Raw genomic sequence first — 115,343 nt, 5'->3', positions numbered from 1 at the left:
TATCTCTTTAGGCAAAACTTGTCGATCAGCGGCAATTTTTTGCCTCCAGATCACATGTTTTTGCCACAACAATGAGTTAGAGCCGAAACATATTTGCACCAATCGAATCCGCTCGATATTAAATGGCGTGCTGGTCGTCTATTAAAATTTTCCTCAACCATGCTCAGTTATCATCTGACCAAGAGTTTTGATTGAACAAAATTTAACCCAACCAAGAAAGTATATACCCAAATGACCTCAAGATGCAGGATTCAGAGCTTCATCAACGAGCCTAGATCAAACTCAATCACGGTAGGAATAGTCATTCCCTTTCAACGTAGAATGACTATGTCTTCAAATCAGTGCCTTGCCTAAGAGCGAGACCATTCTCGCTGAAACAGCATCTTGAGGTTACTTGGGGTATAAATATAAAAAAACCGGCTAGTCAGCCGGTTTTTCTCAAATAATCACCAAGGATTATGCATCAAATGGGTGAGATTTGATGATGGTTTCACGACGGTCTGGGCCTGTTGATACGATATCAATTGGCACACCAGTTAACTCTTCAATGCGTTTGATGTAATCAAGAGCCGCTTGAGGTAGTTTATCGATAGATGTTGCACCGTAAGTACTTTCCGACCAACCTGGCAGAGTTTCATAAATCGGAGTAATACCTTCGTATGCATCAGCAGCTAGAGGTGACACTTCTAGTACTGTACCGTCTTCTAGTTGGTAACCTGTACAGATTTTCACTTCTTTTAGGCCATCTAAAACATCAAGTTTTGTTAGGCAGAAGCCAGTTACAGAGTTAATTTGAACTGCGCGGCGTAGAGCCACTGCATCAAACCAACCACAACGACGTGCACGACCCGTTGTTGCACCAAACTCAGCGCCTTTAGTGCCTAAGTGGTTGCCAACTTCGTCAAATAGTTCAGTCGGGAATGGACCTGCACCAACACGTGTGCAATATGCTTTCACGATACCGCAGATATAACCTAAATGGCGAGGACCGAAACCTGAACCTGCAGCAACACCACCAGCAGTCGTGTTAGAAGAGGTAACATATGGGTAAGTACCATGGTCGATGTCTAGAAGAGTACCTTGAGCACCTTCGAACATGATTTTGTCGCCACGTTTACGAGCAGCGTCTAGTTCGTTAGTCACATCGATAACCATAGAAGTTAATAGGTCTGCATAACCCATCACTTGTTCAAGCACTTCTTCATAGCTTACTGGTTCAACTTTGTAGAAATGTTCTAACTGGAAGTTATGGAATTCCATGACTTCTTTCAGTTTGGCAGCGAACTCTTCTTTATTAGCTAAATCACCAACACGTAAACCACGACGAGCTACTTTATCTTCGTAAGCAGGACCGATACCACGACCAGTTGTACCAATCGCTTTCTTGCCGCGTGCCGCTTCACGAGCCTGATCAAGAGCTACGTGATATGGCAGAATTAGTGGACACGCTTCAGAAATGTATAGGTTCTCACGAACAGGAACACCACGTTCTTCAAGTTCTTTCATTTCATGCAGCATTGCGTCTGGTGATAGCACTACGCCATTACCAATGATGCATTTAACGTTTTTATGAAGGATACCTGATGGGATTAGGTGGAGTACGGTTTTTTCACCGTCGATAACTAGTGTGTGGCCTGCGTTGTGGCCGCCTTGATAGCGAACAACGTATTTTGCGTCTTCAGTTAGAAGATCAACGATCTTTCCTTTACCTTCGTCACCCCATTGAGTGCCGAGGACAACTACATTATTTCCCATTTTTCCAAGTCTGATTGCTAGTTAAAAATGGATTCTAGCACTGATCGTTTTTTGATGCAGTCACTTTTTAAGCATGAAAAAATCATAAGATCAGTACTAGTTATTACTTTTGGTTATTTAAGCGCAATTATTCGTCCGAATAGATTTTTACCGACAATTGCCCATCGCAATCGATTGCGGCACGATACATCCCCGAACTATTCATCGCAAAATGAATTTTCCCTTGCGCATCAATGGCTATCAAACCACCTTCACCACCGATCGTTTTCAGATCTCCTTGAATGATCGTCTCACATGCCGTCGCCACATCTTCTTTCAAGTATTTCATTCGTGCTGCGACATCACCAGCTACCATTTTACGAATAAAAAATTCCCCCATCCCAGTACAAGAAACCGCAACATTATTATTTTCTGCTACTGTTCCTGCACCAATGATAGGTGAATCACCAATACGACCAAATTTCTTATTCGTGATCCCACCGGTACTTGTTGCTGCGGCGAGATTGCCATGTTGGTCCAATGCGACAGCGCCAACGGTGCCATGTTTGCGATCATCTGGGTATTTTGCTTCTGATAAAGCAACATGTCCCTGCTTTTTCATCGCCAGCAACTGCTCATAACGACGATCTGTGAAGAAATAGTCTTGTTCAGTGAAAGCATAATCATGCTGGAATGCGAACTCTTCAGCCCCCTCTCCCATTAAAAAAACATGGTCGCTATGAAGCATGACATCACGAGCCAACTCAACCGGGTTTTTAATATGTCGAACACCAGCAATAGCACCAGCGTTAGAATTACTACCGTCCATTACAGAGGCATCCATTTCAACCATCTCTTTATGAGTTAATACTGCCCCGTGGCCTGCATTAAAGTTGGGAGAATCTTCCATCACCTTTACCGCAGCAACAACTGCATCAACAGCAGTTCCCCCATTCGCTAAAATATGGTGCCCTGCTTGAACTGATTTTTCTAAATCCGCCAAAATAGACTGTTTAAGATCTTCACTCATGTTTTCACGCAAAATCGTGCCTGCGCCGCCATGAATAGCGATAGAGAAAGGTTGCGACATGTAAACTCCCAGTATAATTGTGCTTTTTATACGAGTTTGTCGATTTTTTCTGCAGAGTCAACAAAAAAACGCTGCTAAGCAGAGCTCAACAGCGTTTATAAGTATTTATTACTTAGAGGAATATTTTATTCCAGCGTAACGTTTGTTCTTAGTGAGAACAACCGCAACCACCGTTACCACCACAGCAACCTTCGCCATGATCGTGGTCATGATCGTGGTCGTGACCATGCGCTTGGTGAACATGGCCATGATCGATTTCTTCAGCAGTTGCTTCACGAACTGCAACCACTTCAACGTCAAACGTTAGAGTTTGACCAGCAAGCATGTGGTTACCGTCAACAACAACTTCATCGCCATCAACTTCAGTGATTTCTACAGGGATTGGACCTTGGTCTGTATCCGCTAGAAAACGCATACCAACTTCTAGTTCGTCAACACCTTGGAACACGTTCGCAGGAACGCGTTGAACTAGATCATCGCTGTGTTCACCGTAAGCATCTTCAGGAGCAAATGTCGCAGAGAACTTATCGCCTGCAACTTTGCCTTCAAGTTCACGTTCCAAACCAGTGATTAGGTTGTTGTTACCGTGAAGGTATTCTAGAGGCGCATCAGTAGTTGACTGATCTACAACAACACCATCTTCTAGTTTCACTTGGTATGCCAAAGCGGCTACCACGTTCTTTTCAATTTTCATACAAGCTCCAAGGAGTTTATTGCTCTTAGCATCAGTGAACTGACCCAAGCATACATATAAGATGGGCGATATTATGAAGATCCTCAGCAGAAACTCAAATGATTATTCTGGCTTAAAGATTCCTATCATCTGTTCACTGGTTCTACCTGCCTTTTCGACAGACTGCGGTTTACGCTGCTCAGAGTAGCCACATTCGACGCACTCTACCAGCTCGATGTTATTTTCAATCCACCAACGAAGTGTATCTTGCGAATGACAGGATGGACAACTTGCCCCTGCAATAAAACGCTTTTTGTTTGTCACGACTTGATCTACTCCTCATCCCAATAGCCACGACCGATACGATCATTCTCCATTTCGCGACCAAATATCTCTTCGAGTTCTTGGCGCGCTTCTTTGGCTCTTAGGGTCATTTTCTTATCTTCCATATGCTGTGGCAGCAATTTGGTCAGCATAGCAGTATCTAAACGTTGAAAATGTGCTTCGGCTCGTTTTGCTTGATATGGATGCATTCCCAAAGAGACTAAAGTCTTACGTCCCAATTCTAATGCCCCAAGAAATGTCTCTCGTGAATAGCCTTCTACGTCCTGGCTGATTAGCTGGTAAGCCTCAACTCGGCTACGAGCTCGGGCTAATATTTTGAGTTGCGGAAAATGATGCTGGCATAAATCGACAATTTTCATCACTTCATCTGGAACGTCAGTACAAATGACAATGGCTTCTGCCTTTTCTGCCCCTGCAACGCGCAACAGTTCTAAGTTCGATGCGTCACCATAAAATACTTGATAACCAAATTTACGTAGCAGCCGAATCTGACTGGCATCACTTTCAAGCACAGTCACTTTAATTTTATTGGCCGACATCAAACGGCCAACAATTTGCCCAAAACGGCCAAAACCCGCAATGATAACGCGAGGTTCTTTATCTTCAACATCAACAGGCATTGAATCATCATGAGTCGTTTGATTAAGAGAACGAGCAAACCAGCGCTTTTGAATACTCAGCAATAGTGGTGTGGTAACCATAGATAAACTCACAACAACTAATAAAAATGACACCTGATCCCGAGACAAAAGTTGCTCTGCATTCGCTGCGGTAAAAATAACAAAAGCGAACTCTCCACCTTGGCTCAAAATAGCGGCCATATTGCTACGCGCTTTCGCGCCAGTACCAACAATTCTTGCTAGGAGATATAAAATCGCTCCCTTAATGACGACCAACCCAACCACAGCCTGCAAAATTAACCACGGCTCAACCAACAGTAACCCTAAGTCGACAGACATCCCAACCGCGATAAAAAACAATCCGAGTAACAATCCCTTGAATGGCTCAATGGCAATCTCTAGTTCATGACGAAATTCACTTTCCGCTAATAACACCCCAGCGATAAATGCCCCAAGCGCCATAGAAAGCCCGATTTGTTCCATCATTAGCGCAATACCAATCACCAACAGCAATGCTGCAACCGTAAATAGCTCGCGCACACCACTCAAAATGATGTAACGAAATATCGGACTTAACAGAAAATGGCCGCCAACCATTAAGCCAACAATACCAGCAATCATCCATACGCCATCGATCCAAGTACCACCAGAGTTTCCCGCCAATACCGGCATTAATGCCAACATAGGAATCACCGCGATATCTTGAAACAGCAGCACTGAGAATCCACTTTGTCCTGTCTCTGTGTGGGTTAATTCTTGCTCTTCAATCACACGCAGTGCAATGGCTGTAGAAGAGAGTGCCAACCCCATGCCAATCACTAAACTGGTGCGCCAATCTAAGCCAGCCATTGAAGCGATACTCGATAAGATCCCTGTGGTCACAACAACTTGAGCACCACCCAGCCCCAAGATTGGCATACGCATTTGCCATAGCTTCTTCGGGTTCAGTTCCAATCCAATCAAAAACAGCAGCAATACAACGCCAAATTCAGCGAAATGAAGGATGGCATCCACATCACTGATTAACCCTAACCCCCACGGGCCAATAACCACACCAGCCAGCAAGTAACCAATAACGGAACCTAATCCCGCCCTTTGAGCTAGTGGGACTGCGACAACCGCAGCAGTTAAGAATATCGCTCCACTTTGTAGTAATTCACTTGTCGTCGATTCCATGGCGACTCCTTAATTGTTCAGTGGATTGATGAGCCATTGCCGATATTTCTCAGCATGTTGGTAACGCTCTAAATCAGTGACGTTTCGAGCCCAATAAAGAACGAGCGGTTCAACCCACTCCATTTGGCATAGAGAGGCGGTCAATTCAAAAGGTTGCAGAATTTGATTAAGAGAATAGCGGTTATAACCTTGCTCGCCGAATGCTTGCTCTCGCCCTCCAGTAGTAATAACACTGCGCCAATATTTCCCTTTTAAGGCACTAGATTCCCCAAAAGCAAACCCCTTACCGAGTACCGTATCTATCCACTCTTTTAACAGCGCTGGGCAGGAATACATGTAGAGTGGATGTTGAAAAACAATGACATCATGAGAGAGTAAACGTTGATGCTCAGCATGAATATCAATAAAAAAATCTGGGTACGTTGCGTAGAGATCTAAAATAGTGACGTGTTTAAGTGAGCGGATCTTTTTGATCAGCGCTTTATTAGCTTTAGATTGATCGGGATCGGGATGAGCATAAATTATCAATACTTTAGGTATTGGCTTCCCTGCATCTAGCGACATCACCATTCTCTAACACAACTCCTTATGTTATTTATTTGTTACTAGCATCATAACCTATCATCAAGCGACTGCAAGATAAGCACGTAAGCAATTGAACTTTACCCACTATTTTATCCTTCATTGGGTGGGATTCAGCCATATCTGAACACAAAGGTTATTTATCCATACTTTGGTATAACAATCGACATTTCACCTCATAACCCCTACTATTCCTCGCGCAAACCTGAGGAAAAGCGAAATTTATGATTATCTTCTCTGACATACAGTTACTCCGTGGCGGTAAGCCGCTGCTTGATGGCGCCTCAGCCACCATTCACCCAGGCGATAAAGTGGGCTTGGTCGGTAAAAATGGCTGCGGTAAATCCACCCTCTTTGCTTTGATGAAAGACGAACTGTCTATCGATGCAGGTTCAATTAGCCAGCCTTCTAGCTGGGAATTAGCATGGGTTTCTCAAGAAACGCCGGCATTAGAACGAACCGCATTAGATTATGTTATTGATGGTGATCGTGAATATCGTGATCTAGAACGACAACTGGCTGAAGCAGAAGCCAAAGATCAAGGTACACGTGTCGCAGAGTTACATGGCAAGATCGAAACTGTCGGTGGCTACAGTATCCAAGCCCGCGCCGCTGAACTATTAGATGGCCTAGGCTTTAGTCAAGAACAGATGAATTGGTGCCTCACACAGTTCTCTGGGGGTTGGCGTATGCGTTTAAACTTAGCCCAAGCTCTGTTATGTCGCTCTGATTTACTGCTGCTCGATGAGCCAACCAACCACTTAGATCTTGATGCAGTGATGTGGCTAGAACGTTGGCTACAAACCTATCCAGGCACTTTGGTTATTATTTCGCACGACCGTGATTTCCTTGATCCGATCGTAGGCCGCATCATTCACATTGAAAACCAAAAGCTCAACGAGTACACCGGCAACTACTCTTCGTTCGAAGAACAACGTGCACAGAAACTACTGCAACAACAAGCGATGTATGAGAAGCAACAGAAACAGATGTCGCATATGCAAAGCTACATCGACCGCTTCCGTTACAAGGCGTCCAAAGCTCGCCAAGCACAGAGTCGAATCAAAGCCTTAGAAAAAATGGAAAAAACGCTACCTGCGCAATTTGATAACCCATTTAGCTTTGAATTTCGTGAACCTCATGCACTGCCTAACCCTATCTTAATGATGGATGAAGTTTGCGCCGGCTACGGCGATAAGCTCATTTTGGATAAAATTCGTCTTAACCTAGTTCCGGGTAGCCGAATTGGCCTTCTTGGTCGCAACGGTGCGGGTAAATCCACATTAATCAAACTTCTTTCTGGCGATCTGGCTCCTCAAGCCGGTGAATTGACATACTCGCAAGGTGTAAAAATTGGTTACTTTGCCCAGCATCAATTAGAAACCTTGCATCCAGAAGAAACCCCACTCCAGCATATGATGCAAATTGCGCCCGATCAGACCGAGCAACAATTACGCGATTATTTAGGGAGTTTTGGTTTCCAAGGAGATAAAGCGTTAGATCCTGTAGGGCCATTCTCTGGTGGGGAAAAAGCTCGTCTGGTACTGGCACTACTGGTTTGGCAAAAACCTAACCTACTTCTGCTCGACGAACCAACCAACCACCTTGATCTCGATATGCGTCAAGCTCTAACGCTCGCATTACAAAGTTATGAAGGTGCAATGGTGATTGTCAGCCACGACCGTTACTTATTGCGGGCGACCACCGATGATCTTTACCTAGTTCATGATCATCAAGTAGAACCATTTAATGGTGATTTAACCGATTACTATAAATGGCTCACTGAGCAACACCGAGCAATTCGGAAAGAAGCCGCCGGACAAAGCGACAGTAAATCCAATGCAAATAGTGCCGTTGCGAAAAAAGAACAAAAGCGCCGTGAAGCCGAATTTCGTAAACAAACCGCACCAATTCGCAAGAAGCTGACACAGCTAGAAGAGAAAATGGATAAGTTAAACACCATTATCTCAAAGGCTGAAGAACAGTTATCTGACTCCAGCCTTTATGAAAGCGAAAATAAAGCTAAACTTACGGAAATACTCGCGGTACAAGCCAATAGTAAATCCGAGCTTGAAGAAGTAGAGATGGACTGGATGGCAGAGCAAGAAACACTCGAAGAAATGGAAAAGGAATTTAATATCTGATGAGCCAAAAACACGTCACGACCACCTTAACGCTCGAACGCTTGTGGCAATTTAGCCTCCAGTATTACAGCGTGCGCGAGGTGAAAGAAGCGTGTTTAAGCCTACAGAATAATTTCCACGGCAACGTTAACTTATTGCTGCTATTGAAATGGCTTGATGAAGAGAAGTTAACGTTTGCCGAGCACGACTGGCCAACCGTTTCAGACTGTTTGAGTAGTTCAGAAACCTTGCTGCATAGCTATCGGGAACTGAGGCGAAAGCTGAAGCTATCCGTTCCCGAAACCTTATACCGCGAAGCATTGCAGTTTGAATTACAATTAGAAAAACAACAGCAGTCTGATTTGGTTCACTGTATCGCCAATCTTTCCCTTGCCACGACAGATACTCCTGCTCTCGCCGCTCGTTATTGTCGTCATCTAGGTGCGGAGCACTTAGGTCGTATTTTTTCCAAACCTATTGAGCCTTTCTCTTCTAAATCCTAATTCGTTGTTTCTTGATTCAGGTGCATACCATGCCTTCATTTATTGCTGCTCACGGCATAACTAACGCTCACTTACAAACTTTGCTGCCGCGTTTATTTCGCCGTAAGCCACTACTATCACCACACTGGCAAACCATAGATACACCCGACGGTGATTTTCTCGATCTTGTTTGGAGTGAAGATTACCGTCAACTCGAATCCCTTACCAAACCAGTTTTTGTGCTTTTTCATGGATTGGAAGGGAGTTTTTTCAGCCCATATGCTCACGGCTTGATGAACGCTTTTGCGAAACAGGGCTGGCTCAGTGTGATGATGCACTTTCGTGGCTGTAGTGGACGGCCAAATAATCTTGCCCGAGCTTACCACTCGGGTGAAACCGGAGATGCACGGCAAGTATTAGAATATGTTCGTGAACGTTGTCCTAATCGCCCAATTATCGCAACAGGTGTTTCACTCGGTGGCAATATGCTGGTGAACTATTTAGCCCAATACAATGATGATCCCATCGTATCGGGAGCCACTATCATCTCAGCCCCACTGGAATTAGGCGCGTGTTCCCAACGTATTGAACGTGGTTTCTCTCGCTTGTATCGCAATTACTTACTTAGCTCGCTAAAAAACACTGCGCTCCTTAAGCACCAGAAGATGAAAGAAGCATTAGGTATTACTGCAGCCCAAATAAAACAAGTCACACGGCTTATCGATTTTGATGATTTGATTACCGCCCCACTGCATGGTTTTCGCGATGCGCAAGATTACTATCAACGCTGTTCAGGGTTACAGCGCTTACCTGATATCACCATTCCAACGCGACTGATTCAAGCACAAGATGACCCATTCATGACTGATGAAATCATTCCAACCTTCACGCTACCCAAAAATTTGGATTATCAGCTGACTGAGCATGGTGGGCATGTAGGGTTTATTACGGGCAGCTGGAACCAACCCAAAATGTGGTTAGAAGAAACACTCCCCCAATACTATCAAGAATATCTCTAGCTAACTGAGGTATAATGACTTCAGAAAAAAACAGAGGTGAAGAATGATTGTTCCTTGGCAGCAAATTGATCCAGAGACACTTGAAAATTTGATTCGCGAGTTCGTCCTACGTGAAGGAACCGATTACGGTGACCATGAAATACCACTGCAACAGAAAGTCGATCAGGTAAAGCATCAAATCCAAACGGGAGATGCGGTAGTATTTTATTCCGAATTACATGAAACTGTAGACATAAAGCTTAAGCATCAGTAAATCCCCAAAAAGGTTGGAAATTCCATGCTATAGTGAATCCACTATTAGGAATTTCCTGTTCAGGATCACTAGACAAGGTTTGTCATGTCAGCGAAACACCCCATTATTGCTGTAACAGGTTCATCAGGAGCCGGAACAACAACAACTTCGGAAGCGTTCCGAAAAATGTTCAATATGATGTCGGTGCAACCTGCTTGGGTTGAAGGCGATAGCTTTCACCGTTTTACTCGTCCAGAAATGGATGTCGAAATTCGTAAAGCTCGTGAACAAGGCCGCCATATCAGCTATTTTGGCCCTCAGGCTAATAACTTTCCTGCATTAGAAGACTTTTTCCGCCAATATGGAAAAAGCGGAACAGGCCAAATACGTCGCTATCTTCATACCTTTGATGAAGCTGTACCATACAACCAAATGCCTGGCACCTTTACACCTTGGCAAGATATTCCAAGTAATACCGATGTGCTTTTTTACGAAGGACTACACGGTGGTGTCGTCGATGGTGACGTCAATGTGTCACAACATGTTGATTTTCTGATCGGTATGGTACCGATTGTTAACTTAGAGTGGATTCAAAAGTACGTTCGAGATACCCGAGATCGTGGGCATTCTCGAGAAGCAGTGATGGATTCCATCGTACGCTCGATGGATGATTATTTAAATTATATTACCCCGCAGTTTTCTCGTACTCATATCAATTTTCAGCGAGTACCCACAGTAGATACGTCAAACCCATTAAATGCGAAGGGCATTCCAAGTTTAGATGAAAGTTTTGTCGTAATCAGACTTCGCGGGATAAAAAATGTCGATTTTCCCTACTTGCTAGCAATGATAGATGGATCCTTTATGTCTCGGCATAACACCATTGTTGTTCCTGGGGGAAAAATGAGTTTTGCAATGGAATTAATCGTGAGACCGATCCTGCAACAACTCATAGAAAGCGGTAAAATTGGTTGATTCATCACACACGAATTTCGCTTACTTTTCATACCGTGATCATAAGCACGTTTTTGCGCAAAAATTCGGCCAAACGACACGATTAAAGTCAAGAAATTCGAAGTGAAAAAGGATACTATTCTTTAACGGAAACAAGATAACTTGCAGTGAATCCAAACTCTTCTTATTCTAGTAAGCCTGAATAAGGCTTCGCTAAATTATGGATAGCGGCAAGCGTACCCTGCAGAGGAAGTGAGATATTATGGTTCTAGGTAAACCTCAAACAGACCCAACATTAGAGTGGTTTCTTTCACACTGTCATATTCACAAATACCCATCAAAGAGCACTTTGATACACGCGGGTGAAAAGGCAGAAACGTTGTATTACATCGTCAAAGGTTCTGTTGCGGTATTGATCAAAGATGAAGAAGGTAAGGAGATGATTCTTTCCTATCTAAATCAGGGTGATTTTATCGGCGAACTTGGTCTTTTCGAAGAAGGTCAAGAGCGTACAGCCTGGGTTCGTGCTAAATCACCATGTGAAGTGGCAGAAATTTCATTTAAGAAATTCCGTCAGTTAATCCAAGTAAACCCAGATATTCTAATGCGTTTATCAGGGCAAATGGCACGTCGTCTACAAGTTACTAGCCAAAAAGTTGGTGATCTTGCATTCCTTGACGTAACTGGCCGCATTGCACAAACACTATTGAATCTAGCGAAACAGCCAGATGCAATGACTCACCCAGACGGTATGCAAATTAAAATTACTCGTCAAGAAATCGGTCAAATCGTGGGTTGTTCTCGCGAAACTGTTGGTCGTATTCTTAAAATGCTTGAAGAACAAAACCTTATTTCCGCACACGGTAAAACTATCGTGGTATACGGCACACGTTAATTCTTTTTAACAAGCATATGAATATGTAAAGCCACCTTTCGCAGGTGGCTTTTTCTTAGTGGGTAATCCAAGAAAGCTGACTCAGCGTTGCCGATGAGTACTTTCAAAAATCTTATTGGCGGATGCTTCAACGAACCCTTGATAGAGTTGACCATCCGGTTGCTGATAACGTTTAGCAAATTCATAAAAGCCACCGGGAATCGACAATACGCCATCACTAAATGCCACATTCACCGTATCTGCAAGCGTGGAGGATTGCTCTAAACACACTTCTGGTGAACCTTTAACATCACCACCAGATTGGTTGATAGCAAACCCTTGCTGACGCAAGAATGCATTTACAGTGCTTACCTCATCAAATGCGTTTAGCTGGTTCACACTCACTGTAAAATGATTAGCACCATATCCATGCGCAGCGAGCCAACTGGCATATTCACTCTCTAAAGCTAGCTGCTTATAGTCATCAATGGTTATAGACCAAGGTCGCCCTCGATACAAAAATGCCCCTGATGCTATATCTAACTCTTCACTTTGCTCCAATAGCGACGCAATAATTTGTTGGGCTTCCAACGTTAATTGTTCCACTAATAATTCACTAATGAACACTTTCGGTAAGCTTGGATCCGGATGTTGGTAGTGCCGAGCATAGAGCTTTTTCTCCCGAAAATGATATTCACCGCCCATCTCATAACCCAATGCAATAAACGTTTTTGCCAGCGCTTCAATACCTAAGTGATTGCTTTTAAACGTTCTCAGAGCAATATGATCATTAATAAGTGGCGTGTCTTCCTGTAATAAGTGGTGAACCTTTTCTGCCGACGGACACAAGCGCGTGGTGTAATCCAGCCATAAGCTGTCAAACAATTGGTTTACTGTCATGACTTACTCCTCGTTATTGTGCTAACACCCGGACGAAATCATCGTCTTGTACCTGTAAAGCAGCGGCAACATCAGGGGCTAACATGACACTATGGTTCTCATGATTCACGGCTGCCTTCGCGGCTGTTGCCCTAAACTGAGTAAAGCTAGTGTTAGCAATAAGAAACCATTGAGCACTAGTGTGCTCTACCACTTTTACCTTTAAACGCAGTGAATCTCGCACCGAAGCGATATGTTCTAAATCACACTCAACAGCGGGTCCGGCATCGAAAATATCCACATAGTTTCGACACACGAAGCCCTCTTTTTTCAAGAGGCTTAGCGCAGGCCTAGTGTTGTCATGGACTTGACCAATGACAGCCTGAGCCTCCTTACTAAGGAGATTAATGTATATCGGCAGTTTGGGCATTAAATCAGCGATAAATCCCTTATTTCCAATACCGGTTAGGTAATCAGCCATAGTGAAATCTATCGAAAAGAAGTGTTGTTGGAGCCATTGCCAAAATGGTGAGTTACCTTGCTCATCACACACACCACGCATTTCAGCAAAAATGGTTTGAGAAAACCGCTGCGGATGCTCTGCTAACATCAGAAAACGGCATTTCGATAGCAGACGCCCATTTAACCCGCCACGAAATTGTGGCCGTAAAAATAGTGAGCAGACTTCGCTATACCCGGTGTAGTTATTACCAAAGGTCAGTAACTTAACTGTATTTTTCACATTCAGCTTACGAGAATGGTGCACAATGGTGCTGATGTGATAAGAGTAGAAAGGAACATCCCAACCCACGGCGGCTTCTATGCCTGTCGTGCCAGCGATTTCTCCAGTTTCACTATCATAACCAACCATCAAGTACCCCTCATCGTAGGGCTCAGTCACATTGGCTTTAGCAAAACTGTATTCGGAATGTTGAATGCGGTTTTTTAAGAGCTCTTCATTAACCGGAAGAGAAGTAAATCCATGTCCCGACTCAACGGCACAAGTATGTAGTGCTTCATAATCTGACATTGCAATAGGGCGAACAACTAGCATCAATATATCCTCCAGATGCTAAGGGCCCGAAAAATCGGGCCCTACCTAGTCTATCGCCATGAAGCTCAAAGTCCTCATGGAGCGAGATGGCGATCCCCAGCTCACACTAGTGTCGAAATAGCTTTATCTAGGCGAGCTAAACCTTCTTCGATATCTTGTTCAGGAATGATCAATGATGGAGTGAAACGCAACACATTTGGCCCAGCCACCAACATCATCAATCCTGCTTTACCAGCAGCAACAAGAATATCACGTGCACGACCTTCCCATGCTTCATTCAATGCGGCACCAAGTAGTAAACCTTTACCACGCACTTCTGAGAAGATGTGGTATTTCTGGTTAATTTTTTCTAATCCCGCACGGAAAAGTGTTTCACGTTCTTTTACTCCTGCCAGTGTTTCTGGTTGGCTAATAATATTGACCGCCGCTTCTGCAACAGCGCAACCTAGTGGGTTACCACCGTATGTAGAACCATGAACACCAACTTTGAAATGCCCAGCAATTTTAGTGGTCGTCATAATGGCACCGATAGGAAAACCAGCACCTAATGATTTTGCTGTACTTAAAATATCAGGAGTAATACCCAAACCTTGGTAAGCATAGAAATCACCTGTACGACCGTTACCTGTTTGCACTTCATCAAAAATAAGTAACGCATTGTGTTTATCACACAACTCGCGCACTGCTTGAGCAAATTCATCAGATGGCGAGACGATACCACCTTCACCTTGAAGTGGCTCCATCATAACGGCACAAGTTTTATCAGAGATGTGCGCTTTCAATGCATCAATATCATTGTATGGAATGTGGGTGATATCAGATGGTTTAGGGCCAAAACCATCTGAATAATGAGATTGCCCACCCACCGTAACAGTAAAGAAAGTACGGCCATGGAACCCTTGCACAAACGCTAAGATTTCTGTTTTTTCTGGTCCGTAAGTATCGACGGCATAACGACGAGCTAATTTTAGTGCCGCTTCATTTGCTTCCGCACCTGAGTTAGCAAAAAAAACTTTTTCTGCAAAAGTTAACTCCGTTAACTTCTTCGCCAAACGTAGAGCCGGCTCATTGGTCATGACATTACTTAAATGCCAAATTTTGTTGCCTTGCTCAGTGAGCGCTTTCACCATTGCAGGATGACAATGACCTAAACAACTTACCGCAATACCACCAGCAAAATCGATATATTCATTATCCTGTTGATCCCAAACGCGTGATCCCTGACCTTTTACTGGAATGAAATCCATTGGGCTATAACAAGGTACCATCACCTCATCAAATACACTACGCTCTACACTATTTTTCACTGTCATTGCACATCCCCTCCAGATACGCATGCTGAGCTTATGAGCAATTACTTACATTTTAGACTAACTATAAGCTTTATATTGCGGACAAGCTGCCTGAGCATTGCAATTTTAAATAAACCAATTTGATAGTGGCACATTGTGTCATCACATTCATGCCGTAGCACCGAAATAACACCAATGATTATTTATGCACTAATAATAAGATTTTATTAAGCAAATTTCGATCACTTCGTGAAAATTTATTTTTTAACCACAAGTTAAAAGACATAAGAAGTGCAAATGGAAGAGAGAGCGAATAAAATTTCATTCCCTCTCTTTTTAAGAAAAGAGTAAAAACGCAGTTGATAACAAGATAAGCGGCTATTTAACCGCCGGCTTCACCGCTAAAAAGTTCGCGAGCAATTCGTGACCTTGCTCAGTTTTTATCGATTCAGGATGAAACTGCACTGCATGTATTGGTAATGATTGATGCTGATACCCCATGATTTCATCCACATTACCTTGCCCATTTTCGGTCCAAGCAGTCAACTCAAAGCAATCTGGTAGTGATGAAGTCTCCACCACCAAAGAGTGGTAACGAGTCACGGTTAAAGGATTGTTTAACCCATTAAAAACACTTTTATTATTATGACGAATAGCGGATGTTTTACCATGCATAACTTGCCTAGCGCGAACGACATTCCCGCCAAAAGCCTGAGCAATAGCCTGATGGCCCAAACACACCCCAAGAATTGGCAATTTTTGGGCAAAATGACGGATAGCCTCGAGCGATATGCCTGCCTCATTTGGAGTACATGGCCCTGGAGAAATAACTAAATGATTAGGAGCCATGGCTTCAATCTCAGCGATGGTGACCTCATCATTTCGAACAACTTTCACTTCTGCTTTCAGCTCACAGAAATATTGGTACAAGTTGTAGGTAAAAGAGTCATAGTTATCAATAATCAGTAGCACGTCTTAATCCACTAACAGTTTGTAATAAGAGCAAGGTTACCCTTGTATAACATAAAAAGCCCCAGCTAAAACCGGGGCCTCTCTTAAGATTAGTATCTAAAGTCGCTTATGGACGACCAACGAAACCAACCGCTTCGAATACCTGCTTTAATGTTTCCGCAGCACGCGCAGACGCTTTTTCAGCCCCTTCACGCATCACAGAATCCAAGTAAGCGCGGTCGTTACGTACTCGATGATATTCTGCTTGTACAGGCTCTAACATTGCCACTAACGCTTCACCGACATCTTTCTTAAATGGGCCATACATCTCTACACCAGCATATTGCTCTTCAATCTCAGCAAATGTTTTACCTGTTGCAGCAGAGTAAAGACCCATAAGGTTAGCAATGCCAGCTTTATTTTCCGGATCATAGGCGATACGCGGTGGGTTATCAGCGTCTGTTTGCGCTTTATTGATTTTCTTGATGATCGATTTAGGCTCTTCTAGCAAGGTAATTACGTTTTTACGGTTATCATCTGATTTCGACATTTTCTTCGTCGCATCTTGCAAACTCATAACACGTGCATTCACTTGTGGAATATACGGTTCAGGAACCGTAAAGATTGGAGCTTCTGGGCTGTAGATGTTGTTAAAGCGTGTTGCAATATCACGTGCCAGTTCTAAGTGTTGCTTTTGATCACTACCTACCGGCACTTGGTGAGCACCATAAAGTAGAATGTCTGCCGCCATCAATACTGGATAGTCAAACAAACCTACATTCACATCATTTGCATAACGAGCCGATTTGTCTTTGAACTGAGTCATACGATTCAGCTCACCCATTTGTGTGTAACAGTTTAACACCCAACCTAATTGAGCATGTTCCGGTACATGAGACTGAACAAATAGCGTGCTCTTCTTAGGGTCAACACCAACGGCTAAACAAATTGCCAACGCATCTAAGGTCGCTTCATGCAATGCTTTCGGATCTTGGCGAACGGTAATCGCATGCAAATCAACAACACAGTATTGGCAATCATAGTCGTCTTGCATTTGTTGCCATTGACGTAGAGCACCCAAATAGTTACCGATACTAAGTTCACCTGACGGTTGAACACCACTCAATACGATGGGTTTGCTCATGAGAATGATTTCCTTGTTACAAATAATAAGTAAAACAAATACTAACGTGGCACGCCTACTCTGCTGTGACACAACGATAGAAAAATAATTAGTCCGCATCGTACGTTTTACAATACGGTTTTGCCAGTGTACTCATTGACGAGTATTTTGCTAGTAGCAAACGATAATTTTAGATCTCAATACCTTCAATCGATAGAAGATCTTTAATGTCATCAGCCACGTAGTTTGGTTCAGCATTAGCAATAGGTTCACCATGGTTATATCCATAGGTGAGGCCAAATGATATACAACCCGCATTTTTGGCGGCTAACACATCATTTTTTGAGTCACCGACCATTACCATCTGCTCCGCAGACACTTGATGTTTGTCCAATAACCAATTCAAAGCCATCGGGTTGGGTTTTTTCTTCTCAAATGCGTCTCCTCCCAACACATCAGTAAAATACTGAATGATGTTGTGCTGCTCTAGAATATGAGGCACAAATTTTGAAGGCTTGTTGGTAATAACAGCCAGCGTATAACCTGCAGCATATAGCGCAGCAATAGTTTCAACAACATTAGGGTATAAACTACTATGTTGATGACCCGTTTCTGCATAGAAATCATCAAACAGAATACGTGCTTTATGCAATAGCTCAGCATCTAAGGTTGGAGATACTGCAATATCCTGACTAAGCGCTCGGCCAATTAAAACATCAGCACCATTACCCACATACTCTCTGACTTGCTCTTCGCTTACACATGGGTAGCCTAGCGCTTGAACCGCTTGGTCAGCCGCAACCGCCAAGTCAGGCACGCTATCGAGTAAAGTGCCATCTAAATCAAAAGCAATCAGTTTTATTTCAGCCAAAATAGTTTCCTAGTCTTATGAGTGTTATCAATCAGTGAACACAAATGGGGGACACATGCTGCGCCCCCTCATACGATTGATATACTTACCATGACCGATGTTATGAACGATCGGGAAGGTTTTCAGATTTACATTTAACCACTTGAGCAAGCTCAGCACGCATCTCATCAATCACCGCTTTATAGTCAGGTTGACCAAAAATGGCTGAACCCGCAACAAATACATCCGCTCCAGCTTCCGCAATTTCGCGAATATTGTCAATTTTCACGCCACCGTCAATTTCCAAACGGATATTATGCCCGCTATGTGCAATGCGCTGGCGTACTGCTCGAAGCTTATCTAGAGTATGAGGAATAAAGGCTTGACCGCCAAAACCAGGGTTTACCGACATCAATAAAATCATATCGATTTTATCCATAATATGGTCAAGGTAATGCAGTGGAGTAGCAGGATTGATCACGACACCCGCTTTACAGCCGTGCTCTTTAATCAATTGCAAAGTACGATCAACATGGTCAGATGCTTCAACATGAAAAGTAATCATTGAAGCGCCAGCTTTGGCAAAATCAGGGATGATTCGGTCAACAGGCTTAACCATTAGATGGACATCGATCGGTGCTGTAATCCCATAATCACGTAACGCCTTACATACAGGAGCACCAAAAGTAAGGTTGGGAACGTAGTGGTTGTCCATCACATCAAAGTGAACAACATCCGCTCCAGCAGCAAGAACGCGTTCAACGTCTTCGCCTAATCGAGCTAAATCCGCGGAGAGTATAGATGGCGCAATGATAAAATCTTTCATTCCTGACCTCTTAAGGTAATCAATGCAAACTGAACAAACGATGTTCAACATTCTACCTAAGGGGGCGAGCAGATCCCAGCATTACACTCAGAGACAAAACGCTTTTTACTCAGAATCGACTTGTTTGACACTTTTTGTATTAAACAGAGCGAGTAACTCATCCACTTTATTGCGGCCAGCACCATTACGACTGATGGTTCGTTTCACCTTAACCACACTCAGTTTCGCCCCATGGTACAAACGGCGAGTTAAAATGGTGTCGTGGTTAGAGATTAGAACAGGAATGCCCCGTTCTCCGGCAGTCTTTTCTGCAATGTCCGCCAGCTTTGCTTGATCGTCTAGCGTGAAACCATTACCCGCATAAGACGTAAAATTCGCTGTATTGGATAAAGGTGCGTAAGGAGGATCACAATACACAACGCTCCCCTGAGACGCTTTCGCAAACGACTCTTCATACCCCGTACAAATAAACTCGGCTTTTTTGGCTTTTTCAGCAAAAAATTCCAACTCTTTTTCTGGGAAGTAGGGTTTTTTATAAGAGCCGAACGGCACATTAAAACCGCCTTTTTTGTTGTAACGGCATAAGCCATTAAAACCAAAACGGTTCATATATAAGAAGGCTAACGAACGATAGAAGGTATCGGAGGTACCATTAAACTGCTTACGTACATCAAGATACGCTTCTTTCCGATTATTCTCTGGAATAAACCAACGGCGAGCCTCTTCAATATAGCGATCAGGCTCCGTTTTAAGGAGGTTGTAGAGATTGATTAAGTCCGGATTGATGTCTGCTAAAATGTAGCGTTCGTAATCCGTATTCAGAAATATAGAACCAGCGCCAACGAACGGTTCTACCAATTCGTTAGCGTCGGGAAGATGACGTTGTATGTCTTCAACCAGGCCAAACTTACCGCCAGCCCATTTTAAAAAGGCACGCTGCTTCTTCATCTACTGCTCTAATTCAATCACCACTAAATAAGGCTGCGGAATGTAACATATTTTTGGCTCGAGCTCAGGATTATTTCACCCGATCTAACTCCCGATGAACTTGACTCAAAGATTTAGCCCAAGGACCAAGCGCTTGCAGACGTCCAGGGAGTGTATCCACTGCATCACGGGCCAGTTGAATGGTTGGGTAGTTTTCATAAGTGATGATGTACCACTGCTCGCTATTACGAATGGTTGGGTAGACATTCACTTTACCTTCCAGCTGGTACTGACTTAAAAAGCTTTGTACTTCAGGTAATGATTTTACAGCCGCGAGCTGTAAGGTGTAGCTTCTTGGTGACATCTCTTTAAGTGCTTGACGAGCCAAAGCAAAAGATTGGTCAGATGGCACAGATTTAGAAGCGGGAGCCGTTTCTTCTGTTGAACGGGATTGATCCACAACCGCATCAATTGCTTTTGTGTCAGCCGATGACGCATTATCTTCCATCAGCTTATCAACAACATTAGAGTCGATTACAACACGTTGCTGGTTATCTTCGCTCTCTCCCACACCTTCATTATTTACTTTAACATCAGGAGGAAGAGCACTTGAATCATCTACTGCCCCATCCATAGATACTGCAGCGTTAGCCGAAGAGCTATTCTCATTATTTGCCTCATCCTCAGATTGTTGAGTCATAGATTGAGACGGTTTTTGTACAGTATCAGGTAATGTTGGGATCGCCGTTTGTTCAGGATTGTTCGCATTACCTTGTTCTCCAGCACCTTGAACCGCCTTTGAGTTATGCTCACCGGGCTGAGGCTGAGACAGCATCCACCAATAACCTCCACCGATTAAAAGCAGTAGCACTAAAACAATCAAAGTTAAATTAAGAGGGGAAGCGACAATAGAGCGAATTACAATTCTCTTTTCAGCTTTTTGTTCAGCCAAAGCCATAATATCTCCTGGAATACGTTTGACCTTTTTATAAGCATTACGTGCTCTTCGTTCCATCGAATCATCAACGTAACGCATTACCCGATTTTCGAATAATCGATCAGCTTCTTCTTCACTAAGCTGCTCAATTTCAAGGTCGATTGGTTTCTGTTCTTGGCCGTAACTTAAACGTGTTAATAACGGCTCTAAACGGTTGGACTCGACAAAAAGCACAACGTTCACCGTCCAGAGCGGATTTGCCTGACTTTCAAGAATCCACATCCATAATTCAGAGACAAGTGCTTCGGATAAAAGATGGGCATCGTCAATGGTGACAACGATGTCGCAACCTGTTTCAGCAAATAACTGAGCAAAACTATCGGAGAGAGAATCTTTAGGATCGAAAAGTGGTTCAGAAACCAATTGGGAAAGAATCGTTGTGCGATGCTGTTCATCGCTTTGATTAGGGTGACACATCAGCAAGGCTTGGTTTTTATCATCAGCCCACTGTTCTAGATAACGTTGAGCTAACCAAGACTTGCCTGATCCTTCGACACCAAACACATTCACTAAATTAGAACCAAAGCGGGTTAATAACTGCAATCGTTCTAACAGCTCTGTTTGAGAATTTAACTCCAGTTCATGTGCCAAACTCATGTGAACACCCTATAGTAATCAGCGCGTTACTGATAATGAAAGGTTTAATCTATACGGCAAAGATCTATTGCTTGTTTGATCACTGCTTCTGGAACGCCTTTCACAACTTCTGCAGTACCGATACTGGTCGGTAATACAAATCGAAGCTCACCAGCAAGTACTTTTTTATCTCGCATCATGTGCTTCATGAAATCTTCAAACGACATACTGTCCGGAGTATGTACCGGTAGTTTTGCTCGTTTAAGGATAGCAATGATACGATCGACTTGTTGCTCAGTAATCAATCCTTGCAAATGCGCGGTTCTAGCAGCCATAACAGTACCTGCAGCCACTGCTTCACCGTGCAGCCAATTGCCATAACCCAATTCAGCTTCAATCGCGTGACCAAATGTATGACCAAGATTCAATAAAGCCCGAATACCTGACTCTTTTTCATCTTGAGCAACGACTTCAGCTTTAATGCTACAACAACGAGCAATCGCGTGAGTTAATGCTTTCACATCATGCGCATATAGAGCATCAAGGTTTTCTTCTAGCCAAACAAAAAAGGCTTCATCATAGATGATGCCGTACTTAATCACTTCTGCCATACCCGCAGGAAATTCACGGTCGGGAAGAGTTTTCAAGCAGTCAGTATCAATCAGTACTGATTTTGGTTGGTAAAACGCCCCAATCATATTCTTACCCATCGGATGATTCACCGCAGTTTTACCACCAACGGAAGAATCTACCTGAGATAATAATGTGGTTGGGATCTGGATAAAATCGACACCACGCTGATAACACGCAGAAGCAAATCCAACCAAATCACCAATAACTCCCCCACCAAGCGCAATCACAACCATATCTCGGCTGTAATTATGCTCAATAAGGTGAGTCATAATGGTATTAAACGTTTCTAGACTTTTGTACTTCTCACCATCAGGGAGTTCTAGCACTGATGATTCACACCCGATAGCATCAAGCATGGCAGTCACTTTAGCTGCATAGAGTGGTGCAACTGTTACGTTACTGATCACTAACACTTTATGCTTTGGTGACAAAGAAAGAAGAGCCGGATCATTAAATAACCCGGCACCAATTGAGATTGGGTAACTACGTTCACCTAAGTTGACCGTAATCCGCTCCATGGTATGCACTCCTCATAAAAAGAACGACTTAGTGTTCTTCTAGCATTTTTACGATCTGGTTGGCTACCACTTTTGCACTTTGATCGTCAGTTCGAACAGTAACATCTGCGATTTCTTCATACAGAGGATTACGTTCCTTAGCCAGTTCTTCTAGGACTTCGCGAGGGTGCTCAGTCTGTAATAATGGGCGTTTTTTGTCGCGATTAGTTCGCGCAAGTTGTTTTTCAATAGTAGTTTCAAGGTAAACAACGATACCACGAGCAGAAAGGCGGTTACGGTTTTCTTTGCTCTTAACTGAACCGCCGCCAGTAGCGAGAACAATACCTTGCTGTTCGGTCAGATCGTTGATAACAGCTTCCTCACGTTTGCGGAAACCTTCTTCACCTTCTACATCAAACACCCAAGCGATATCTGCGCCAGTGCGCTCTTCGATAACGGTATCAGAATCAACAAACTCCATATGAAGTTGTTGAGCGAGGTGTCTACCAATTGTACTTTTGCCAGCACCCATCGGGCCAACAAGGAAAATATTGCGTTTTTCAGCCATGTTTAGCAGTAATTTACAACGTTAATTCAATGACATCGCCACAAGATTCGCTAGATAGAGTTAAACGATAGGAATGCTTGCGGCACCTATTCCTCACAGATAATTCGTGATAAGACCCGAAATTATCTAGATCTGACTGCACTAATGCAACTTTAATTTCACTTATCGGGCGATAAATTATCTAAGTTATTGAATGAACACTTTCGGAGTGACGAATATAAACAACTCATTTTTCCCGCTCTGCTGGTAGCTGCGGCGAAAAAGAGCCCCCAAAATGGGGAGATCTCCCAGCAGTGGAACTTTTTCTACACGCTGCACAGAACTGTGCTGATAAATGCCGCCTAACACGATAGTTTCACCATTATTAACCATGATCTGAGTCCCGATTCTCTGAGTTTGAATCGCAACGGCACCTCCAGTTCCAGTCGTCACCGTTTCTCCTGGGCGATCTTGCGTGACGTTCAAATCAAGAATAAGTCGATTATCTGGTGTAATCTGTGGAGTAACTTTCAAACTTAATACCGCTTTACGAAAAGAAACCGATGTTGCCCCACTCGCTGCGGCTTCTAAATAAGGAATTTCAGTACCTTGCTCGATAAAAGCGGGCTTTTTATTGGTCGTTAATAACCGAGGACTAGAAATAATTTCTGCTTTCGATTCTCTTTGCAATGCCGAAAGCTCTAAATCTAGCAATGTGTTTGCACCTAATTTGGCCACCTGAAATGCAATACTAGACGAGTTAAGCGGTGCTGAAGGTAAATTGAGGCTGAGCTGCTGACTTAAATCTACCCCATCCTCACCTTTAAGGGATTCTAATGATCCGCCAATATCATGTTGCTGACCATGTAGTATTCCCCAACGGACACCTAAATCCTCCAGTTCACCTTCACTTAACGTGACAATTCTTGCTTCAATCAGCACCTGTTTCATCGGCACATCCAAAGTATCAACGAGCTGTTCTAAGCGCTGAATACGTTTTGGATCATCAAACACTAACAAACCATTAGTGCGGTTATCGACATGTAAACTACCGCTCTCTGAGAGCATGGGAGGTGTCCCTTGGCTGGTGAGTAATGCGTAAACTTCTTTCGCCTGCGCGTAATGAACTGAGATCAGACGATATTCAAATCGCTCCCTTTCATCACGGGTCTGTTCTGGAACACTGTTTATCGGCTCAGGATTTGGGGCTGCGCGAAAAACATGAAGCACCTGTCCGTCCATTCGATGAGCAAGATTTTGACTCTTCATTACAGCCTGTAAAGCCTGCTCCCATGTCACATGTTCTAAATTTAGCGACACTTTTCCTGACACCTCATCTCCGACAACAAGATTGAGATGTCTCTGTTCAGCCAACAAAGTTAATATGCGCCGTACGTCAATCTGTTGAAACTTAAGTGATACCGTTTTGTTAGTTTGGCTTGATAACTCAGCAGATTGAGACCAAGCCAAATCATTAACAAACATAGAGATACAAAATAACCAAGTGCTTAAAAAGTATTTTGACCAAGCCGTTATATGACCTTTCTTCATCATTTTGCTCCCTCCTTTGCCATTGGTTTAAACGACAAAACATAGCGCTCACATTCTTGTAATTGATGGGGTTCTTGCTTTTGTACCATGGCAATTAAGCTTGCTTGGCCAATGTGCGTAATCAGAACGCGATTAGTGCCAACATGCTGCCCAACATATAGTCGAGTTAACTCTTGATTAGGTAATTGAACGATGGCAAATGAAGGAGTGCTTAGCACAACCCCAACTAACCGTAATTGTTGAAAATCGAGAGTAGGGAAAAGCGTTGTATCACTAACTGTTTTAGAAAAAAAAGACGGACAATCAATAGATTGCTTTGATGATTGTCTAGTAGAGTGAGCAAAAGGGTTACGATGACCCAAAGCATTAAAAGCCAGTCTGGGGGCAATATGTATAGGGAAAGTTGACGCTTTTTCATTTTCGGTGAATTTAGCGCTTCCCTGAACAGCATCATTTGCCATGGCAGATACCATTCCCCATTTAAAAATGATCACGATGAAGGATGTCATCAATAACTGAATATTCATCGGTCTGCACTCAGAACTTGTGCGACACCCTTCACTAACAAAATTTCAGCGTCAACGGTTGGCTGCCAAATTACAGACTCGAACATCACCGAGTTAAGCTCATGCGTTACTGCTTGAAAAAACAGTCCTATATGATGATATGAACCTCTTACCCCAAATTGTAAGCGTGATACTTTGCCTTTATTCATCCATGTCATGGACACCGTTGTTAGCTCAAATCGTTGCGCTAACAGATTCATCCTTGCCAATATAGAAGATCGCTCACTATCACTCGCAAGTCGCGCGTGTTTAGGCTCTATTGGAGAAGTGAGCGACTGCTTGTCCTGTGCCAATAACACTTCCAATTCATATTTTAATTGTTGTGATTTTTGCCATGTCGTTATCTCATCTTGCATTACGAGTAATGCTTTCTGTGAAAGCTGTAACTGATGATGTCGTTTATCGAGCTCTTGGAATGGCTCCTGCCACAAGCACCAGTAACTGAGTACGCCTATTGCGAAAAAACACGCCAAAACCGATATCATTTGATATCGCCACGGCCAGCACACAAAGCTTCTCAACGCTAATTCTTGCATCTAGAACTCCCCTTTTATCCAGAGAGAAAGTTCCAGTTCTCGTGATTGTTTCTTGCCTTGTTCAACAAGAGAACCTAGCAAAACACGCTCAATAAGAGGCTCACGCTCCAATTGACGAATAAAATGTCCGATCTCGGCACTTTTCACTGCATTTAGTTTTAAAGTTATTTGATTTAACTGCCAATCAATTCTATTCAAAACCATATCTTGAGGTAATAGTCTTGGCAGAACATTCATCACGTATAACACTTGGTTATTTTGCTGACGTAATTGAGCTAAAACACTCGCTTTGTATCGTAAGCTCAGGTATTCACGGTGGATAGATTGCAATATTTGGTGCTGGCTATGTAGTTGATGTTGTCTATATCGAGAAGCATTCATTTGCTGCCCAATCAAATCACTTTCCTGCTGTAACACAAAGTACAAAGTAACTTGAATAACAAGTAGCAATACCGCAACGCCAGTCGAGCACATAAGCAGCCGACGCCGCAGCCTAACACTTCGTTGCTCCCGCCACGGAAGTAAGTTAATTGCATAATGCATGGCGAGTCCTCATCCAGTGCAACCCACTAAGTGCCATACCAAAGGCAGCGGTATAGTTAGAGCTCAGAACGAGCTGAGTACTGCGCATATCACAAAGTTGATCTATTGGAATCGCTTTCGTTGGTAAAGCCAACCAACGATTGAGATCATGGAGTAGTTGCGCTGAACAGCCACCCCCACCACCAACCCAGATACCATCAATACGTCTAACATCAGCACCTGAACGATACATAGCAATTTGCTGTTCAACCCATTCCACCCATAATGGTCGTCCAGAGTCAGTCAATTCTTCATATCGGGTATTGGTTTGGTAAAAAGACATCTCATCAGCCCCCCCATGACATAAAGTCACTTGGGTTAAACCTATCTCTAAAATGAACCAATGTTGTTGCCCCATTTTCTGAGCTAAAAAGTGCCATACAGCAGATAAACTATTCGCTTGTTGATTTACCATTAATGGGGTAAAACCGGCACTTTCTAATAATGAGGTTCTATTTGCGATTAAGGACTGGCGCGTTGCAACGACTTGATAACGAGGGCCTAAATGAGTGCTAGAGTGAACTTCCACGCTCGGAATGTAGTCAAAACTAAGGTCTTCTGATAAAAATGGCAATTGTTCTTGAACATGAGACTTGATGTCTAAATGCGAAAGTTGGTAGCTATCTAACTGTAATTGTTTAGTTATTACTGCTGAGTCAGGAATGCTAGTAGCAACTTTATAACTAAATACCGGTAAGGTCTTTTTTAGTTCTTTGAGTTTCTTTACAATTTTCTGATAATCCAGCATGTGGTTATCAGCGAAAATACCACAGGGTACGAGCAACTCCGCACAGAACACCACTGAATACATATCATGGTGTGTCGGCGTTAAAGTGACAGCTTTTATACTGTAATGGCCAATATCGACACCTGTAACTCGTGATGATATACCCATGCAGCTCAACTCCCGTGATCATCTTAGCCCAATATGCCTTTACAATGTTGTAAGGTAGTGCAACAAGATTTGCACCAAGCTCAGAGGATCACTAGAGTACAAGGGTTTGCCTAACAGCGGCCTCTATTAAACAGGGATTCTCCGGTGAAGTTCATAAAGCGATTAGTAATATTTTCATTAATTTGCACATTTCTTGGAGTCACTACTATTTTTGGATTTTACCTTTATGTGAAACCAGAATTGCCCGATGTAGCGACACTAAAGGACGTCAAATTACAAACCCCAATGCAGGTCTATAGCCAAGACGGCAAATTGATTGCTCAATTTGGTGAAAAGCGCCGCATTCCTTTAAAACTCGATCAGATGCCAAAAGAACTGATCGACGCATTTATTGCCACAGAAGATTCCCGATTTTACGAACACTATGGATTCGACCCTATCGGGATTGCTCGCGCCGCCGTTGCAGTGATGATTTCTGGCAGTGCGACACAAGGGGCAAGTACTATCACACAGCAATTAGCGCGAAATTTCTTCTTAAGTAATGAGAAGAAAATTATGCGTAAGATAAAAGAAATTTTTATCGCTGTTCACATCGAGCAGTTGCTGACTAAAGATGAGATTCTCGAACTTTACCTCAACAAAATTTACTTGGGTTATCGTTCTTATGGTGTTGGTGCTGCCGCTCAAGTCTATTTTGGTAAAGAAGTAAAAGACCTTACATTAGGTGAAATGGCGACGATTGCTGGCTTACCTAAAGCACCATCCACCATGAATCCTATTTACTCAATTAAGCGTGCGACAAAACGTCGTAACGTTGTTTTAGCTCGTATGCTCGATGAGAACTACATTACTCGCGAACAATATGAGCAAGCGAAAGCAGAACCATTGGTAGCAAAATATCATGGCGCAGAAGTCGAACTAAATGCTCCTTATGTCGCAGAGCTAGCCCGTGCATGGATGGTAAAACACTATGGTGATGACGTTTATACCTCAGGTAAAAAAGTCTACACCACAGTGAACTCGAAACTACAAGAAGCAGCTAACCACGCGGCAGTAAATAACCTATTAGCTTACGACGAACGTCACGGCTATCGTGGTGCGATTAAGCAATTGTGGAAAGATGATCAGCCTGCTTGGGATACAGACAAAATAGAAGATTATCTCACTGACCAACCTACTTATGGTGAGCTTTATCCTGCAGTCGTTACTCAAGTTAATGATCAAACAGCGCAAGTTACAGTGAAAAACCACGGCCAACAAGTGATTGCTTGGCAAGATATGAACTGGGCTCGTCGCTTTATCACTGACAACAGACAAGGTCCACTTCCAGAAACGGCGAGTGACATACTCAGCCCAGGCGATCAGATTTGGGTGCAACCGCTAACTGATGATAAGCAAGAGTCTGAAGATTTACCTTCAGAAGATCCTGAAGTGCTAAATGAACAGAGATTTACTCATTGGAAACTTAGCCAAGTACCTAATGCGAATACCGCCTTCGTTGCGATGAACCCTGAAAATGGTGCGGTAAAAGCGTTGGTTGGTGGATTTAACTTTGTTCATAACAAATTTAACCGAGCCACTCAATCGGTACGTCAGGTCGGTTCAAGTATCAAGCCATTTATCTATTCCGCAGCCATTGATAGTGGCATGACTCTAGCCACCTTGATTAATGATGCCCCGATTAACCAGTGGGATAAAAGCCAAGGTACAGCATGGCGTCCACAAAACTCACCTCCAACGTATGGTGGTCCAACACGTATTCGTATTGGTTTGGCACAATCGAAAAACGTGATGGCAGTACGAACTCTGCGTGAAGTTGGTTTGGATAAAACTCGTCATTACTTAACACGTTTTGGTTTTGACTTGGACAAATTACCTCGCTCAGAGACCATTGCATTAGGTGCTGGTAGCTTAACTCCCGTGAAATTGGCTCAAGGCTATTCTGTCTTCGCCAACGGTGGTTACTACGTACAACACTTCTATATCAATCGAGTTGAAGGTCCTTTTGGTGACGTGGAATATAAAGCGAATCCAAAGATAATTTGTCGTAAAGATTGTCAGACCAACAAAGATAATGCAGGTTTTGATGAACACGATGCCAATACAGAATATGCTCCACAAGTCATCTCTGCACAAAATGCGTTCTTAGTGCGTGAAATGATGTACAGCAACATTTGGGGTGGCGGTAACTGGTCTCATGGCACGGGTTGGAACGGTACTGGTTGGCGAGCTCAAGTCCTACACCGTCGTGATATCGGTGGTAAAACAGGGACAACCAACGATTCAAAAGATGCTTGGTATGATGGGTTTGCCCCAGACCTTGTTGCAACAGCTTGGGTCGGATTCGATGACCATAGCCGCGATTTAGGTCATACAACACCAAATCCAAATATCAAAGACGATATTCATGGTGCAGAAGCGGGAGCAAAAACCGCCCAACCAGCTTGGATAGAGTTTATGAAACATGCATTAGCCGACGTACCGCACCAGAATAAACAAATCCCTGACGGCATTATTCGAGTGCGTATTGACCGCGCAACAGGTCTGCTAACCAATAAACCTGATTACACATCCATGTTCGAATACTTTATTAAAGGGACCGAACCCAAAGAGTATGTGTCTGATGGTGTTTCAGACAACATCTATACGACGCCATCAGGTGATGACAGTAGCTTGTTCTAGTCGTCATAAAAGTAAAAAGGCTGCCAGTTCAATACGCTGGCAGCCTTTTTTTATGCGCAAAGTAGTGCAAATAGTTTACGCTTGGGATTGCAAATCTAGCGCCTTTTTCTTCATTTGTAGTAATCGTTGCTCGATCACTTCTGCTAGTTTTTCAAAACGTTCACGCAGTGGTGAACCTGGGCGATAAACAACAACCAAACGTCTAGATGGAATTGGATTGACGGCTTTAATGTAACTTACCCCATCTTTCTCATGTTCAGTTGGCAAAGCTAATTCAGGCAATAATGTAATTCCCGCCCCCGCCGCGACCATATTGCGTAATGTCTCTAGGCTTGTAGCCTTAAAGCTCTCATCATCTTTTGCACCAGCGGCGAAACAAAAACCTAATGCCTGATCGCGTAAACAGTGACCATCACCTAGCGCAAGGACGGTTCGCCCTTTCAGTTCATGCATATCGATTTCATCACGCTCATGCCATTCATGATCACTTGGTACAGCAAGACTTAATGGTTCTTGATAAAACTCGATCTCTTTAAATGGCTCTGTTTCTTCTACTGAAGCTAGAATCAAGCAATCCAATTTTCCTTCTTCAAGCTGCTTTACAAGATCATGCGTTTGCGACTCATGAAGATACAACTCTAATTCAGGAAAGTGATCTTTTAATTCCGGTACAATACGCGGTAATAAATACGGACCAAGCGTTGGAATGAAGCCAATATGCATCGGTCCACTCATAGACCCACCATGCTCATTGGCCATATCTTTGAAGGTTTTTACTTCACTAAGAATACGTTTTGCTTGCTCAACTAACTTAAGGCCTGCATCAGTAAAAAGCACTCGGCGACTGCTACGTTCAAGTAACACTGAGCCTAATTCATCTTCTAACTTACGAATTTGTCCACTTAGGGTTGGCTGACTCACGAAACAAGCCTCAGCAGCTTTACGAAAATGCTTGTGTTCCGCCAACGCGACTAAGTATTCAAAGTCTCGAATGTTCATTTATCGCCCTCTCATAGAAGTAACCTATCGAAACCATAGCATCAAACGATTAGAACTATCAAAGCATTTCTTTTATCTTAATCACATCAAAACGAACACAGATCACTATGCTGTTAAGTAATTCACCATTAATTAAAAAATGTTAAGGATTCCAAGATATGACTATTGCTAAAGAAGGCCAAGCCGTCCCTCAAGTGACTTTCCCAACTCGCCAAGGTGATGCATGGGTTAATGTGACTACTGATGAATTATTCAAAGGTAAGACTGTGATCGTATTTAGCCTACCAGGCGCGTTCACTCCAACTTGTTCTTCAAGCCACTTACCTCGTTACAATGAATTATTCCCAGTATTCAAAGAACACGGCGTCGATGACATTCTATGTGTATCAGTGAACGACACATTTGTAATGAATGCATGGAAAGCCGACCAAGAAGCAGCGAATATTACTTTTATTCCAGATGGTAACGGCGAGTTCACTGACGGCATGGGTATGTTAGTTGATAAAAACGACCTAGGCTTCGGTAAGCGTTCATGGCGTTACAGCATGCTAGTAAAAGATGGCGTGGTTGAGAAAATGTTCATCGAGCCAAACGAACCAGGCGACCCGTTCAAAGTGTCTGATGCAGATACTATGTTGAAATACATCGCGCCTGATTACAAAACTCAAGAATCCATTACTGTATTCACTAAACCAGGCTGCCCATTCTGTGCAAAAGCGAAACAAGCACTTCAAGATGCGCACCTACAGTATGAAGAAGTGGTTCTAGGCAAAGATGCAACAACGGTTAGCCTACGTGCTGTGACTGGCCGTGCAACAGTTCCTCAGGTATTCATCGGTGGTAAACACATCGGTGGTAGCGAAGAACTAGATACTTACCTAGCTAAATAAGCACCCCAACAGTAGGTGCATCATGCACCTACTGTTTCATTCTTCTCGGGACCCATGATGGGTCCGATATTCAAACACTATGATTATCAGTGATGGTAGCTACGTCATCGCTAAGGACCCGTTATGCATAAAATAAATGTTGATGTTGCTGTTATCGGTGGTGGTACCGCTGGTTTAGGTGCTTACCGCGCCGCTAAAGCTCATTCAAATCGCGTCGTTATGATTGAAGGCGGCCCATACGGCACGACCTGTGCACGCGTTGGTTGTATGCCTTCTAAGCTACTGATTGCCGCAGCTGAAAGTGTACACCAAATTGAAAAAGCGCCTGGATTTGGTATTCATCCACAAGGTGACATCCATATTAATGGTCGAGAAGTGATGGACCGCGTTAAGCGTGAACGCGACCGCTTTGTTGGCTTTGTACTAGAAGGGGTCGATGAGATTCCAGCAGAAGATAAAATTGCTGGATACGCTAAGTTCAAAGATCAAAACACGTTACTTGTCGATGACCATACTGAAATTCATGCAGAAAGAATCGTGATCGCGACTGGCTCTCGTCCAGCCTATCCTGCCGTGTGGAATGAGTTGGGTGATCGCTTAGTTGTCAATGATGACGTATTCAGTTGGGATGACTTACCAGAATCGGTTGCGGTATTTGGCCCAGGAGTGATTGGTTTAGAACTAGGCCAAGCTTTACACCGCCTAGGTGTAAAGGTCAAAGTCTTCGGCTTAGGTGGCCAAGTTGGCCCGCTCACCGATCCAGAAGTCATGGACTATGCTACTAAGGCATTCCAAGAAGAATTCTATCTAGACCCTGATGTAAAAGTCGAAAGCATGCAGCGTATAGCTGGCGAAGATAAAGTGGAAATTCAGTTCATTAACCATCAAGGTGAATTAGAAACCTTTATCGTAGATTATGTATTAGCCGCAACAGGGCGCCGACCAAATGTTGATAAGCTTGCTTTGGAAAACACGGAGCTTGAGCTGGATGAGCGTGGCGTACCAACCGCCGACTACTTCACACTACAAACCTCAGTAAAACATATTTTTATTGCAGGGGACGCGAGCAACCAAATTCCATTGCTGCATGAAGCCGCTGATCAAGCTCGTATCGCAGGCGACAATGCAGGTCGTTACCCTGATATTCGGGCCGGATTGCGTCGCTCAGTAATTTCTGCGGTCTTTTCCGATCCTCAAATTGCAATGGTAGGCGAAAACTTCAAACAGCTTTCTGCCCGTCTAGGGAACTGCGGTTGCTTTGCAACGGGTGAGGTATCGTTTGAAAATCAGGGACGTTCTCGCGTCATGCTGCGTAACAAAGGTTTGCTACATGTCTATGCAGAGCAAGGCACCGGCCGCTTCCTCGGAGCTGAAATGATGGGGCCAAATGCCGAGCACTTAGCTCATTTATTAGCTTGGGCGCATCAGAACAAAATGACAATTTCGCAAATGCTCGATATGCCATTTTATCACCCAGTCATCGAAGAAGGGGTTCGCACTGCACTACGTGATGTGAATGCTAAGTTACACCTTGGCCCTGAAATGGTGAAACATTGCCTTGATTGCGGTCCAGGTTGCTAATTCAAGTTATTAAGACTTCCAATAACCAGAAATATTAAATCATAACTCGCCCTACTTTTCCCAGCTCAATAGAGCTGGGCTTTTTTATTCGATATACTATTCACATTCAATATCACAACAACTCAAGTGACATCATGGCGTGTAATTCATGTAAAGAAAATTGGTTCTGGAAAAAAATTGGGCGCTGCCAACGCTGTATGGATCAATTAACCAGTCTTTCTGTGGTGTGCTGGGTGATTTGGTATTTCTTTTTTCGAGATACGCCGAAGAGTATCGGCTCGATTGCACTGCTCTTTGCGGGATTCGCTTTTAATGCCTTACTGTTTTTACACTTATGGATGAAATTTGTGATTCTGCCATGGCGTAAACGTCAAAAGCGAGAACATCACGATCCACACCAATAACTATCGAAATAACAGGCATAAAAAAAGCCTCAGAACTAGCAGTTATTCTGAGGCTCTCTTAGATTCATCTAAGAAAAAGCAGTGGTACTTTAATAGACACTGCTTTTTAGACTTGGTTCCTAGAAAAAGCGCTTTTTTTAATATTTTTTGCTAATACCTAAAGATCATTAAGTTAGTAAAAAATGCAACCCTATCCATAGGGAGCTTAACGTTACTTGGTCCCTAAATCCTATCGATGATTAAGCGACGCTCGATTTTGCAATCAAGTTTTCAACTAGATTAACTTCTAGAGCCACTTCGTCACAAGCATGTTTGCGAGGGCACTGTTCACAATCTTTCAATACTTTTTCCGGCAACAGTGTTTTTGATGTAGGAATAAAGTCTTGTTTCATGAAGAACTCAGGAGTACGAGTTAAGACAAACACTTTTTTGATTGCCATTTGACGCGCTTTATTCACTAGATAATGAATAATTGCCGTTCCCTGCCCTTGGCTTTGCCAACCAGCTTCAACCCCTAACGAGCGAATTTCAGCCAGACCAGAGTCATAAACATAAAGTGATGCACACCCAGTAATCTCACCATTATGCTCTGCAACAGCAAACGAACCGATATCGCGAACAATTTCATTACGTGAACGAGGTAGGTTTTCCCCCATGTTCGCCCAGTAAGTCACCATACCTTCTAAGGCTTCAACATCCGTCAAACGAGCGGGACGTACTTGTACCGACGCACTATCGCGTTTTGCTAACCGTTTCTGTGCTTCTTCAACTGCGTAAGCCACTTGTTGAGGAGCAACGCCGCCTTTCGCACTGCGTTTTTCCAAACACGATTCGATCGTTAAAATGGCATACACATCATCTTCAATCACCGGAGAAAAGATTTTGAGCTCATCCAAAGATAATTCTTCTAATGCACAGCTCTTTTCAATAGCTCCAACAACCGCAACACCAACAATATGGTGCGCTTCACGGAAAGGAATACCTTTTGATACTAAATAATCGGCTAGTTCAGTAGCGTTCGCATAACCTTGTTTTGCTGCTTCCATCGTTCTGTTGTCATTTACTTTGATACCATCAAAGCAAAGTGACGCCATTGCCATACAATCATTCCAAGTATCTAATGCATCAAACAGGCCTTCTTTATCTTCCTGCATATCTTTGTTGTAGGCTAAAGGCAATGCTTTAACTGTCATCATCATGCCAGCCAAAGAGCCATAAACACGACCAGTTTTCCCCCTAATCAACTCTAATGCATCTGGGTTTTTCTTCTGTGGCATCAAAGAAGAGCCAGAAGTAACGGTATCTGACAGCTCAATAAAGCCAGACTCACCAGAGTTATAGAAGATCATATCTTCAGCAAGACGAGATAAGTGGAGCATAGAGATCGAAGCAACAGACATCAGCTCCATAACATGATCACGGTCAGAAACAGAATCAAGTGAGTTACGAGTTGCACGACGGAAGCCTAAATTGTAAGCCAGTTTTTCACGATCAATTGGATAAGCAGTACCAGCCAAAGCACCAGATCCTAGCGGGCATGTATCCAAACGTTTAATGGCATCTTGTAAACGTGAATAGTCACGTTCAAACATTTCTGAGTAGGCTAAACACCAGTGTGCAAATGTCACTGGTTGAGCACGCTGTAAGTGGGTATAACCCGGCAATACAGTGTCATGATGCTCGCTGGCCACTTGAACCAGTTTGTTTTGTAGGTGATCAAGAGTCATCAATACTTGACGACCTTGTTGGCGACACCATAGTTTTAAATCGGTTGCCACTTGGTCGTTACGTGAACGGCCCGTGTGCAGTTTTTTACCTAAGTCACCCACTTTGTTAATCAACTGCTGTTCAACCCAAGAGTGAATATCTTCTGCATCAGAAGCAAGAATCTGCTCCGGATCTTCCATCACTTCCATCTTAAGTTCATTTAGAGCAAGTTCTAAACGTTGCTGTTCTTCTTCTGTCAGTACATTCACTGACAACAAGGCTTTCGACCAGGCAATTGAGCCAACGATATCTTGCTCAGCCAAGCGGTAATCAAAGCGCAATGAATCATTAAATTGTTTAAATCTTGTATCTGCTGCTTGGGTAAATCTTCCGCCCCATAATGCCATTGCGTTTCTCCTGCTACTTTAGTGCCTAATCACTAAGGAGGTGACTAGAATTGCTTCATTATTGCCGGTGTTTGTTATACCGAAGTCACCTTAAATAAAGTCACTTGAGTATAAATTACTTGGTTACATAAGGGAGCGCCGATAGACGCTCCCTCTTCATTTAATCTATCTTGTTCTCGATTATTTTTTTGCTGCGTTTAGAGAACGGATACGGCTTGCTAGCGAGTAAAGACGAATGAAACCACCAGCATGGCTTTGGTCATAAACATCATCAGCGCCGAATGTAGCGAACTCTTCTGAGTACAAGCTGTTATCTGAACGTTTTTGCGTTGCAGTTGCTTGACCTTTGTAAAGTTTAATCACGACTTCACCGTTTACGTCTTCAGCCAATGATTCCGCTGCCGCCATGATTGATTTACATAGTGGAGTGAACCAACGACCATCGTAAACAAGTTGAGAAGCTTTGATGCCTAGCTCTTCACGGAATTCAAACGACGTTTTATCTAGTACAAGTTGCTCTACTGCACGAAGCGCTTCCATCATGATGGTGCCTCCAGGAGTTTCGTAACAACCACGAGATTTCATACCAACAAGACGGTTTTCAACGATATCGATACGACCGATACCGTGTTTTGCACCCACTTCGTTAAGCGCAATCAATGCTTCGTATGGTGATAACTCTTTACCATTTAGCGCAACCACTTCGCCTTTTTCAACTTTAATGGTTAAGTATTCAGCTTCGTTTGGTGCTTTTTCTGGATCGGTTGTCCAAGCCCAGCAATCATCGTTTGGCGCATTCCAAGTACTTTCTAAAACGCCACCTTCAGTTGAGATGTGCCATGCGTTCGCATCACGAGAGTAGATTTTAGTCAGCGATGCAGTACATGGGATATTACGTTCTGCTAGGTAGTCTAGACACTCTTCACGGCTCACTAGATCCCATTCACGCCATGGTGCAATTACGTGTAGGTCTGGTGCTAGTGCAGCGAATGCACCTTCGAAACGAACTTGGTCATTACCTTTACCAGTACAGCCGTGAGCCAGTGCATCAGCACCAACTTTACGAGCCACTTCAACTTGCGCTTTAGCAATGATTGGACGAGCCATTGAAGTACCTAGAAGGTATTTACCTTCGTAGTATGCGCCTGTTTTTAGTGTTGGGTAAATGTAGTCTTTTACCATTTCTTCTTTCAGGTCAACGACGTAACATTCAGAAGCACCTGATGCTAGTGCTTTTTCTTCAACGCCAACCAACTCATCAGCACCTTGACCAACATCGGCCACGAATGCCACAACTTCACAACCATAGTTTTCTTTTAGCCATGGGATGATTACTGAGGTATCAAGACCGCCAGAATAAGCCACTACTACTTTATTTACGTTTACTTTACTCATTTGTTCTACTCTCCATTTCCTGGCTCTGCGCTTGGCGGTCAGTGCTCAGGCTATATACAAAACTCTACGACTTAGTGAGGTAAAAATTGGGTGCCAATATTTTCACCGGCAAATAATTGGGTTAATTTTTCAGGGTAGCGCCAACTCGCGACCTCAACAGGACGACCTAAATCTTTCGCAGCTTCTAACGCTGCTTTCACTTTTACGATCATCCCATCTGTAATAACTTTTGCTTCAATCAACTCATCAGCATGTTGTTCATCTAAGCGATGAATCAAATGGCCTTTGCCATCAAGTACACCACTCACATCGGATAACAGAGCAACTTCAGCATCCAATGTTTCAGCAACCGCAACAGCCGCTTGGTCAGCATTCACATTCATCATTTGGCCCTCTTTTGTTAGGCCGATAGAACTAATGATAGGCAATGCATGCGCGTCTAGTAGAGCATTTAGAATCGTGGCATCGCCAGCTGATGCTTTGCCAACAGCACCAAGTTCAGGATCGAGTTCTTCTACTTGGCATAAACCACCATCACCTAAACATAGCCCCACAGCATTCAGACCATCTTTAATTGCTTGACCTTGCAGTATTTTATTTGCAGTTCCGGCTAACGCCCCAGCAATCACTGGAATTTGATCATAAGGGGTGACACGCAAACCATTTTTCTTGATGGTCTCAAGCTGCAGTTTATTCATTAGATCGTCGACCAAATAACCACCACCATGCACTACGACGATTCGTCGGTGGGCTTGGTTTTGATACTCTGCCATGGCACCAAACAATTTGCTTAGTGTCTCTGTGCTTGATAAAGCAGCACCACCTAACTTAATCACCAAAGGACGTTGTTGTGTATCCGACATGTTGGATCCTTAACTCTACACGGTTAACTCTTAGAGGCAGTAAGTCGATGAACTTATGTCACCGAAACCGTAATGAATGTTTAAACATTGCATTGCTTACGCTGATGCACCCTTTAACAAATTTTCCATCGCTGTAATAACAATGATGTACTCGCCAGGTCGTTACAAAATTATTTTCCTGCGACCTCACTATTGGCGTGAACATGTAAAGCTGCTAGCTTGAGCTCTGGGCGTTTTCTCACCATCAAGTTCTATTTGGCTTTCGTGTCGCCATTTGTGCCTATGATGATGGTTTTAGCACCTAAACTTATTCAAAGTACTCGATAAAAGCCGACATTTAAAATTGAGTATAAATTTTTAAAATAAAGCTTAATTCGGTTTTTTATTCATTAAAAGTGATTTAATATGTGTTTTACCTTCTCAGCGTATTTCTGTCAATAGTAGGAGCAAAGTTTCTATGCAATTACCTAGTTTTCTTGAGGTTTATGAAGGACTCATTTCAACCTCTTCAATCAGCGCGACCGATCCAAAATTGGATGAAGGAAACGCAAAAGTGGCCGAATTACTCGCCACTTGGCTTACTTCGCTAGGTTTCAAAGTCGAGACAGAAGAAGTTGAACCCGGTAAAGTCAATCTAATGGCTAAAAAAGGTGAAGGTGAAGGTGGGCTAATGTTTGCAGGCCATACCGATACCGTTCCTTACGATGCTGGCCGCTGGAATTTTGATCCTCACGCTCTCACCCAAGCCGACAACCGTTTCTATGGTCTTGGTACCGCTGATATGAAAGGTTACTTTGCTTTTGTGATGGAAGCTGTGAAAAAGATCGATGATTGGAGTAAACAGAAAAAGCCTATTTATATCGTAGCAACCTGTGACGAAGAGACCACAATGCTTGGTGCACAGCACTTCGCAAAAAACTCACCCTTTAACCCTGATTACTGCATCATTGGTGAACCCACAGGATTAACGCCTATCTATGCACATAAAGGTCATATGGCTAATGCGGTGCGTGTCACCGGTAAATCGGGACACTCTTCTAACCCGGCCTTTGGTGTGAATGCGATCGAAATCATGCACGAAGTGCTGTACGCACTTATGCAACTACGTGATACTTTAGTGAAGAAATACCATCACCCTGGTTTTGAAATACCACACCCAACACTTAACCTTGGTCATATCCACGGGGGCGACAGTGCCAACCGAATTTGTGGCTGTTGTGAACTGCATTACGATGTGCGCCCATTACCAGGAATGAGTTTAGATGGACTAAACAATTTACTGAAAGATGCACTTAAAGAAGTTGAAGCTAAGTGGCCAGATAGAATTCAAGTTACGCCTTTACACGGTTCAATTCCAGGCTATGAATGTGATCACGATCATCCATTCGTGCATGACGTCAGTGAAATAGCAGGTAAAGAAGCTGAAACAGTTAACTACTGTACTGAAGCGCCATACCTACAAGAAGTCTGTCCAACTATCGTTATGGGGCCTGGCTTAATTGACCAAGCTCACCAACCAGATGAATACCTCGCCTTTGAGTATATCGACCCGACGATCGATATACTGTCAAAAGCAATGTACAAATATTGTTTTTGATGCATAAAGACTGAAAGATCGTACTTTTGAAGCACGATCTTTCATTCATATGCACTTTACATGAAAGAAAGTTTCACTTGAGATGTTGATAAGCAACAGATTACGACGAAATCCGTTCAATTTTTGATACAACTCAAGCAAAGCCGTGCGATTTGACGCCAGTATACAACTGTAGTTAGATTGTGTAGCTAACAAAAAAACATTGGATGTAATTTTTTTTCAAAGCAGGACGACGACAATGAACGAGAAATACGCTGCTCTCAAAAGTAACGTGAGTATGCTTGGACGACTCTTGGGTAAAACAATCCAAGATTCTGACGGCGACGTTATTTTAAAGAAAGTAGAAACAATAAGAAAACTGTCAAAATCAGCCCGTAAAGGGAATGAAGAAGACAGACAACGACTGATAGAGCTAATTGAAAATCTTCCCGATAATCAAATGACTCCTATCGCTCAAGCATTTAACCAATTTCTTAATCTCACCAACATTGCCGATCAATATCACAGCATTTCTCGTCACTGTGACGAGTATATCTGTGAACCCAATCCCCTCAGTGCACTCTTCGATAAGTTAGATGAAAACCAAGTTAGTAAACTCGATAGCGCTCAAGCTATCCGAGACTTAAACATCGAACTTGTTCTCACTGCTCACCCAACTGAAATCGCTCGCCGTACGATGATCAATAAACTGGTCAAAATCAATGAGTGTTTATCAGAATTAGAGTTAAGTGAGCTCTCAGATAAAGAGCGTCACCGTACTGAATTGCGTTTGGAACAATTGATCGCACAATCATGGCATTCTGATGCCATTCGTAAACAACGACCAACTCCGCTCGACGAAGCTAAATGGGGCTTTGCAGTCGTAGAAAACTCACTATGGAAAGCAGTACCTGATTTTTTACGCGACTTGGATGACCGCCTAAAAGATTACTATGACCAAGGCTTACCTATTGATGCCCGCCCCGTGCACTTCTCTTCTTGGATGGGAGGAGACCGAGACGGCAACCCATTTGTCACACATACCATAACTCGTGAAGTTTTGCGGATGTCACGCTGGAAAGCAGCTGACCTTTATCTTGCTGATATCAATGACTTAATCAGTGAGTTATCGATGGTTAAATGTAACGATAAAGTTCGTGAACTGGCTGGTCCAGAAGAGCATGAACCTTACCGTGCCATTTTGAAAAGTATTCGCGCTTTGCTTCAAGAAACCAAAGATGTGTTGGATGCAAAAATCAGCGGTCAAATCTTAGCGGTCAAAGCGCCACTTAGAACATCAAAACAGCTGTGGGAACCGCTACATGCATGCTATGAGTCTTTACATGAATGTGGCATGGGAGTCATCGCTGATGGCCTGTTACTCGATACACTACGTCGAGTAAAAGCATTTGGCGTTCACTTGGTTCAGTTAGATATTCGCCAAGAAAGTACCCGTCACTCAGACGTTCTTTCAGAATTAACTCGCTACCTTGGCATTGGCGATTATGATCAGTGGACTGAACAAGACAAAATCGCGTTCTTAACGAATGAACTCGCATCTAAACGCCCACTGCTACCGCTTGATTGGGAGCCATCTCCTGAAGTACAAGAGGTCATTGATACTTGCCGTATCGTGGCAGCACAACCGCGTGAAGCATTTGGTGCCTACGTCATCTCTATGGCTCGTACTGCGTCAGATGTACTTGCTGTACACCTATTGCTGCAAGAAGCTGGCTGCCCTTATCGCATTGATGTTTGCCCACTATTCGAAACTCTTGATGACTTGAATAACGCCGAAGGTGTGATGACACAGTTATTGAATATCGATCTCTACCGTGGCTTTATCAACAATCATCAGATGATCATGATTGGTTATTCCGACTCAGCGAAAGACGCTGGCGGCATGGCTGCTGGCTGGGCACAGTATCATGCAATGGAATCATTGGTTCGCGTATGTGAAAACGTTAATGTCGAATTAACACTATTCCATGGTCGTGGCGGTACAACAGGTCGTGGTGGTGCGCCAGCTCATGCAGCGTTGCTTTCTCAGCCACCTAAGAGTTTGAAAGGCGGCTTGCGAGTGACAGAGCAAGGAGAAATGATTCGCTTTAAACTCGGCTTACCTGAAGTTGCGGTAAATAGCTTCAACATGTACGCCAGTGCCATTCTCGAAGCCAATTTGCTACCGCCTCCTGAGCCGAAGCAAGAATGGCGTGACCTAATGGAAGTGCTCTCTGAAGTGTCTTGCGAAGCATACCGCAAAGTTGTTCGTGGTCAGCCTGAATTTGTCCCTTACTTTCGTCAAGCGACTCCGGAACAAGAACTGGGTAAGTTACCTTTGGGATCTCGCCCTTCTAAGCGTAATCCAAAAGGTGGTGTTGAAAGCTTGCGTGCGATTCCTTGGATTTTCTCATGGAGTCAAAACCGTTTAGTTTTACCCGCTTGGTTAGGTGCTGGCGAAGCCATTCAATATTCAATTGATAAGGGCCATCAAGCTTTATTGGAAGAAATGTGCCGTGAGTGGCCTTTTTTCTCAACGCGCTTGGGTATGCTAGAAATGGTATACACCAAATGTAACGCTAAAGTGGCACAACATTACGATGAACGTTTGGTGGATGAAGAGTTACGTCCGCTAGGCGAACACTTACGTACTCAGCTAGAGAAAGACATCAAAGCGGTATTGAACGTCGAAAACAACGACAATCTTATGCAGAGTGACCCATGGGGACACGAGTCATTCCGTTTACGTAATATCTACGTTGAACCATTGAATATGTTGCAAGTTGAGCTGCTTTACCGTACCCGTAAAACTGAGACTCCGAGTCCAGAATTGGAAGAAGCGTTGATGGTAACCATTGCCGGAATCGCCGCAGGTATGCGTAATACAGGTTAACGTTCAGTATATTATTCTGTAAATACCCCAAAAGGTCGCAGTGATGCGGCCTTTTATTTGGCATCAGGATCTATATTGAGAATAATGTCAGTTTTTTTAGAGGTTCCTTATTGCTGTTCCACTTTATGCTTATTATTTAGATATACTACGTTTCCTTTGCGATAACCCTTTAATAATTATAAGTCGCAGTTCTAGGTGATTAACGGCTTTAAAGGTGGCAAAAATAGCACAGCAGTATCGTGCTCGAGGCTGCTTAAACTACAAATAATGAGTGCCATTAGAAGCACGGCTTGAGTTTAAGCTGAACATTTAAAGTTGATTAACACTTGGATTAAACACATGTCATTACCACACGTTATCCTTACTGTTCTAAGTACTCGTGATGCTACGGGATACGATATTACTAAAGAATTCTCGGCAAGCATCGGTTATTTTTGGAAAGCGAGTCACCAACAAGTCTATCGCGAGCTCAACAAAATGGGTCAAAATGGCCTAGTTACTTGCGTATTAGAACCACAAGAAGGCAAACCAGACCGTAAAGTCTACTCGATCACAGATGCTGGTCGCAGTGCACTAGGCGAATGGTTTGATCAACCAACCGCACACCCAACAGTTCGCGATGAGTTTAGCGCAAAACTGATGGCTTGTGCAGTACAACCATCGGCTCCGTTCCGTCTACAACTAGCAGACCTGATCGAAGAGTCTAAGAAACTGGTTCAACATTATCATGATATTGAAACAGCTTACTACTCTAACCCAGCCGAACTGGATACGACTCAACGTCTAGAACGTTTAACACTTCGTCGTAATCTATTGGTTCGCCAAGCTTGGATTGCTTGGGCAGAAGAAGTGCTTGTAGAACTAGAAGCACTTGCATAAACGTTCGTTAACACTCTGACCTTAATGAACAAAAAAAGGATGATGGCAACATCATCCTTTTTTAATGCGTAAACGGTACAAAGACACGATGTCTTTAGATTCCATCACCATACATAAAGTTTTGCGCACGACCGTTAAATTGCTGATCCATATCGAGAGAAGGTTTAGCAGAAGTTGGACGCCCAACCACTTTAGCGGGAACACCAGCGACGGTTGTATGAGCTGGGACAGGTTGCAGAACAACAGAACCAGAGCCAATTTTAGCCCCTTCCCCCACTTCGATATTACCCAGAATCTTAGCACCAGCACCAATCATGACACCTTCGCCAATTTTAGGGTGGCGGTCACCACTTTCTTTACCAGTACCACCTAAAGTAACATCTTGCAGGATTGATACATCATCACCAACTACCGCAGTCTCACCAATAACAATACCAGTCGCATGGTCAAGCATGATGCCACAACCAATTTTTGCTGCAGGGTGAATATCCACTTGGCATGCAACCGAGATTTGGTTTTGGAAATAGTTAGCCAATGCGACGCGGCCTTGTTTCCATAGCCAATTAGCCACACGATAACCTTGTAGTGCGTGGTAGCCTTTAAGGTACAGCAGCGGAATAGAATACATCGAAACTGCAGGGTCACGGTTAACGGTTGCACAAATGTCGCAAGCTGCCGACTCTGCGATCTTACAGTCAGCTTCATACGCTTCTTCGATCACTTCCCTAACTGCCATTGCGGGCATAGAGGGCGTATTAAGGCGATTGGCAAGAATGTAGCTCAACGCGGATTTTAGGCTATCATGCTTAATAATCGTGGCGTGATAGAAACTCGCGAGCATTGGCTCTTGTTCTGATTGTTCACGCGCTTCTTTAACGATTGTTTGCCAGACTTTAGTTTGTGCACACTGCTTCATTACTTTATTACTCTGTCTTCGGCTGCGAGGTTCAATGATGGATAATTAAATGGTATCCATTTTCACCGCTCAATGTCTACTAATTATCGCTCTGCTTTTTTATCACGCGCGAGCAGATCTTGCGCGGCGAGTCTGGCATCTTTGTCCTTATATAAAACTTGGTAAATCTGTTCCACAATTGGCATTTCAACACCGATACGTTGTGATAACAGCCAGACCTCTTTCGTATTTCTATACCCTTCAACCACTTGCCCTATTTCTTCTTGAGCAGTGTTGACGTTTTTCCCTTGGCCAAGAGCCAGGCCAAAGCGGCGATTTCGCGATTGGTTATCGGTACAAGTTAATACCAGATCCCCCAAACCAGCCATCCCCATAAAGGTTTCTGGTTGCGCGCCTAAAGCAGCCCCTAACCGACACATTTCCGCTAGACCGCGAGTAATCAGTGCAGTACGAGCATTCGCGCCGAACCCAATGCCGTCTGACATTCCAGCACCAATAGCAATGACATTTTTTACTGCGCCGCCAAGTTGCATACCAATAAAGTCATCATTGGCGTAAACACGAAATGATTTACTGCAATGGATTTTATCTTGCAGATCTTGAACAAATTGAGCATCAGGAGAGGCGACCGAAATCGCTGTTGGCATCCCCATCGCAAGCTCTTTTGCGAATGTAGGACCAGACAACACCGCGAGAGAGTGCTCTTTACCCAACACATCAAACACCACTTCTTGCAATAAACGTCCTGTATTAGGCTCCAAGCCTTTGGTCGCCCAACAGAGTCGAGAATCGCTTCGTAAAAAAGGTTTAATGTTATTAAGAACTATGCCAAAGACATGGCTAGGAACAACAATAAGGAGATCTTGGCTCGCTTGAACTGCTTTTTCCAAATCAGATTCAATAATTAAAGATTCAGGAAAATCAGCATCGGGAAGAAAAGCTCTATTGGCGCGATCGTGCTCGAGTTGAGCCATGTGATCTGGTTGATGCCCCCACAATACGACATTTTCACCATTGCGCGCGAGTGAGATAGCCAAAGCGGTACCATAAGACCCCGCGCCAATGACGGTCATCGAGATCGGTTTACCATATGGATTGTTCACATCTGCATGTTTCATGTTGTAGGCCTGATGGGTAGGATTTCATTCTATTTTAAACAAAAAAATGCACATCGCATCGGGTTTATTCGAAAGCTTTGTGCATTTTATACGATTTAAACATCACCACTTAACGTAGCGAAGCTCAAACTTATGCGTCGATTTTAACGCCTTGTTCTTCTGCTTGCTGTTGTAGGTAGTTCATGAACAGCGCATCGAAGTTAACTGGAGCAAGGTTAAGTTGTGGGAACGTGCCTTTCACAACTAAGCTTGAAATAGTTTCACGAGCGTATGGGAATAGGATGTTTGGACAGAACGCACCAAGGCAATGTGCTAACTGACCTTCTTCCATGTTTTCTGCGGTGAAGATACCTGCTTGTTGCACTTCACATAAGAACGCTGTGTCTTCTTCGTTTTTCACAGTCACGGTCAGACGTAACACAACTTCATAAGTCGCTTCACCTAGTTCACGGCTTTGAGTATCGAGATCCAATTTAACATCTGGATTCCAATCTTTTTGGAAGATAGCCGGTGAGTTAGGCGTTTCAAAAGAAACGTCTTTTAAGAAAATACGTTGAATAGTGAAGTTTTGTTGTGCTTCTTCAGCCATGGTTTTGTCCTTAATACTGATAAATTCGGGTCAAGTAATATGCTCAGAGAGTACTTGAGAGCAGATAAAATCACTAAATATCACCAAGAATACGTGGGGAAATATCACATCTCTACTCGTAAAACGCTGGCTTTTTCGCCAGCACGCTCATCAATGAGCACATCACGCGTTACTTTTTACCACGAACAAGTGGCAAATTTGCTTCATTCCAGGAAATTAGGCCGTTTTTCAGTACAGAAACTTTTTCAAAGCCAGCTTTTGCCAGTAATTCTGCAGATTCACGCGCGGTCTGACCTGTTTTGCATACGACAATAATTGGGTCAGATTTATGACTTTCAAGGGCAGAGAAGTTACCACCTTTAATATCTGATGGTAAAACGTGACGAGCCCCCGTAATGTGACCACGTTTAAACTCTTCTTGGCTACGGATATCAACAACGACACCGCCTTCTTTATTCGTTAGAAAAGTCAGCTCAGAAGGAGAAATTACTTTTGCTGATGTAGTCGATGACTTGTAAAAATTAACGATCAAAGCAACAACTAGACCTACCCAAACGATGGATAGAAGCATGTGTTGATGTATAAATTCTATGTACTGGTCCATATCCTGTGCTCTAGCAATGGTGTTCAAAAACAGACAAGGAGTATAGCGAGGTTGCTAGCTTGACGCGAGCGCTTACCACTCATAAACCTTGCCTTCTTTTCGCTTTATGATCTCAAACTGAGATTTCACTAAGCTCTTGGGAAAGGAAATGCAGTGACTTTATCAATATGATCTTCGCCTAACGCCAACATTATCAATCGATCAATGCCAAGAGCAACACCCGCGCATGCTGGCAATCCTGCCTCTAACGCCGCAATCAAATGGTAATCAATCGGCTGGGATGTTAGCCCCATTTGCAGACGTTTTTTATTGTCTTGTTCAAATCTCAATAACTGCTCTTGGGCATTATCGAGTTCATGAAATCCATTCGCTAATTCGATCCCTTTGAAATACACCTCGAAACGATCAGCGACCCGCGGATCTTGCCCATTGATTTTGGCTAATGCTGCCTGTGACGCGGGGAAATCATACACAAATGCAGGAACAGTTTGACCGATGTTGCCTTCTACACCAACGCTAAATAGCAGTTGTAATAAGGTATCCCGATCCTCTTCCGCGTCGGCGATATCACTTAAACCCAATTGAGATGCAGCTTGCTTCAACTCAGCCATACTGTCTTCTAATGGGCAAACGCCTAAGTGCATCTGGAATGCTTGTTGGTAGGTAAAACGCTCAGCGCGACCAACATTAAGAACGAGCTGGAGTAAGTCATCCATTTCATCCATGAGTTGGTAGTGATTAAACCCAACTCGATACCATTCCAACATCGAAAATTCCGGATTATGAAAACGGCCATTTTCTTCATTACGAAATGCTTTACCAATTTGATAAATGGAACCGCTTCCTGCCGCTAACAACCGTTTCATATGAAATTCGGGACTAGTCATCAAATATAATGTTCTACCATCCGCATACCCTGGCCCGACAAATTGGGTGGTAAACGTCTGCAAATGTATATCAGTCACAGTCGCATGACTCATGGCTGGAGTTTCAACTTCCAAAACCTCTCTTTCTGCAAAGAAACAGCGAATTGAATGTAATACCTTAGATCTGTGCTTCAGTTTTTCTATTGAAGCTGTTGGTTTCCAATCCTTTTCATTTAACTGATGCATTTATAATCACTCGTTAGCTTATCTTTCATATGAAATATTATCCGTAAATCCCATTTCCCTAAATTAGAACGTGATCTAAATCATGTATTGCGTAACTTTTATGTTTCTAATTACATAACTCAGGGAAATACGTATTGGAATCAAATTTCTGCTCATATTAATTCCATACACTATGCCTACCACATAAATTTTGCGTTAGTGGAAAGTGCGTTGGCTCAATTTTCTCGAATTCTGCTTGTTCATCGCACTACGAGAAGCTGGCACTAGATTCGAGAAACTAGCAGCCCAAATTAAAATAATTACACTGGAGGATAACTGTGAAAACGATCACCACAGATATCGCAGTCATCGGCGCTGGCGGCGCTGGTCTTCGTACAGCAATCGCAGCAGCAGAAGCAAACCCAGAGTTAGAAGTAGCTCTGATCTCTAAAGTTTATCCTATGCGTTCGCATACAGTAGCAGCGGAAGGCGGCTCTGCAGCGGTAGTCAAGGATGAAGATAGCTTAGACAATCACTTCAACGATACTGTCGGTGGTGGTGACTGGCTATGTGATCAGGACGTCGTCGACTATTTCGTTTCTCATTCTACCAATGAAATGATTCAAATGGAGCAATGGGGTTGTCCATGGAGCCGTAAAGAAAACGGTGAAGTGAACGTGCGCCGTTTTGGTGGTATGAAAATCGAACGTACATGGTTCGCAGCCGATAAAACAGGCTTCCACATGCTACACACTTTGTTCCAGACTTCCATCAAATACTCCAACATTAAACGTTTCGACGAATACTTTGTTGTCGACCTCATCGTAAACGATGGCGAAATCCAAGGCCTAGTATGTATCCACATGTCCGAAGGCGAGTTGGTCGTAATCAAAGCGAAATCCGTTGTGCTTGCAACAGGTGGAGCTGGCCGTGTTTACCACTGTAACACTAACGGCGGTATCGTAACTGGTGACGGTATGGCACTGGCTTATCGCCACGGTGTTCCACTACGTGATATGGAATTCGTTCAATACCACCCAACAGGTCTGCCTGGCACCGGTATCCTGATGACTGAAGGTTGTCGTGGTGAAGGCGGTATTATCGTCAACAAAAATGGTTACCGTTACCTACAAGACTACGGTATGGGACCAGAAACACCAGTGGGCCAACCTAAAAACAAATATATGGAATTAGGTCCTCGCGATAAAGTGTCTCAAGCATTCTGGCATGAACAACAAAAAGGCAACACTATCGAGCACCCTCTTGGTGACGTAGTAATGCTTGATCTTCGTCACCTTGGTGAAGATTACCTACACGAACGCTTACCATTTATCTGTGAACTAGCAAAAGCATACGTTAACGTAGACCCAGCCAAAGAGCCGATTCCAATTCGTCCAACAGTGCACTACACCATGGGTGGTATTGAAGCGAACATTGACTGTGAAACCCGTATTAAAGGTCTTTACGCTGTCGGTGAATGTGCATCTTCAGGTCTACACGGTGCAAACCGCCTAGGTTCTAACTCACTCGCTGAATTCGTTGTATTTGGCCATGTTGCTGGCGAAAACGCCGTGAAACATGCTGAAAGCTTTGCAGGCTGGAACGAAGATGCAATCAAAGCTCAAGTGAAAGACGTTGAAGATCGTATCAATGCTCTAATGAACCAAGAAGGTGATGAAAACTGGGCAGATATCCGTACTGAAATGGGTCACACCATGGAAGCCGGTTGTGGTATCTACCGTGAAGAACACTTGATGCAAGCGACCATCGACAAATTAGCGGAACTTAAAGAACGCTACAAACGCATCAGCATTAAAGATAAAGGCAAAGTATTCAACACCGATTTACTTTACGCAATCGAAGTGGGTTACGGCCTAGATGTTGCTGAAGCGATGGTTCACTCAGCAATCTTACGTAAAGAATCTCGTGGTGCACACCAACGCTTAGACGAAGGTTGCACAGAACGTGATGATAAAGATTACCTAAAACACTCTTTAGCATTCCGCCAAGAAGGCGCAGCACCAAGTATCGATTACAGCCCAGTGACCATCACTAAGTCACAACCTCAAGCACGTCTGTACGGTGATGCTGCAGAAAAAGCAGCGGCAGCAGCAGAGAAAGCGGCACAAGAGGAGCAAAAATAATGGCAGCACAACGTGTTCAAAAAGTAAAAATCCTTCGCTACGATCCGGCGACAGATAACGAACCGCACTTTCAAAGTTTTGATGTGCCATGTGATGATACAACATCGGTTCTAGATGCTCTTGGTTACATTAAAGACCATCTAGATAAAGACCTATCTTTCCGTTGGTCTTGCCGTATGGCGATCTGTGGTTCTTGCGGCATGATGATCGATAACGTGCCTAAATTGGCATGTAAAGCGTTCTTACGTGATTATCCAAATGGCCTCACTATCGAACCATTAGCGAATTTCCCTATCGAGAAAGACTTGATTGTCGATATGACTCCGTTCATTGAGCGTCTAGAAGCAATCAAACCATATATCTTAGGTAACGATCGTAAACCGGAAGACGGTACTAACTTGCAAACTCCAGAAGAGATGGCTCGTTACAAACAGTTTGCTGGTTGTATCAACTGTGGTCTTTGCTACGCGGCATGTCCTCAGTTTGGTCTAAACCCTGATTTCCTCGGTCCTGCTGCTCTTACACTGGCGCACCGTTACAACCTAGATACTCGTGATAACGGTAAAGCAGAACGTATGAAACTGATTAACGGTGAAAACGGCGCTTGGGGTTGTACCTTCGTCGGTTACTGTTCAGAAGTTTGTCCTAAACACGTTGACCCAGCAGCAGCGGTTAACCAAGGCAAAGTGGAATCAACTAAAGATTTCATGATTGCAATGTTGAAACCTCAGGAGGCCTAAGGATGAGTAACCGTAAACCCTATGTCCGCGAAATGAAACGCACTTGGTGGAAGGATCATCCTTTCTACCGTTTCTACATGGTTCGTGAAGGGACTGTGTTACCACTAATTCTATTCACTCTTTTCATTACCATCGGTTTAGGTGCATTAGTGAAAGGTCCTGAAGCTTGGAACAACTGGTTGCACTTTATGGCAAACCCAATTGTGATTGCGATTAATATCGTAGCCTTAGCTGGTAGCCTATTCCACGCCTTCACTTACTTCAACATGATGCCACAAGTTGTGCCTATTCGTGTCGGCGGCAAATTACTCGACAAGAAAATCATCATTCTTAGTCAGTGGGCCGTTGTTGCTGTTATTTCATTAATCGTATTGTTTATCGTGTAAGGAGCTCATCGTGATTAATACTCATCCAAAACGTTCAGATGAACCGGTATGGTGGAGTCTCTTTGGCGCTGGCGGTACTTGGTTCGCAATGATTACACCAGTGACTATCTTAGTTCTGGGTATTCTTGCTCCGTTAGGCTTTCTAGATGCTGATGCTTTGAGTTACGACCGTGTTGTGGGTTTTGCGACCAACATTATTGGTGCGCTGATTATCATAGCGAGCATTGCCTTACCGATGTGGCATGCTATGCACCGTGTACACCACGGTATGCATGACCTTAAATTCCACACAGGTACATTTGGCAAAGTACTTTGCTACTTAATTGCAACCGTATTTACTATTTTGAGTATTGTATTTATCTTCATGCTCTTTTAGTCTCGGTAAGCGCCGGTGTGGTTTCACATCGGCGCTTTATTTTGCCCTATAGAAAACTAACTGCATAATAAAACAAATTAAATTAATAAGTTATATTGATAAACATCCCTTTGGCGTTCAATTTTTTAATATTTCAAGCTGAGGTATAGCTTAATGAGTGACTCCAAATCAGGGCAATGGCTCGCGGCCAAACCCCTACCACTAGTGATCATCTTGGTCTTATCTGTCATTGCTTGGCAGTTTGCACCACCAGAAGGTCTAACTCTTCCTGCCTATCATACGGCCATCATTTTTATTGCAACCATCGTTGGTATCATTGCTAACGTTATGCCAACTGGCGCGCTGGCTATCGTCAGCTTAGCGTTCTTCGTGGTATTGCATGCAGGCGGTGCAACCTCAGCGAAAGGCGCTATGGTTGACGGTATGACCAACTTTAATAATCCATTAATTTGGCTTGTTATTATTGCGTTTACTATCGCTCGCGCCTTTACTAAAACGGGTTTAGGCCGTCGTATCGCACTGTTATTGCTTAGCAAGTTTGGTCAATCAACGTTGCGTGTCGCATACTGCCTAGGTGTAGCAGACTTCTTAATTGCTCCAGCGACACCAAGTAATACTGCGCGTTCAGCTATTGTTTCTCCTATCGCGAACTCTTTGGCAAAAACCATCAAAGCAGATGACCGAAAATTAGGACAATTCCTTATTTCATCGTCAGCGGCAATCAATGATGCTTCTGCGGTAGGTTTCCAAACTGGCTTCTCAGGTAACCTTGCGTTAATCGGTATTGCTGCGAGCGTAGCAGGAATTAACTTAGACTTTGCTACTTGGTCTACTTACCTACTTGTTCCTGCTCTAGTCCTATTGGTGATTTTGCCGTTCATCTTGTACAAAGTGATCAGCCCAGAAACCAAAGAAACCCCTGAAGCGACTCATTTTGCCAAAGAAGAATTGAAAAAAATGGGTAAAGTGAGTGCGATGGAATGGAAGCTTGTATGCGTATTCTTAGGCTTAGTAATACTATGGGTTGGTGGACCGACTCTAGGTCTGTATTCAACCACTGCAGCCTTTATCGGTTTGGCTGTATTACTGCTGCTTGGCGTTTTAACTTGGGACGACATCAAAAGTGAGAAAGGTGCGTGGGATACCTTGGTTTGGTTTGCCGTATTGATGGGGATGGCCGATCACCTAAAAACTCTTGGTTTTACAGACTGGGTAGGTCACCAAATCTCGAACTTTCTCACCTCGACACTGGGTGGCGCGAGTCCTCTGATCTTCTTGTTAGCCATGATGACGTTTTATTTATTCCTAGCGTACTTCTTTGCTTCTGCTATCGCGAAAGTCGTTGCGATTACCCCAGTATTTATGGGCGCACTTATTTCGCTTGGTGTATCCCCAATGCTGGCTGTGTTAGCTATCGCTGGTATTAGTTCTTTGGGTTGTAACCTTGCAACCTACAGCCACGCACGTAACCCTCTACTTATGGGGTACGGCTATCACTCAGATGGTGAATGGATGCGTATTGGTCTGGTGATTGCGATTAGCAGCGGGATTATCTTTATGATCTCGGGCCTCCTTTGGTGGAGTATCTTAGGTGTAACAATCTAATCCTTATCTTCCAGATAACAAAAAGGAGCGCATGCGCTCCTTTTTTCATTGAAGTGTGATTATTTCACACGACCAACGTATTCTGCGCTACGTGTATCTACTTTAATCACTTCACCAATTTGGATGAATAGTGGAACGCGAACAACTGCGCCAGTAGATAGAGTTGCTGGTTTACCGCCAGTGCCTTGAGTGTCACCTTTCAAGCCAGGATCAGTTTCAACAACTTCTAGCTCAACAAAGTTTGGTGGTGTTACCGCAATTGGGTTACCATTCCACAAAGTAAGCATACAAGTGTTGTTCTCTACCAACCATTTTGCGTTGTCGCCAACAGCAGCGAAATCTGCAGCGATTTGCTCGAAAGTTTCGTTGTTCATGAAGTGGTAGAATTCACCGTCTGTGTACAGGTAGTCAAGATCGATGTCCATTACATCAGCAACTTCTACTGAATCACCTGATTTGAAGGTTTTCTCTAGAACTTTACCACTCAGCAGCTTACGGATTTTAACGCGGTTGAACGCTTGACCTTTACCTGGTTTCACATACTCGTTTTCGAGAATGGCACAAGGCTCGTTATCAAGCATGATTTTGAGACCGCCTTTAAATTCATTCGTGCTAACAGTAGCCATTATTTCCTCTTACATTGTTCGAGTTAAAAAGTTAATGCCGCACATAATAACCCGAAAAGTCGAATCTGTTGAGCAAAACTGGCTCAAACAGCTAGCTAATGCGATCTCCGATCCCGCTTTATTACTAAAACAGCTCCATATCGACCCTTCACCGTGGGAAAGAGGGTTTGCAGCACGTCAATTGTTCCCTTTACGCGTGCCTCAAAGTTTTGTCGACCGCATGGAAAAAGGCAACCCTTATGACCCATTATTACGTCAAGTGTTGCCACTCACGCAAGAATTTGAAGTGCATGAGGGGTTTTCCAATGATCCGCTCGATGAGCAAGACAATGAAATGCCAGGCCTGCTGCATAAATATCGTAACCGCGCACTGTTAATCGTCAAAGGTGGCTGTGCGATTAACTGTCGTTACTGTTTTCGTCGTCATTTCCCTTATGCAGATAACAAAGGGTCTAAGGCGGTTTGGCAACAAAATTTAGATTACATCGCGGCCAACCCACAGTTAGATGAAATCATTCTATCCGGTGGCGATCCATTAATGGCTAAAGATCATGAGTTAGCTTGGTTGATCGATGGGATCGCAGCAATACCACACATCAAGCGCCTGCGTATTCACTCACGCTTGCCCGTTGTGCTACCTGCGCGAGTAACTCACGAGTTATGCCAACTATTGGGAAATACTCGCCTACAAACCATTTTTGTTACTCACATCAATCATGCCAATGAGATCAACGCTGAGCTTACAGGATGCCTGACTCAGCTCAAGCGTGTGGGAGTTACACTATTAAACCAAGGCGTCATGCTTAAAGGCGTCAATGACAACGTTGCCGCTCAAGTGAACTTGAGTAATGCCCTGTTTGATGCTGGTGTTCTACCCTATTACATGCATGTACTCGATAAGGTACAGGGCGCAGCGCACTTCTTTATCAGCGACCAAGAGGCCAAAGAAATTATGGCCGGAGTGATTACTCAGATATCAGGTTACTTAGTTCCTAAGTTAACCCGAGAAATTGGTGGAAGACCAAGCAAAACACCTCTCGATTTGCATTTAGAGTGAGAAGAAACTTGATCGATTAATATTCGTTATCTATACAAACAAAATATAGAGTCGAATGCCCAATTTAAAAACGGCATACTCCAGCGCTTTATGACCTAAAGGACAACGCCTACAATGCCGTTACTGACTTCTTTCTTCCACCTTGGTCCATTCAGTTGGTCCGCTTTATTCTGCTGTGCGTTAAATGGCTTATTGATTGGTGTTGAACGCCAAACTCGTGGCAAACCAGTCGGTATTCGGACCTCCATTCTAATCATCTCTGGCACCTATTTCTTTATGGCTATGTGTGTGTCCTTATCGCCTAATCCAATGGATCAAGCGCGGGTTCTTGGTCAGATTATTACAGGTGTCGGCTTTTTAGGTGCTGGCGTGATGATGACTCAAGACGGTAAAATTCATGGGGTGACATCAGCAGCGGTGATTTGGGTATTAGCCTCATTAGGGCTAATGATTGGACTTGGTTACTTAACCGAGTCGGTACTGATCACCGTATTAATGCTTGCCGTATTACTTGGTGTCGATAAGGTAGAAAACACCTTTCAAAGTTTACGCCGCGGTGTTCACCAAAAATTACGTCGTTCATTAACAGAAAGACGCACGATCTCTCACGATGTTGAACACGATAATATCTTGAGTTCAGAACCAGCAGATTCAGTTATCACTGAAACGGTTGAAAAAAGACAAGAGACAGAAAGTAATAAGCCGTAGCATTTGCTACGGCTATCTTCTTATTACGTGTAAAAATCAGTCTTGGTAAATTTTTACTTGGTAGCCCTCTGCTGGGTCGTCATTAGCAACGAAGTCAACAAAGTGATGAATCGATGACAACGCATCTTCTTCGTAATGTGTAACATATAACAGCTGAGTGAGATTGGCCGATGCGATTCGATTCAGTGCGTGATACACCAATTTACGATTGATGAAATCTAACCCTTGGTAAGGCTCATCTAAAATCAGCAATGCAGGTTGTTTGATCAATGCCCGGCCGATAAGCAATAAGCGTTGACGACCATAGTCCAAACTACGAAATCCGGCTTTAGCCAACCCTTCCATTTCCAGAAGCTCTAACCAATAACGCGCTAACTTAATCTCTTTCGCGCTAGGCTGTTGATATAGCCCAATAGAATCATAAAAACCAGAACACAATACATCTAAGGCAGAGCAGTTAACTCGATACTGTAAATGCAATGACGAAGACACGACACCAATGTGTTTTTTCACATCCCAAATCGTTTCGCCTCCGCCGCGCTTCATACCCAACACCGTAATGTCGTTACTATAACATTGCGGATGGTCACCCATGATCAATCCCAATAAAGTACTTTTGCCGCACCCATTTGGACCGCGCACTTGCCAATGTTGACCTGCTTCGATTTTCCAGTTCACACCAGAGAAAATATTCGCATCGACATACTCCACTGACACATCATTCATAATGACACGAGGATTAGGGTATTGATCTTCTTTCTGCTCAGAAGCCATCAGCTCTACTAAAGCTTCACTGCGTGATTCAGAGAGCGCTCTCATTTGCTCAAGCAACGGATGATTTAACCAATCGTTACGCGTCATTGTTTGTGATAATGAGCTTTCGTCAAACAGCGCAATATGAGTAATAAATTCCGGTAATTCATCTTCGCGAGACGTGACAATCACTAACCGCATGGTTTGCGATAGCTCATTGAGTAGCTCTGATAATGTCGCTCGGTGGGCAATGTCTAACCCGGTATAAGGTTCATCGAGAATCAACAATTCAGGCTGGGTTGCTAATGCGCGAGCAAGCATTAAGCGACGTGTTTCTCCGGTGGAAAGCTGGCGAAAACCACGCTGACGTAACGCGACTAAATCGGTCTTTTCCAATAACGACTCTAATTCTTCGTCCGTACAACCAGCATCTTTGATTAACGCTTCCACTGTCGAGCCATAATCAATCCGATCCATAAAATCGGTATCATCATTGGCTAACTCAATATCTAATAATTTTTGTTGTTCATGCAATGAAACACAGCCAATGTGCTCGGGTTTAGATTCGATATCACCGGCGTCAGGCTGCTCCAACCCAGCCAACACAGCCACCAATAAAGATGAACCATGGCTATGAGTGGAAAACACTCCCCAATGTTGATTAGGCAACAATTCCCAATCATCAATACGAAGATCCACCGCACCGGTGTGATGTTTTAACTGCTTAATTCTCATACTTCCTGTCCTTAGTCTTACCCCTTGATATTAGTGATTGAACGGCAGTAACCAATATCTTCACTTAAGCGTGACTGGGTATTCCATATACTGCATAAAAATAGGCAGAATTCATACCAAATTCTGGTCACGCCCTTATCACTAAAACTCACTTTAGCCTTGTAACACATCGTTAAGGTCCGATAAACTCAGCAAATAGAAATCACAGCAACGCATTTGGGTTGCGGGAAGACTTACCTTTACATTAGGACGTATTATGAGCCGTATTGACTCACTGGAAAAACTGGCAGAACTTTACCCTCAGCCTCACCCTCTGGCAGTAAAAAAAGCCATTGATCATATCGACCCCCACACACAAACTTTCATTGAACACAGCCCACTATGCATTATTGCAAGTCGTGACAATGAAGGATTTCTGGATACATCTCCTCGCGGCGGCTTACCGGGCTTTGTCAAAGTACTCGATGAACATACGATTGCGTTCCCAGACAGTGCCGGTAACAACCGTATCGATACACTTAAAAACCTAGTGGAAGACCCACACATCAGTTTGCTGTTTTTGATTCCAGGCATCAAAGAAGTGGTTCGAGTAAAGGGAACAGCAACACTGCATACTGATGAAGACTTGAGAAATCAGTGTTTAGATGGGAACAAACCAGGCAAGCTTGTGGTCAAAATAAATGTCCACAAAACGTACTTTCACTGCCCGAAAGCGTTGTTACTCGCTAAAGTCTGGGAAGCGGATGCCCAGATTGAGCGAGATTTTTTACCAAATATGCTGCAAATCATCAAAGATCAGCTACATATGAATGATGAAGAGTAACCTTTATCAGAATAGATAAAACCGGGATGATCCCGGTTTTTTTGTGCCTTTAGAGCAGACAGTGACAAAAAAACCGCGAGCTAAGCTCGCGGTTTTTTAAAACAATGATTCGCGTGAACGAAACGTCATTGGGGGTGGGATTACATGCCCATACCACCCATGCCGCCCATACCACCCATGCCGCCCATATCAGGCATTGCAGGAGCATCTTTAACAGGACGATCAGTTACCATCGCTTCAGTAGTAATCATTAGACCAGCAACAGAAGCAGCGAATTGTAGTGCGCTACGAGTTACTTTAGTTGGATCTAGAATACCCATTGCGATCATGTCACCATATTCGCCAGTTGCAGCGTTGTAACCGTAGTTACCTTCGCCTGCTTTGACGTTGTTCGCAACCACAGATTCTTCATCACCTGCGTTTGTCACGATTTGACGGATAGGTGCTTCCATTGCACGAAGTGCAACACGGATACCAACGTTTTGTTCTTCATTATCACCAGTTAACTCTGTGATATCAGACGCAACGCGGATAAGAGCAACACCACCACCAGCAACAACGCCTTCTTCTACTGCAGCACGAGTTGCATGTAGAGCATCTTCAACGCGGTCTTTCTTCTCTTTCATTTCGACTTCAGTTGCTGCGCCAACTTTGATAACAGCTACGCCGCCAGCAAGTTTAGCAACACGTTCTTGAAGTTTTTCACGATCGTAGTCAGAAGTCGCGTCTTCGATTTGTTGACGGATTTGAGTAACACGGCCTTGAATTGCTTCTTCTTCACCAGCGCCATCGATAATAGTGCTGTTTTCTTTAGTGATAGTAACGCGTTTCGCTTGACCTAGGTCTTCAAGCGCTACTTTTTCAAGTTCTAGACCGATTTCTTCAGAAATAACAGTACCGCCAGTTAGGATAGCGATATCTTGAAGCATTGCTTTACGACGGTCGCCAAAGCCAGGTGCTTTAACAGCAGCCACTTTCACGATACCACGCATGTTGTTCACAACTAGAGTTGCTAGCGCTTCGCCTTCAACGTCTTCTGCAATGATAAGTAGAGGACGAGATGCTTTTGCTACAGCTTCAAGAGTTGGTAGCAATTCGCGGATATTTGATATTTTTTTATCAACCAATAGGATGAATGGATTTTCTAGATCCACAGAACCCGCTTCTTGGTTATTGATGAAGTACGGAGATAGGTAACCACGGTCAAACTGCATACCTTCAACAACATCTAGTTCGTCTTGAAGTGCTTGACCTTCCTCAACAGTGATTACACCGTCGCGGCCTACTTTTTCCATTGCTTCAGCGATGATAGTACCAACAGTCGCATCAGAGTTTGCAGAGATAGTACCTACTTGAGCGATAGCTTTATTGTCTTCACAATTTACAGACAGTGCTTTTAGACCTTCAACAGCAGCAGCAACCGCTTTGTCGATACCACGTTTTAGATCCATTGGGTTCATACCAGCAGCAACTGCTTTTAAGCCTTCGTTTACGATAGCTTGAGCAAGAACTGTTGCAGTAGTAGTACCGTCACCAGCAGCATCGTTCGCTTGAGATGCTACTTCTTTAACCATTTGTGCGCCCATGTTTTGGAATTTGTCTTCCAACTCAATTTCACGCGCTACTGATACACCATCTTTAGTGATAGTTGGTGCACCGAAAGATTTATCAAGAACAACGTTACGACCTTTAGGACCAAGGGTAACTTTTACAGCGTCGGCTAGAACGTTTACGCCTTCCAGCATTTTTACGCGAGCATCATTGCCAAATTTTACGTCTTTAGCAGCCATTTTGTATTTCCTCTCTATAATTCGTTATTTCTTGTTCGTTTTATGCGGAGCAATTACTCAACGATTGCCAGAATGTCAGCCTCTGACAGAATCAGAACGTCTTTGCCTTCGATTTTTTCTGATTTAGTGCCGTAACCTTCACTGAAAATTACAGTGTCGCCCACTTGTACGTCTAGAGGTTGAACCGAACCATTTTCTAAGATGCGACCCTTACCTACAGCTAGTACAGTACCGCGAGTAGATTTTTCTGCAGCAGAGCCAGTAAGAACTATGCCACCCGCAGACTTAGATTCAACTTCTTTGCGTTCAACGATAACTCGGTCATGTAATGGACGAATGTTCATCGGTCGTCTCTCCTGATTAAATTTTCCGTCTTAATGTTTATGAAACGCTGATCGCTCAGCTTGTGTTTGATATGTGGGGGATAAATGTGGCTAACCCAAGGGGAAAAAGAAAAAAAATTGTGATTAATTTAACAAAATGTTGAGTTCTTAACCAATTGGCGAGCAAGAATTCGTCGTATTGGTCGATGAGGGTAGAAAATAGGAATGACAAACCGCAAAATCCGCCGTTTAACGTTGGGATATTTAGCGTTAAAGTCAGTGAACGCTAATATAGTAAATCATTTGCTTTATTAACATGATAATTCATAATGTTCACATATAGACGACACAGTCACTCCTGAGTACGGAATACTGACAGAGGACCATAATGAAAACCGTTGACAGAATATTACACACCATCAAACGTGAAGGTGCTGTCACTGCAAAACAATTGGCCACAGACCTCAATATTACGACAATGGGAGCTCGCCAACATCTGCAGAGCTTAGAAGAAGAAGGCATTCTTGCGTTCCATGACGTCAAGGTCAAAGTGGGGCGTCCAACTCGCCATTGGTCTTTAACTCAACAAGGTCATGATCGCTTCACGGATCGCCATGGTGAACTCACTATTCAAGTGATTGAAGCTGTTGAACATCTGTTTGGATCAGAAGGTTTGGCAAAAGTAGCGGCTGAACGCGAAGCAAAAACGCTATCCCAATATCAAGACGCTCTTGCTGATTGTCAGACCTTAGAAGAAAAAGTGGCCACTTTAGTCAGTCTTCGTGAAAGTGAAGGCTACATGGCGGAATTTGAATCGACGGAGTACGGCTACGTGCTCTATGAAAATCATTGCCCCATCTGTAAAGCAGCAAAACGTTGCCCTAGCCTATGCACCTCAGAACTCACCATATTCCAAAAATTGCTCGGCGCAGATTATCACGTAGAACGTACCGAACATATTATTGAAGGTCAGCGTCGCTGTTCATACCTTATTGCTCCAATCACGTTGAAAGAGAATGACCATTCCTTCCGTGATTAAATATCACTGTGCTCATGGACGAGATCTGCCCCCTGGATCTTTAAGCCATTGGGTATAGCTCTTTATCGTATCACTAAGGAATAAATCTCACAGCTGAGAATAACGCTGCTTTTTCAACCAAACCTCTACAACTTTGCTTATGCTTAGACTGATAGCAGTGTGGCTGTCGAATAATAATTGTAGAGGAGTCAGCTATGGCTAGTAACCCATGCCACCAAGTTCTCCCTCCTTTCGAGGAGATGGTCGACTTGGCTCAAAAGGATCCTGAGGCTTTTGCTCAATTTAAACGCGACATGTGCGAAGAAATGATTCAATCAGCTTCAAACAAAATGCAACAGCGATTATGGGCTCAACAGAGCCACATTGATTTGGTGGTCAGTAAATGTAAAAACCCAGATCATACCAATGTCACCTTAATGCGCGAACTCAGCGAACAAATGGCCAAGTTCAAAGGGGCGTTGGATGGTGAAGTTGAAAAACAAGGACAAGCAGAAATTATTCCGTTCCACCAAACTGGAAACCTACACTAACGCTGTGACAGTCAGACATCAAAAAGGAGGCCAAACTCGCCTCCTTTTATGTCATATTCATTGCATAGAACCCTTCTCATGATTCATCTGCTGTAGCACCATTACTTAATGTTGACGGTTCTTCTCCATACGCATTTTTACCAACAGAACCACGTAACAAACCGCATTCAATAAAGATCCAAGCACCGCAGACCACACCAACAATCGCAAGCACACTACTAAAAAGTGATGGCTGCGACGAGACAGGATCAGACACACGTTCTGCCATAGGAAAAGCAATACGGCCCAAAATCAGCGGTAAGTTAAGTAACAACCAACCATTCCCTTTATTTCTATCATGCCAACGCTTCGACGTAACAGCCAAATCTGGAAATAACACTAAGATCCAAAATATTGGGACAACAAAACCCGACACCATAGGAAAAAATCGCGTTACAACACCAAGCACCAACAACATAAAAAAGTAGTATAAAAGGTTCCACTGCCAGAATGTTTTACGTGCGATTCTTCCTTCAAACGAAAAAAGTAACCACTTAATAGACATGCTTTAAATTCCTAGCTACCTAACCAAATCAATTTGTTACTTTCAAAAAGCTGTCTCGGTTCATTTCCCGAACGTTAATCGTCAAGCTTCTAACATGACTAACTTGTTCCGTAAGTACTGACATCAGCTGACTCGCTAACGCTTTTTTCTGTTCTATTGTTCTGCCATCTAACAGCTCAAAAGTAATATGGATAAAATCTTGGCTATCACCTTCATCACCAATTAACCAATCGTGGCAACTTAATGCTCTTGATTTCACAGCGCCAATATCAAATAAACCAGACTGTAATGCCACTTGGTGGAGATCTTCCAACAGTCCCTGCACATTCACTCGTTCATCGACTGAATTAGAATATTCCATAATCAAATTAGGCATATATAACCACACTAAGTTAAATGAAGCTCTGAGTCCTGCACTTGAGGTCATTGGGTATAAGGCGTCAGGGTAACAAATTAACAACATAAAAACCGAGAGCTTGTCGTTTCTTCTCTACACCAATACTGATCACCCTCTCAATTTTCTATTTTGCTCGAAACCATCTTTTCATGAGCATTTGGTAGAGGAAATACATATGAATGTAATTTTATTTCCAAACCACTTTCGGCTAACTTATTTTATTCCTCATACAACGCTGTAACTGCATGCAGAAGATCTCTGAAAGTCATGACCCTAGTCATGATCTGACCAGGTTTATCTGTTATATTCGTTGTCGTTATTTTTTTACATTCATTGAAATCGGAGATATTCCTATGCGTCGTCCTGTTGTGATGGGTAACTGGAAACTGAACGGTAGTAAAGCAATGGTAACTGAGCTACTAAACGGACTGAACACTGAAGTTGCAGCTGTTGAAGGTGTTGATATCGTTATCGCTCCACCAGCACTTTACATTGACCAAGCAGCTGGCCTTGTTAAAGAAGGCGGTAACAAGCTAATTCTTGGTGCACAAAACACTGACATCCACAACAGTGGTGCTTTCACTGGTGATGTTTCTCCTGAAATGCTTAAAGACCTTGGTGCTAGCCACATCATCATCGGTCACTCAGAGCGTCGTGAATACCACGAAGAATCTGATGAATTCGTAGCTAAAAAATTCGCTTTCCTAAAAGAAAACGGCCTAACTCCTGTTCTGTGTATCGGTGAATCTGAAGCTCAAAACGAAGCAGGTGAAACTGAAGCGGTTGTTTCTCGTCAAATCGATGCTGTTATCAACCACTGTGGTATTGAAGCATTTAACGGTGCAATCATCGCTTACGAACCAATCTGGGCAATCGGTACTGGTAAAGCAGCAACGGCAGAAGACGCACAACGCGTACACGCATTCATCCGTGCACACATTGCTAAACACAGCAAAGATGTGGCTGAACAAGTCATCATCCAATATGGTGGTTCTGTTAAACCAGAAAACGCACTAGCTTACTTCCAAAACCCAGACATCGACGGTGCTCTAGTTGGCGGTGCATCTCTTAAAGCAGACAGCTTTGCTGCTATCGCAAAAGCAGCTGCAGAAGCAAAAGCTTAATCATCACATTGATGTGAATGATAAAGGTCAGCTTATCGCTGACCTTTTGTTTATCAACCCCATCATTTCCCTACAGGCAATAGTGGTTATCTTCTAGAGTGGAACGCTAATTTCGCGTATCCTATCGCCTCAACTCTCTGCAACAGCTGTTCTCTATGCAAGATAAACATGGGTTACTCACCGCCCCAATTAGCAACGTATTACGTCAAATGACAGTACCGATGATCTTCGGTATGGTTGCTGTGCTCATGTTCAATTTAGTCGATACCTTTTTCATCTCCTTGCTCGGAACGCAAGCTCTTGCCGCTGTCAGTTACACCTTTCCTGTCACCTTTGGTTTAAACTGCATCACGATGGGAATTGGGGTGGGTTTATCTACCAGCATTGGTCGTTTACTCGGGCAAGGAAGTAACCATCTCGCCGCTCGCTTTTCAACTCATGGTTTATTGTTAGCAGTAGTGCTTGTCACTCTTGCTTCAGTCGCAGGCATGGTCTCAATCACACCGTTATTTAGTTTGCTTGGTGCGAAAACAAGCCTGCTACCGCTGATCCAGGACTATATGCAAGTCTGGTATGTTGCAGTACCACTACTGGTCATTCCTATGGCCGGTAACAGTGCCATTAGAGCGTCTGGAGATACCAAAACACCCGCTAAAATCATGATTTTTTCTGGTGCAATTAACGGCGGTTTGGATCCACTCTTAATCTTCGGCTATGGCCCATTTCCTGAACTCGGAATCAAAGGTGCGGCCATTTCGAGTGGTATTTCCTGGGTCGTGGCTCTAATTTGTACCTTTTATATTCTCATTAAGCGCGACAAATTGATTGCGCTGCCTAATCTCAAGCAATTACCCACTGATTGGATTCAGGTATTGAAGATTGGCACTCCTGCCGCTCTTTCTATCGCAATGACCCCTATTTCTGGCGCACTCTTGATGAAGATACTGTCATCTCATGGTACCGCCGCTGTCGCTGGCTATGGTGCGGCACAACGCATTGAATCGATACTGTTACTGGTCATTATGTCGTTAACATCAGTATTAACGCCTTTCATCGCGCAAAACTTAGGCGCAAAGAATCCTCAGCGAAGTTTTGCTGGATTATTTATGGGCATGCGCTTTTCGATCGTTTTTCAGATTCTGGTTTTCATTATGATGGTGCCTTTAAGCACTCCGCTCGCGGCGCTCTTTTCTCATGATCAAGCCGTTGAGCAAACCTTATGGCATTACTTATTGATTGTGCCTTTAAGTTATGGTTTTCAAGGTGTCGTGATGATGTTGATATCTGCACTCAATGCCCTTCACCAACCCAATAAAGCGTTTGTCTGGAGCTTCTTGCGCCTATTTGTATTCACCCTGCCCTTTGCCTGGTTTGGCTCACTCTGGTATGGAGTAGAAGGGTTATTCTTTGGTATCGCACTGGGTAATGCATTTGGAGGGCTGTTTGGTTATCTCTATGCACTGCGCTTAAGACGTATTCATATACCCAATTCATCATTGAATAAGGTTGTAAATAACCAATAAAAAAACCGCGTCATAAACGCGGCTTTCCTAAATCAATATATCGCTAAGAGTTAAATGATCTCTTCGTCTTCTTCAAGGATACTTTCTTCTTCATCTTCAAAATCCATATTTAACGGCTCTTGAGATAAAATAATACCCGTGCTATCGGCATAAATATAATCTTCAGGAAGAAATGTGACGCCACCAAAATTAACAGGCACATCAACTTCACCAATGCTCTTAGACACAGCCCCCACAGGAATTGAAGCTAGAGCCTGAATACCAATATTCATGTCCTCTAGGTCGTCAATCTCTCGAACGCAACCGTATACAATAATACCTTCCCACTCATTTTCTTCCGCTAGCGCAGCTATTTCTGAGTCGATTAAAGCGCGACGTAATGAACCGCCACCATCGATGAGCAAAACCCGCCCTAAGCCATCTTGTTCTAATGCTTCACGGATTAATCCGTTATCTTCAAAACATTTTACAGTGGTGACTTGACCAGCAAACGAGGCGCTACCGCCAAAGTTGCTGAACATGGGTTCCACGACATCGACCTGATCGAGATAGATATCACATAGCGCTGAGGTGTTGTATTCCATAGCCTAGTTCTCTCTGTGAAAGCCTAACAACGAGTATATAGAGTCAATAAGTCATTGCAATGACTCAATTCAAATTAACTTGTCAGAGTTTGTGCAATAACGACACCAACAAACAATAGGTTAGTAATAATTGAGCACTTTACAATGACCGGTAACATAGGAGCGATTTCTGCTGGCTGTTGTGTGGCCCATAGCTCGCGGCTGTGTTTAGTGACCGAAATAAGGCTAAGCAAAAATGGGACACTAATCCATACAGGCTTACCTTGCATCAATAAGTAACACGCAAATGCGACGACAGCACCAGCCAGTAACACAAAGTGATAACGTTTAGCCAAATCTTGGCCAAGGCGAACCGCTACGGTACGTTTACCACATTCAGCATCATTCTCGATATCGCGCATGTTATTAATATTAAGAACAGCGACTGCTAATAAACCACATCCTAAAGCTGGTAAGAACAATGCACCATCAATATGACCCGTGTGTAAAAAGTAAGTTCCTGATACACCAAGTAAACCAAAGAAGATAAAGACGGATAAATCCCCTAACCCCACGTAACCGTATGGTTTGTTACCCACGGTGTAAGCGATTGCTGCAGCCATAGCCAGAACACCTAAACCAATGAAAGCGATAATACTTTCAAAGCTATCTAATGCGTAAAGAACTAAACCAAGACCAGCAACAACTGTTAATAAGATATTAATATATATCGCTTGTTTCATATCCTTTAAGGTCACTGCACCAGATTGTAGCGCACGCATTGGGCCTAAACGCTTGTCGTTATCGGTTCCTTTTACTGCATCACCATAGTCATTAGCTAAGTTAGAAAGAATCTGTAACAAAGTGGCTGTTAACAAAGATAATAACGCGACAGGCCAAGAAAAATGGCCAGTTGAAAACGCAAGAGCGCTACCAGTAAGTATGGATACTAGTGCCAGTGGCAATGTTTTTGGTCGAGCAGCGTCGAGCCAAATGTGCAATGAGTTATTCATGATTACGAGATATTGATCAACATATTGCCAGTATATGCGCAATTGTGAACAGAAAAAAGCCCGCCTTAACAGGCGGGCTACAATGTTTTGTTTTTGATCAATTTATCAAAGAATAAAACGACTTAAATCTTCATCTTCAACCAATTCACCAAGGCGAGACTTCACATAATCGGCGTTCACTTCAAAACTTTCACCAGATTTGTCAGTTGCATCAAAGGAAATATCATCCATTAAACGCTCCATCACAGTGTGCAGACGACGAGCACCGATATTTTCAGTGGTTTCATTCACCTTCCAAGCTGCTTCAGCAATCTGCTTAATGCCATCTTCGGTAAAGGTGACATCGACGTTCTCTGTTTTTAATAATGCAGAATACTGCTCTGTCAATGACGCACGAGGCTCAGTCAAAATACGACGGAAGTCATCACTTGATAACGCACTTAACTCGACACGAATAGGAAGACGACCTTGTAATTCAGGAATCAAGTCCGATGGTTTCGCAACTTGGAATGCACCCGATGTGATAAACAGAATATGGTCGGTACGTACCATGCCATGTTTTGTCGTCACGGTGCTGCCCTCAATTAACGGTAGCAAGTCACGTTGCACACCTTCACGAGAAACATCAGGACCAGACGCTTCACCACGTTTACAAATCTTATCCACTTCATCGATAAACACGATACCATGGTTTTCAACGTTGAAGATCGCCTGATCTTTCAATTCATCCATGTTAACTAACTTAGCCGCTTCTTCTTCAATCAACGCTTTCAACGCATCTTTGATTTTAAGTTTGCGTTTTTTCTTCGTGTCACCACCCATGTTTTGGAACAGACCTTGTAGCTGGTTGGTCATTTCTTCCATACCTGGAGGCGCCATGATTTCTACGCCCATTTGTGGCGCGGCAACATCGATTTCGATTTCTTTATCGTCTAGTTGGCCTTCACGTAGTTTTTTACGGAACGATTGGCGAGTCGACGAATGTTGTCCATCTTTCTCATCCACTTGACCCCATGCATCACGTGCTGGAGGCAACAACGCATCCAAAATACGTTCTTCTGCTAGTTCTTCTGCGCGGAACTTCACTTTTTCCATCGCTTGCTGGCGAGTCATTTTTACCGCAACTTCGGTTAAATCACGGATAATGGTATCGACTTCTTTACCTACGTAGCCCACCTCAGTGAACTTAGTTGCTTCCACCTTAATGAATGGTGCATTTGCAAGTTTTGCTAAACGACGAGCTATTTCTGTTTTACCCACACCCGTTGGGCCAATCATTAAAATATTTTTAGGCGTCACTTCCGCACGTAAATCTTCGCTTAGCTGCATACGGCGCCAGCGGTTACGTAATGCCAAAGCAACCGCACGTTTTGCGTTGTCCTGACCAATAATGTGGCGGTTTAGTTCATCAACTATCTCGCGAGGAGTCATCTCAGACATAGGAAATCCTTAAAATTCAGTTACAAATTACTATCTTTGGTTATTCACCTTGTGGAAGAGCCGCCACAGCTTGGCTATCCTCAGGAATTTCTAGTTCTTCAATAGTATGGTATTGGTTGGTGAACACACAAATGTCCCCCGCTATTTTTAACGCTTTTTCAGCAATTTCACGTGCATCTAAATCGGTGTTTTCTAACATCGCAATCGCAGCAGCTTGGGCAAAATTACCACCGGAACCAATCGCAATAAGATCATGTTCAGGCTGAAGTACATCACCATTACCGGTAATGATGAGAGATGCTGTCTCGTCTGCTACCGCTAGAATCGCTTCCAATTTACGTAACGCGCGATCACTGCGCCAATCTTTGGCTAACTCAACTGCCGCTTTAGTTAGATGGCCTTGGTGCATCTGTAGCTTGCCTTCAAAACGCTCAAACAAAGTAAATGCATCCGCAGTACCACCAGCGAAACCAGCAAGTACTTTATTGTTGTAAAGGCGACGAACTTTCTTCGCGTTGCCTTTCATCACTGTATTACCCAGCGATACTTGTCCGTCACCCGCGATAACGACTTTATTGTTACGACGTACAGAAACGATGGTAGTCACGTGAGGGCCTCTTATCTTTTTTTCACTATGGAGTTAAGAGGATATATATGGCTGCTTAGAAGGAAATTCAAGGGGAAAGAATTGAAAGCTATTTCAAGATTCGGTCAAGACTCGATGGCGATTCAACAAAAAAGCCATCGAGAAAATGAGGATTCATCTCTCGATGGCATTTGGATAGGAGATTACAAGTTGTCTTTCATAATCAAACAAGGCTCAATCTTCGAACGCTGCAATTTATGCTTATCTTTCTCAGCTTCACGTTTGAACTTATAGGGACCAAGAACAATTCGGAACCAGCTACTGCCTTCTGTTTTACGAATTTTACTGGTCAGTCCCACAAATGCGATTCGTGCCTTACGCTCTTCCGCTTGATGCATGGTTTTAAATGCACCGCATTGCATGATGTAAGGAATCTTTGAAACTTTTAATTCCTTAGGTACCACTTCAATCTCGCGACTTGGCAACGTATCCACATAATCCCACTTTTCGGTTGGTGGCGGTGGAAGATCATCGTTAGATGATTTTTGCTTCACTGGCTTAACAGGAGTCGAGACTGCAGCAGGTGGAGTTTTTGGTGTGGGATCGCTATTGAGAATATACAATCCATAGCCAAAGGCTCCGACAGCAATAACAGCAAGTAAACCACTTTTCCACGGTTTACCTTTAGGCGACGTTTTTTTTGGGGTCGGCTTTTTAGGACTACGACCTCGTCTTACATAATCTTTATTAGCCACAAGAATTCAATAATTGACAATTTGGTCCACATGTTAATTCAGTTTACGTATAGAAAACAAACGAAAAGCTAAGGTAGCGCATAAAAATGCGCTACCTAATCAATTTTAGAGTATGTCGTATTGAATTAACCACAGCATCAGATCACTTGTCAGCACTACACAACTCGTGGTGGCGCAGCACTTTCTCGTACGATTAATTTGGTTTCAAGCAAACGAGAACCAGCCTGCACATCATGACCACGTAATAATTCCAACATCATCAACATTGCTTGGCGACCAATTTCATATCGCGGCTGTGAGATCGTCGTCAGTGGTGGATCACAATATTCAGCAAACTGAATATCATCAAAGCCCACAACGGATAAATCTTGAGGAACACGCAAACCGAGACGTTTAGCTTCTTGGATAGCACCGATTGCCATCGTGTCGTTGTGACAAAAAATCGCGGTTGGCGGCTCAGGCAGTGCCAATAACTGTTTCACCGCTTTTACGCCATCTTTAAAGGAAAAATCGCCTTTAAAACAATACGTAGGATTCATCGTAATCCCCGCTCGACGTAATGCTTGCTGATAACCTTGATGGCGGAATGAAGACAGCGCCGCCTGATCGGGGCCAGCAATTTCAGCTACTCGCTTGTGTCCCATTTGGGTCAAGTAGTTCACAGCCTCAAAAGCGGAAGTTAAATTGTCGATGTGAACCGTAGGTAACTCTAGTTCAGGCGCAAATTCACATGCCATCACCATCGGCGGCAAGTTCTTTTGTTCTGGTTTACTCACATCAAATGGTAAATCCGTTCCAAGGAGTAACATACCGTCGGCTTGCTTGGTAAATACGAGATTGACGAATGAGTTCTCTCGTTTCTTTTGCTGGCCACTATCGCCTAATAGTACAAGATATCCATGCTCCATGGCTGCATCTTCGATGCCACGAATGATCTCAGTAAAATAGGGATCACAAATATCTGGTACGATGGTGACGATCGTTTTCGATTCGTTACGGCGCAGATTTCTAGCTAAAGAATTGGGAGAATAGCCCGCTTCTAAGACTGCTTCTTCAACTCGTTTACGAGTAGAAGAAGAGACTTTCTCTGGATTCATCAAGGCACGGGATACCGTTGCCGTTGACACTCCAGCAAGCTGGGCAACATCCTTCATTGTCGCCATATAAATAACCCTCTTTCTCTATCCTGGACAGTGCAAACGCACTTTTCTTATCGTTATCGTTTACCCACATCGTCCTAAAAGCGAGGCTGACATATAAGGCATCACAATAATGGATACACCTTGCTTAATATGCGAATGCATGGGCTCAAAAACAACTCAGCAGCCCCAACGGCCACTGAAGGAATACTTTACTTAAGTCTAATGAACTACTAATGAGTAGGTTACGCTTAGATTAACAAATTTTACACTATTAGCGTGAATTCCATCACGTTTAATTGTTTCCATCCCTTTAAGGTTAGCAAACAATCTTGATTTTTCATGAAAGATCTTGCGGTTCAATGTCTAAAGTCCACCTAATCTTGTTAGCAATAGGTAGCATATTGATAGCAGGACGAGCACTGATCAACCATTTTTGCATCATTGAGCGTGTTTGCGTCTGAATCAGTAACTGCCAACGAAACTTTCCTGCCCTTTTTGCTAATGGAGCTGGCGTTGGGCCTAACACCAAACAGGTATCATCAAATATCGGATTACTTTCTAAGGTATGGCGCACTTGACGTAAGAAATCTTCGACCTGCTGCGAATTATTCGCTTCTGCTCTTAATAACGTCAAAAATGTATACGGCGGTAACATCGCTAACTTACGTTCCGCTAAGGCACTTTGCGCAAAGTGATTGTAATCTTTGGTTAATAGAGCCTGGAGCAACGCATGTTCCGGATGGTGGGTCTGTAAATAAACTTCACCCGGCTTACTCGCCCTTCCTGCTCGTCCTGCTACCTGAGTAAACAACTGGGCAAAACGCTCGGCTGCGCGAAAATCGCTGCTATACAACGACCCATCCACATCTAACAGAGCAACCATAGTAACATCCGGGAAATGATGCCCTTTCGCGAGCATTTGAGTACCAATCAAAATTTTATATTCGCCATTACGAATTGCCGTAAGAGCACTTTCTAAGCTTCCCTTACGTCTTGTGCTATCGCGATCGATACGGATTGTCTTATATTCAGGAAAAAGTTCAGCTAATTGATTCTCTAACTGCTCCGTTCCCACCCCGACAGTAACTAGGTGAGTGGATCCACAACTTTGACATTGATGAATCACAGGTCTTTGAGAACCGCAGTGATGGCACCGCATTTCATGGCTATTCTGATGATAGGTGTAATAAGCGTCACACCTTTGGCAGTCAGCAATCCAACCACACTCATGGCACATCAAAGCAGGAGAAAATCCGCGCCGGTTGAGAAATAACAGAACTTGGTTGCCCGCTTGAAGATGACGACGCATTTGCGCAATTAACGGTGCAGATAAACCACTTTCTAAATACAGCCCCTTCACATCCAAAACATGGTTCGTCGTCGGTGTTGAGAGTCCCGCGCGCTGAGTTAATTGTAAATGATGATATTTACCGGTTAACGCGTTATGGAGAGTTTCTAACGCTGGTGTTGCAGAGCCTAAAATAATTGGGATATTTTCTTTCGCAGCCCTCATCACCGCAACATCACGAGCATGATAGCGCAAACTGTCTTGCTGCTTGTAGGAAGCATCATGCTCCTCATCCACAATAATAATGCCGAGATCAGCAAAAGGCGTGAGTAACGCAGAGCGTGTACCGATAACTATCCCAGCCGCTTTATCACGAGCACTCAGCCATGCATTTAAGCGCTCGGTATCATTGAGTCCCGAGTGAATCACACTGACTGGAACATTAAATCGGCGTTTAAAGCGATTAATGGTTTGTGGTGTTAAACCGATTTCAGGCACGAGTACTAACGCCTGACGCCCTTTATCGAGCACAGGTTTAATCATATTCAGATACACTTCGGTTTTACCTGAGCCCGTCACCCCTTGTAGTAGATAACAGCCAAATCCCGGCTGTGAGTTTACTGAAGCAATCGCCACAGCCTGCTCTTGGTTCAACTTAGGTTTATCAACATCCGCTTCTATATGCTTTGGCCAAGCTTTAATTTTAGGTTGGCGCTCTTGCATTTCGATCCAACCTTTTTTTTCTACAGCTTTTAACGTCGCTGAAGAAAACTCTTCTTCCACTAACGTTTGGTGAGACACTGGCTCATTTTCTAAGCGATACATTAAACGGGCCTGTTGCACTGCTCGTTTATCAAACCCCACCATGAGTTGATTACGACCGATCTCCGTTAATCGCCATTCTCGAAGAGCAGCAAAATTAGCCTCTTTCCCTTTACGCAACAATGTTGGCATTGCGTTCGCCAAAGTGTCACCGAGAGGATGTTGATAAAATTGGCTACACCACTGTAATAAACCAAATAGAGGATCGGGCCACATAGGCTGGGTATCTAGAACGGCCTTGATTGGTTTTAACTGCTCACGAGGAAAATCGGACTCGTTGACCAACGCAGTGACAATACCCACTAATGTTTGGCGCCCAAATGGCACAGAAACACGCCCACCAATGATAGGAAATAGATGCGGTGGAACCACATAGTCAAACTGTTTATCAAGTGGAACGGGTAATGCCACTCGGGCAATCGATGGGCGCATAGTTGTTAGGTCTGGAATTGCGAATCACAGCGCACAGTCTAATAGATGCAGACTACAAATTCGACTATCTATCCTATACTTAATGAGTAAAGGCTAATTCCCTGAACCAGCCACCTCCCATTAAACCATAAAAATGGCGAAAATAGCGGCAAAATGAGTTGATCCGAGAGTGATGATTCTTTATTATATCGCGCCTTACAAGGTAGCTGCTTACTAATAGCAGTTATTTTGCACTTTATCATTAACAATACGTGTGGTGTCCAACATCGATTTGGATAGCGACACGGCCTAATTTGAGGTTATCCCATGAAAACTGGTATCCACCCAGAATACAAAGAAGTAACTGCAAACTGTTCTTGCGGCAACACTTTCGTTTTCAAATCAACTCTAGACAAAGACACTCTTCATCTAGACGTTTGTGACAAATGTCACCCATTCTACTCTGGTAAACAACGTATCGTTGATACCGGTGGTCGTGTTGATCGCTTCAACAAACGTTTCGGTACTCTATCTAGCAAAAAATAATTGCTTTCAGATATTGAACGAATTAGAAAAGGGCGCTTTTAGCGTCCTTTTTGTTTATATCCCCCCACATAACCTCAAGATTCAGAGCGCCATCAACAAACACAAATCAGGCCCACACCGGCTGGGAATCGGCTTATTGCTAGCGATATAAATCATCTAACTTTTTATAACCTGATATAAGAAGAAATTATAAAAAAGAACTTTCCTCCTTTCGCGCAAACCTTTGCCTTATTTTATCTGGTCTTATCTCTCTATTTTCTGCGAAAAAGTAGTCATTTTGCCGCTATGCAGCGTCAAATTACTGCTTTAGAATGGTCGGCTTTTCTACAAACAATAACAGAGAACAGCTATGTCCAATGACAATCAACAGGAACTGACTGCAGAAGAACAGTTTCGCCAAAAAGCCCTTGATTACCACGCAATACCAACTCCAGGTAAAATTGCGATCTCTTTGACTAAACCTGCGGACTCTGCTGAAGACTTATCTCTAGCTTATAGCCCAGGTGTTGCAGAGCCAGTGCGTGAAATCGCGCAAAACGTAGAAAACGTTTACAAATACACAGGTAAAGGTAACACCGTTGCCGTTATCTCAAACGGTACCGCAATCCTAGGCCTAGGTAACTTAGGTCCGCTTGCCTCTAAACCAGTAATGGAAGGTAAGGCGCTACTATTCAAACGCTTTGCTGGTATCGACTCTATCGACATCGAAGTAAAACACCGCACTATCGACGAGTTCGTTGATACGGTTGCTAACATTGCGGATACATTCGGCGGCATCAACCTAGAAGACATTAAAGCACCTGATTGTTTCGAAATCGAACGTCGCTTGATTGAACGTTGTGATGTGCCAGTATTCCACGATGACCAACACGGTACAGCAATCGTAACCGCAGCAGGTATGCTGAACGCTATCGAACTTCAAGGTAAAAAACTTGAAGAATGTACCATCGTTTGTCTTGGCGCTGGTGCTGCAGCGGTTGCATGTATGGAATTGCTTATCCAATGCGGTGCAATGCGTGAAAAAATCTACATGTTAGACCGTAAAGGTGTAATTCATACTCGTCGTAGCGACATCAATGAACACAAACAGCGCTTTGCGAGCAACACAGACAAACGCACTCTGACTGATGTTATTGAAGGTGCGGATCTATTCCTTGGTGTATCAGGTCCTAACCTGCTTACAGAAGAACAGATCAAGCTGATGGCTGATAAACCAGTTATCTTTGCATGTTCTAACCCAGATCCAGAAATCAAACCTGAATTAGCTCAAACAGCTCGTCCAGACATGATTATGGGCACAGGTCGTAGTGACTACCCTAACCAGGTTAACAACGTATTATGTTTCCCATTTATTTTCCGCGGCGCTCTAGATGTTCGCGCGAGAGAAATCAACATTGAAATGAAATTGGCTGCGGTTGAAGCAATTCGCTCATTAGCAAAAGAAGACGTTCCTGCAAACGTACTAAAAGCAGCGGGTGTTGAATCACTGAGCTTTGGTCCTGATTACATCATTCCAAAACCAATGGATGCACGCCTACTTCCTCGTGTTGCTCGCGCAGTGGCTCAAGCTGCAGTAGACTCAGGTGTTGCTCGTATCGAGCTACCAGCAGGTTACATGGAAGACTAAGGTCTGACTAATAAGCAATATTGAGTAATGCTTATCCCTAAATGCAAAAGCCCCCAACCTTGGTTGGGGGCTTTTTACTTTTAATGACGCGAATGTGCAAACGTCATTAACAATAGTAATACGACTTAGTCATCAAATGATTCAAATTCGATGCCCATTGCAGTCATTAGCTCTTTGGCTTCAACAGGAATGTCATCTGGGCGATCTTTTCGCAAATCTTCATCGGTCGGCAAAGGCTGACCAGTGTACGCATGCAAAAACGCTTCACACAGAAGTTCACTGTTAGTAGCATGACGTAAATTATTGATTTGGCGGCGAGTACGCTCATCAGTCAACACTTTAAGTACTTTAAGAGGAATAGATACGGTAATTTTTTTTACTTGTTCACTCTTCTTACCATGTTCTGCATAAGGGCTAATATAATCGCCGTTCCAGTCTGCCATTGCGCACCTTCGTTAAACTAATTTCACTAATGAATATTAAAGACCCCAATTTTAGCGGGATTTACTGCCATAAGCAAAGACATATAGACGTCTAGAAGTGTTGACGTCTTCTTTTTTCAACAGTAAAGTGTGAGGCTATGCATCATATATCGTTATCTGTGGTTTAGATCGTCAGATATGATAAACGCAACAAACATAGAGTCACACAGGAAAGGAAACACTTATGACCACTCGCAAACCCGCTACCGTGGCGGTTCGTACTGGTATTGAATCCGATACCCAGTATCACGCTGTTGTTCCACCCATTTATCTATCCACTAACTACGGCTTTCCTGCGTTTGGCGAAGTGCCAAACTATGACTATACCCGCTCAGGTAACCCAAACCGTAACTTATTGGAAGAAGCACTCTCAAAACTCGAATGTGGTGTAGGCGCGACGATTACCAACTGCGGTACTTCAGCTCTAAACCTTTGGGTTTCTGCGTTTATCGGTCCTGATGATATCATCATCGCTCCACACGACTGTTATGGTGGTACTTACCGCTTATTCAATACTCGTGCGCAAAAAGGCGATTTTAAAGTACTGTTTGTTGATCAATCAGATGAAAAAGCGTTTGCCGACGCATTAGCGCAAAAGCCAAAATTGATTCTACTAGAAACCCCATCTAACCCACTGGTTCGTGTGATTGATATCGAAAAAGTGTGCCAGCAAGCAAAACAAATTGGTGCCCTTGTCGCTGTCGACAATACCTTTTTGACACCTGTGTACCAAAAGCCTCTAACGCTCGGTGCTGACTTCGTTATCCATTCAACTACTAAATACATTAACGGTCACTCCGATGTTATTGGCGGTGTCGTGATCAGTAAAGATGCCGAGCATGCAGAAAAAATTGCTTGGTGGGGTAACTGTATCGGCGCAACTGGTACACCGTTTGATAGTTATATGACACTACGCGGTCTGCGTACTCTGCCGGCTCGTATGCGTCAGCACGAAGAAAGCTCTCAACAAATTTTGAATTACTTGCTTAAACAAGAGCTAGTAAAAGTGGTTTATCACCCTAGCCTGCCAAATCACCCAGGACATGATATTGCGAAAAAACAACAGTCCGGTTTTGGCTCAATGCTAAGCTTTGAAGTCAATGGCTCTTACGAACAATTAAAACTATTTGTAAGTTCATTAGAATTGTTCTCTCTCGCTGAATCGCTTGGCGGTGTTGAAAGTTTAATTTGCCACCCGGCGACAATGACTCACCGTGCTATGGGTGAAAAAGCATTGGCAGAGGCTGGGGTTTCAATCTTATTACTGCGTGTATCAGTCGGTTTGGAAGATCCAGAAGATTTGATCGCCGATTTAGACCAAGCCTTCAATAAGGCCAAGGAGATCCGTTAATGACTACCCAACGCCAGTTGCATAAATTTGGTGGTAGTAGCCTAGCAGACGCTGAATGCTATCAGCGTGTTGCTCATATTTTGAAGGAATATTCACAAGACAACGATTTAATCGTTGTCTCTGCGGCAGGGAAAACCACTAACCGTCTTATCACGTTTGTCGATGCCCTCAATAAAGATGGTCGGTTAGCACATGAAACTTTACAGTCGCTTCGTCAGTATCAATCGGAATTAATTGACGGTTTACTTGAAGGTGAACAAGCGGACCATCTACAAACTGAACTTAGTGCAGAATGTAGCGCTTTAGGCGAACTCACAGCACCACTTACCACTGCGCAACGAGCTGCTGTTCTCGGACATGGTGAACGCTGGTCAGTTCGCCTATTAACCGCCTTATTAAATCAAGAAGGTCTCGCTGCTGTCGCCGAAGACGCACGACATTTCTTGCGTGCCGAAGCGGGCACACAACCAGAAATTGATCGCGCGGCATCTTATCCACTGTTACACAGTATTTTAGCGCAATATAGTAATCAACGCGTCATTATTACTGGCTTTATGGCACAAAATAGTGCGGGTGAAACTGTGCTATTGGGCCGTAATGGCTCTGACTATTCTGCCACAATCATTGGCGCTCTTGCGGATGTCAGTAAAGTGACTATTTGGAGTGATGTTGCTGGGGTATTTAGCGCAGATCCCCGTTTAGTTAACGATGCTTGCCTACTCCCATTACTTCGCTTAGATGAAGCCAATGAGTTGGCCCGTTTAGCTGCGCCAGTGTTGCATAGCCGCACGCTACAGCCTGTAGCACAAAGTACAATGGATTTAGCTCTACGTTGTAGTTACCGCCCAGAATCAGGTTCAACTCGCATTGAACGAGTTCTTGCTTCTGGTCGCGGCGCCAAAATCATCACCTCATTAGATGATGTGCTGCTTATTGAGCTCTCATTTGGTCAAAACCATGATTTTGAGCGGATGAAAACCGGCATTTTGGAACGTCTCAAGCGCGTTCAATTAGAGCCATTAGCGTTTGAAACACAAGCAGACCAATACTTACTGCGCTTAGCGTATACCGCTGAAATAGCTTCTGGCGCGTTGGATTATCTACAAGATTCAGCCACTGAAGCGGAAATTAAATTGAAAGAAGGCTTCTGTTTAGTGGCAGCGGTCGGTGCTGGAGTAACCAATAACGCTCACCACTGTTTTGGCTTCTATCAGCAAACCAAAAACTGTCCGATAGAGTTCATCTCTGCGACAGAATCAGGGTTAAGTCTGGTTGCAGTGATGCGCCAAACTGAAATCGAACCTCTCGTCAATGATATTCACACACAGCTTTTCCAAGCCCAAAAACGGGTAGCCTTAGCATTGTGTGGCAAAGGTAATATCGGGTCGAGCTGGTTAAAACTTTTCGCTCAACAAAAAGAAGAGTTAGAGCGTCGCCGTGGCATGTCGTTTGACTTAGTTGCGGTAGTCGATAGTCAAAACTACCTTTTCAATCCTGAAGGTTTTGATGCCCAAAAAGTTCTGACGATCGATCCAAGTGAAGCCCAACCGAATGATGGCCAAGAGTGGATAGAACGCTTAGGTAATATTGAAGGTTACGACGACGTTATTATTCTCGATGTAACCGCCAGCGAGCAACTTGCCCAGCAATATCTACAATTTGCAGAGCAAGGTATGCACCTCATTACCGCTAATAAAGTTGCTGGCTCCGCTCCAAGCGAATATTACAATCAAGTCAAAGATGCGTTCTCTAAAATTAGCCGTCATTGGCTATACAATGCCACTGTGGGTGCTGGATTACCTATCAATCATACGCTTCGTGATTTACGCGAAAGTGGTGATGAAATTATGGCGTTATCCGGTATCTTCTCAGGAACCTTATCGTGGTTATTCCAACAATACGACGGCAGCGTACCCTTTAGCGAATTAGTCGAGTTAGCATGGCAACAGGGTCTAACCGAACCCGATCCACGCAATGACCTTGATGGTTCAGATGTGATGCGAAAATTGGTGATTCTAGCTCGTGAATCGGGTCTTGATATCGAGCCTGAAAACGTCAAAGTAGAATCTTTGGTGCCCGATGAACTGACTAAACTGCCACTGGATGAATTTTTAGATCAGAGTGAATTACTTAATACATCGCTCGCAGAACGCCTAGAAAAAGCCCAAGAAGAAGACAAAGTACTGCGTTATGTGGCACGTTTAGAAAAGAATGGTATTGCCACTGTAGGTGTAGAAGCTCTAGAACGAGAACATCCTCTTGCCAACTTACTACCTTGCGACAATATCTTCGCGATTGAAAGTAAGTGGTATCGAGATAACCCATTGGTTATTCGCGGCCCTGGAGCCGGCCGAGAAGTGACCGCTGGAGCTATCCAATCCGATTTAAACTTACTTGCAAGTTTCCTTTAATGTCATAACCCGCCATCTGGCGGGTTAATTTTTTGCTCCCCCACTACAGCTATCTCATTAATTTCATTTACAATGCCAAATTAACCACACTAAAAACATGGCCACTTGATGAGAATTCATTCGTTATATGAATTATATTCAAGTTAATATTGTTGACATTGTAGCCAGTTCAACACATTATTTGGACATATAGACGTCTAAACGTCAAAAATAAGATTCGTTGGCCGTCCACGTTGGCGACTGCTCGCAGGAGAAGAGAATGGGATACACACACGCTAGTCATATTGATGCTTTAAACCAAAACATCGCCGAACTATCGGACATCAATGTGTCATTTGAGTTTTTTCCACCAAGCAGCGAAAAAATGGAAGAAACCCTCTGGAATTCAGTTCACCGCCTAAAAACGTTGAACCCAAGTTTTGTTTCCGTTACCTATGGTGCTAACTCTGGCGAGCGTGATCGTACTCACTCGATTATTAAAGAAATTAAAGACAAGACCGGTTTAGTATCAGCCCCTCATTTAACCTGTATTGATGCTACTCGTGAAGAGCTGATTAAGATTGCTGACGACTATTGGAACAATGATATTCGCAATATTGTGGCTTTACGAGGCGATATTCCTGAAGGTGCAGGGCAGCCTGACATGTATGCATCAGATCTCGTCGAACTGCTGAAATCTCGTCACGATTTTGATATTTCAGTCGCCGCTTTTCCAGAGGTTCATCCTGAAGCAAAAAGCGCCCAAGCCGATTTACTTAATCTGCGCCGTAAAGTAGAAGTAGGAGCTAACCGCGCGATTACCCAGTTTTTCTTTGATGTGGAAAGCTACTTACGCTTTCGCGACCGCTGCGTCACAGCAGGGATTGATGTAGAAATTGTTCCGGGTATTTTGCCCGTCACTAACTTCAAACAAGCTTCACGCTTTGCAGCGCAAAACCACGTCAAAATACCAAGTTGGATGGCAAAACAATTTGAAGGGTTAGATGACGATCCAGTGACTCGTCAATTAGTAGGGGCAAGTCAGGCCATTGATATGATCCGCATTTTATCGCGTGAAGGCGTAAAAGATTTCCATTTCTATACACTCAACCGTGCAGAAATGACTTACGCGTTATGCCACACCCTAGGCATTCGCCCTACTCCAGCTGCTTAACGTCAACATTCGATAAAATAAAACCGCTAGCTATAATGCCAGCGGTTTTATTTTTGGTTCTTACCCAACACCAATTAGGTGATCAAGTATCAATAAAAGACGATTATTCTACGTCTTCCATTTTACCAAGCAGGCTACGAATACGTTCTTGCCATGCTTCATGTTCTTGTTTCACTTGTTGAGCTTGGCGTTCTAGTTCTTCAATGCGCGCATTCTTTTCTTCTGTTTGATTTAGAAGTTGTTGTTTTTCTTCTTTTAGCTCATCTAATTCCATTTGTTGCAGTGCGATAGTATCAACTGCGGTTTGGATTTTCGCTTCAAGTTGCTCTAGTACTTCAAAAGACATGTTCTTACCCTTTATTGAATCGGTTGGGGCGACTCAGGTGGTCACCTAATGCCCCCATTCTACTCAGCCAATCGCCGATAAACACTCACTATATTCGAGATTTTGCGCTATTCGGTTAAAAATAAGGCGTAAATTGACATTATGCTTACCTAACTGGCTTTTCGCCGAGTTTAAGTCGTTCATTTTTCATCCATTACCCTAATTTCCACCGCAGTTTTGATCAAGTGCAAAGCAACAGGAATGCAAACTGCAACCGTTCTCGTATTAATATGATAAAATTCGTTCTCGTTACCTAAGTAACTTAGCGGTTAAGGGTTCGATGCCATCTTCCCCTTTACACCACCACCGACGATCATTCATCGCCGTCTCCGTTAGGTTACTTAGGTATTAAAAAATCCCGTTTATTTGGTTTGGAGTAAAGATGAAACGCGAATTGGCAATGGCTTTTTCTCGAGTCACTGAAGGTGCCGCTTTAGCAGGGTACAAATGGCTTGGCCGTGGAGATAAAAACGCAGCAGATGGTGCCGCAGTTGAAGTAATGCGCACCTTGCTCAATAAAACTGAAATTGCGGGTGAAATCGTAATTGGCGAAGGTGAAATCGACGAAGCACCTATGTTATTTATTGGCGAACAAGTCGGCGTTGGTGGTGATGCAGTCGATATTGCTGTAGATCCAATCGAAGGCACCCGTATGACCGCGATGGGTCAATCGAATGCTCTTGCAGTGCTTGCAGCCGGCGAAAAAGGCAGCTTTCTAAAAGCGCCTGATATGTACATGGAAAAGTTAGTCGTCGGTCCTGAGGCCAAAGGCTGCATCGATCTTAATAAACCCCTAGCAGAAAACTTGACCAACGTTGCTCAAGCACTCGGTAAACCACTTTCTGAGCTGGTAGTGATTACTTTAGCTAAACCTCGCCATGATGGCGTTATTGCTGAAATGCAAAAAATGGGAGTTCGCGTCTTTGCTGTGCCAGATGGTGACGTAGCCGCTTCAATTTTAACCTGCATGCCAGACAGTGAAGTTGACATGATGTACTGCATCGGTGGCGCTCCTGAAGGTGTCGTATCAGCGGCGGTTATTCGGGCTCTGGATGGTGACATGCAAGGCCGCCTACTTCCTCGTCATGAAGTGAAAGGTGAAACCGAAGATAACCGTATCTGGGGAGCTAAAGAACTGAAACGCTGTGAAGAAATGGGCGTAAAAGCAAACACTGTACTTAAGCTAGAAGAGATGGTGCGTAGCGATAACGTTATTTTCTCTGCGACTGGCATCACTAAAGGCGATCTGCTCGAAGGCATCACACGTAAAGGTAATATTGCGACCACTGAAACTCTCATTATTCGTGGCCGTTGCCGTACTATTCGTCGCGTTAAATCGATTCATTACCTAGAACGCAAAGATCCTGACGTACGCGAAATCATTCTGTAGTCTCAGCGTATTTCGATACCAACAAAAAAGACCGCTATCTAAGCGGTCTTTTTTCGTCTCAACAACGCAAATGTTAGAACAACTCTTCAGCCACTTTGTAGAGGTCTTTACGTACTGGGCGACGCATGTTTTCAATCGCATCAATGATATCGTGGTGTACCAATTCTTCTTTCTGAATACCGACACAACGACCACCGTGACCTTCAAGCAGAAGGTGAACCGCATAGTTACCCATGCGTGATGCAAGAACACGGTCAAATGCTGATGGGCAACCACCACGTTGGATGTGACCTAGCACGGTTGCACGAGTTTCACGACCTGTCGCAGCTTCGATTTCTTTTGCTAATACATTAGCATCCATCATCAGCTCTGTTAGAGCGATAATAGCGTGCTTTTTACCTTTCTTGATGCCATCTTGCAGGTTAGAAATCAGTAGCTCTTTGTCTAAACCTGTTTCAGGAGAAATAATGTATTCACAACCACCAGCAACCGCTGACATTAGAGTCAAATCACCACAGTGGCGACCCATGATTTCAACAATAGAAATACGTTGGTGTGAAGAAGATGTATCACGAAGACGGTCAATTGCTTCGATGACTGTATTTAAAGCAGTGAAGTAACCGATTGTATAATCAGTCCCTGCGATATCGTTATCGATAGTACCTGGTAAACCGATACATGGGTAACCCATCTCAGTTAGCTTCTTCGCCCCCATGTACGAACCGTCACCGCCGATAACCACAAGCGCATCAATACCATGCTTTTTCAGGTTTTCGATAGCTTTTGCACGAACTGCTTCTTCCTTGAACTCAGGGAAGCGAGCAGATCCTAAGAACGTACCGCCGCGGTTAATTACATCAGACACGCTTGAACGTTCTAGTTTTTCAATGCGGTCTTGATAAAGGCCTAAGTAGCCGTCGTAGACACCATATACTTCTAGATCTGCACCAAGTGCAGTACGAACTACGCCGCGAATAGCAGCGTTCATGCCAGGTGCGTCACCGCCGCTGGTCAATACCCCGATCTTTTTAATCATGCTCACCCTCTATATTTTGGGAACTCATTAATCAATTTTTAACGTCATATGATTATCGCTAACCACATAAACAAATCTTTTTATTGTAGATATTATGTTACCTGTCTTATGCAGGAATACTACCGTTATTTCATATTTTGGTAGCTTTCTCATCGGCTTGAAGTATGCCATTGTCTGAGTTTTTCAACGTTGACACACATCAGAATAGTCGCAAATTATGCGTCTGACGCTGCCGATGAATCGTACCAATCTTGCATCTTTTGTTTCCGTTCTGGACCAAAAATCACCGAATAAGGATCTTGGTGAATTAACACATCCGAATTAGGAAACGCCTTACGTAACTTCGCTTCTACTGTATCAGAGACATGGTGAGCATCAATAAGTGGCATCTTATCTTCCAACTCAATATGCAGTTGAATAAAGCGAGTCGGGCCAGAAATACGTGTACGCAATTGGTGGATACCTAATACACCATCAACCGATTTAGCGATATCAACAATACGATGATTATCCTCTTCAGGTAGAGCGCGATCGAGTAAGGTTTGCGTTGCGTGTTGCGCCATTCTTACTGCGCTATACAAAATATAGATACCAATGCCTATTGCAAATACTGCATCGGCTTGCGCAAAGCCAAACCAGCTCAATCCTAATGCTACCATGATCGCAACATTCATATATAAATCAGTTTGATAATGCAGTGAGTCAGCAGCAATCGCTTGACTGCCCGTTTTATTCACAACGTAGCGCTGAAACATGACCAAGCCCAACGTCATAACAATGGCAAATAAACTGACATAAACCCCTAGCTCAGGTGACTTTAAAGCCATAGGTCTGAAAAATCGGTCAATACCATTTAAAATCAGAAAGACCGCTGAACCAGAAATAAACATCGCTTGAGCCAATGCGGCTAATGATTCCGCCTTTCCATGACCAAATGTGTGCTCCTTATCGGCAGGCTGTAGGGAATACCTAACCACGATTAAATTAACGATAGAAGCTGCAATATCAATCATTGAATCGATTAAAGAAGCCAATAAACTCACAGACCCCGTCATCCACCAGATGGCAAGTTTAACAATCAACAGTAAGCTTGCTACACCAGTGGCCATCCAAGCTGCGGTCGTCACTAACCGAGCATATTCTTTTTTCATTCCAATCATCCCAGTAAAGTCGTAGTTAAAGTATACCTAAAGACATTGGTTTTGTTCGAATTCCCCTCACTATGGACTGATTTAGATTCCAAAATGCAGAGATAAAAAAAGCAGCCCTTTCGGCTGCTTTGCGAGTGTGATAATGAATTAAGGCTGCTCAGGCATTGGCATCTTGTCACCACGAGGACCATGGTCCCCTTTCATTCCAGGACGATGATGCCCTTTCATGCATTGTGACATTTGATATTTTTTCAATAACTCAAATTGTGCCTTTTGCTCTTTAGTTAATACCGACAACATATCATGGCGCTGTTTTAACATACCGACATGACGTTGAACCTGTAGGTTAACCATCTCTTGAGCCAATTTTGTTGCTTTCGCCTGATCGAAATCTTTTGCTAACACGATAGCTTGTTCTTGCTCGTGAATCGATTTCATTTCTGCACGCATCGCCTTTTCTTGCTTGCGATGCTGCTCTCTTAATTCTTTTTTCTGATGATCAGTTAGATTCAGTTGGCGAAGAATACTTTGTTCTGCGCCCGGACCACAGTTATCGTCTGGGCCACGGTTTTGCATCGGTCCATTAGGGCCTCCTGCAGCATAGGCACCACTGGCGGCTAGCGTTAGTGGTAACATAACAGCAGTTAGGAACAGTTTCTTAGCTTTACTCATCGATTTATCCTTCTACTTTGGATCTGGATAGCTGAATCTCAGCCTTCGAAATAAGCATAAGATCTGCTCGGTCAAACGACGTATAGCATGAGTAAAACATCGTAAATAGTGATATTCTTGATAATCAATTCTCCAAAAGCCGCTGTAATATAGCCTGAACAAATATCTAGTTGAGTGAGAAATCTATGCCACACATTTTAGTTATTGATGACGATGTTGAATTAACTGGGTTACTGAAAGAAGTGTTAACTTATGAAGGATTTGACGTCTCAGAAGCCAATGATGGTGAAGCAGGATTAAGTGCAGTATCTGATCACATTGATCTGATCTTACTTGATGTCATGATGCCTAAATTAAATGGTATGGAAACCCTGAAAAAACTAAGGGAACGCTGGTCAACCCCAGTATTGATGCTGACGGCAAAAGGTGAAGAAATCGATCGTGTTGTCGGTTTAGAGTTAGGTGCCGACGACTACCTACCCAAACCATTTAGTGATCGTGAGTTGTTGGCTCGCATTCGTGCTATTTTGCGTCGAACTCAACCGCAACATCAAGCAAAGTCGCCAGACATGATTGAGTGCCAAGACATTCAGATATATCCAGGAAAACAAGAAGCATACTGTCAAGGTGAGCTCTTAGATCTCACAACAACTGAGTTTTCACTCCTCAGTCATTTTGCCCAAAACCCGGGGCTTCCATTGACTAAAGAATCATTAAGTTTAGATGTGCTAGGCAAACACCTTGCTGCATTTGACCGGGCAATTGATATGCATGTCTCTAACCTACGTAAGAAATTGCCTGAACGTCCCGATGGAAAATCACGCATTAAAACACTACGCGGACGCGGTTATCTGATGGTATTGGAGGATTAATGTTCCTGCCAAAATTGAATAGCCTATATGGTCGTATCTTCGCTATTTTTTGGCTGACATTGGTTATTGTGGTAGTTGGTGTACTAGCGGTTCCGAACATGGATCCACGTAAGAGCCGCAATATTCCACCAGAAATGCATCAACATATGACAGATAGCCGCGATATGTTGATGGGACGTTTTGTGAATGAAAACGACCTAAACCATATACTCAGTCGCCTCAAGCGTATCGATGCGCGCCGCACCCCTGGTGATAAGCATCGACCCGATTTTTATATCACAACGCTTGAAGGCAAAATTATCTCTCAGGATATTCGTCCTAAAGCAAAATATCGCGCATTAAAAAACTTTACTTCCAGTATCGATTTTGACGCTAAGCCGACCCAACGTGCATATGGCCATTATCAAATTGCGGGTCCTGTTCCTATTGTATTAGCCAAACAGCGTTTATTACTTTATTTTGGCTTCGATTGGCAAGGGCCACCTCCATTTTTAATGCGCCTATTGGATCACCCTATCCAACTGCTGCTATTCATTATTTTACTTAGTACGCCATGCTTACTTTGGCTCGCATGGGCCTTGAGTAAGCCTGCGCAACGTTTTGCTCAAGCAGCAAACCGAGTCGCTCAAGGTAACTTTATCGTCGACCCTTCACTAGAAAAAGGCACTTCAGAGTTTCGCTCGGCTGGACAAAGCTTTAATCAGATGGTGGAAGCCGTCAATTCAATGATTTCAGGACAACAACGGCTTTTGTCTGATATTTCTCATGAGTTACGTTCACCTTTAACTCGTTTGCGTATGGCAACCAGTTTAGCAGTGCGCAAACAAGGACAAAGTGCAGAACTGGAGCGAATTGATACCGAAACTCAACGCCTTGAGCAGATGATTGGGGAACTGCTGGAACTATCGCGCATGCAAACCGACAGCCATATGAGCCGAGAAATACAGCCATTGAGCAGTTTGTGGGAAGAAATTTTAAGTGATGCACAGTTTGAAGCAGAGCAACTCAACAAATCACTGCAATTTAATGATATTCCAAATGTCTCTATTTCTGGCAGTCCAAACCTGTTGATGAGCGCATTGGAAAATATCGTTCGTAACGCGATCAAATACGGTAATAACGTCATTAAAGTAACGTTTAAAACACAAGATGGTCAACTCACGGTAACCGTTGAAGATAATGGAGCCGGAGTCCCAGATAGCGAGCTCAGCCAAATCTTTCGTCCTTTCTATCGAGTATCGACTGCACGCGATAGAGACAGTGGAGGTACAGGGCTAGGATTAGCGATCACTGAAAGTGCCATCCGGCAACATAGTGGAACGATCTCAGCATCACGTAGCAAACTCGGTGGATTATTAGTGACCTTTACTCTACCTGTTATGTAACTTCATACCGCCAACACCAAGCCCTCGATACTCATGAGTACTCGAGGGCTTTTTTCTGTATTGCGCAAAAAGTATAAAAACCACACAAAGATCAAGTTGATAATGAGAATGATTAGCAATACGATGTAATAATTCAAAAGGAGGATACATCATGTCTCATACATTCCCAGAATTACCTTATGCTTACGATGCATTAGAACCTTACATCGATGCTAAGACCATGGAAGTCCACTACAGTAAGCACCACCGCACTTACTACGATAAATTCATCTCCGCGGTTAAAGACACGGAATATGAGAATACTTCCATCGAAGATATTTTCGGTAAGATTTCCGAACTCTCCCCTGCTGTACGTAATAATGGCGGTGGGTATTACAACCACATACTGTACTGGAACAGCATGAGCCCAAATGGCGGTGGTGAGCCAACAGGTGACTTAGCAACTGCTATTGAAAAGACATTTGGTAGCTTCGAGAAATTCAAAGATGAATTTGCTCAAGCTGCTATTGCCACATTTGGGTCTGGCTTTGCTTGGCTCATCGTAAAAGACGGTGAATTGGCCATTACTTCCACCAGTAACCAAGACAATCCACTGATGGATTTAGCTGCCGTAAAAGGTGAACCAATCCTAGCACTGGATGTATGGGAACACGCTTATTACATCAGTTACCAAAACCGCCGCCCTGAATACATTGAAGCTTGGTGGAACGTGGTGAACTGGGACGCTGTTGCTGCAAACTATCAAGCTGCACTTAGCGCTTAATCGCCAATAAAAAATGACTACGCATTGCACGCATGCATGCTAGACTCCGGCCACAGTCGCTCACCTGTGGCCTTTTTTATCTTTGCCTTTCCGTGGCATCCCAATGATTTAGAGGTATACTTTCCCACCTGTTTTTTAAAGGAAGTCCATCATGTTTGAAATTGCTCTCTATGAACCAGAGATTGCCCCGAATACTGGTAATATCATCCGTTTATGCGCTAACTGCGGCGCTACGTTGCATCTGATTGAACCACTGGGATTCGATCTGGAAGAGAAAAAGGTTCGTCGAGCGGGTTTGGATTATCATGATTTAACGCGCGTTACTCGTCATAAAAACTACCAAGCTTTTTTGGACTTTCTGGCTAAAGAACGTGACGACTACCGTTTATTTGCCTGTACAACAAAAACCACAGGACACCACACAACACCGGCGTATCAACCTGGTGACATTTTGATGTTTGGTCCAGAAACACGTGGCTTACCAAAAGACGTGATTGACAGCTTACCAATGGAACAGCGCGTTCGTATTCCAATGATGCCTGATGCACGCAGTTTAAATTTATCTAACTCAGTCGCCATTATTGCTTATGAAGCATGGCGTCAGATGGGGTTCGAAGGCGGGCTCTAATCAAACATTCTGAGCGAGTTCCTCACAACGCAACTCGCTCCTTCATTGTATTATTTCAATCGATGCTGTTCATCATCATCGTCTTTACGCTCAAATTCACCATCAAAAGTATGCCCATCTTGTTGGGAACGACCGAATGGATCATGGTAACCCGATTGAAAAGAGCCACCTCCCATATTGGTTAAGACCATTTTCCCCATCAAGTATTTTGCAGCAATACGACGAGGATGCGGCAAGAGCAAAACCATTCCGGTGATATCCGTTAGAAATCCAGGCGTTAGTAGTAATATCCCCGCAACTGCAAGGATAATTCCTTCAAAAATTTGCTGTGCTGGCAATTCCCCTTGTTGCAGACGTTGCTGCACTGTCATTAAGGTCTGAATTCCCTGACTGCGAACCAATGACGCCCCGACTACAGCAGTCACGAGCACTAAAGCAATGGTCGGCCACAGGCCAATCAGACCTCCGACTTGGATAAACAAGCTAATTTCAATCACTGGAACAGCAATAAACAACAGTAAAATAATCGGGAACACAAAGCCTCCTTGGGTTGGCTGACCACAATAGCTTGTCATAACTTTTGTTACAAGGAGTCCCTAGAACACAAAAATGTGATCAAACATGACATTGAATTTTCGTCGGCAACCTAAAATTAAGTCGATATATGGAAAAAGCACGCTGGCTGGTCTAACTTTCAAAGAGTCATCTTCTTAATCAACAAATACCATAATGAAACGATTTAAGAGAACTCTTCACAAAGCAACGTTACTTTGGCTAGTCGCATCTATGATTCCTGTTGCATACTATTTTTATCAGACATCGACGGCTCACGAATTTTTGCGCCAACAAGTTGAGAAACAAGGATTTCAATTTCTCTCCTACGTCAGCACGCGTACGAACCGAACATCAACACAAATTCAGCAAACCTTTGATGAACTGAGTCGGTCTGCACTATTGTACGACTATGCTGAGCACCCCAGTGAAAAACTGAAGCACTATCTAACTAGCCAGTGGTATCTCACTTCATTTAATTCCAAACTTTTTTATCAACTGCGCTATTTAGATAAATCCGGCAATGAAAATATTCGTATCGATTATACGCCAGATAAAGAGTTTCCTTATGTGGTCCCAACGGCCATGCTCCAAAGCAAAGGCCATCGCGACTACTTTCACTATGCACAACAGCTAAAACCAGGAGAAGAAGGAGCTTTCGGGATTGATTTAGAGTATGAACATCAAAAGCCAGTGATTCCGTACAAACCTGGACTGCGTTTGATCTTCCCAATCGATGCACCTAAGCAGCGTTTAGGTTATTTTATTGCTAACCTCGATGTACTTGCGCTAATCCACAACGTCACAGAAAATTCGCAAAACCTCAGTGTCGATTTTGTCGATAAAAGCGGGTTCTATATTATCAGTAGTGACAACCATAAATTATTTGGCGATCTGATATTAGAGCGAGCATCGTTTAATTTACCCGCTGAACAACCTGATGTATGGCAAGCCATCAGTGATCGACCCAACCGGCAGGGTTCGATTTATACTGATAATGGCCTTTATGTATTCCAACCTTTTGCGAATGCACTGTTTGCCAATTCTGGCCCTATGAGCATCATCACACATTACTCACCACAACAACTCGCGCAAGTTTACGCAGCTCGAGACAGGGTGATTGAGTCAGATTCCGTTCTTATTTGGTTTGCTTGTGGCCTATTCTCAGTACTTTGGGCTCAATTGTGGGAAACCTATCGTCAGAACAAAATGGACCGAACCTACGCTGAGTTCGTCATGGAAAATGGTATGGCGATCGCTCTAACTGATAACCGGCACAAAATTTTGCGCACGAACAATCAATTTAGTGATTTGGTTGGAATCAGCTCGTCACGCTTATCAGGACAGAATTTACTTTATTTTCAACCAACCAAAGAAACTCAAGCAGAGATGCTTAATGCACTTGAAGGACTTGGCGAGTGGCAAGGAGAGTTTGTCTTAAAATCGCCTAACGGTGAAATGGTCGTGTGCCAAACATCGGTAAAAGCATTGAAAAGCAAACGTAATCATGTCGACTTCTATGTTTACTCTTTTGCTGATATCTCAGCTCATCACCAAGCCATTATGGATTTGAAAGAAAAAAGCGAGCTCGACCCGACAACATCGCTATGGAACAAAAAGAAATTTGATCAAAATCTGGAATACTACTCTCGACTTAAACAGCGCTACCCCGAGCAGACGGATAGCTGCTTAGCCATTATTGATATCGATTCATTTAAATCTATTAACGATCATCAAGGACATGCGGTAGGAGATGAAGTCATTATGTTTGTTGCTGTTCAACTCAAATCGTTACTTCGCGATACTGACTTTATCGCAAGAATTGGAGGTGATGAGTTTGCCGTTATTGTGCAACATAGCGATCTAAAGCATGCCGCAAATTTAATGAATCGTATTCGGATTTCGATCGCTAGTTGGCCAAAACATAATGTCAGTATCAGCGCAGGCATTGCTTTAGTGTCTGAAGATCCGCAACAAACCTTTAGTTATGCCGACCAAGCGCTGTACCGTTCAAAACGCAAAGGGAAAAATTGTGTTTCTATTCATGGTATTGAGAGGCTAAGCTTGGTTGAAAGTGACAGTGAAACCCAAGTGAATAACCCTTAATTTAAGATTAATTCTAGTATTTTCTAAATATGGGAAAACGCCGTTTATTCGGCGTTTTTGCACTTATTTGGGGCCCTAAAAAGTCACATTGCACCAGTATTATTTCACACCCAGAAATACTCTGTGAATCCTGATTCTTATAGTGTTTTCTATGCCATTGAGCCACATTCTATGAATGTGATCCATATATACATTTTTCGTTACTAAAAAATACTTTACCCACTTATTTTACGCCAAAAGTTCAAGTATGATTCTCTCTGAAAAAACCAGTCAGGCCATATTTTATATTACTAAATCTCGCTTTAATGGATTTCTGACTATCAGTACGGATTTTATCAGCATCTTTCTTAAGGACTCTTTATGGCAACTCAAAACAGTGCCCCTGAAGCCGTAACACCGACCGTACGTCTAGAAGAAGACTTGCTCGGTCAACGTGAAGTACCCACTAACGCCTATTATGGTATCCATACCTTACGCGCTATTGAAAACTTCAATATCTCTAACGTCACCATATCCGACGTACCAGAGTTCGTCCGTGGCATGGTCATGACGAAAAAAGCAGCGGCACTAGCGAACAAAGAGCTAGGTGTATTGCCAAAGCAAGTTGCTGATTACATCATCAAAGCATGTGACGTAATTTTAGAAACTGGCAAATGTATGGACCAATTTCCATCAGATGTTTTCCAAGGTGGTGCTGGTACATCGGTTAACATGAACACCAATGAGGTGATTGCTAACCTTGCTTTAGAACTCATGGGTAAAGAAAAAGGTCAATACGAGTTCATTAACCCAAATGATCACGTTAACCGTAGCCAATCTACTAACTGTGCTTACCCAACAGGTTTCCGTATTGCTGTTTACAACAGCATTCAAACTCTTATTGATTCGATTGAATACTTAAAAGCAGCTTTTGAACTCAAAAGCCAAGAGTTCTCTAGCATTCTAAAAATGGGTCGTACCCAGCTTCAAGATGCAGTGCCAATGACCGTTGGTCAAGAGTTCCACGCTTGGGCTATCACTCTAAACGAAGAAATCCGCGCACTTCAGTACACGTCAAAACTGCTTCTCGAAGTAAACTTAGGCGCGACAGCAATCGGCACAGGTTTGAACACGGCAGATGGTTACCAGCAACTTGCGGTTAAACACCTTGCCGAAGTAACTGGACTTGAAGTTGTGCCTGCTGAAGACTTGATTGAAGCAACATCAGACTGTGGTGCTTACGTGATGTCTCACGGCGCACTTAAACGTCTTGCCGTTAAACTCTCTAAAATCTGTAACGATTTACGTCTACTCTCTTCTGGCCCTCGTGCTGGTCTTAACGAACTGAACTTGCCAGAACTACAAGCAGGTTCTTCTATCATGCCTGCGAAAGTAAACCCAGTTGTACCTGAAGTGGTAAACCAAGTCTGCTTCAAAGTATTAGGTAACGACAACACAGTATCTTTTGCCGCAGAAGGTGGCCAGCTACAGCTCAACGTTATGGAGCCGGTAATCGCGCAAAGCATGTTTGAATCTATCTCACTGCTTTCTAATGCGTGTGTAAACCTACGTGATAAATGTGTTGACGGTATTACAGTTAACAAAGAGATCTGTGAAGGTTATGTACATAACTCCATTGGTATCGTCACGTACCTCAACCCATACATCGGCCATCACGAAGGTGATATCGTGGGTAAAATCTGTGCTGAAACAGGTAAGAGTGTCCGTGAAGTAGTGCTCGAACGTGGTTTGCTTACCACTGAGCAACTGGATGATATTTTCGCCACAGAAAACTTAATGCGTCCTCAGTATAAAGGGCAACGTTACGTCTAACGTTATCCAATAATGAGTAAAGGCTTCCAACTGGAAGCCTTTTTATCATCTATTCCCCAACTTGATGGGAACATCAGACTGCCATGCAGGTCATAATTTGCGATGCCGCATTAGCGTGACCATATCCAAACTCTCCGAGATGCGCTACGATTCAACCCATTAGCAATGGCTACAACGTCGGGAATACCATCATTTATGCTCCGTGTTTTTGCATTCTTATTGATTTTCACTCTTTATGTGCCTAGCACATTAGCGGCTTTCGGCGATAGCAGTGAATTCAAATTACCTAATCAACAACAGCAATTTGTTACTGTTGATCAAGCCTTTGCGTTTAGTTCTTATCAGCAAGGAACCCAACTCTATTTAGATTGGCAAATCAAACCCGATTATTACCTTTACCAAGAAAGGATTCACATCTCCGCGCAAGGTGTCACTCTAGGCGACTACACACTCCCCCACGCGACTCCGCATAATGATGAGTTTTTTGGTCAAGTTCATATTTACACCCAACCGTTATCTATCATCCTACCGTTAAAGGATTTTACCGCTGGCAGTCAAGTTACCGTCAGTTACCAAGGGTGTGCTAAAGCTGGATTTTGTTATCCGCCAGAAACAAGAACCATTGATATTGAATCATTTAGCGCCGCTAACAATACGCCATCAACGACCAAGACAGAAACAGGTGTTACTCAACGGAATAAGAGCAATGGAGCACCCGAAGCTGGAACATCGACGTCTTTGGCGCAAAATCTTGCTGAGCATTGGTGGACGCCACTCCTATTTTTATTGCTCGGTATCGGTTTAGCGTTTACGCCTTGTGTGCTGCCTATGTATCCAATTTTAACCAGTATCGTGTTAGGCAGTGGCAAGCTATCTCTACGCCGAGCATTAATGCTAAGTGTTATTTATGTGCAGGGTATGGCGATCACTTATACCTTATTAGGCCTCGTGGTCGCGTCAGCAGGAATACAGTTTCAAGCGGCGCTGCAGCAGCCCGCGGTGTTGATTGCCTTGAGTGTCTTATTTATCTTACTCGCCGCATCCATGTTTGGCCTATATACCTTGCAATTACCAAGTAGCGCGCAAACTTGGTTAAACAAATTAAGTAATAGCCAAAAAGGGGGCAATAGCCTTGGCGTGCTGATCATGGGGGCGATTTCTGGCTTGGTTTGCTCTCCTTGTACCACAGCTCCACTTTCCGGAGCCTTGCTCTACGTCGCACAAAGTGGTGATCTCACCACTGGTGCAGTAACCTTGTACGCTCTCTCAATCGGCATGGGAATTCCATTAATTCTTGCCGCGATGTTTGGTCAGCGTCTGTTGCCTAAAACAGGTAACTGGATGAACCATGTTAAGACTCTGTTCGGTTTTATTTTACTTGCCGCTCCTATTTTTCTCTTAGAGCGTATTTTTCCCGATATTTGGATAACTGTGTTGTGGTCAGCGCTAGGTTTATTTGGATTTGGTTGGCTCTATCATGTGAAACACCAAGCGCAATCCTCAAGCTGGCGCACCAGTTTAATCGGGATTATCGCTATTATTGGGTTAGTGCTTTCAATCCAACCCCTTTGGGGAGTTTGGCAACAATCAACAAATGCCATACCAACCAAAACTCCAGTAGGCGAGATAACCTCCCACTTAGAGTTTACGCGTATCCATAATGTGGCAGAGTTAACCGATGCACTTGCACAAGCAAAAGCGCAAGGTAAGCCCGTCATGTTCGATTTTTACGCGGATTGGTGTGTCGCTTGCAAAGAGTTTGAAAAATATACGTTTAGTGATCCACAAGTACGGCAACATCTAAGCCAATTTATGTTGCTTCAAGCTGACGTTACCAAAAATCAGCCCCAAGACATTAAATTACTTAAGCATCTTAAGGTACTTGGTTTACCGACTATCGACTTTTGGGATACAGAGGGGAATCATCGTACTCAAGCTCGAGTGAGCGGTTTTCTCAGTGCCGATGATTTTCTTCATCACTTAAATAACAATCAGCTTTAATTCTCACTGAAACACCATCTTGAGGTTACTTGGGTATATAAGGTGTTTTTTAACAAAAAATCACCTTATCTCAATGAGATCTCCCCCAGCATATTCAACAACGAACATCAGCAAAACCGGATATAGTTCAGACTTTTAACGGCTAAATATTGTTCAAGTTACAAAATGTGAACATACTTCTTTTAACCTAATTGTTAAAAGTGTTTAACGTTATGGATGAAACTTACACCATTATTATTGCTGACGACCATCCTCTGTTTCGTAATGCCCTATTTCAATCTGTGCATATGGCAGTAAGCGGCGCTAACCTTTTAGAAGCAGATTCACATGATGCCCTCACACAATTACTAGAGAAAGAGCCTGATGTAGATCTGTTACTCCTCGATCTAAAAATGCCTGGAGCTAATGGTATGTCAGGCCTAGTACAACTGCGTAACGACTACCCTGATTTACCAATAGTCGTCATTTCTGCTAGTGAAGAATCCTCTGTTGTCACACAGGTAAAACACCATGGCGCATTTGGCTTTATTCCTAAATCAAGTGATATGCGAAGCTTAATTGCAGCATTGAATCAAGTTTTAGCGGGGGATCCTTACTTCCCTGAAGGACTAGTTAATGAAAACTCACCAACGAATGATCTTGCTGAACGTATTGCAGCGTTAACACCTCAACAATATAAGGTATTGGGGATGTTGTCAGATGGACTACTGAACAAACAGATAGCCTATGAGCTTCATGTATCTGAAGCGACCATTAAAGCTCATATGACGGCTATCTTTCGTAAGTTAGGCGTGAAAAACCGCACTCAGGCGGTCATTTTGCTACAGGATCTACATCTTTAGATGGGGTGGTTAGCCACTAGCTAACCACTGTACTTTCACTCTCTTCTTCTCGTTCTTCTTGATTGTCTTCCTCATCGGGAAGACGCAGGCCAATACGCGTTACTTTCCAATCCAGCACGTCAGCTACAATCCACTGTAAGCCCTGCCATTCGAAATGGTCACCAAGAACTGGCGTCGCACCTAAATGCTGCATAACCAGATCATGCAACGTCATATCCACATTAAATTCGCCCAGATCTAAGCCATAAATCAAAGCAACATCCGTCAATTTCGCGTTGATATCTAGGAAGAAGTCACCAAAGAAACGGGCTAATGACGATTTTTCAGGAGCTTCACTAAATAACTGACTCAGCGCTTCTAGATCTTTTTCTTGCGCCAAAACACACAAGGTATCACCTTCTTGTAACGTGGTACTACCCGATGGGTGCATCAAGTTTTGATCGCGAAACACGGCTGCAATACGTGTTCCTTCCGGCATAAATAGGTTACGAATCGGAGCGCCAATACACCATTTATCCGCTTTCAAGCGATAGATAAACAACTCCCATTCACTGGTGGGATAAATTTCCACCCCGGCGCGCGAAATAGGCTCAGGTTTAGGCGGTAATTCAACTTTTGCGATACTCATCGCTTTGGTCAACGAACCACCTTGCACAATCAACGAAACCATAACAACGAAGAAAGCTAAGTTGAAGTAAAGTTGCGAGTTAGGTAATCCAGCCATCATTGGGAATACCGCCAAAATAATCGGTACAGCCCCGCGTAAACCAACCCAAGAAATAAACCATTTTTCACGAGCGCTAAAGCTACGAAAAGGAATTAAACTCACCCAAACGGAAAGCGGTCTTGCTAATAAAATCATACCAATGGCAAGAGCTAAACCAGGTACGGCGATTTCCAATAGATGGCTTGGGACCACCAATAGGCCGAGAACTAAGAACATGCCTATTTGGCTAAGCCATGTCATACCATCGAGTATGTTTAGGATCGAGTGACGACTACGAGTTGGTTGATTACCAATAAATACTCCAACCAAATAGATAGATAAGATCCCGCTCCCACCCAAATAGTTTGATAGCGCAAAAATAACCAAACCACCACTCAATGTCAGAATAGAATATAAGCCCTCAGGTAACGTGCTGCGGTTAATAATCATCCACAGAGCCCAGCCACCAGCGAGACCTAATACGGCACCAACACCAAATTGCTTGATAAAACTGATCGCAAAGAAGCTAATCCCCATATCCGCTTGAGCCTGACCAAGCACCGCTATCAGCGTTACCGTTAAAAAGACCGCCATCGGATCATTGGTACCAGATTCAATCTCTAATGTTGCACCGACACGTTCATTCAAGCTTCGCCCTTTTAGTAGCGAGAAAACAGATGCGGCATCCGTAGACCCTACGATTGCCCCAACTAAAAAACCTTGTAATAACGATAAATGAAACAACCATGCCGCGAGCAATCCAGTGATCACTGTTGTTAATGCTACACCGATAGTCGCTAGCGCAACCGAAGGCCAAAATGCGACCCGAAAACTTGCGACCCGCGTACGCATCCCACCATCAAGCAAAATCACCGCAAGTGCTAGGTTACTCACTAGATAGGCTGTCGAGTAATTGTCGAATTGAATTCCGCCCGGACCATCTTCGCCAGCCAGCATGCCAACAAACAAAAACACCAATAAAATTGGGATACCTAATTTTGATGAGACAGGGCTTAACAGCACACTCATCGCAATCAACGCCGCCCCGATAAGAAAAAAGCTATTAATCGTAATAGCGTCCAACGTAATCTCCTTTTGAAATTATATTTTTATCCACTGGTTGGTACATAACGAGCCACACCCAGCTGTTACTTGGGTATATGCAACAATATCATGTAAACTTAGTGTATCTTAATTTGTGTCATTAGCCGCGAATTAAGCCCAGTATTTTCTCATTGAGCGACAATAACTTGTTATACCTTTGGCTATATTAATTAAATATCGATTTAAATCATTACCTTAAATTGAACATAATCGTCATAGTCAATAATTTTATTAGTCTAATTCTATGAATTTACATAGATTTAGGATTAAAACGGCCCTCTTAAACAAGATCAAACTCTCACTTTTCGTTCTCTTGTCCCTCTAACCATTTCGTCGCCCACCTCCCCCAAGACTAAAGTTGCAAGGAGAGCCCCTGTCTCTACTGCTAATCTCATACCTGTAACATTGTATTAACATTAGTTATTAAACAAAACAATGCTTTCAGACATTGCAGAAGGAGATGGCCATGGCATTTGAATCTAACGAACATGCACAAGCCTACTGGAAAGAAAACCTCGCCTTAATGGGCGGTCTACTATTTGTATGGTTTGCCGTGTCCTACGGGGCGGGTATTTTGTTTGTTGATACCCTTAACACCATTCAATTTGGTGGCTTCAAATTGGGCTTTTGGTTCGCACAACAAGGTTCGATCTACACTTTCGTGGCTTTGATCTTTGTTTATGTCGCGCGCATGAATGCACTCGATAAGAAGTACAACGTACACGAAGACTAAAGGGAGTTTGTTATGGATATTCAAACTTGGACATTTATTTTGGTCGGACTGACGTTCGCACTGTATATCGGCATCGCCATTTGGGCTCGCGCAGGATCAACCAGCGAATTCTATGTCGCTGGTGGTGGTGTTCACCCTGTGGCAAACGGGATGGCAACCGCGGCCGATTGGATGTCAGCGGCCTCATTTATATCAATGGCGGGAATCATCTCGTTTATTGGCTACGATGGTGGCGTGTATCTTATGGGATGGACAGGAGGCTACGTTTTGTTAGCTCTGTGCCTAGCCCCTTACTTGCGTAAATTTGGTAAATTCACCGTACCCGATTTTATCGGTGATCGTTATTACTCTAAAACAGCACGCATGGTCGCCGTATTCTGTGCCATTTTTGTCTCTTTCACTTATGTTGCCGGCCAAATGCGCGGCGTGGGAGTGGTATTTGCTCGTTTTCTCGAAGTAGATATCAACATGGGCATCATTATTGGGATGGCAATCGTGTTCTTCTACGCCGTAATGGGCGGAATGAAAGGCATTACTTACACTCAAGTAGCTCAATACTGCGTGCTGATTTTTGCGTTTATGGTGCCAGCCATATTTACCTCACTAATGATGACGGGTAATCCTATCCCTCAAATCGGCTTTGGTTCTACAACGGTAGGAAGCGACACCTATTTACTTGATAAGCTCGATGGCTTAACTCAAGAACTTGGGTTTACCGCCTATACCGATGGCTCAAAGAGTATGGTGGATGTCTTCTTTATTTGTGCAGCTTTGATGGTAGGAACGGCGGGGTTACCACACGTTATTATTCGCTTTTTCACCGTACCGAAAGTCTCTGATGCACGTATTTCAGCAGGTTGGGCATTGGTGTTTATTGCTATTTTGTACACCACTGCACCAGCGGTTGCCTCCTTTGCACGTGTGAATATGATTGAGACTATTAACGGCAAAGATATGCGCGGCGTTGTTGCTGCTGAAGCGCCAAGTTGGTACAAAAACTGGGAAAGCACTGGACTGGTAAAATGGGAAGATAAAAACGGTGATGGTCGTATGTTCTACGCTGGCGACGCCCGTAATGAAATGACCATTAACCGCGATATTATCGTACTCGCATCACCAGAGCTGGCAAAACTTCCTAACTGGGTCGTTGCACTTTTAGCGGCAGGTGGTCTGGCAGCGGCATTATCAACTGCTGCAGGGCTATTGCTCGTTATCTCCACCTCAATATCTCATGACTTACTCAAAAAAGGATTCAGGCCGAACATGACGGATAAGCAAGAACTCCTCGCCGCAAGGCTTGCTGCCGTCTTAGCGATTGTTGGTGCAGGCTATCTCGGTATCAATCCACCCGGTTTTGTGGCGCAGGTGGTCGCCTTTGCCTTTGGATTAGCGGCCTCTTCGTTCTTCCCTGCCATTATTTTGGGCATCTTCTATAAGAAGATGAACAAGGAAGGTGCGATTTGTGGCATGCTTTCGGGTATCGCGTTTACCGCGGCTTATATCATCTACTTTAAATTCATCAATCCTGCGGCTAACACCCCTGATAATTGGTGGTTTGGTATCAGCCCTGAAGGTATTGGTACATTAGGTATGTGTGTGAACTTTATGGTGTCCATCGTCGTCAATAAATTCACCGCAGAAGTACCAGAGGATGTACAAGAGATGGTTGAGTCTATTCGGTATCCAAAAGGTGCGGGAGCAGCTCAAGACCATTAATCGGTTGTGAAAGCCATACGCATATAAAAGCCCAACCACTTTATCAACTGGTTGGGCTTTTTCTCGCCAATTCTATCAAGACAATGTTAAGCCACTATCGGGCCTGCATATAATTTGCTTTAAATGCTGGATTTAGCGTAGTGAGTTTTTTCACCAGATAATTTAATAACACACCATACAACGGCACAAAAAGGCCTAAGCTAATAATCAGTTTAAAACTGTAATCAACCGTCGCAATTTCTGTCCAATGCTGCGCCATAAAAGGATCGGGACTTTGATAAAAAGCGATACCGAAAAAGGCGATGGTATCGAGCGCATTACCAAACAAAGTGGAAGCGGTTGGAGCTATCCACCACTGTTTCATCTGACGTAAGCGGTTAAATACCGACACATCCATAATCTGCCCTAACAAATAAGCCATAAAACTGGCAGTCGCAATACGTGCGACAAAGAGATTTAAGTGACTTAATGTTTCCAATCCTTGATAGCTACCCTTAAAAAACAACACTGAAAGCAGATACGAAAATGCTAAGGCTGGAATCATGACCAAAAAAATGATTTTTCTTGCCATTGACGCACCAAAGATCCGCACAGTTAAATCCGTTGCTAAGAAGATAAACGGAAACGTAAATGCACCCCAGGTGGTATGAAAAGAAAAAATAGTAAAAGGGATTTGAACCAAATAGTTACTCGATGCGATGATCAGCAGGTGAAACACAACGAGGAAAGAAAGGGCTTTGCGCTGCTGCGCAGGGGTAAACGAACTCATAGATTACCTTTTTAGTTTGATTTGGGGGCGAGGGAACCCAAACGGAAAAATTTCCTAACAATAGTCATATTTTGTAACTCACCGAAATATGAATTACAAAAAGGGTCATCATTATGATGAATGAAGGCAGATTATACGCGCCTTAAACCTAGCAGCAAGACACAAAAAATTATTATCTTGTACGCAAACGATACCCATGATCGACGCTTTCCTTTTTGATCAAAAGAATCATAGTGTTGACGAACAGGTAAGCTTTTTCTTGAGAAGATCCCTAGGATCATGGTAATCTTCGCCTCCATTTTTCTGACTTCAACTTCATAATCTACTGTGAAGACTTTAGGTCAGTGCTATCTTTAGGGTACAGAAAAAGCGATTTTTTTGTACGCGATCCCAACCAAACGTGGAACCGAACAGATGGGCAAAGGTACTCTTTATATCGTTTCAGCACCGAGTGGCGCTGGTAAATCCAGCTTAATTTCAGCATTGCTTGAACGTAACCCAACATACGCAATGAAAGTTTCTGTCTCGCATACAACGCGAGGAATGAGACCGGGAGAGCAAGATGGTAGTCATTACCATTTTGTACAAAAAGAGCACTTTGAAGAGCTGATCGAAAAAGGCGAGTTTTTGGAGTATGCCGAAGTGTTCGGTAACTACTACGGCACGTCTCGCGTTTGGATTGAGCAGACCTTAGAAAAAGGGATAGATGTCTTTCTTGATATTGATTGGCAAGGCGCGCGTCAAATTCGCAAACAAATGCCTCAAGCTCAAAGCATCTTTATCCTGCCACCTTCTCGCGAAGAATTGGAACGCCGTTTAACGGCACGTGGTCAAGATAGCGAAGCGGTGATTGCCAAACGCATGAACGAGGCTCAAGCTGAAATCTCTCATTATGATGAGTACGATTACGTCATCATCAATGATGATTTTGATGTTGCGATCATGGATTTTAAAGCAATCATTCGCGCAGAAAGATTGAAGCAAGATAAGCAAACTGCTAAATATAGCAGTATGCTCTCTGCACTTTTGGCGGACAAAGCGTAAGCTGGGTTCACCTTAAACAATTTTATCCACAGTCTGTTGCTAGTATATCGACGCATTAGACTGTATACTTTCTCGTCATTCAACATTTTAGTTAACTATTTGGAGTTCTCATGGCACGCGTAACTGTTCAAGACGCTGTTGAAAAAGTTGGCAACCGTTTCGACTTAGTTCTGATTGCGGCTCGCCGCGCTCGTCAAATGCAAACTGGCGGTAAAGATGCACTAGTGCCGGAAGAGAACGATAAGCCAACGGTTATCGCTCTACGCGAAATCGAAGAAGGTCTTATCACTAAAGAAGTGCTAGATGCACGCGAACGCCAAGAGCAGCAAGAGCAAGAAGCAGCAGAATTGGCAGCAGTAAGCAGCATCGTACACAACCGTTAATTCTGCATCGGCATAAATTAACACTCGGGCCTGAAATTTGTATCTATTCGATAGCCTCAAGGACGTTGCCCAAGAGTATTTGACAGAGCCTCAACTAGAGGCTCTACGTCGATCTTATGTGGTAGCAAGAGATGCCCACGAAGGGCAAACCCGCTCTAGCGGGGAACCATACATTATCCACCCTGTTGCAGTAGCTCGAATCTTGGCTGAAATGCGCCTCGATTTAGAAACCCTGCAAGCCGCTCTTTTGCACGATGTTATTGAAGATACCGCCGTGTCTAAAGAAGAGCTGGAAGACCAATTTGGTCATGCCGTTGCCGAACTGGTTGATGGCGTGTCAAAACTGGATAAGCTGAAATTCCGAGATAGAAAAGAAGCGCAAGCGGAAAACTTCCGTAAGATGGTTCTTGCAATGGTGCAAGACATCCGTGTCATTCTTATCAAGCTATCGGACCGCACGCACAACATGCGCACATTGGGTGCTTTACGCCCGGATAAGCGTCGCCGTATTGCTCGCGAAACCCTCGAAATTTATGCCCCCCTAGCCCATCGCCTAGGTATTCATAATATAAAAACCGAACTCGAAGAGTTGGGTTTTGAAGCCCTATATCCAAACCGGTATCGCGTTCTTAAAGAAGTAGTCAAAGCTGCTCGCGGTAACCGTAAAGAGATGATTCAGCGTATCCACAACGAAATAGAAGGCCGTTTGCAAGATGCTGGCTTGAAATCTCGCGTTGTTGGTCGTGAGAAAAACCTCTATTCGATCTATAACAAGATGAAGACCAAAGAACAGCGTTTCCATACTATTATGGACATTTACGCTTTTCGCGTCATCGTCGATACTCCAGACACTTGTTACCGCGTTCTTGGCCAAGTTCACAGCTTGTATAAGCCTCGTCCTGGCCGTATGAAAGACTATATCGCGGTACCAAAAGCCAACGGATACCAATCTCTGCATACCTCTATGGTCGGCCCACACGGTGTTCCTGTTGAAGTACAAATTCGTACTGAAGATATGGACCAAATGGCAGACAAGGGTGTGGCAGCACACTGGTCATATAAATCCAATGGTGAGCGTGCGGGCACTACAGCCCAAATCAAAGCGCAACGCTGGATGCAAAGCTTACTTGAACTGCAACAAAGCGCAGGTAACTCGTTTGAGTTTATCGAAAACGTTAAATCGGATCTGTTCCCAGATGAGATCTACGTTTTCACACCAAAAGGCCGTATCGTTGAAATGCCGGTAGGCGCAACAGCCGTCGATTTCGCTTACGCAGTGCACACTGACATTGGTAACTCCTGTGTTGGTGCGCGTGTAGATCGAACCCCTTACCCATTAAGTAAACCGCTGAAAAACGGCCAAACCGTAGAAATTATCAGTGCACCGGGTGCAAGACCAAATGCGGCATGGCTTAACTACGTGGTGACATCACGAGCTCGAACTAAGATTCGCCAAGTGTTGAAAACAATGCGCCGTGAAGATTCAGTCATGTTGGGGCGCCGTTTGCTGAACCATGCTTTAGGTGAACTATCACTTAATGACATCAGCGGAGATGTCGTTAATCAAGTGCTGGTCGATCTTAAAGTCGCCTCTGTTGATGATATGTTAGCGGCAATCGGTCTGGGTGAATTAATGAGTATTGTCATTGCCCGCCGCTTACTTGGTGATGGTGATGACTTCTCTCAAGAGCAAAAAGAACAATCAGCATCCACTAGCAATAAACGTAAAATGCCGATTCGCGGCGCCGAAGGTATTTTGCTGACGTTTGCGAACTGTTGTCATCCGATTCCTGATGATTCCATTATTGCTCATGTCTCCCCTGGCCGTGGCTTGGTGGTACACTGCGAAACATGTCCGAATGTACGCGGTTACCAAAAAGAACCTGAGAAATACATGGCAGTTGAATGGACCGATGACTACGACCAAGATTTCATTGCTGAACTGCGTGTTGATATTCTTAATCGCCAAGGTGCGCTTGCTGAATTAACCAATGTTATTTCGCAAACGGGTTCGAACATTCAAGGACTTTCAACAGAAGAACGCGACGGTAGGCTTTATACCGTTACTGTCCTTCTTACGACGAAGGACCGTGTTCACTTAGCTGGCATTATGCGTAAGATTCGTGGTATGCACGATGCGCTAAAAGTCAGACGCAAAAAATACTAACTCCGTCCCCGTTCCTGTTCCTGGCTCCTGATACGCTCAGGAATCAGGAACGAATATTAAGGAACGCCGTTAATGAATTCCGAACGCTACGCTCGTATTCAACAAGTGCTAAAAGCACGTCAACCTGATCTCACGCTCTGCTTAGAGCAAGTTCACAAGCCTAATAACGTTTCTGCGGTCATTCGCACCGCCGATGCTACAGGTCTTCATAAAATCCACGCAGTATGGCCAAACGACAGTATGCGCACTCTTTCGCATACCTCTGCAGGCGCTCGTAACTGGGTTGAAGTAGAAACCCACGACACCATTGAAGAAGCGGTGACCACTCTAAAAAGCGAAGGTATGCAAGTACTGCTCACCAACCTATCAGACACTGCAGTTGATTTTAGAGACATCGATTATACCAAGCCGACAGCAATCATTTTGGGGAGTGAAAAAACCGGAATTTCACAACAAGCACTCGAACTGGCAGACCAGGATATTGTGATCCCTATGGTCGGCATGGTTCAATCATTGAATGTATCGGTAGCCAGTGCTTTGATTCTGTATGAGGCACAACGCCAGCGCCAATTAGCTGGACTATATGACCGTGATAAAAGTGTGTTAGATGAAGAAACGATTCAGCGTATCCTATTTGAGCGTGGTCATCCGGTATTAGCGAAAGTGGCTAAACGTAAAAAGCTCCCTTATCCACCCCTTGATGACGAAGGCCAAATTGTCGCTGACTCTTCTTGGTGGCAAGAGATGCAACGTAAATAGGTCTCATCTCATCAGCCGGAGCAGCAAAAAAGTAGGGGTCTCCGGCATACAGTTCCAACTTCCCAAACTTTTCCCTGTACAAAAACACAGTCCAGTGTTTGAATAAACTTATCTATTTTATCGGTAACGAAGAGCTTATCTATGTCCCAATTGCTTTCCGCTGTTCCACTGACGTCACTCTCTGGTGTAGGAGCAAAAGTCGCGGAAAAACTGGAAAAAATTGGTTTAGTCTCTGTACAGGATCTCCTGTTTCACTTGCCTCTTCGTTACGAAGATCGCACCCGTATCTATCCCATCATAAAACTGCATCCTGGAATTTGGGCTGCGGTACAAGGGAAGGTGATGGCAGTCGATACCATTTTTGGTCGACGTAAAATGCTGACAGTGCGAATCAGTGATGGTAACGGTACGCTAACGTTACGCTTTTTTAATTTCACCGCAGGAATGAAGAACAATTTTACTGAAGGTAAGTTGGTACATGCCTATGGCGAAATTAAACGCGGTAATGGTGGCTTGGAAATTATTCATCCAGACTACAAATTTTACGCACCAGCACAGAAGCCCGATGTTGAGCCCAATCTCACCCCTGTCTACCCTACGACAGATGGATTACGCCAAATCACTCTACGTAACCTCACCGACCAAGCGCTTGAATTACTCGATAAAGCCGCCGTTCAGGAATTATTACCATCAGGGCTTTATGACCATCAGATGACCATGGGACAAGCTCTACACATTATTCATCGCCCACCAGCCGATATCGACCTCTCTTTATTTGATGAAGGGCGTCATCCAGCTCAAATTCGTTTAATTATGGAAGAACTGCTGGCACAGAACCTATCGATGCTCTCTGTACGCAGCCAAGGACAATTGGAACAGTCATTCCCATTGCCTGAAGCCAACGAGCTAAAACAGAAACTTCTAAGCCAACTGCCATTTAGCCCGACCAATGCACAGGATCGTGTTGTTAAAGAGATTGAGCAAGATTTAGTCAAACCTCACCCCATGATGCGTCTAGTACAGGGTGATGTTGGCTCAGGTAAGACCCTAGTCGCAGCACTCGCTGCGGTCAGAGCTATCGCCCATGGTTATCAAGTTGCTCTAATGGCTCCCACGGAACTATTAGCCGAGCAGCACGCCATTAACTTTGCGGGTTGGTTTGAACAATTGGGTATTCAAGTCGGTTGGTTAGCGGGCAAATTAAAAGGGAAAGCAAAAGATGCTGAGCTTGCTCGTATCGAAAGTGGTGACGCACAAATGGTGGTGGGTACCCATGCTCTTTTCCAAGAACATGTGAACTTTAAAAACCTGGCGCTAGTCATTATTGATGAACAGCATCGCTTTGGTGTGCATCAGCGTTTAGAGCTACGCGAAAAAGGGGTTAAGCAAGGCGCTGTACCGCATCAATTGATCATGACGGCAACTCCCATTCCACGTACATTAGCGATGACCGCTTACGCGGATTTAGAAACTTCAGTGATCGACGAGCTACCACCGGGACGAACGCCCATTCAGACCGTGGCGATTCCAGATACTAAACGAGACACCATTATTGAGAGAGTGCGCCACGCCTGCTTAACTGAAGGTAAACAAGCCTATTGGGTATGTACTTTAATTGATGAATCTGAAGTATTAGAAGCACAAGCGGCAGCAGATATTGCCGAAGAACTACAACGAACTCTGCCTGATGTAAAAATCGGTCTGGTACATGGACGTATGAAAGCTGCTGAAAAGCAGGAAGTGATGCGTTCCTTTAAAGCCAATGAGCTGCACTTGCTGGTTGCGACCACCGTTATCGAAGTTGGTGTGGATGTACCCAATGCGAGCTTAATGATCATCGAAAACCCAGAGCGTCTTGGCCTTGCTCAATTACACCAGTTGCGTGGACGCGTTGGACGAGGTTCGGTTGCCAGTCACTGTGTTTTGCTCTATCACGCACCACTATCTAAAACGGCCCAAAAACGCTTGGGGGTACTACGCGAAAGTAACGATGGGTTTGTCATCGCTCAACGTGATTTAGAAATTCGTGGTCCGGGAGAATTACTGGGGACGAAACAAACAGGGATGGCCGATTTTAAGATTGCCGACCTTATGCGTGATCAGCGATTAATTCCTGAGGTGCAACGTATTTCTCGTCACATTCACGATAATTTCCCGCAACATGCTCAAGCAATTATTGATCGTTGGTTAGGCAATCGAGATATGTACTCCAAAGCGTAAATCTTTTGGCTTATGTTCCAACCACACTGTACGAGTTCATACACAATACTTAGTGGCGACTGTTGTTTACGCGTTTAAATCGCTAGAATGCCAAACATGTTATGAGTAAAGACTAAGGCAAATGCATGAATACCCGAGAACTGATCGACGAAATTAAAAATCGCGTTGCTAATGGGGAAAACAAAGCAGCACTGTTTGAACAATTTCGTAAAAAAGTCCCAAAAGAGAGCCATGTTGCCTTTCTTATTGCTTCCACAGCGACACCAGAAAACATACTCAAAACGCGCCAGCTACGTACTATTTTGATCACGCTTGTTGCGCTATTGACCCTTCCCCTCACCTTTTTTGCTCATTATTTTGTCACTCAAGTCGAGTATCAGCGTGGGGCTTTGGAATGGCTATTTACCTTAGCCATTGGCGTGGCTTTCCCCTTACTTAATGCGCTTGGTATGCTGCGTCACCGATTTCCAGCCTATACCAACTTTATGACAACAGGGTTAGTGTTTGTCGTGCTCGCAGTGGTTGCCCTCCACCAGCATGCGATGACAATGACACCAACAATTCTTGTATCTCTAGGTTTAGCCATCGCCCTGATTGTCTATTGTGGCTATGTTCGTTCGCTACTATTCCCTGCTATTTCATGGTTTGGCATGGTGAAAAAAAATAGTCAGCAAGAATACCAATTCGATTAACTTCCCAAGCAATCACATCGATACCATTGAAAGGGAGTGACCATACCTTCCTTTCTTTGGGCTTAGCCTATGCTCTACCCCCTGTATCAAATGGCCATTGGGGTATATAACTCTCTTTGCAATACAACTAAGTTACTCTTTCCTAATACATACTTGTCCACATGGTCAAAAAAGTCATTAAAACCAACTAGCAAACGTTTGCTTTTTGATCGCAAGCCTCTATAATCGCCGCCTATTTTCAATATTTTGATCCTTGCTTCACTCCACTATCTTTACGATCATGATGGACTAACCAAGATCAATATTGATCCCCAATCTAGGGCAGGTTCTGATTAACAGCAATCACAGATAGATTATCTGCTCGACTTTTATCGCCCATTCAGCGCGGTAAAAGCTTAGATTTGAAAACTAGGAAAACACTATGACTACCAACAACGCCGGACGTAAATCCGAATTGGTTTACCAACTTAATGACAGACCGCCATTACCTCAAACCATCTTTGCGGCATTACAGCACCTGCTCGCTATGTTCGTTGCTGTGATCACCCCTTCACTGATCATTTGTCAAACTCTCGGCGTCTCCCCAGAGCAGACCAATACGATTATCAGTATGTCGCTTTTTGCCTCAGGTGTTTCATCCTTTATTCAAATCAGAACCATCGGTCCTATCGGTTCTGGCCTACTTTCAATTCAAGGCACCAGCTTTAACTTTTTAGGTCCAATTATTGGTGCAGGATTATCTTTAAAGCAGGGTGGTGCTGATGTGCCAACCATGATGTCAGCCATTTTTGGCACCATCTTATTCGCCTCTTTGGCAGAAATTTTGCTGTCTCGCGTATTAGAGTTTGCACAACGCATTATCACACCGCTGGTCTCTGGCATCGTAGTTACACTGATTGGACTAACTCTGATTAATGTGGGTCTTATCTCTATGGGTGGTGGCTACTCAGCAATGGGAAATCACACTTTTGGCAGTCTGCATAACTTGGCCCTAGCAGGCACAGTGTTAGCAATGATTGTGATTTTAAACCGTTCGCGCAATCCATATATTCGCGTATCCTCAATCGTCATTGCCATGCTAGTGGGATACATCATGGCTTACTTTATGGGTATGATCGATTTTTCTAAACAACACCAAAATGATTTATTCGCCCTGCCGATTCCAATGCAGTTTGGTTTGAGCTTTGATTGGTCGCTGTTTATTCCTCTCGTGCTCATCTTTCTGATTACAGCACTGGAAGCAATCGGTGATATTACTGCAACCTCAGAAGTATCCGGAGAGCCAGTAAAAGGCCCTATTTACATGAAACGCCTCAAAGGTGGTGTTTTGGCAGATGGTTTTAACTCAGCATTAGCGGCTTTCTTCAACAGTTTTCCAAACTCAACCTTCAGTCAAAACAACGGCATCATCATGTTAACTGGTGTAGCAAGCCGTTATGTGGGTTACTTTATCGCTGGTATGCTGGTTCTTCTTGGGTTATTCCCAGGCGTTGCAAGCTTTGTACAAATGATTCCTGAACCAGTATTAGGCGGTGCAACTATCGTTATGTTTGGTACGATCGCAGCAGCGGGTGTCCGAATTATTTCACGTGTTGAATTGGATCGCCGCGCAGTACTGATCATGGCACTATCATTCTCAATGGGTCTTGGTATCTCACAAAAACCGGAGATACTTCAATTCATGCCTGAGTTTATTAAGAACCTGTTCTCGACTGGTATCGCAGCAGGCGGTATCACGGCCATCATCTTAAATATCATATTGCCAGAACATATGGCGGAAAAAGATGACGTTGAGAATGCGTAACTACCGCTGCTAATAGATGTGAGGGAGCTAAGTTAGCTCCCTTTCTTTTTTGGAACGGATGGGAAACTGATCTGCATTTTTAAACCACCCTCACTGCGGTTTGTGGCAGCCACCGCTCCATGGTGCTGACTGACAATGCGTTTAACAATGGCTAAACCTAACCCTGTTCCCTCACTACCCCGAGCTTGATCTCCGCGCGTAAAAGGTTCAAACACCTTATTAACTTCACTCGCTGGAATGCCTGGACCGTTGTCTTCTACGCTCAACCATACCATTTTACGATCAGCCGTTACTCCAGATGAAATTTTGACCCAACCGTTACCATAACGAACCGCATTCACCACTAGGTTAGTCAACGCTCGTTTAATGGCTATAGGGCTTCCCTTAGCAGACACCAAATTCGGGGTTAAATCACAGATGACATCGCCTTCAATCGCCATTGCTTCAGCCGATCCAACATCCTCTGCAATACTATTAAGGTCAACCGCTTCAAAGCTATCTAAATTGACAGGCTTCAAATAATCCATAAATTGGCTAATGATCTCATTACATTCTTCAGTATCACTGATAATACCTTCTGCAAGATAACTGTCTTCAGGCGACATCATTTCCGTTGCCAATCGGATTCGAGTTAACGGCGTTCTCAAATCATGACTGATCCCTGCCATCAATAGAGCTCGATCTTCTTCTAACGCTTGAATACCTTGTGCCATCTGGTTAAAGGAGCGAGTCACTGAGCGAATTTCTGTCGCTCCTCGTTCGGGAAGAGCTGGAGGGAACTCACCGTGCCCAACCTGTTTTGCGGCTTTTTCTAACGCCGTTAATGGCCGGTTCTGCCAACGAATAAAGGCCCATCCCCCAACAACAATCACAAACGCCATGATGATGCTGTTACGAAACAAAGGAGCAAAATCCCCTTCATGCAATTCAGATAATGGGATACGAATCAGTTGCCCAGGTAAATTTTCAATTTTTACCCACAATACATAGCTATCTTTGCCCAAGGCCATACGAACCTCAGTTGGAGTCCCTAAATCCTCGCTCATTTCTTCGCTCATCAGGTCAATACTCACGCCATGCTGATACCCTTCAGCTTCTGGGCTATCTTCACTGTGAATGGTAACACCGAGCTGTTCGAGTACACGCTGACGCTGCGGTGCATCGAGTGACAAATGATTATCTTTAACCGAGCCATCCAACATTAAATTTATCTCATGACCTAAGATTTTGTTGAATTGCTGTAAACTCGGCATCAATGCGTAATTGAATACCGCGTAATAAGAGTAGATTTGGCTCGCTATCAATAAACTGAGAAATAAAAAGATGGATTGAGTAATCGAGCTACGGATGTTAATTCGCATAGACTGTGCCTAGGAAGAAATGAGAAAAGGTGCCGCGTGGGCACCTATTGAAAGACTATTTAAGCTTACCATCAGGGACAAATACATAACCAAGTCCCCAAACAGTTTGAATATAGCGTGGCTTACTAGGATCAACTTCTAACATGCGACGCAAGCGAGAAATTTGCACGTCTATAGACCGCTCCATCGCAGAGTATTCACGGCCTCGAGCCATATTCATTAGTTTGTCACGCGATAGAGGTTCTCTCGCATTCAGTACTAATGCTTTCAATACTGCAAACTCTCCGGAAGTGAGTGGCATAGGTTCATTGCCGCGGTACATTTCACGCGTTCCCAAATTCAGGCGAAACTCGCCGAATTCAACCACAGACTCCTCTGAACTTGGCGCTCCTGGCGCCTCCATCACTTGGCGACGTAACACCGCTTTGATGCGAGCAAGCAACTCGCGAGGATTGAAAGGCTTCGGTAGATAATCATCTGCCCCAACCTCTAAGCCAACGATACGGTCGATTTCATCGCCTTTCGCCGTCAGCATCAAAATAGGTAGCATATTGTTAGCATTGCGAAGACGGCGACAGATCGATAACCCATCCTCACCAGGCAACATTAAATCCAGTACCATCAAATGGAACGTTTCGCGAGTTAACAAGCGGTCCATCTGTTCGCTGTTAGCAACACTACGAACTTGAAAACCTTGTTCTGACAAATAACGTTCTAGCAAAGCTCTCAGGCGAGCATCATCATCGACAACCAGAATTTTATAACTTTCTTGCATGAGCGTCCTCACCGACTAACATCATCAATATCCTTTCCTTTCAGGGATGCCAATGTAACACCACGAATAAATATTGGTGAAAAACAATTGTTAACGTTTGTTTCTTCAAACATAGTCCCTGTCACTTTAGTCTGTCCATCTAACCGATAAAACAACACTAATGCGTTGGGGAACATCACAGTTTTAGCTATCAATGGCCCATCACTGAGCCTGCCTATCGTGCATAGCGTATTAGTTATTGGCCCCAGGATACTCTATTTTATTGATAAACCAGGTTTTAACTCCTAGAGGCGTGTTCACTTCAACGTCATCATCCACTTCTTTTTTCAACAGTGCACGAGCCATTGGCGAATCAATGGAAATATAGTCTTTAGCATCACCATAAATCTCTTCTGGACCAACAATTCTAAATGTTTTTACCTCACCCGCTTCATTTTCAATCTCAACCCAAGCACCAAAGAATACTTTGCCATCTTGTTCTGGCGAATAATCAACAACTTTAACTTCCGGCAGAAACTTACGTAGAAAGCGTACTCGACGATCAATTTGACGCAGTAAACGCTTGTTGTACTGGTATTAGTTCTACTCTTAAGAACGTACTAATAGGTGCAATACTACTTTTAAATATCTGATATAGACAGATCTGATTTCAAAGTTCAGTCATTTGAATTGGTGAGAACCATCAACTATATACTAAGTAGTATGTTAATAATTTTTTAGTGTTTGAGGTGTTCCATGAATAATGACAAGCGAAGGACGAGTTGGCGTGATTTTTTAGAGAACAGTCTTCGACTCTCAGATATCAATGAACTGGAATATAAGAGGATGCAACAGTTTAAACATCTACCAATATGTATGACTGACTATTACAGCAAGAATTGGTCTGGATGGCGTGACTACCTCGAACAAGAAAAGAAATGAGCTTTGTGATTAAACGAGGAGTGAACTACAAAGCAGGGAGCAGCCGGCCTTCGTTTCGCTTTCCAGCACTTTTTACTGAAATAAGTATATGAAGGAATCCTTAATTTTTATGAAGGTAATGTCACTTAGTTATAGGAGTTAGTATGTCAAAATCAAAATTCTATCCTAGCTATCAAGAAGCATGTGAAGCTGCAAGAAAGTTGAAGATTAAGACGGCGAAGGAGTACAAAAATCTTTCAGGCAAGCCTGATCGCGACACCAACGATTCAACGTCACCGAAATCAAGTGAGTAAGAATGGGTTATACACTTAAAAGAAGAGTTTCTTATAAGGCTAGTGCGGCGTCTTTATCACATAACCTTCCTGCCATCTTCACTAAGAGTGGCTTGCTGATTTCTCATTTGAGGTACTTATATTCTAACCGAGGTAAATCACCATCTTGGATGGAGAGAAATACCTTTGCGGTAGAGCTTCTTTTAAAGTTTATAGAGCGCCAAGTATCAAACTTCTCATCAGCTACAGAGTTGCTCAGAGCGTTTGTTGAAGCATTACAGTTTGGAACAATTCAAGATGGGCAAGACAGCTCTGGTTTATTCTGGTCGACTCGGAGAAATGAAGACGTAAATGTTCTTCTTCGCCATATTACGGATTATTGTGACTACCTCGATACTGTTTATGGAACTGACTTACCCAAGCTAAATCACTTAAGGAAAGCAACTCATACAGAAGAACGTTTGCAATGGTGTGCTTACTACAGGAGGCACAGTCGTAGCTTTCTGAATCATTTAGCTAATCCATCCCGACAGCAATTCTCAGTTGTTAGAATGATTCGAGGGCCTGAGAGGCACCTACTTGATATCGAATCGGTATATCGCTTTCCAGAAACCCGAATTGAAGACTTACTGCTTCATGGGTTTGTTTTTCCGTCAGGAGAACCGGATTATGCTAGCCAGTTGATTGTAATGTTGATGCATTTCGGTGGGTTGAGATTGTCGGAGTGTTTTCATATATATGTCCATGATGTGCATCTAGACCAGAAATCAGGCTCAGCTCTCATATCGGTTTTTCATCCTAGTGATGGACAGTCGCCAGATGAACGTTTCTGTAAACGAAATGAATACTTGGCTACCAAATACCGACTAAATCCAAGGAATGAGTATTCGAGAAGCCATAGACTATATGCTGGCTGGAAAGGACCTTTGCTTACAAATCGCAACCTATCCTTTGATGTGATGTTTTATCCAGCAAGTAAAGCTGTTGAATTTACTCTGGTACTACAAAAGTACCTTGCGACTAAACCCTCTTCAGAATCTCCGTTCCTTTTTGTTAACTCAAAAGGAAATCCAGAGAGTAAAAAAATTTCTATCAGAAGCATAATAGAGCCGTTCGTCGAATTGGACTAGAACCATCCAAGTCATTAGGGACAACCCCACACGCTCATCGCCATTCCTACGGCTATAGATTAAGCCAAGGAGGTTTTTCTCAGCTAGAGATTCAAAAAGCGATGCACCATAAAAGCCCTGATAGTTGTTTGGTTTATTTGAAACCTTCTGACGATGAGGTTCGTCGTCAAATGAGAGACGCTCACTGATGAAAAAGTTTTACACAACTATAAACCAAGCAAGTAAAGCAGCGATAGGATTGGGCATTCAATCGTTNCAAGAATATAAGCAGCGTTACAAAGAAGATGTGCGTCTTCCCGCGAGTCCAAATANGCTTTATGCCGCTGACTGGGTTGATTGGTTTAGTTTTCTGGATAAAGAGAAGCGGCCTTTCTATTCGACATACGCAGAGGCCAGCCACGCAGCGATAAGATTGGGCATTCAATCGTTTCAAGAATATAAGCAGCGTTACAAAGAAGATGTGCTTCTTCCCGCGAGTCCAAATACGCTTTATGCCGCTGACTGGGTTGATTGGTTTAGTTTTCTGGATAAAGAGAAGCGGTCTTTCTATTCGACATACGCAGAGGCCAGCGAAGCCNCGATAGGATTGGGCATTCAAT

At 43.6% G+C, this 115,343-nt stretch carries 105 protein-coding genes and 2 pseudogenes; 52 read left to right on the top strand and 55 right to left on the bottom strand.

Translation table 11 applies throughout. The annotated features are described in order from the left end of the window. Nucleotides 1-456: 456 nt before the first annotated feature. The 6 genes from F9817_RS03770 to kefG all read right to left on the bottom strand — a co-directional run bounded on the left by F9817_RS03770 (nucleotide 457) and on the right by kefG (nucleotide 6,208). A complete protein-coding gene (locus tag F9817_RS03770; protein ID WP_161153632.1) occupies nucleotides 457-1,755 on the bottom strand; it encodes an adenylosuccinate synthase in 1,299 nt (432 codons plus the stop codon). A gap of 127 nt (nucleotides 1,756-1,882) precedes the next feature. After that, nucleotides 1,883-2,824 (bottom strand): isoaspartyl peptidase/L-asparaginase family protein, encoded by a 942-nt coding sequence (locus F9817_RS03765; protein WP_161153631.1) that lies wholly within the window; start codon nucleotides 2,822-2,824, stop codon nucleotides 1,883-1,885. A gap of 148 nt (nucleotides 2,825-2,972) precedes the next feature. After that, nucleotides 2,973-3,518 carry a peptidylprolyl isomerase gene (gene slyD, locus F9817_RS03760; RefSeq protein ID WP_161153630.1) on the bottom strand — a complete coding sequence of 182 codons (546 nt, stop codon included), beginning with the start codon at nucleotides 3,516-3,518 and terminating at the stop codon, nucleotides 2,973-2,975. Between the two features lie 102 nt (nucleotides 3,519-3,620). Continuing rightward, nucleotides 3,621-3,821, bottom strand: coding sequence for a YheV family putative zinc ribbon protein (locus F9817_RS03755; protein ID WP_161153629.1), 201 nt, complete (start codon nucleotides 3,819-3,821; stop codon nucleotides 3,621-3,623). A gap of 8 nt (nucleotides 3,822-3,829) precedes the next feature. After that, nucleotides 3,830-5,638 carry a glutathione-regulated potassium-efflux system protein KefB gene (kefB, locus tag F9817_RS03750; protein ID WP_161153628.1) on the bottom strand — a complete coding sequence of 603 codons (1,809 nt, stop codon included), beginning with the start codon at nucleotides 5,636-5,638 and terminating at the stop codon, nucleotides 3,830-3,832. A 9-nt stretch (nucleotides 5,639-5,647) separates the two neighbouring features. Then, the gene (kefG, locus tag F9817_RS03745; RefSeq protein ID WP_408063535.1) at nucleotides 5,648-6,208 is read right to left on the bottom strand and encodes a glutathione-regulated potassium-efflux system ancillary protein KefG; all 561 of its coding nucleotides are present in this window, start codon (nucleotides 6,206-6,208) and stop codon (nucleotides 5,648-5,650) included. Nucleotides 6,209-6,444: 236 nt separating this feature from the next. Between kefG and F9817_RS03740 the strand changes: the two genes are divergently transcribed. From F9817_RS03740 to crp, 6 genes are all read left to right on the top strand, one after another. After that, a complete protein-coding gene (locus F9817_RS03740) occupies nucleotides 6,445-8,364 on the top strand; it encodes an ABC transporter ATP-binding protein (protein WP_161153627.1) in 1,920 nt (639 codons plus the stop codon). After that, nucleotides 8,364-8,846 (top strand): TIGR02444 family protein, encoded by a 483-nt coding sequence (locus F9817_RS03735; protein WP_161153626.1) that lies wholly within the window; start codon nucleotides 8,364-8,366, stop codon nucleotides 8,844-8,846. Before F9817_RS03740 ends, F9817_RS03735 begins: the two co-directional genes overlap by 1 nt. A gap of 29 nt (nucleotides 8,847-8,875) precedes the next feature. Beyond that, nucleotides 8,876-9,844 carry a hydrolase gene (locus tag F9817_RS03730; RefSeq protein ID WP_161153625.1) on the top strand — a complete coding sequence of 323 codons (969 nt, stop codon included), beginning with the start codon at nucleotides 8,876-8,878 and terminating at the stop codon, nucleotides 9,842-9,844. Nucleotides 9,845-9,887: 43 nt separating this feature from the next. Beyond that, a complete protein-coding gene (locus F9817_RS03725; RefSeq protein WP_161153624.1) occupies nucleotides 9,888-10,097 on the top strand; it encodes a YheU family protein in 210 nt (69 codons plus the stop codon). Nucleotides 10,098-10,181: 84 nt separating this feature from the next. Beyond that, a complete protein-coding gene (locus tag F9817_RS03720) occupies nucleotides 10,182-11,051 on the top strand; it encodes a phosphoribulokinase (protein ID WP_161153623.1) in 870 nt (289 codons plus the stop codon). Nucleotides 11,052-11,292: 241 nt separating this feature from the next. Further along, entirely contained in the window at nucleotides 11,293-11,925 is a 633-nt protein-coding gene (gene crp / locus F9817_RS03715) for a cAMP-activated global transcriptional regulator CRP (RefSeq protein ID WP_004728582.1), read from the top strand. Nucleotides 11,926-12,006: 81 nt separating this feature from the next. Here the strand turns inward: crp and F9817_RS03710 are convergent, their stop codons facing one another. From F9817_RS03710 to pilM, 16 genes are all read right to left on the bottom strand, one after another. After that, on the bottom strand, nucleotides 12,007-12,804 hold the full coding sequence (locus tag F9817_RS03710) for a DUF1338 domain-containing protein (RefSeq protein ID WP_161153622.1): 798 nt from the start codon (nucleotides 12,802-12,804) through the stop codon (nucleotides 12,007-12,009). Between the two features lie 13 nt (nucleotides 12,805-12,817). Beyond that, entirely contained in the window at nucleotides 12,818-13,837 is a 1,020-nt protein-coding gene (gene astA / locus F9817_RS03705) for an arginine N-succinyltransferase (protein ID WP_161153621.1), read from the bottom strand. Between the two features lie 101 nt (nucleotides 13,838-13,938). Then, a complete protein-coding gene (locus tag F9817_RS03700) occupies nucleotides 13,939-15,150 on the bottom strand; it encodes an aspartate aminotransferase family protein (RefSeq protein WP_161153620.1) in 1,212 nt (403 codons plus the stop codon). Nucleotides 15,151-15,507: 357 nt separating this feature from the next. Continuing rightward, on the bottom strand, nucleotides 15,508-16,101 hold the full coding sequence (locus F9817_RS03695) for an aminodeoxychorismate/anthranilate synthase component II (protein WP_161153619.1): 594 nt from the start codon (nucleotides 16,099-16,101) through the stop codon (nucleotides 15,508-15,510). Nucleotides 16,102-16,207: 106 nt separating this feature from the next. After that, a complete protein-coding gene (trpS, locus tag F9817_RS03690; protein ID WP_161153618.1) occupies nucleotides 16,208-17,224 on the bottom strand; it encodes a tryptophan--tRNA ligase in 1,017 nt (338 codons plus the stop codon). A 169-nt stretch (nucleotides 17,225-17,393) separates the two neighbouring features. Beyond that, nucleotides 17,394-18,074 (bottom strand): phosphoglycolate phosphatase, encoded by a 681-nt coding sequence (locus F9817_RS03685; RefSeq protein WP_161153617.1) that lies wholly within the window; start codon nucleotides 18,072-18,074, stop codon nucleotides 17,394-17,396. Between the two features lie 100 nt (nucleotides 18,075-18,174). After that, nucleotides 18,175-18,879 (bottom strand): ribulose-phosphate 3-epimerase, encoded by a 705-nt coding sequence (gene rpe / locus F9817_RS03680; protein WP_161153616.1) that lies wholly within the window; start codon nucleotides 18,877-18,879, stop codon nucleotides 18,175-18,177. 105 nt (nucleotides 18,880-18,984) lie between these two features. Next, nucleotides 18,985-19,827, bottom strand: coding sequence for a Dam family site-specific DNA-(adenine-N6)-methyltransferase (locus F9817_RS03675; RefSeq protein WP_161153615.1), 843 nt, complete (start codon nucleotides 19,825-19,827; stop codon nucleotides 18,985-18,987). A gap of 70 nt (nucleotides 19,828-19,897) precedes the next feature. Further along, nucleotides 19,898-21,400, bottom strand: coding sequence for an SPOR domain-containing protein (locus tag F9817_RS03670; RefSeq protein WP_161153614.1), 1,503 nt, complete (start codon nucleotides 21,398-21,400; stop codon nucleotides 19,898-19,900). Between the two features lie 44 nt (nucleotides 21,401-21,444). After that, nucleotides 21,445-22,530, bottom strand: a complete 1,086-nt coding sequence (gene aroB, locus F9817_RS03665) for a 3-dehydroquinate synthase (RefSeq protein WP_161153613.1) — start codon at nucleotides 22,528-22,530, stop codon at nucleotides 21,445-21,447. A gap of 28 nt (nucleotides 22,531-22,558) precedes the next feature. Then, the gene (gene aroK / locus F9817_RS03660) at nucleotides 22,559-23,077 is read right to left on the bottom strand and encodes a shikimate kinase AroK (protein ID WP_161153612.1); all 519 of its coding nucleotides are present in this window, start codon (nucleotides 23,075-23,077) and stop codon (nucleotides 22,559-22,561) included. 186 nt (nucleotides 23,078-23,263) lie between these two features. Continuing rightward, nucleotides 23,264-24,610: a type IV pilus secretin PilQ gene (locus F9817_RS03655; RefSeq protein WP_161153611.1), complete on the bottom strand. Its 1,347-nt coding sequence runs from the start codon at nucleotides 24,608-24,610 to the stop codon at nucleotides 23,264-23,266. Beyond that, nucleotides 24,607-25,134 (bottom strand): pilus assembly protein PilP, encoded by a 528-nt coding sequence (locus tag F9817_RS03650; RefSeq protein ID WP_161153610.1) that lies wholly within the window; start codon nucleotides 25,132-25,134, stop codon nucleotides 24,607-24,609. The genes F9817_RS03655 and F9817_RS03650 overlap by 4 nt, the downstream gene beginning before the upstream one ends. Continuing rightward, the gene (locus tag F9817_RS03645; protein WP_161153609.1) at nucleotides 25,131-25,709 is read right to left on the bottom strand and encodes a hypothetical protein; all 579 of its coding nucleotides are present in this window, start codon (nucleotides 25,707-25,709) and stop codon (nucleotides 25,131-25,133) included. Before F9817_RS03645 ends, F9817_RS03650 begins: the two co-directional genes overlap by 4 nt. Continuing rightward, nucleotides 25,710-26,252 (bottom strand): PilN domain-containing protein, encoded by a 543-nt coding sequence (locus tag F9817_RS03640; RefSeq protein ID WP_161153608.1) that lies wholly within the window; start codon nucleotides 26,250-26,252, stop codon nucleotides 25,710-25,712. Beyond that, on the bottom strand, nucleotides 26,236-27,186 hold the full coding sequence (pilM, locus tag F9817_RS03635) for a pilus assembly protein PilM (protein ID WP_161153607.1): 951 nt from the start codon (nucleotides 27,184-27,186) through the stop codon (nucleotides 26,236-26,238). Before pilM ends, F9817_RS03640 begins: the two co-directional genes overlap by 17 nt. Nucleotides 27,187-27,330: 144 nt before the next feature. Between pilM and F9817_RS03630 the strand changes: the two genes are divergently transcribed. After that, nucleotides 27,331-29,868, top strand: coding sequence for a PBP1A family penicillin-binding protein (locus F9817_RS03630; RefSeq protein ID WP_161153606.1), 2,538 nt, complete (start codon nucleotides 27,331-27,333; stop codon nucleotides 29,866-29,868). Between the two features lie 75 nt (nucleotides 29,869-29,943). Here F9817_RS03630 and oxyR read toward each other — a convergent pair whose 3' ends face one another. After that, a complete protein-coding gene (gene oxyR, locus F9817_RS03625) occupies nucleotides 29,944-30,867 on the bottom strand; it encodes a DNA-binding transcriptional regulator OxyR (RefSeq protein WP_161153605.1) in 924 nt (307 codons plus the stop codon). 158 nt (nucleotides 30,868-31,025) lie between these two features. Between oxyR and F9817_RS03620 the strand changes: the two genes are divergently transcribed. The 3 genes from F9817_RS03620 (at nucleotide 31,026) to F9817_RS03610 (ending at nucleotide 33,742) form a co-directional block, all read left to right on the top strand. Then, the gene (locus tag F9817_RS03620) at nucleotides 31,026-31,757 is read left to right on the top strand and encodes a glutathione peroxidase (RefSeq protein ID WP_161153604.1); all 732 of its coding nucleotides are present in this window, start codon (nucleotides 31,026-31,028) and stop codon (nucleotides 31,755-31,757) included. A 123-nt stretch (nucleotides 31,758-31,880) separates the two neighbouring features. Continuing rightward, nucleotides 31,881-33,338, top strand: a complete 1,458-nt coding sequence (locus F9817_RS03615) for a dihydrolipoyl dehydrogenase (RefSeq protein WP_161153603.1) — start codon at nucleotides 31,881-31,883, stop codon at nucleotides 33,336-33,338. Nucleotides 33,339-33,472: 134 nt separating this feature from the next. Beyond that, nucleotides 33,473-33,742: a DUF3624 domain-containing protein gene (locus F9817_RS03610; protein ID WP_161153602.1), complete on the top strand. Its 270-nt coding sequence runs from the start codon at nucleotides 33,473-33,475 to the stop codon at nucleotides 33,740-33,742. A gap of 239 nt (nucleotides 33,743-33,981) precedes the next feature. Here F9817_RS03610 and argH read toward each other — a convergent pair whose 3' ends face one another. From argH to argB, 3 genes are all read right to left on the bottom strand, one after another. After that, on the bottom strand, nucleotides 33,982-35,856 hold the full coding sequence (gene argH, locus F9817_RS03605; RefSeq protein WP_161153601.1) for an argininosuccinate lyase: 1,875 nt from the start codon (nucleotides 35,854-35,856) through the stop codon (nucleotides 33,982-33,984). A 180-nt stretch (nucleotides 35,857-36,036) separates the two neighbouring features. After that, entirely contained in the window at nucleotides 36,037-37,251 is a 1,215-nt protein-coding gene (locus F9817_RS03600) for an argininosuccinate synthase (protein ID WP_161153600.1), read from the bottom strand. Between the two features lie 71 nt (nucleotides 37,252-37,322). Then, on the bottom strand, nucleotides 37,323-38,114 hold the full coding sequence (argB, locus tag F9817_RS03595; protein ID WP_161153599.1) for an acetylglutamate kinase: 792 nt from the start codon (nucleotides 38,112-38,114) through the stop codon (nucleotides 37,323-37,325). Between the two features lie 457 nt (nucleotides 38,115-38,571). On the opposite strand from argB, the gene argE reads away from it, so the two are divergent. The 3 genes from argE to F9817_RS03580 all read left to right on the top strand — a co-directional run bounded on the left by argE (nucleotide 38,572) and on the right by F9817_RS03580 (nucleotide 43,462). After that, a complete protein-coding gene (gene argE, locus F9817_RS03590; protein WP_161153598.1) occupies nucleotides 38,572-39,711 on the top strand; it encodes an acetylornithine deacetylase in 1,140 nt (379 codons plus the stop codon). Nucleotides 39,712-39,949: 238 nt separating this feature from the next. Continuing rightward, entirely contained in the window at nucleotides 39,950-42,583 is a 2,634-nt protein-coding gene (gene ppc, locus F9817_RS03585) for a phosphoenolpyruvate carboxylase (RefSeq protein ID WP_161153597.1), read from the top strand. Between the two features lie 339 nt (nucleotides 42,584-42,922). After that, on the top strand, nucleotides 42,923-43,462 hold the full coding sequence (locus F9817_RS03580; protein ID WP_161153596.1) for a PadR family transcriptional regulator: 540 nt from the start codon (nucleotides 42,923-42,925) through the stop codon (nucleotides 43,460-43,462). Nucleotides 43,463-43,556: 94 nt separating this feature from the next. Here F9817_RS03580 and cysE read toward each other — a convergent pair whose 3' ends face one another. From cysE to epmA, 5 genes are all read right to left on the bottom strand, one after another. Beyond that, nucleotides 43,557-44,378 carry a serine O-acetyltransferase gene (cysE, locus tag F9817_RS03575; RefSeq protein ID WP_161153595.1) on the bottom strand — a complete coding sequence of 274 codons (822 nt, stop codon included), beginning with the start codon at nucleotides 44,376-44,378 and terminating at the stop codon, nucleotides 43,557-43,559. A gap of 83 nt (nucleotides 44,379-44,461) precedes the next feature. Beyond that, complete coding sequence (gene gpsA / locus F9817_RS03570; protein ID WP_161153594.1) at nucleotides 44,462-45,496, bottom strand: NAD(P)H-dependent glycerol-3-phosphate dehydrogenase; 1,035 nt, start codon at nucleotides 45,494-45,496, stop codon at nucleotides 44,462-44,464. Between the two features lie 130 nt (nucleotides 45,497-45,626). Then, nucleotides 45,627-46,085 (bottom strand): protein-export chaperone SecB, encoded by a 459-nt coding sequence (secB, locus tag F9817_RS03565; protein ID WP_161153593.1) that lies wholly within the window; start codon nucleotides 46,083-46,085, stop codon nucleotides 45,627-45,629. A 169-nt stretch (nucleotides 46,086-46,254) separates the two neighbouring features. Beyond that, nucleotides 46,255-46,689: a rhodanese-like domain-containing protein gene (locus tag F9817_RS03560; RefSeq protein WP_161153592.1), complete on the bottom strand. Its 435-nt coding sequence runs from the start codon at nucleotides 46,687-46,689 to the stop codon at nucleotides 46,255-46,257. Between the two features lie 128 nt (nucleotides 46,690-46,817). Further along, a complete protein-coding gene (gene epmA, locus F9817_RS03555) occupies nucleotides 46,818-47,801 on the bottom strand; it encodes an elongation factor P--(R)-beta-lysine ligase (RefSeq protein WP_161153591.1) in 984 nt (327 codons plus the stop codon). Between the two features lie 317 nt (nucleotides 47,802-48,118). Here epmA and frdA point away from each other — a divergent pair, with 317 nt between their 5' ends. The 5 genes from frdA to F9817_RS03530 all read left to right on the top strand — a co-directional run bounded on the left by frdA (nucleotide 48,119) and on the right by F9817_RS03530 (nucleotide 53,031). Beyond that, nucleotides 48,119-49,924, top strand: a complete 1,806-nt coding sequence (frdA, locus tag F9817_RS03550; protein ID WP_161153590.1) for a fumarate reductase (quinol) flavoprotein subunit — start codon at nucleotides 48,119-48,121, stop codon at nucleotides 49,922-49,924. Further along, nucleotides 49,924-50,664 (top strand): succinate dehydrogenase/fumarate reductase iron-sulfur subunit, encoded by a 741-nt coding sequence (locus tag F9817_RS03545; RefSeq protein WP_161153589.1) that lies wholly within the window; start codon nucleotides 49,924-49,926, stop codon nucleotides 50,662-50,664. The genes frdA and F9817_RS03545 overlap by 1 nt, the downstream gene beginning before the upstream one ends. Before the next feature lie 2 nt (nucleotides 50,665-50,666). Then, entirely contained in the window at nucleotides 50,667-51,050 is a 384-nt protein-coding gene (frdC, locus tag F9817_RS03540; RefSeq protein WP_161153588.1) for a fumarate reductase subunit FrdC, read from the top strand. 10 nt (nucleotides 51,051-51,060) lie between these two features. Beyond that, a complete protein-coding gene (frdD, locus tag F9817_RS03535) occupies nucleotides 51,061-51,426 on the top strand; it encodes a fumarate reductase subunit FrdD (protein WP_161153587.1) in 366 nt (121 codons plus the stop codon). 153 nt (nucleotides 51,427-51,579) lie between these two features. After that, nucleotides 51,580-53,031 (top strand): DASS family sodium-coupled anion symporter, encoded by a 1,452-nt coding sequence (locus tag F9817_RS03530; protein WP_161153586.1) that lies wholly within the window; start codon nucleotides 51,580-51,582, stop codon nucleotides 53,029-53,031. A 59-nt stretch (nucleotides 53,032-53,090) separates the two neighbouring features. Here the strand turns inward: F9817_RS03530 and efp are convergent, their stop codons facing one another. Beyond that, nucleotides 53,091-53,657: an elongation factor P gene (gene efp / locus F9817_RS03525; protein ID WP_161153585.1), complete on the bottom strand. Its 567-nt coding sequence runs from the start codon at nucleotides 53,655-53,657 to the stop codon at nucleotides 53,091-53,093. A 34-nt stretch (nucleotides 53,658-53,691) separates the two neighbouring features. On the opposite strand from efp, the gene epmB reads away from it, so the two are divergent. Beyond that, the gene (gene epmB, locus F9817_RS03520) at nucleotides 53,692-54,714 is read left to right on the top strand and encodes an EF-P beta-lysylation protein EpmB (protein ID WP_161153584.1); all 1,023 of its coding nucleotides are present in this window, start codon (nucleotides 53,692-53,694) and stop codon (nucleotides 54,712-54,714) included. A 114-nt stretch (nucleotides 54,715-54,828) separates the two neighbouring features. Then, nucleotides 54,829-55,317, top strand: a pseudogene (locus F9817_RS03515) (MgtC/SapB family protein); the annotation flags it as partial. A 141-nt stretch (nucleotides 55,318-55,458) separates the two neighbouring features. Here F9817_RS03515 and modF read toward each other — a convergent pair. Further along, on the bottom strand, nucleotides 55,459-56,910 hold the full coding sequence (gene modF / locus F9817_RS03510) for a molybdate ABC transporter ATP-binding protein ModF (protein WP_161153582.1): 1,452 nt from the start codon (nucleotides 56,908-56,910) through the stop codon (nucleotides 55,459-55,461). 256 nt (nucleotides 56,911-57,166) lie between these two features. Here modF and F9817_RS03505 point away from each other — a divergent pair, with 256 nt between their 5' ends. Beyond that, nucleotides 57,167-57,733, top strand: a complete 567-nt coding sequence (locus F9817_RS03505; RefSeq protein ID WP_161153581.1) for an MSMEG_1061 family FMN-dependent PPOX-type flavoprotein — start codon at nucleotides 57,167-57,169, stop codon at nucleotides 57,731-57,733. A 140-nt stretch (nucleotides 57,734-57,873) separates the two neighbouring features. Here F9817_RS03505 and groL read toward each other — a convergent pair whose 3' ends face one another. Both groL and F9817_RS03495 read right to left on the bottom strand, forming a co-directional pair. Further along, a complete protein-coding gene (groL, locus tag F9817_RS03500) occupies nucleotides 57,874-59,523 on the bottom strand; it encodes a chaperonin GroEL (protein ID WP_161153580.1) in 1,650 nt (549 codons plus the stop codon). Nucleotides 59,524-59,576: 53 nt separating this feature from the next. Continuing rightward, nucleotides 59,577-59,867, bottom strand: coding sequence for a co-chaperone GroES (locus F9817_RS03495; protein ID WP_161153579.1), 291 nt, complete (start codon nucleotides 59,865-59,867; stop codon nucleotides 59,577-59,579). Between the two features lie 367 nt (nucleotides 59,868-60,234). Here F9817_RS03495 and F9817_RS03490 point away from each other — a divergent pair, with 367 nt between their 5' ends. Both F9817_RS03490 and F9817_RS03485 read left to right on the top strand, forming a co-directional pair. Then, entirely contained in the window at nucleotides 60,235-60,885 is a 651-nt protein-coding gene (locus F9817_RS03490) for a helix-turn-helix transcriptional regulator (RefSeq protein ID WP_161153578.1), read from the top strand. 194 nt (nucleotides 60,886-61,079) lie between these two features. Beyond that, nucleotides 61,080-61,415: a DUF3135 domain-containing protein gene (locus F9817_RS03485; protein ID WP_161153577.1), complete on the top strand. Its 336-nt coding sequence runs from the start codon at nucleotides 61,080-61,082 to the stop codon at nucleotides 61,413-61,415. Between the two features lie 76 nt (nucleotides 61,416-61,491). On the opposite strand, the gene F9817_RS03480 is transcribed toward F9817_RS03485, so the two are convergent. Beyond that, nucleotides 61,492-61,959: a DUF805 domain-containing protein gene (locus F9817_RS03480; RefSeq protein ID WP_161153576.1), complete on the bottom strand. Its 468-nt coding sequence runs from the start codon at nucleotides 61,957-61,959 to the stop codon at nucleotides 61,492-61,494. Between the two features lie 28 nt (nucleotides 61,960-61,987). Continuing rightward, complete coding sequence (locus tag F9817_RS03475; RefSeq protein WP_161153575.1) at nucleotides 61,988-62,335, bottom strand: 5-carboxymethyl-2-hydroxymuconate Delta-isomerase; 348 nt, start codon at nucleotides 62,333-62,335, stop codon at nucleotides 61,988-61,990. A gap of 374 nt (nucleotides 62,336-62,709) precedes the next feature. On the opposite strand from F9817_RS03475, the gene tpiA reads away from it, so the two are divergent. Continuing rightward, on the top strand, nucleotides 62,710-63,480 hold the full coding sequence (gene tpiA / locus F9817_RS03470; RefSeq protein WP_161153574.1) for a triose-phosphate isomerase: 771 nt from the start codon (nucleotides 62,710-62,712) through the stop codon (nucleotides 63,478-63,480). A 155-nt stretch (nucleotides 63,481-63,635) separates the two neighbouring features. After that, complete coding sequence (locus tag F9817_RS03465) at nucleotides 63,636-65,003, top strand: MATE family efflux transporter (protein WP_161153573.1); 1,368 nt, start codon at nucleotides 63,636-63,638, stop codon at nucleotides 65,001-65,003. Nucleotides 65,004-65,053: 50 nt separating this feature from the next. On the opposite strand, the gene rraA is transcribed toward F9817_RS03465, so the two are convergent. From rraA to priA, 7 genes are all read right to left on the bottom strand, one after another. Next, nucleotides 65,054-65,587: a ribonuclease E activity regulator RraA gene (rraA, locus tag F9817_RS03460; RefSeq protein ID WP_161153572.1), complete on the bottom strand. Its 534-nt coding sequence runs from the start codon at nucleotides 65,585-65,587 to the stop codon at nucleotides 65,054-65,056. Between the two features lie 74 nt (nucleotides 65,588-65,661). After that, the gene (locus F9817_RS03455) at nucleotides 65,662-66,579 is read right to left on the bottom strand and encodes a 1,4-dihydroxy-2-naphthoate polyprenyltransferase (protein ID WP_161153571.1); all 918 of its coding nucleotides are present in this window, start codon (nucleotides 66,577-66,579) and stop codon (nucleotides 65,662-65,664) included. Nucleotides 66,580-66,684: 105 nt separating this feature from the next. Beyond that, nucleotides 66,685-68,019 (bottom strand): ATP-dependent protease ATPase subunit HslU, encoded by a 1,335-nt coding sequence (hslU, locus tag F9817_RS03450; protein WP_161153570.1) that lies wholly within the window; start codon nucleotides 68,017-68,019, stop codon nucleotides 66,685-66,687. 40 nt (nucleotides 68,020-68,059) lie between these two features. After that, nucleotides 68,060-68,626, bottom strand: a complete 567-nt coding sequence (hslV, locus tag F9817_RS03445; protein WP_161153569.1) for an ATP-dependent protease subunit HslV — start codon at nucleotides 68,624-68,626, stop codon at nucleotides 68,060-68,062. A 182-nt stretch (nucleotides 68,627-68,808) separates the two neighbouring features. Continuing rightward, on the bottom strand, nucleotides 68,809-69,360 hold the full coding sequence (locus F9817_RS03440; protein WP_161153568.1) for an SPOR domain-containing protein: 552 nt from the start codon (nucleotides 69,358-69,360) through the stop codon (nucleotides 68,809-68,811). Nucleotides 69,361-69,515: 155 nt separating this feature from the next. Then, nucleotides 69,516-70,529, bottom strand: a complete 1,014-nt coding sequence (cytR, locus tag F9817_RS03435; RefSeq protein WP_329604835.1) for a DNA-binding transcriptional regulator CytR — start codon at nucleotides 70,527-70,529, stop codon at nucleotides 69,516-69,518. A gap of 310 nt (nucleotides 70,530-70,839) precedes the next feature. Beyond that, the gene (gene priA / locus F9817_RS03430) at nucleotides 70,840-73,044 is read right to left on the bottom strand and encodes a primosomal protein N' (protein ID WP_161153566.1); all 2,205 of its coding nucleotides are present in this window, start codon (nucleotides 73,042-73,044) and stop codon (nucleotides 70,840-70,842) included. Between the two features lie 306 nt (nucleotides 73,045-73,350). On the opposite strand from priA, the gene rpmE reads away from it, so the two are divergent. Both rpmE and F9817_RS03420 read left to right on the top strand, forming a co-directional pair. After that, nucleotides 73,351-73,569, top strand: a complete 219-nt coding sequence (gene rpmE, locus F9817_RS03425) for a 50S ribosomal protein L31 (protein WP_161153565.1) — start codon at nucleotides 73,351-73,353, stop codon at nucleotides 73,567-73,569. 349 nt (nucleotides 73,570-73,918) lie between these two features. Beyond that, nucleotides 73,919-75,196, top strand: coding sequence for a malic enzyme-like NAD(P)-binding protein (locus F9817_RS03420; protein ID WP_161153564.1), 1,278 nt, complete (start codon nucleotides 73,919-73,921; stop codon nucleotides 75,194-75,196). A gap of 125 nt (nucleotides 75,197-75,321) precedes the next feature. Here the strand turns inward: F9817_RS03420 and metJ are convergent, their stop codons facing one another. Then, the gene (gene metJ / locus F9817_RS03415) at nucleotides 75,322-75,639 is read right to left on the bottom strand and encodes a met regulon transcriptional regulator MetJ (protein ID WP_161153563.1); all 318 of its coding nucleotides are present in this window, start codon (nucleotides 75,637-75,639) and stop codon (nucleotides 75,322-75,324) included. A 223-nt stretch (nucleotides 75,640-75,862) separates the two neighbouring features. On the opposite strand from metJ, the gene F9817_RS03410 reads away from it, so the two are divergent. The 3 genes from F9817_RS03410 (at nucleotide 75,863) to metF (ending at nucleotide 80,593) form a co-directional block, all read left to right on the top strand. Next, nucleotides 75,863-77,029: an O-succinylhomoserine (thiol)-lyase gene (locus F9817_RS03410; RefSeq protein WP_161153562.1), complete on the top strand. Its 1,167-nt coding sequence runs from the start codon at nucleotides 75,863-75,865 to the stop codon at nucleotides 77,027-77,029. Then, complete coding sequence (locus F9817_RS03405; RefSeq protein WP_161153561.1) at nucleotides 77,029-79,440, top strand: bifunctional aspartate kinase/homoserine dehydrogenase II; 2,412 nt, start codon at nucleotides 77,029-77,031, stop codon at nucleotides 79,438-79,440. Before F9817_RS03410 ends, F9817_RS03405 begins: the two co-directional genes overlap by 1 nt. Nucleotides 79,441-79,699: 259 nt before the next feature. Next, on the top strand, nucleotides 79,700-80,593 hold the full coding sequence (metF, locus tag F9817_RS03400; protein ID WP_161153560.1) for a methylenetetrahydrofolate reductase: 894 nt from the start codon (nucleotides 79,700-79,702) through the stop codon (nucleotides 80,591-80,593). Between the two features lie 103 nt (nucleotides 80,594-80,696). Here the strand turns inward: metF and zapB are convergent, their stop codons facing one another. Beyond that, the gene (zapB, locus tag F9817_RS03395; protein WP_161153559.1) at nucleotides 80,697-80,939 is read right to left on the bottom strand and encodes a cell division protein ZapB; all 243 of its coding nucleotides are present in this window, start codon (nucleotides 80,937-80,939) and stop codon (nucleotides 80,697-80,699) included. A gap of 421 nt (nucleotides 80,940-81,360) precedes the next feature. On the opposite strand from zapB, the gene glpX reads away from it, so the two are divergent. Then, nucleotides 81,361-82,368, top strand: a complete 1,008-nt coding sequence (glpX, locus tag F9817_RS03390; protein WP_161153558.1) for a class II fructose-bisphosphatase — start codon at nucleotides 81,361-81,363, stop codon at nucleotides 82,366-82,368. A 73-nt stretch (nucleotides 82,369-82,441) separates the two neighbouring features. Here glpX and pfkA read toward each other — a convergent pair whose 3' ends face one another. The 3 genes from pfkA to F9817_RS03375 all read right to left on the bottom strand — a co-directional run bounded on the left by pfkA (nucleotide 82,442) and on the right by F9817_RS03375 (nucleotide 85,227). After that, a complete protein-coding gene (gene pfkA, locus F9817_RS03385) occupies nucleotides 82,442-83,404 on the bottom strand; it encodes a 6-phosphofructokinase (RefSeq protein ID WP_161153557.1) in 963 nt (320 codons plus the stop codon). 215 nt (nucleotides 83,405-83,619) lie between these two features. Next, nucleotides 83,620-84,555: a CDF family cation-efflux transporter FieF gene (gene fieF, locus F9817_RS03380; protein ID WP_161153556.1), complete on the bottom strand. Its 936-nt coding sequence runs from the start codon at nucleotides 84,553-84,555 to the stop codon at nucleotides 83,620-83,622. Between the two features lie 147 nt (nucleotides 84,556-84,702). Then, nucleotides 84,703-85,227 carry a CpxP family protein gene (locus F9817_RS03375; RefSeq protein ID WP_161153555.1) on the bottom strand — a complete coding sequence of 175 codons (525 nt, stop codon included), beginning with the start codon at nucleotides 85,225-85,227 and terminating at the stop codon, nucleotides 84,703-84,705. A gap of 185 nt (nucleotides 85,228-85,412) precedes the next feature. Here F9817_RS03375 and F9817_RS03370 point away from each other — a divergent pair, with 185 nt between their 5' ends. The 4 genes from F9817_RS03370 to trmL all read left to right on the top strand — a co-directional run bounded on the left by F9817_RS03370 (nucleotide 85,413) and on the right by trmL (nucleotide 88,875). Further along, complete coding sequence (locus F9817_RS03370; protein ID WP_161153554.1) at nucleotides 85,413-86,099, top strand: response regulator; 687 nt, start codon at nucleotides 85,413-85,415, stop codon at nucleotides 86,097-86,099. Beyond that, nucleotides 86,099-87,484: an envelope stress sensor histidine kinase CpxA gene (gene cpxA, locus F9817_RS03365; RefSeq protein WP_161153553.1), complete on the top strand. Its 1,386-nt coding sequence runs from the start codon at nucleotides 86,099-86,101 to the stop codon at nucleotides 87,482-87,484. Before F9817_RS03370 ends, cpxA begins: the two co-directional genes overlap by 1 nt. 151 nt (nucleotides 87,485-87,635) lie before the next feature. Continuing rightward, nucleotides 87,636-88,247 carry a superoxide dismutase gene (locus F9817_RS03360; protein ID WP_161153552.1) on the top strand — a complete coding sequence of 204 codons (612 nt, stop codon included), beginning with the start codon at nucleotides 87,636-87,638 and terminating at the stop codon, nucleotides 88,245-88,247. A 151-nt stretch (nucleotides 88,248-88,398) separates the two neighbouring features. Continuing rightward, nucleotides 88,399-88,875: a tRNA (uridine(34)/cytosine(34)/5-carboxymethylaminomethyluridine(34)-2'-O)-methyltransferase TrmL gene (gene trmL / locus F9817_RS03355; protein WP_161153551.1), complete on the top strand. Its 477-nt coding sequence runs from the start codon at nucleotides 88,399-88,401 to the stop codon at nucleotides 88,873-88,875. A gap of 50 nt (nucleotides 88,876-88,925) precedes the next feature. Here the strand turns inward: trmL and F9817_RS03350 are convergent, their stop codons facing one another. Then, nucleotides 88,926-89,411, bottom strand: a complete 486-nt coding sequence (locus tag F9817_RS03350) for an FxsA family protein (protein WP_161153550.1) — start codon at nucleotides 89,409-89,411, stop codon at nucleotides 88,926-88,928. Between the two features lie 193 nt (nucleotides 89,412-89,604). Between F9817_RS03350 and F9817_RS03345 the strand changes: the two genes are divergently transcribed. The 4 genes from F9817_RS03345 to F9817_RS03330 all read left to right on the top strand — a co-directional run bounded on the left by F9817_RS03345 (nucleotide 89,605) and on the right by F9817_RS03330 (nucleotide 96,188). Beyond that, complete coding sequence (locus F9817_RS03345; protein WP_161153549.1) at nucleotides 89,605-91,533, top strand: sensor domain-containing diguanylate cyclase; 1,929 nt, start codon at nucleotides 89,605-89,607, stop codon at nucleotides 91,531-91,533. Between the two features lie 360 nt (nucleotides 91,534-91,893). Further along, complete coding sequence (aspA, locus tag F9817_RS03340; protein ID WP_161153548.1) at nucleotides 91,894-93,345, top strand: aspartate ammonia-lyase; 1,452 nt, start codon at nucleotides 91,894-91,896, stop codon at nucleotides 93,343-93,345. 195 nt (nucleotides 93,346-93,540) lie between these two features. Then, entirely contained in the window at nucleotides 93,541-95,346 is a 1,806-nt protein-coding gene (locus tag F9817_RS03335) for a protein-disulfide reductase DsbD (protein WP_161153547.1), read from the top strand. A 212-nt stretch (nucleotides 95,347-95,558) separates the two neighbouring features. Then, a complete protein-coding gene (locus tag F9817_RS03330; protein ID WP_161153546.1) occupies nucleotides 95,559-96,188 on the top strand; it encodes a response regulator in 630 nt (209 codons plus the stop codon). Nucleotides 96,189-96,204: 16 nt separating this feature from the next. Here F9817_RS03330 and F9817_RS03325 read toward each other — a convergent pair whose 3' ends face one another. Further along, nucleotides 96,205-97,977, bottom strand: a complete 1,773-nt coding sequence (locus F9817_RS03325) for a potassium/proton antiporter (protein ID WP_161153545.1) — start codon at nucleotides 97,975-97,977, stop codon at nucleotides 96,205-96,207. A 487-nt stretch (nucleotides 97,978-98,464) separates the two neighbouring features. Here F9817_RS03325 and F9817_RS03320 point away from each other — a divergent pair, with 487 nt between their 5' ends. Together F9817_RS03320 and F9817_RS03315 are read left to right on the top strand one after the other, a co-directional pair. Further along, nucleotides 98,465-98,731, top strand: coding sequence for a DUF4212 domain-containing protein (locus tag F9817_RS03320; RefSeq protein ID WP_161153544.1), 267 nt, complete (start codon nucleotides 98,465-98,467; stop codon nucleotides 98,729-98,731). 12 nt (nucleotides 98,732-98,743) lie between these two features. After that, complete coding sequence (locus F9817_RS03315; RefSeq protein ID WP_161153543.1) at nucleotides 98,744-100,447, top strand: sodium:solute symporter family protein; 1,704 nt, start codon at nucleotides 98,744-98,746, stop codon at nucleotides 100,445-100,447. Nucleotides 100,448-100,541: 94 nt separating this feature from the next. On the opposite strand, the gene F9817_RS03310 is transcribed toward F9817_RS03315, so the two are convergent. Beyond that, nucleotides 100,542-101,216, bottom strand: coding sequence for a 7-cyano-7-deazaguanine/7-aminomethyl-7-deazaguanine transporter (locus F9817_RS03310; protein WP_161153542.1), 675 nt, complete (start codon nucleotides 101,214-101,216; stop codon nucleotides 100,542-100,544). Between the two features lie 414 nt (nucleotides 101,217-101,630). Between F9817_RS03310 and gmk the strand changes: the two genes are divergently transcribed. The 7 genes from gmk to F9817_RS03275 all read left to right on the top strand — a co-directional run bounded on the left by gmk (nucleotide 101,631) and on the right by F9817_RS03275 (nucleotide 110,285). Next, on the top strand, nucleotides 101,631-102,260 hold the full coding sequence (gene gmk, locus F9817_RS03305) for a guanylate kinase (RefSeq protein WP_161153728.1): 630 nt from the start codon (nucleotides 101,631-101,633) through the stop codon (nucleotides 102,258-102,260). Nucleotides 102,261-102,370: 110 nt separating this feature from the next. Next, nucleotides 102,371-102,643, top strand: coding sequence for a DNA-directed RNA polymerase subunit omega (rpoZ, locus tag F9817_RS03300; protein ID WP_161153541.1), 273 nt, complete (start codon nucleotides 102,371-102,373; stop codon nucleotides 102,641-102,643). 37 nt (nucleotides 102,644-102,680) lie between these two features. Beyond that, nucleotides 102,681-104,810, top strand: a complete 2,130-nt coding sequence (gene spoT / locus F9817_RS03295; protein WP_161153540.1) for a bifunctional GTP diphosphokinase/guanosine-3',5'-bis pyrophosphate 3'-pyrophosphohydrolase — start codon at nucleotides 102,681-102,683, stop codon at nucleotides 104,808-104,810. Nucleotides 104,811-104,882: 72 nt separating this feature from the next. Beyond that, complete coding sequence (gene trmH, locus F9817_RS03290; protein WP_161153539.1) at nucleotides 104,883-105,569, top strand: tRNA (guanosine(18)-2'-O)-methyltransferase TrmH; 687 nt, start codon at nucleotides 104,883-104,885, stop codon at nucleotides 105,567-105,569. A gap of 141 nt (nucleotides 105,570-105,710) precedes the next feature. After that, entirely contained in the window at nucleotides 105,711-107,789 is a 2,079-nt protein-coding gene (recG, locus tag F9817_RS03285; protein ID WP_161153538.1) for an ATP-dependent DNA helicase RecG, read from the top strand. A 125-nt stretch (nucleotides 107,790-107,914) separates the two neighbouring features. Beyond that, entirely contained in the window at nucleotides 107,915-108,481 is a 567-nt protein-coding gene (locus F9817_RS03280) for a hypothetical protein (RefSeq protein ID WP_161153537.1), read from the top strand. A 421-nt stretch (nucleotides 108,482-108,902) separates the two neighbouring features. Continuing rightward, nucleotides 108,903-110,285: a uracil-xanthine permease family protein gene (locus F9817_RS03275; protein WP_161153536.1), complete on the top strand. Its 1,383-nt coding sequence runs from the start codon at nucleotides 108,903-108,905 to the stop codon at nucleotides 110,283-110,285. A gap of 32 nt (nucleotides 110,286-110,317) precedes the next feature. Here the strand turns inward: F9817_RS03275 and envZ are convergent, their stop codons facing one another. The 3 genes and pseudogenes from envZ to F9817_RS03260 all read right to left on the bottom strand — a co-directional run. Continuing rightward, complete coding sequence (gene envZ, locus F9817_RS03270; RefSeq protein WP_161153727.1) at nucleotides 110,318-111,640, bottom strand: two-component system sensor histidine kinase EnvZ; 1,323 nt, start codon at nucleotides 111,638-111,640, stop codon at nucleotides 110,318-110,320. 61 nt (nucleotides 111,641-111,701) lie between these two features. After that, on the bottom strand, nucleotides 111,702-112,421 hold the full coding sequence (gene ompR / locus F9817_RS03265; RefSeq protein ID WP_161153535.1) for an osmolarity response regulator transcription factor OmpR: 720 nt from the start codon (nucleotides 112,419-112,421) through the stop codon (nucleotides 111,702-111,704). A 231-nt stretch (nucleotides 112,422-112,652) separates the two neighbouring features. Beyond that, a pseudogene (locus F9817_RS03260) lies at nucleotides 112,653-112,997 on the bottom strand (GreA/GreB family elongation factor); the annotation flags it as partial. 488 nt (nucleotides 112,998-113,485) lie between these two features. Here F9817_RS03260 and F9817_RS03255 point away from each other — a divergent pair. The 4 genes from F9817_RS03255 to F9817_RS03245 all read left to right on the top strand — a co-directional run. Continuing rightward, a complete protein-coding gene (locus F9817_RS03255) occupies nucleotides 113,486-113,635 on the top strand; it encodes a hypothetical protein (protein ID WP_161153534.1) in 150 nt (49 codons plus the stop codon). A 2-nt stretch (nucleotides 113,636-113,637) separates the two neighbouring features. After that, entirely contained in the window at nucleotides 113,638-114,744 is a 1,107-nt protein-coding gene (gene gmtY / locus F9817_RS03250; RefSeq protein WP_237476187.1) for a gamma-mobile-trio recombinase GmtY, read from the top strand. After that, complete coding sequence (locus F9817_RS23925) at nucleotides 114,735-114,932, top strand: tyrosine-type recombinase/integrase (RefSeq protein ID WP_345789709.1); 198 nt, start codon at nucleotides 114,735-114,737, stop codon at nucleotides 114,930-114,932. Before gmtY ends, F9817_RS23925 begins: the two co-directional genes overlap by 10 nt. Beyond that, nucleotides 114,932-115,343, top strand: a 412-nt coding sequence (locus tag F9817_RS03245) for an integrase repeat-containing protein (RefSeq protein WP_202436331.1), incomplete at its 3' end; no start/stop codon positions are given. The genes F9817_RS23925 and F9817_RS03245, both read left to right, overlap by 1 nt.

The sequence above is a fragment of the Vibrio eleionomae genome, from assembly GCF_009874545.1.
GTDB lineage: Bacteria > Pseudomonadota > Gammaproteobacteria > Enterobacterales > Vibrionaceae > Vibrio > Vibrio nitrifigilis.
The sequence above is the reverse complement of the archived record's forward strand: the minus strand, read 5'-3'. Positions and strand labels throughout refer to the sequence as shown.

What these genes read in the sequence shown, in the direction of transcription:
- ppc (WP_161153597.1), top strand. Translation starts at nt 39,950, where the DNA reads ATGAACGAGAAATACGCTGCTCTCAAAAGTAACGTGAGTATGCTTGGA.
- F9817_RS03600 (WP_161153600.1), bottom strand. Translation starts at nt 37,251, where the DNA reads ATGAGTAAAGTAAACGTAAATAAAGTAGTAGTGGCTTATTCTGGCGGT.
- F9817_RS03310 (WP_161153542.1), bottom strand. Translation starts at nt 101,216, where the DNA reads ATGAGTTCGTTTACCCCTGCGCAGCAGCGCAAAGCCCTTTCTTTCCTC.
- recG (WP_161153538.1), top strand. Translation starts at nt 105,711, where the DNA reads ATGTCCCAATTGCTTTCCGCTGTTCCACTGACGTCACTCTCTGGTGTA.
- F9817_RS03505 (WP_161153581.1), top strand. Translation starts at nt 57,167, where the DNA reads ATGAGCCGTATTGACTCACTGGAAAAACTGGCAGAACTTTACCCTCAG.
- F9817_RS03360 (WP_161153552.1), top strand. Translation starts at nt 87,636, where the DNA reads ATGTCTCATACATTCCCAGAATTACCTTATGCTTACGATGCATTAGAA.
- F9817_RS03725 (WP_161153624.1), top strand. Translation starts at nt 9,888, where the DNA reads ATGATTGTTCCTTGGCAGCAAATTGATCCAGAGACACTTGAAAATTTG.
- F9817_RS03475 (WP_161153575.1), bottom strand. Translation starts at nt 62,335, where the DNA reads ATGCCTAATTTGATTATGGAATATTCTAATTCAGTCGATGAACGAGTG.
- F9817_RS03315 (WP_161153543.1), top strand. Translation starts at nt 98,744, where the DNA reads ATGGATATTCAAACTTGGACATTTATTTTGGTCGGACTGACGTTCGCA.
- rpoZ (WP_161153541.1), top strand. Translation starts at nt 102,371, where the DNA reads ATGGCACGCGTAACTGTTCAAGACGCTGTTGAAAAAGTTGGCAACCGT.
- argB (WP_161153599.1), bottom strand. Translation starts at nt 38,114, where the DNA reads ATGTCGGATACACAACAACGTCCTTTGGTGATTAAGTTAGGTGGTGCT.
- gmtY (WP_237476187.1), top strand. Translation starts at nt 113,638, where the DNA reads ATGGGTTATACACTTAAAAGAAGAGTTTCTTATAAGGCTAGTGCGGCG.
- ompR (WP_161153535.1), bottom strand. Translation starts at nt 112,421, where the DNA reads ATGCAAGAAAGTTATAAAATTCTGGTTGTCGATGATGATGCTCGCCTG.
- oxyR (WP_161153605.1), bottom strand. Translation starts at nt 30,867, where the DNA reads ATGAACATTCGAGACTTTGAATACTTAGTCGCGTTGGCGGAACACAAG.
- tpiA (WP_161153574.1), top strand. Translation starts at nt 62,710, where the DNA reads ATGCGTCGTCCTGTTGTGATGGGTAACTGGAAACTGAACGGTAGTAAA.
- F9817_RS03720 (WP_161153623.1), top strand. Translation starts at nt 10,182, where the DNA reads ATGTCAGCGAAACACCCCATTATTGCTGTAACAGGTTCATCAGGAGCC.
- F9817_RS03480 (WP_161153576.1), bottom strand. Translation starts at nt 61,959, where the DNA reads ATGTCTATTAAGTGGTTACTTTTTTCGTTTGAAGGAAGAATCGCACGT.
- F9817_RS03490 (WP_161153578.1), top strand. Translation starts at nt 60,235, where the DNA reads ATGAAAACCGTTGACAGAATATTACACACCATCAAACGTGAAGGTGCT.
- argH (WP_161153601.1), bottom strand. Translation starts at nt 35,856, where the DNA reads ATGGCATTATGGGGCGGAAGATTTACCCAAGCAGCAGATACAAGATTT.
- F9817_RS03375 (WP_161153555.1), bottom strand. Translation starts at nt 85,227, where the DNA reads ATGAGTAAAGCTAAGAAACTGTTCCTAACTGCTGTTATGTTACCACTA.
- secB (WP_161153593.1), bottom strand. Translation starts at nt 46,085, where the DNA reads ATGGCTGAAGAAGCACAACAAAACTTCACTATTCAACGTATTTTCTTA.
- modF (WP_161153582.1), bottom strand. Translation starts at nt 56,910, where the DNA reads ATGAGAATTAAGCAGTTAAAACATCACACCGGTGCGGTGGATCTTCGT.
- F9817_RS03765 (WP_161153631.1), bottom strand. Translation starts at nt 2,824, where the DNA reads ATGTCGCAACCTTTCTCTATCGCTATTCATGGCGGCGCAGGCACGATT.
- F9817_RS03530 (WP_161153586.1), top strand. Translation starts at nt 51,580, where the DNA reads ATGAGTGACTCCAAATCAGGGCAATGGCTCGCGGCCAAACCCCTACCA.
- trmL (WP_161153551.1), top strand. Translation starts at nt 88,399, where the DNA reads ATGTTTGAAATTGCTCTCTATGAACCAGAGATTGCCCCGAATACTGGT.
- rpe (WP_161153616.1), bottom strand. Translation starts at nt 18,879, where the DNA reads ATGAAAGATTTTATCATTGCGCCATCTATACTCTCCGCGGATTTAGCT.
- gmk (WP_161153728.1), top strand. Translation starts at nt 101,631, where the DNA reads ATGGGCAAAGGTACTCTTTATATCGTTTCAGCACCGAGTGGCGCTGGT.
- F9817_RS03560 (WP_161153592.1), bottom strand. Translation starts at nt 46,689, where the DNA reads ATGGACCAGTACATAGAATTTATACATCAACACATGCTTCTATCCATC.
- F9817_RS03640 (WP_161153608.1), bottom strand. Translation starts at nt 26,252, where the DNA reads ATGCATTATGCAATTAACTTACTTCCGTGGCGGGAGCAACGAAGTGTT.
- fieF (WP_161153556.1), bottom strand. Translation starts at nt 84,555, where the DNA reads ATGAAAAAAGAATATGCTCGGTTAGTGACGACCGCAGCTTGGATGGCC.
- F9817_RS03320 (WP_161153544.1), top strand. Translation starts at nt 98,465, where the DNA reads ATGGCATTTGAATCTAACGAACATGCACAAGCCTACTGGAAAGAAAAC.
- aroK (WP_161153612.1), bottom strand. Translation starts at nt 23,077, where the DNA reads ATGGCTGAAAAACGCAATATTTTCCTTGTTGGCCCGATGGGTGCTGGC.
- F9817_RS03455 (WP_161153571.1), bottom strand. Translation starts at nt 66,579, where the DNA reads ATGAATAACTCATTGCACATTTGGCTCGACGCTGCTCGACCAAAAACA.
- F9817_RS03465 (WP_161153573.1), top strand. Translation starts at nt 63,636, where the DNA reads ATGCAAGATAAACATGGGTTACTCACCGCCCCAATTAGCAACGTATTA.
- aroB (WP_161153613.1), bottom strand. Translation starts at nt 22,530, where the DNA reads ATGGAGCGGATTACGGTCAACTTAGGTGAACGTAGTTACCCAATCTCA.
- trmH (WP_161153539.1), top strand. Translation starts at nt 104,883, where the DNA reads ATGAATTCCGAACGCTACGCTCGTATTCAACAAGTGCTAAAAGCACGT.
- cysE (WP_161153595.1), bottom strand. Translation starts at nt 44,378, where the DNA reads ATGAAGCAGTGTGCACAAACTAAAGTCTGGCAAACAATCGTTAAAGAA.
- kefB (WP_161153628.1), bottom strand. Translation starts at nt 5,638, where the DNA reads ATGGAATCGACGACAAGTGAATTACTACAAAGTGGAGCGATATTCTTA.
- zapB (WP_161153559.1), bottom strand. Translation starts at nt 80,939, where the DNA reads ATGTCTTTTGAAGTACTAGAGCAACTTGAAGCGAAAATCCAAACCGCA.
- F9817_RS03345 (WP_161153549.1), top strand. Translation starts at nt 89,605, where the DNA reads ATGAAACGATTTAAGAGAACTCTTCACAAAGCAACGTTACTTTGGCTA.
- F9817_RS03670 (WP_161153614.1), bottom strand. Translation starts at nt 21,400, where the DNA reads ATGAGTTTGGCACATGAACTGGAGTTAAATTCTCAAACAGAGCTGTTA.
- F9817_RS03405 (WP_161153561.1), top strand. Translation starts at nt 77,029, where the DNA reads ATGACTACCCAACGCCAGTTGCATAAATTTGGTGGTAGTAGCCTAGCA.
- F9817_RS03495 (WP_161153579.1), bottom strand. Translation starts at nt 59,867, where the DNA reads ATGAACATTCGTCCATTACATGACCGAGTTATCGTTGAACGCAAAGAA.
- cpxA (WP_161153553.1), top strand. Translation starts at nt 86,099, where the DNA reads ATGTTCCTGCCAAAATTGAATAGCCTATATGGTCGTATCTTCGCTATT.
- rraA (WP_161153572.1), bottom strand. Translation starts at nt 65,587, where the DNA reads ATGGAATACAACACCTCAGCGCTATGTGATATCTATCTCGATCAGGTC.
- F9817_RS03335 (WP_161153547.1), top strand. Translation starts at nt 93,541, where the DNA reads ATGCTCCGTGTTTTTGCATTCTTATTGATTTTCACTCTTTATGTGCCT.
- F9817_RS03650 (WP_161153610.1), bottom strand. Translation starts at nt 25,134, where the DNA reads ATGAATATTCAGTTATTGATGACATCCTTCATCGTGATCATTTTTAAA.
- F9817_RS03410 (WP_161153562.1), top strand. Translation starts at nt 75,863, where the DNA reads ATGACCACTCGCAAACCCGCTACCGTGGCGGTTCGTACTGGTATTGAA.
- F9817_RS03485 (WP_161153577.1), top strand. Translation starts at nt 61,080, where the DNA reads ATGGCTAGTAACCCATGCCACCAAGTTCTCCCTCCTTTCGAGGAGATG.
- F9817_RS03580 (WP_161153596.1), top strand. Translation starts at nt 42,923, where the DNA reads ATGTCATTACCACACGTTATCCTTACTGTTCTAAGTACTCGTGATGCT.
- metJ (WP_161153563.1), bottom strand. Translation starts at nt 75,639, where the DNA reads ATGGCAGACTGGAACGGCGATTATATTAGCCCTTATGCAGAACATGGT.
- gpsA (WP_161153594.1), bottom strand. Translation starts at nt 45,496, where the DNA reads ATGAAACATGCAGATGTGAACAATCCATATGGTAAACCGATCTCGATG.
- F9817_RS03645 (WP_161153609.1), bottom strand. Translation starts at nt 25,709, where the DNA reads ATGCAAGAATTAGCGTTGAGAAGCTTTGTGTGCTGGCCGTGGCGATAT.
- priA (WP_161153566.1), bottom strand. Translation starts at nt 73,044, where the DNA reads ATGCGCCCATCGATTGCCCGAGTGGCATTACCCGTTCCACTTGATAAA.
- crp (WP_004728582.1), top strand. Translation starts at nt 11,293, where the DNA reads ATGGTTCTAGGTAAACCTCAAACAGACCCAACATTAGAGTGGTTTCTT.
- F9817_RS03770 (WP_161153632.1), bottom strand. Translation starts at nt 1,755, where the DNA reads ATGGGAAATAATGTAGTTGTCCTCGGCACTCAATGGGGTGACGAAGGT.
- F9817_RS03275 (WP_161153536.1), top strand. Translation starts at nt 108,903, where the DNA reads ATGACTACCAACAACGCCGGACGTAAATCCGAATTGGTTTACCAACTT.
- F9817_RS03280 (WP_161153537.1), top strand. Translation starts at nt 107,915, where the DNA reads ATGAATACCCGAGAACTGATCGACGAAATTAAAAATCGCGTTGCTAAT.
- astA (WP_161153621.1), bottom strand. Translation starts at nt 13,837, where the DNA reads ATGCTAGTTGTTCGCCCTATTGCAATGTCAGATTATGAAGCACTACAT.
- pilM (WP_161153607.1), bottom strand. Translation starts at nt 27,186, where the DNA reads ATGGGTATATCATCACGAGTTACAGGTGTCGATATTGGCCATTACAGT.
- F9817_RS03370 (WP_161153554.1), top strand. Translation starts at nt 85,413, where the DNA reads ATGCCACACATTTTAGTTATTGATGACGATGTTGAATTAACTGGGTTA.
- frdC (WP_161153588.1), top strand. Translation starts at nt 50,667, where the DNA reads ATGAGTAACCGTAAACCCTATGTCCGCGAAATGAAACGCACTTGGTGG.
- groL (WP_161153580.1), bottom strand. Translation starts at nt 59,523, where the DNA reads ATGGCTGCTAAAGACGTAAAATTTGGCAATGATGCTCGCGTAAAAATG.
- epmA (WP_161153591.1), bottom strand. Translation starts at nt 47,801, where the DNA reads ATGCATCAGTTAAATGAAAAGGATTGGAAACCAACAGCTTCAATAGAA.
- aspA (WP_161153548.1), top strand. Translation starts at nt 91,894, where the DNA reads ATGGCAACTCAAAACAGTGCCCCTGAAGCCGTAACACCGACCGTACGT.
- kefG (WP_408063535.1), bottom strand. Translation starts at nt 6,208, where the DNA reads ATGGTGATGTCGCTAGATGCAGGGAAGCCAATACCTAAAGTATTGATA.
- F9817_RS03655 (WP_161153611.1), bottom strand. Translation starts at nt 24,610, where the DNA reads ATGATGAAGAAAGGTCATATAACGGCTTGGTCAAAATACTTTTTAAGC.
- F9817_RS03735 (WP_161153626.1), top strand. Translation starts at nt 8,364, where the DNA reads ATGAGCCAAAAACACGTCACGACCACCTTAACGCTCGAACGCTTGTGG.
- F9817_RS03740 (WP_161153627.1), top strand. Translation starts at nt 6,445, where the DNA reads ATGATTATCTTCTCTGACATACAGTTACTCCGTGGCGGTAAGCCGCTG.
- efp (WP_161153585.1), bottom strand. Translation starts at nt 53,657, where the DNA reads ATGGCTACTGTTAGCACGAATGAATTTAAAGGCGGTCTCAAAATCATG.
- trpS (WP_161153618.1), bottom strand. Translation starts at nt 17,224, where the DNA reads ATGAGCAAACCCATCGTATTGAGTGGTGTTCAACCGTCAGGTGAACTT.
- F9817_RS03700 (WP_161153620.1), bottom strand. Translation starts at nt 15,150, where the DNA reads ATGACAGTGAAAAATAGTGTAGAGCGTAGTGTATTTGATGAGGTGATG.
- argE (WP_161153598.1), top strand. Translation starts at nt 38,572, where the DNA reads ATGCAATTACCTAGTTTTCTTGAGGTTTATGAAGGACTCATTTCAACC.
- F9817_RS03620 (WP_161153604.1), top strand. Translation starts at nt 31,026, where the DNA reads ATGACTATTGCTAAAGAAGGCCAAGCCGTCCCTCAAGTGACTTTCCCA.
- F9817_RS03675 (WP_161153615.1), bottom strand. Translation starts at nt 19,827, where the DNA reads ATGAAGAAGCAGCGTGCCTTTTTAAAATGGGCTGGCGGTAAGTTTGGC.
- F9817_RS03330 (WP_161153546.1), top strand. Translation starts at nt 95,559, where the DNA reads ATGGATGAAACTTACACCATTATTATTGCTGACGACCATCCTCTGTTT.
- pfkA (WP_161153557.1), bottom strand. Translation starts at nt 83,404, where the DNA reads ATGATTAAAAAGATCGGGGTATTGACCAGCGGCGGTGACGCACCTGGC.
- F9817_RS03615 (WP_161153603.1), top strand. Translation starts at nt 31,881, where the DNA reads ATGCATAAAATAAATGTTGATGTTGCTGTTATCGGTGGTGGTACCGCT.
- F9817_RS03545 (WP_161153589.1), top strand. Translation starts at nt 49,924, where the DNA reads ATGGCAGCACAACGTGTTCAAAAAGTAAAAATCCTTCGCTACGATCCG.
- F9817_RS03420 (WP_161153564.1), top strand. Translation starts at nt 73,919, where the DNA reads ATGTCCAATGACAATCAACAGGAACTGACTGCAGAAGAACAGTTTCGC.
- F9817_RS03730 (WP_161153625.1), top strand. Translation starts at nt 8,876, where the DNA reads ATGCCTTCATTTATTGCTGCTCACGGCATAACTAACGCTCACTTACAA.
- rpmE (WP_161153565.1), top strand. Translation starts at nt 73,351, where the DNA reads ATGAAAACTGGTATCCACCCAGAATACAAAGAAGTAACTGCAAACTGT.
- F9817_RS03610 (WP_161153602.1), top strand. Translation starts at nt 33,473, where the DNA reads ATGGCGTGTAATTCATGTAAAGAAAATTGGTTCTGGAAAAAAATTGGG.
- hslU (WP_161153570.1), bottom strand. Translation starts at nt 68,019, where the DNA reads ATGTCTGAGATGACTCCTCGCGAGATAGTTGATGAACTAAACCGCCAC.
- metF (WP_161153560.1), top strand. Translation starts at nt 79,700, where the DNA reads ATGGGATACACACACGCTAGTCATATTGATGCTTTAAACCAAAACATC.
- glpX (WP_161153558.1), top strand. Translation starts at nt 81,361, where the DNA reads ATGAAACGCGAATTGGCAATGGCTTTTTCTCGAGTCACTGAAGGTGCC.
- F9817_RS03710 (WP_161153622.1), bottom strand. Translation starts at nt 12,804, where the DNA reads ATGACAGTAAACCAATTGTTTGACAGCTTATGGCTGGATTACACCACG.
- F9817_RS03255 (WP_161153534.1), top strand. Translation starts at nt 113,486, where the DNA reads ATGTCAAAATCAAAATTCTATCCTAGCTATCAAGAAGCATGTGAAGCT.
- slyD (WP_161153630.1), bottom strand. Translation starts at nt 3,518, where the DNA reads ATGAAAATTGAAAAGAACGTGGTAGCCGCTTTGGCATACCAAGTGAAA.
- epmB (WP_161153584.1), top strand. Translation starts at nt 53,692, where the DNA reads ATGCCGCACATAATAACCCGAAAAGTCGAATCTGTTGAGCAAAACTGG.